This is a genomic window from Avibacterium sp. 21-586, assembly GCF_026226775.1.
Taxonomy (GTDB): domain Bacteria; phylum Pseudomonadota; class Gammaproteobacteria; order Enterobacterales; family Pasteurellaceae; genus Avibacterium.
On the sequence record NZ_JAKKOD010000001.1, the window covers coordinates 862501 to 977843 of the forward strand.

General features: G+C 40.1%; 106 protein-coding genes, 2 pseudogenes, 1 CRISPR repeat array and 1 riboswitch (2 of these 110 only partly in view). Of the genes and pseudogenes, 35 read left to right on the top strand and 73 right to left on the bottom strand.

Annotated elements, in window-relative coordinates; all coding sequences use genetic code 11:
- Together rimI and L5B71_RS03925 are read left to right on the top strand one after the other, a co-directional pair.
- Window positions 1-234: the 3' portion of a ribosomal protein S18-alanine N-acetyltransferase gene (rimI, locus tag L5B71_RS03920; RefSeq protein ID WP_265757077.1), read on the top strand. 210 nt of this gene lie to the left of the window's left edge; the window shows 234 of its 444 coding nt (coding positions 211-444); its start codon lies off the left edge, out of view; its stop codon occupies window positions 232-234.
- A gap of 12 nt (window positions 235-246) precedes the next feature.
- Window positions 247-1137, top strand: coding sequence for a DMT family transporter (locus L5B71_RS03925; RefSeq protein ID WP_265757078.1), 891 nt, complete (start codon window positions 247-249; stop codon window positions 1135-1137).
- Window positions 1138-1164: 27 nt separating this feature from the next.
- On the opposite strand, the gene L5B71_RS03930 is transcribed toward L5B71_RS03925, so the two are convergent.
- From L5B71_RS03930 to L5B71_RS03965, 8 genes are all read right to left on the bottom strand, one after another.
- Window positions 1165-1602: a methyltransferase family protein gene (locus L5B71_RS03930; protein ID WP_265757079.1), complete on the bottom strand. Its 438-nt coding sequence runs from the start codon at window positions 1600-1602 to the stop codon at window positions 1165-1167.
- 51 nt (window positions 1603-1653) lie between these two features.
- On the bottom strand, window positions 1654-2265 hold the full coding sequence (locus tag L5B71_RS03935; RefSeq protein WP_265757080.1) for a YfgM family protein: 612 nt from the start codon (window positions 2263-2265) through the stop codon (window positions 1654-1656).
- Between the two features lie 9 nt (window positions 2266-2274).
- Window positions 2275-3546 carry a histidine--tRNA ligase gene (gene hisS / locus L5B71_RS03940; RefSeq protein WP_265757081.1) on the bottom strand — a complete coding sequence of 424 codons (1272 nt, stop codon included), beginning with the start codon at window positions 3544-3546 and terminating at the stop codon, window positions 2275-2277.
- Window positions 3547-3556: 10 nt separating this feature from the next.
- A complete protein-coding gene (gene ispG, locus L5B71_RS03945; protein WP_265757082.1) occupies window positions 3557-4663 on the bottom strand; it encodes a flavodoxin-dependent (E)-4-hydroxy-3-methylbut-2-enyl-diphosphate synthase in 1107 nt (368 codons plus the stop codon).
- A 14-nt stretch (window positions 4664-4677) separates the two neighbouring features.
- Window positions 4678-5718 (bottom strand): RodZ domain-containing protein, encoded by a 1041-nt coding sequence (locus L5B71_RS03950; protein WP_265757083.1) that lies wholly within the window; start codon window positions 5716-5718, stop codon window positions 4678-4680.
- A 114-nt stretch (window positions 5719-5832) separates the two neighbouring features.
- Window positions 5833-6372: a type IV pilus biogenesis/stability protein PilW gene (gene pilW, locus L5B71_RS03955; protein ID WP_265757085.1), complete on the bottom strand. Its 540-nt coding sequence runs from the start codon at window positions 6370-6372 to the stop codon at window positions 5833-5835.
- Between the two features lie 70 nt (window positions 6373-6442).
- Complete coding sequence (locus L5B71_RS03960) at window positions 6443-7609, bottom strand: bifunctional tRNA (adenosine(37)-C2)-methyltransferase TrmG/ribosomal RNA large subunit methyltransferase RlmN (RefSeq protein ID WP_265757086.1); 1167 nt, start codon at window positions 7607-7609, stop codon at window positions 6443-6445.
- Between the two features lie 271 nt (window positions 7610-7880).
- Window positions 7881-9194 carry an NCS2 family permease gene (locus tag L5B71_RS03965; protein ID WP_265757087.1) on the bottom strand — a complete coding sequence of 438 codons (1314 nt, stop codon included), beginning with the start codon at window positions 9192-9194 and terminating at the stop codon, window positions 7881-7883.
- Window positions 9195-9392: 198 nt separating this feature from the next.
- Here L5B71_RS03965 and galE point away from each other — a divergent pair, with 198 nt between their 5' ends.
- Together galE and L5B71_RS03975 are read left to right on the top strand one after the other, a co-directional pair.
- On the top strand, window positions 9393-10409 hold the full coding sequence (galE, locus tag L5B71_RS03970) for a UDP-glucose 4-epimerase GalE (RefSeq protein ID WP_265757088.1): 1017 nt from the start codon (window positions 9393-9395) through the stop codon (window positions 10407-10409).
- Between the two features lie 70 nt (window positions 10410-10479).
- Window positions 10480-11745, top strand: coding sequence for an AmpG family muropeptide MFS transporter (locus L5B71_RS03975; protein ID WP_265757089.1), 1266 nt, complete (start codon window positions 10480-10482; stop codon window positions 11743-11745).
- A 101-nt stretch (window positions 11746-11846) separates the two neighbouring features.
- Here L5B71_RS03975 and L5B71_RS03980 read toward each other — a convergent pair whose 3' ends face one another.
- From L5B71_RS03980 to pyrH, 20 genes and pseudogenes are all read right to left on the bottom strand, one after another.
- Complete coding sequence (locus L5B71_RS03980; protein ID WP_265757090.1) at window positions 11847-12893, bottom strand: AI-2E family transporter; 1047 nt, start codon at window positions 12891-12893, stop codon at window positions 11847-11849.
- A complete protein-coding gene (gene glnB, locus L5B71_RS03985; protein ID WP_265757091.1) occupies window positions 12893-13231 on the bottom strand; it encodes a nitrogen regulatory protein P-II in 339 nt (112 codons plus the stop codon). Before glnB ends, L5B71_RS03980 begins: the two co-directional genes overlap by 1 nt.
- A gap of 19 nt (window positions 13232-13250) precedes the next feature.
- Window positions 13251-13835, bottom strand: coding sequence for a molybdopterin adenylyltransferase (mog, locus tag L5B71_RS03990; RefSeq protein WP_265757093.1), 585 nt, complete (start codon window positions 13833-13835; stop codon window positions 13251-13253).
- A 23-nt stretch (window positions 13836-13858) separates the two neighbouring features.
- A complete protein-coding gene (locus L5B71_RS03995) occupies window positions 13859-14788 on the bottom strand; it encodes a phosphatidate cytidylyltransferase (protein WP_265757094.1) in 930 nt (309 codons plus the stop codon).
- Between the two features lies 1 nt (window position 14789).
- On the bottom strand, window positions 14790-15419 hold the full coding sequence (locus L5B71_RS04000) for a lysophospholipid acyltransferase family protein (RefSeq protein ID WP_265757095.1): 630 nt from the start codon (window positions 15417-15419) through the stop codon (window positions 14790-14792).
- Between the two features lie 178 nt (window positions 15420-15597).
- Window positions 15598-16191: pseudogene (locus L5B71_RS04005) on the bottom strand (CDP-alcohol phosphatidyltransferase family protein); the annotation flags it as partial.
- 9 nt (window positions 16192-16200) lie between these two features.
- Complete coding sequence (locus L5B71_RS04010; RefSeq protein ID WP_265757097.1) at window positions 16201-18048, bottom strand: SLC13 family permease; 1848 nt, start codon at window positions 18046-18048, stop codon at window positions 16201-16203.
- Window positions 18049-18842: 794 nt separating this feature from the next.
- Window positions 18843-19433, bottom strand: coding sequence for a ribonuclease HII (gene rnhB / locus L5B71_RS04015; RefSeq protein ID WP_265757098.1), 591 nt, complete (start codon window positions 19431-19433; stop codon window positions 18843-18845).
- Window positions 19430-20605, bottom strand: a complete 1176-nt coding sequence (gene lpxB / locus L5B71_RS04020; RefSeq protein WP_265757100.1) for a lipid-A-disaccharide synthase — start codon at window positions 20603-20605, stop codon at window positions 19430-19432. Before lpxB ends, rnhB begins: the two co-directional genes overlap by 4 nt.
- A gap of 109 nt (window positions 20606-20714) precedes the next feature.
- Window positions 20715-21503 (bottom strand): acyl-ACP--UDP-N-acetylglucosamine O-acyltransferase, encoded by a 789-nt coding sequence (gene lpxA, locus L5B71_RS04025; RefSeq protein ID WP_265757102.1) that lies wholly within the window; start codon window positions 21501-21503, stop codon window positions 20715-20717.
- A 28-nt stretch (window positions 21504-21531) separates the two neighbouring features.
- Window positions 21532-21981 (bottom strand): 3-hydroxyacyl-ACP dehydratase FabZ, encoded by a 450-nt coding sequence (fabZ, locus tag L5B71_RS04030; protein ID WP_265757103.1) that lies wholly within the window; start codon window positions 21979-21981, stop codon window positions 21532-21534.
- Between the two features lie 113 nt (window positions 21982-22094).
- Window positions 22095-23126 carry a UDP-3-O-(3-hydroxymyristoyl)glucosamine N-acyltransferase gene (gene lpxD / locus L5B71_RS04035; protein WP_265757104.1) on the bottom strand — a complete coding sequence of 344 codons (1032 nt, stop codon included), beginning with the start codon at window positions 23124-23126 and terminating at the stop codon, window positions 22095-22097.
- Window positions 23126-23710 (bottom strand): OmpH family outer membrane protein, encoded by a 585-nt coding sequence (locus L5B71_RS04040; protein WP_265757106.1) that lies wholly within the window; start codon window positions 23708-23710, stop codon window positions 23126-23128. The genes lpxD and L5B71_RS04040 overlap by 1 nt, the downstream gene beginning before the upstream one ends.
- Before the next feature lie 120 nt (window positions 23711-23830).
- The gene (gene bamA, locus L5B71_RS04045; RefSeq protein ID WP_265757107.1) at window positions 23831-26197 is read right to left on the bottom strand and encodes an outer membrane protein assembly factor BamA; all 2367 of its coding nucleotides are present in this window, start codon (window positions 26195-26197) and stop codon (window positions 23831-23833) included.
- Window positions 26198-26225: 28 nt separating this feature from the next.
- On the bottom strand, window positions 26226-27557 hold the full coding sequence (gene rseP, locus L5B71_RS04050; RefSeq protein WP_265757108.1) for a sigma E protease regulator RseP: 1332 nt from the start codon (window positions 27555-27557) through the stop codon (window positions 26226-26228).
- Window positions 27558-27569: 12 nt separating this feature from the next.
- On the bottom strand, window positions 27570-28433 hold the full coding sequence (locus tag L5B71_RS04055) for a phosphatidate cytidylyltransferase (protein WP_265757109.1): 864 nt from the start codon (window positions 28431-28433) through the stop codon (window positions 27570-27572).
- 3 nt (window positions 28434-28436) lie between these two features.
- Window positions 28437-29165 carry a polyprenyl diphosphate synthase gene (gene uppS, locus L5B71_RS04060; protein ID WP_265757110.1) on the bottom strand — a complete coding sequence of 243 codons (729 nt, stop codon included), beginning with the start codon at window positions 29163-29165 and terminating at the stop codon, window positions 28437-28439.
- Window positions 29166-29309: 144 nt separating this feature from the next.
- The gene (gene ispC, locus L5B71_RS04065) at window positions 29310-30509 is read right to left on the bottom strand and encodes a 1-deoxy-D-xylulose-5-phosphate reductoisomerase (protein WP_265757111.1); all 1200 of its coding nucleotides are present in this window, start codon (window positions 30507-30509) and stop codon (window positions 29310-29312) included.
- Between the two features lie 129 nt (window positions 30510-30638).
- Complete coding sequence (gene frr, locus L5B71_RS04070; protein ID WP_265757112.1) at window positions 30639-31196, bottom strand: ribosome recycling factor; 558 nt, start codon at window positions 31194-31196, stop codon at window positions 30639-30641.
- Window positions 31197-31226: 30 nt separating this feature from the next.
- Entirely contained in the window at window positions 31227-31943 is a 717-nt protein-coding gene (pyrH, locus tag L5B71_RS04075) for a UMP kinase (protein WP_265757113.1), read from the bottom strand.
- 145 nt (window positions 31944-32088) lie between these two features.
- Between pyrH and L5B71_RS04080 the strand changes: the two genes are divergently transcribed.
- Complete coding sequence (locus L5B71_RS04080; RefSeq protein WP_265757114.1) at window positions 32089-33654, top strand: phosphoethanolamine transferase; 1566 nt, start codon at window positions 32089-32091, stop codon at window positions 33652-33654.
- 50 nt (window positions 33655-33704) lie between these two features.
- Here L5B71_RS04080 and tsf read toward each other — a convergent pair whose 3' ends face one another.
- The 5 genes from tsf to prlC form a co-directional block, all read right to left on the bottom strand.
- Window positions 33705-34550 (bottom strand): translation elongation factor Ts, encoded by an 846-nt coding sequence (gene tsf / locus L5B71_RS04085; protein WP_265757115.1) that lies wholly within the window; start codon window positions 34548-34550, stop codon window positions 33705-33707.
- A gap of 131 nt (window positions 34551-34681) precedes the next feature.
- Window positions 34682-35410, bottom strand: coding sequence for a 30S ribosomal protein S2 (gene rpsB, locus L5B71_RS04090; RefSeq protein WP_265757116.1), 729 nt, complete (start codon window positions 35408-35410; stop codon window positions 34682-34684).
- A 279-nt stretch (window positions 35411-35689) separates the two neighbouring features.
- Window positions 35690-37549, bottom strand: coding sequence for a peptidylprolyl isomerase (gene ppiD / locus L5B71_RS04095; RefSeq protein WP_265757117.1), 1860 nt, complete (start codon window positions 37547-37549; stop codon window positions 35690-35692).
- Window positions 37550-37676: 127 nt separating this feature from the next.
- Window positions 37677-40091, bottom strand: a complete 2415-nt coding sequence (lon, locus tag L5B71_RS04100; protein ID WP_265757118.1) for an endopeptidase La — start codon at window positions 40089-40091, stop codon at window positions 37677-37679.
- A 136-nt stretch (window positions 40092-40227) separates the two neighbouring features.
- Complete coding sequence (prlC, locus tag L5B71_RS04105) at window positions 40228-42264, bottom strand: oligopeptidase A (RefSeq protein WP_265757119.1); 2037 nt, start codon at window positions 42262-42264, stop codon at window positions 40228-40230.
- 121 nt (window positions 42265-42385) lie between these two features.
- Here prlC and L5B71_RS04110 point away from each other — a divergent pair, with 121 nt between their 5' ends.
- Together L5B71_RS04110 and L5B71_RS04115 are read left to right on the top strand one after the other, a co-directional pair.
- Window positions 42386-42748 (top strand): YbaN family protein, encoded by a 363-nt coding sequence (locus tag L5B71_RS04110; RefSeq protein ID WP_265757120.1) that lies wholly within the window; start codon window positions 42386-42388, stop codon window positions 42746-42748.
- Between the two features lie 81 nt (window positions 42749-42829).
- Window positions 42830-44374: a peptide ABC transporter substrate-binding protein gene (locus L5B71_RS04115; protein ID WP_265757121.1), complete on the top strand. Its 1545-nt coding sequence runs from the start codon at window positions 42830-42832 to the stop codon at window positions 44372-44374.
- 71 nt (window positions 44375-44445) lie between these two features.
- On the opposite strand, the gene mrcB is transcribed toward L5B71_RS04115, so the two are convergent.
- Genes mrcB through erpA form a run of 3 tightly spaced genes read right to left on the bottom strand, consistent with a single transcriptional unit; the run spans window position 44446 to window position 47570 of the window.
- Complete coding sequence (gene mrcB / locus L5B71_RS04120; protein ID WP_265757122.1) at window positions 44446-46824, bottom strand: penicillin-binding protein 1B; 2379 nt, start codon at window positions 46822-46824, stop codon at window positions 44446-44448.
- Between the two features lie 32 nt (window positions 46825-46856).
- A complete protein-coding gene (locus L5B71_RS04125) occupies window positions 46857-47216 on the bottom strand; it encodes a YacL family protein (protein ID WP_265757123.1) in 360 nt (119 codons plus the stop codon).
- A 12-nt stretch (window positions 47217-47228) separates the two neighbouring features.
- Window positions 47229-47570: an iron-sulfur cluster insertion protein ErpA gene (gene erpA / locus L5B71_RS04130; RefSeq protein WP_103854093.1), complete on the bottom strand. Its 342-nt coding sequence runs from the start codon at window positions 47568-47570 to the stop codon at window positions 47229-47231.
- Window positions 47571-47707: 137 nt separating this feature from the next.
- Here erpA and map point away from each other — a divergent pair, with 137 nt between their 5' ends.
- The 3 genes from map to L5B71_RS04145 all read left to right on the top strand — a co-directional run bounded on the left by map (window position 47708) and on the right by L5B71_RS04145 (window position 52307).
- Window positions 47708-48511 carry a type I methionyl aminopeptidase gene (map, locus tag L5B71_RS04135; RefSeq protein WP_265757124.1) on the top strand — a complete coding sequence of 268 codons (804 nt, stop codon included), beginning with the start codon at window positions 47708-47710 and terminating at the stop codon, window positions 48509-48511.
- A gap of 135 nt (window positions 48512-48646) precedes the next feature.
- Window positions 48647-51250 (top strand): bifunctional uridylyltransferase/uridylyl-removing protein GlnD, encoded by a 2604-nt coding sequence (gene glnD, locus L5B71_RS04140; RefSeq protein ID WP_265757125.1) that lies wholly within the window; start codon window positions 48647-48649, stop codon window positions 51248-51250.
- A 73-nt stretch (window positions 51251-51323) separates the two neighbouring features.
- Window positions 51324-52307 carry a bile acid:sodium symporter family protein gene (locus L5B71_RS04145; protein WP_265757126.1) on the top strand — a complete coding sequence of 328 codons (984 nt, stop codon included), beginning with the start codon at window positions 51324-51326 and terminating at the stop codon, window positions 52305-52307.
- Between the two features lie 97 nt (window positions 52308-52404).
- On the opposite strand, the gene L5B71_RS04150 is transcribed toward L5B71_RS04145, so the two are convergent.
- On the bottom strand, window positions 52405-53265 hold the full coding sequence (locus tag L5B71_RS04150) for a DMT family transporter (protein ID WP_265757127.1): 861 nt from the start codon (window positions 53263-53265) through the stop codon (window positions 52405-52407).
- Window positions 53266-53316: 51 nt separating this feature from the next.
- Window positions 53317-54606, bottom strand: coding sequence for a glutamate-1-semialdehyde 2,1-aminomutase (gene hemL, locus L5B71_RS04155; RefSeq protein WP_265757128.1), 1290 nt, complete (start codon window positions 54604-54606; stop codon window positions 53317-53319).
- A 281-nt stretch (window positions 54607-54887) separates the two neighbouring features.
- Between hemL and wecA the strand changes: the two genes are divergently transcribed.
- Complete coding sequence (gene wecA / locus L5B71_RS04160) at window positions 54888-55955, top strand: UDP-N-acetylglucosamine--undecaprenyl-phosphate N-acetylglucosaminephosphotransferase (RefSeq protein WP_265757129.1); 1068 nt, start codon at window positions 54888-54890, stop codon at window positions 55953-55955.
- Between the two features lie 330 nt (window positions 55956-56285).
- Here the strand turns inward: wecA and tnpA are convergent.
- The 5 genes and pseudogenes from tnpA to sodA form a co-directional block, all read right to left on the bottom strand.
- A pseudogene (tnpA, locus tag L5B71_RS04165) lies at window positions 56286-56505 on the bottom strand (IS200/IS605 family transposase); the annotation flags it as partial.
- 254 nt (window positions 56506-56759) lie between these two features.
- Entirely contained in the window at window positions 56760-57707 is a 948-nt protein-coding gene (gene kdgT / locus L5B71_RS04170) for a 2-keto-3-deoxygluconate transporter (RefSeq protein ID WP_265757130.1), read from the bottom strand.
- Window positions 57708-57728: 21 nt separating this feature from the next.
- Window positions 57729-58571 (bottom strand): 5-dehydro-4-deoxy-D-glucuronate isomerase, encoded by an 843-nt coding sequence (gene kduI, locus L5B71_RS04175; RefSeq protein WP_265757131.1) that lies wholly within the window; start codon window positions 58569-58571, stop codon window positions 57729-57731.
- A gap of 24 nt (window positions 58572-58595) precedes the next feature.
- A complete protein-coding gene (locus L5B71_RS04180) occupies window positions 58596-59585 on the bottom strand; it encodes a LacI family DNA-binding transcriptional regulator (RefSeq protein WP_265757132.1) in 990 nt (329 codons plus the stop codon).
- 395 nt (window positions 59586-59980) lie between these two features.
- Window positions 59981-60610 carry a superoxide dismutase [Mn] gene (sodA, locus tag L5B71_RS04185; protein WP_265757133.1) on the bottom strand — a complete coding sequence of 210 codons (630 nt, stop codon included), beginning with the start codon at window positions 60608-60610 and terminating at the stop codon, window positions 59981-59983.
- A gap of 281 nt (window positions 60611-60891) precedes the next feature.
- Here sodA and L5B71_RS04190 point away from each other — a divergent pair, with 281 nt between their 5' ends.
- The 3 genes from L5B71_RS04190 (at window position 60892) to L5B71_RS04200 (ending at window position 63975) form a co-directional block, all read left to right on the top strand.
- A complete protein-coding gene (locus tag L5B71_RS04190; protein ID WP_265757134.1) occupies window positions 60892-61608 on the top strand; it encodes a helix-turn-helix transcriptional regulator in 717 nt (238 codons plus the stop codon).
- The gene (locus L5B71_RS04195; RefSeq protein WP_265757135.1) at window positions 61608-62567 is read left to right on the top strand and encodes a sugar phosphate isomerase/epimerase family protein; all 960 of its coding nucleotides are present in this window, start codon (window positions 61608-61610) and stop codon (window positions 62565-62567) included. The genes L5B71_RS04190 and L5B71_RS04195 overlap by 1 nt, the downstream gene beginning before the upstream one ends.
- Before the next feature lie 157 nt (window positions 62568-62724).
- Window positions 62725-63975 carry an MFS transporter gene (locus tag L5B71_RS04200; RefSeq protein WP_265757136.1) on the top strand — a complete coding sequence of 417 codons (1251 nt, stop codon included), beginning with the start codon at window positions 62725-62727 and terminating at the stop codon, window positions 63973-63975.
- Between the two features lie 87 nt (window positions 63976-64062).
- Here the strand turns inward: L5B71_RS04200 and pheA are convergent, their stop codons facing one another.
- Both pheA and cmoA read right to left on the bottom strand, forming a co-directional pair.
- Complete coding sequence (gene pheA / locus L5B71_RS04205; protein WP_265757137.1) at window positions 64063-65226, bottom strand: prephenate dehydratase; 1164 nt, start codon at window positions 65224-65226, stop codon at window positions 64063-64065.
- A 643-nt stretch (window positions 65227-65869) separates the two neighbouring features.
- Window positions 65870-66622 carry a carboxy-S-adenosyl-L-methionine synthase CmoA gene (cmoA, locus tag L5B71_RS04210; RefSeq protein ID WP_265757138.1) on the bottom strand — a complete coding sequence of 251 codons (753 nt, stop codon included), beginning with the start codon at window positions 66620-66622 and terminating at the stop codon, window positions 65870-65872.
- Window positions 66623-66862: 240 nt separating this feature from the next.
- Between cmoA and aspS the strand changes: the two genes are divergently transcribed.
- The 7 genes from aspS (at window position 66863) to ruvB (ending at window position 73105) form a co-directional block, all read left to right on the top strand.
- Window positions 66863-68629 carry an aspartate--tRNA ligase gene (aspS, locus tag L5B71_RS04215; RefSeq protein ID WP_265757139.1) on the top strand — a complete coding sequence of 589 codons (1767 nt, stop codon included), beginning with the start codon at window positions 66863-66865 and terminating at the stop codon, window positions 68627-68629.
- 61 nt (window positions 68630-68690) lie between these two features.
- A complete protein-coding gene (locus L5B71_RS04220) occupies window positions 68691-69221 on the top strand; it encodes an opioid growth factor receptor-related protein (RefSeq protein ID WP_265757140.1) in 531 nt (176 codons plus the stop codon).
- Between the two features lie 3 nt (window positions 69222-69224).
- On the top strand, window positions 69225-69689 hold the full coding sequence (nudB, locus tag L5B71_RS04225) for a dihydroneopterin triphosphate diphosphatase (protein WP_265757141.1): 465 nt from the start codon (window positions 69225-69227) through the stop codon (window positions 69687-69689).
- A 312-nt stretch (window positions 69690-70001) separates the two neighbouring features.
- A complete protein-coding gene (locus L5B71_RS04230) occupies window positions 70002-70742 on the top strand; it encodes a YebC/PmpR family DNA-binding transcriptional regulator (RefSeq protein ID WP_265757142.1) in 741 nt (246 codons plus the stop codon).
- 76 nt (window positions 70743-70818) lie between these two features.
- Window positions 70819-71379: a crossover junction endodeoxyribonuclease RuvC gene (gene ruvC, locus L5B71_RS04235; protein WP_265757143.1), complete on the top strand. Its 561-nt coding sequence runs from the start codon at window positions 70819-70821 to the stop codon at window positions 71377-71379.
- Between the two features lie 86 nt (window positions 71380-71465).
- Window positions 71466-72080 (top strand): Holliday junction branch migration protein RuvA, encoded by a 615-nt coding sequence (gene ruvA, locus L5B71_RS04240; RefSeq protein ID WP_265757144.1) that lies wholly within the window; start codon window positions 71466-71468, stop codon window positions 72078-72080.
- 14 nt (window positions 72081-72094) lie between these two features.
- Window positions 72095-73105, top strand: coding sequence for a Holliday junction branch migration DNA helicase RuvB (ruvB, locus tag L5B71_RS04245; RefSeq protein WP_265757145.1), 1011 nt, complete (start codon window positions 72095-72097; stop codon window positions 73103-73105).
- A 64-nt stretch (window positions 73106-73169) separates the two neighbouring features.
- On the opposite strand, the gene L5B71_RS04250 is transcribed toward ruvB, so the two are convergent.
- The gene (locus L5B71_RS04250; protein WP_265757146.1) at window positions 73170-74384 is read right to left on the bottom strand and encodes a pyridoxal phosphate-dependent aminotransferase; all 1215 of its coding nucleotides are present in this window, start codon (window positions 74382-74384) and stop codon (window positions 73170-73172) included.
- A gap of 206 nt (window positions 74385-74590) precedes the next feature.
- Here L5B71_RS04250 and L5B71_RS04255 point away from each other — a divergent pair, with 206 nt between their 5' ends.
- Genes L5B71_RS04255 through menH form a run of 3 tightly spaced genes read left to right on the top strand, consistent with a single transcriptional unit; the run spans window position 74591 to window position 78367 of the window.
- On the top strand, window positions 74591-75865 hold the full coding sequence (locus L5B71_RS04255; RefSeq protein ID WP_265757147.1) for an isochorismate synthase: 1275 nt from the start codon (window positions 74591-74593) through the stop codon (window positions 75863-75865).
- Window positions 75866-75901: 36 nt separating this feature from the next.
- Window positions 75902-77608: a 2-succinyl-5-enolpyruvyl-6-hydroxy-3-cyclohexene-1-carboxylic-acid synthase gene (menD, locus tag L5B71_RS04260; protein WP_265757148.1), complete on the top strand. Its 1707-nt coding sequence runs from the start codon at window positions 75902-75904 to the stop codon at window positions 77606-77608.
- 15 nt (window positions 77609-77623) lie between these two features.
- Window positions 77624-78367 (top strand): 2-succinyl-6-hydroxy-2,4-cyclohexadiene-1-carboxylate synthase, encoded by a 744-nt coding sequence (gene menH / locus L5B71_RS04265; protein ID WP_265757149.1) that lies wholly within the window; start codon window positions 77624-77626, stop codon window positions 78365-78367.
- Between the two features lie 41 nt (window positions 78368-78408).
- On the opposite strand, the gene argS is transcribed toward menH, so the two are convergent.
- Window positions 78409-80142, bottom strand: coding sequence for an arginine--tRNA ligase (argS, locus tag L5B71_RS04270; protein WP_265757150.1), 1734 nt, complete (start codon window positions 80140-80142; stop codon window positions 78409-78411).
- A gap of 87 nt (window positions 80143-80229) precedes the next feature.
- Here argS and L5B71_RS04275 point away from each other — a divergent pair, with 87 nt between their 5' ends.
- Window positions 80230-80817 (top strand): VOC family protein, encoded by a 588-nt coding sequence (locus tag L5B71_RS04275; protein ID WP_265757151.1) that lies wholly within the window; start codon window positions 80230-80232, stop codon window positions 80815-80817.
- Window positions 80818-80866: 49 nt separating this feature from the next.
- Entirely contained in the window at window positions 80867-81331 is a 465-nt protein-coding gene (locus L5B71_RS04280; protein WP_265757152.1) for a glycine zipper 2TM domain-containing protein, read from the top strand.
- A 61-nt stretch (window positions 81332-81392) separates the two neighbouring features.
- Here the strand turns inward: L5B71_RS04280 and L5B71_RS04285 are convergent, their stop codons facing one another.
- The 6 genes from L5B71_RS04285 to L5B71_RS04310 form a co-directional block, all read right to left on the bottom strand.
- Window positions 81393-82751, bottom strand: coding sequence for an alanine/glycine:cation symporter family protein (locus L5B71_RS04285; protein ID WP_265757153.1), 1359 nt, complete (start codon window positions 82749-82751; stop codon window positions 81393-81395).
- A 102-nt stretch (window positions 82752-82853) separates the two neighbouring features.
- Window positions 82854-82968: riboswitch (glycine riboswitch) on the bottom strand.
- A gap of 283 nt (window positions 82969-83251) precedes the next feature.
- Window positions 83252-83518, bottom strand: coding sequence for a GNAT family N-acetyltransferase (locus tag L5B71_RS04290; RefSeq protein ID WP_265757154.1), 267 nt, complete (start codon window positions 83516-83518; stop codon window positions 83252-83254).
- Window positions 83519-83557: 39 nt separating this feature from the next.
- The gene (gene yacG / locus L5B71_RS04295; protein WP_265757155.1) at window positions 83558-83761 is read right to left on the bottom strand and encodes a DNA gyrase inhibitor YacG; all 204 of its coding nucleotides are present in this window, start codon (window positions 83759-83761) and stop codon (window positions 83558-83560) included.
- Window positions 83754-84383 (bottom strand): dephospho-CoA kinase, encoded by a 630-nt coding sequence (coaE, locus tag L5B71_RS04300; protein WP_265757156.1) that lies wholly within the window; start codon window positions 84381-84383, stop codon window positions 83754-83756. The genes yacG and coaE overlap by 8 nt, the downstream gene beginning before the upstream one ends.
- Window positions 84384-84430: 47 nt before the next feature.
- Entirely contained in the window at window positions 84431-85132 is a 702-nt protein-coding gene (locus tag L5B71_RS04305) for a prepilin peptidase (RefSeq protein WP_265757157.1), read from the bottom strand.
- The gene (locus tag L5B71_RS04310; protein ID WP_265757158.1) at window positions 85129-86343 is read right to left on the bottom strand and encodes a type II secretion system F family protein; all 1215 of its coding nucleotides are present in this window, start codon (window positions 86341-86343) and stop codon (window positions 85129-85131) included. The genes L5B71_RS04305 and L5B71_RS04310 overlap by 4 nt, the downstream gene beginning before the upstream one ends.
- 392 nt (window positions 86344-86735) lie before the next feature.
- On the opposite strand from L5B71_RS04310, the gene manX reads away from it, so the two are divergent.
- The 5 genes from manX to manA all read left to right on the top strand — a co-directional run bounded on the left by manX (window position 86736) and on the right by manA (window position 91224).
- Complete coding sequence (gene manX / locus L5B71_RS04315) at window positions 86736-87719, top strand: PTS mannose transporter subunit IIAB (RefSeq protein WP_265757159.1); 984 nt, start codon at window positions 86736-86738, stop codon at window positions 87717-87719.
- A gap of 12 nt (window positions 87720-87731) precedes the next feature.
- A complete protein-coding gene (locus L5B71_RS04320; RefSeq protein WP_265757160.1) occupies window positions 87732-88535 on the top strand; it encodes a PTS mannose/fructose/sorbose transporter subunit IIC in 804 nt (267 codons plus the stop codon).
- Window positions 88536-88548: 13 nt separating this feature from the next.
- Entirely contained in the window at window positions 88549-89385 is an 837-nt protein-coding gene (locus L5B71_RS04325; RefSeq protein ID WP_265757161.1) for a PTS mannose transporter subunit IID, read from the top strand.
- 94 nt (window positions 89386-89479) lie between these two features.
- Window positions 89480-90022 carry a YobD family protein gene (locus tag L5B71_RS04330; protein WP_265757162.1) on the top strand — a complete coding sequence of 181 codons (543 nt, stop codon included), beginning with the start codon at window positions 89480-89482 and terminating at the stop codon, window positions 90020-90022.
- 2 nt (window positions 90023-90024) lie between these two features.
- On the top strand, window positions 90025-91224 hold the full coding sequence (gene manA / locus L5B71_RS04335) for a mannose-6-phosphate isomerase, class I (RefSeq protein WP_265757163.1): 1200 nt from the start codon (window positions 90025-90027) through the stop codon (window positions 91222-91224).
- 49 nt (window positions 91225-91273) lie between these two features.
- On the opposite strand, the gene L5B71_RS04340 is transcribed toward manA, so the two are convergent.
- Complete coding sequence (locus tag L5B71_RS04340; protein ID WP_265757164.1) at window positions 91274-92476, bottom strand: aspartate aminotransferase family protein; 1203 nt, start codon at window positions 92474-92476, stop codon at window positions 91274-91276.
- Between the two features lie 492 nt (window positions 92477-92968).
- Window positions 92969-93694, bottom strand: coding sequence for a fatty acid metabolism transcriptional regulator FadR (gene fadR / locus L5B71_RS04345; protein WP_265757165.1), 726 nt, complete (start codon window positions 93692-93694; stop codon window positions 92969-92971).
- Between the two features lie 130 nt (window positions 93695-93824).
- Between fadR and nhaB the strand changes: the two genes are divergently transcribed.
- Together nhaB and dsbB are read left to right on the top strand one after the other, a co-directional pair.
- Window positions 93825-95366 (top strand): Na(+)/H(+) antiporter NhaB, encoded by a 1542-nt coding sequence (nhaB, locus tag L5B71_RS04350; RefSeq protein ID WP_265757166.1) that lies wholly within the window; start codon window positions 93825-93827, stop codon window positions 95364-95366.
- A 12-nt stretch (window positions 95367-95378) separates the two neighbouring features.
- Window positions 95379-95912, top strand: a complete 534-nt coding sequence (dsbB, locus tag L5B71_RS04355; RefSeq protein ID WP_265757167.1) for a disulfide bond formation protein DsbB — start codon at window positions 95379-95381, stop codon at window positions 95910-95912.
- A gap of 97 nt (window positions 95913-96009) precedes the next feature.
- On the opposite strand, the gene holA is transcribed toward dsbB, so the two are convergent.
- The 4 genes from holA to L5B71_RS04375 form a co-directional block, all read right to left on the bottom strand.
- Window positions 96010-97047: a DNA polymerase III subunit delta gene (gene holA, locus L5B71_RS04360; RefSeq protein WP_265757168.1), complete on the bottom strand. Its 1038-nt coding sequence runs from the start codon at window positions 97045-97047 to the stop codon at window positions 96010-96012.
- The gene (locus L5B71_RS04365) at window positions 97047-97547 is read right to left on the bottom strand and encodes an LPS-assembly lipoprotein LptE (RefSeq protein ID WP_265757169.1); all 501 of its coding nucleotides are present in this window, start codon (window positions 97545-97547) and stop codon (window positions 97047-97049) included. Before L5B71_RS04365 ends, holA begins: the two co-directional genes overlap by 1 nt.
- A 48-nt stretch (window positions 97548-97595) precedes the next feature.
- Window positions 97596-100178 carry a leucine--tRNA ligase gene (gene leuS, locus L5B71_RS04370; protein WP_265757170.1) on the bottom strand — a complete coding sequence of 861 codons (2583 nt, stop codon included), beginning with the start codon at window positions 100176-100178 and terminating at the stop codon, window positions 97596-97598.
- Window positions 100179-100325: 147 nt separating this feature from the next.
- On the bottom strand, window positions 100326-100703 hold the full coding sequence (locus L5B71_RS04375) for a helix-turn-helix domain-containing protein (RefSeq protein WP_265757171.1): 378 nt from the start codon (window positions 100701-100703) through the stop codon (window positions 100326-100328).
- Between the two features lie 145 nt (window positions 100704-100848).
- Between L5B71_RS04375 and L5B71_RS04380 the strand changes: the two genes are divergently transcribed.
- Both L5B71_RS04380 and L5B71_RS04385 read left to right on the top strand, forming a co-directional pair.
- On the top strand, window positions 100849-101151 hold the full coding sequence (locus L5B71_RS04380) for a hypothetical protein (protein ID WP_265757172.1): 303 nt from the start codon (window positions 100849-100851) through the stop codon (window positions 101149-101151).
- A gap of 83 nt (window positions 101152-101234) precedes the next feature.
- Window positions 101235-101945: a hypothetical protein gene (locus L5B71_RS04385; protein WP_265757173.1), complete on the top strand. Its 711-nt coding sequence runs from the start codon at window positions 101235-101237 to the stop codon at window positions 101943-101945.
- A 663-nt stretch (window positions 101946-102608) separates the two neighbouring features.
- Here the strand turns inward: L5B71_RS04385 and L5B71_RS04390 are convergent.
- The 14 genes from L5B71_RS04390 to csm2 all read right to left on the bottom strand — a co-directional run.
- Window positions 102609-102806 (bottom strand): hypothetical protein, encoded by a 198-nt coding sequence (locus tag L5B71_RS04390; protein WP_265757174.1) that lies wholly within the window; start codon window positions 102804-102806, stop codon window positions 102609-102611.
- Window positions 102807-102885: 79 nt separating this feature from the next.
- Window positions 102886-105013: direct repeats of the CRISPR family, unit length 37 nt; unit sequence GTCTTAATCCCTTTCGTACAGGGCAATGTCTTTCGAC.
- A 116-nt stretch (window positions 105014-105129) separates the two neighbouring features.
- A complete protein-coding gene (gene cas2 / locus L5B71_RS04395) occupies window positions 105130-105441 on the bottom strand; it encodes a CRISPR-associated endonuclease Cas2 (protein WP_265757175.1) in 312 nt (103 codons plus the stop codon).
- Between the two features lie 20 nt (window positions 105442-105461).
- The gene (gene cas1, locus L5B71_RS04400; RefSeq protein WP_265757176.1) at window positions 105462-106529 is read right to left on the bottom strand and encodes a CRISPR-associated endonuclease Cas1; all 1068 of its coding nucleotides are present in this window, start codon (window positions 106527-106529) and stop codon (window positions 105462-105464) included.
- A gap of 8 nt (window positions 106530-106537) precedes the next feature.
- Window positions 106538-106816, bottom strand: coding sequence for a CRISPR-associated endonuclease Cas2 (gene cas2 / locus L5B71_RS04405; RefSeq protein ID WP_265757177.1), 279 nt, complete (start codon window positions 106814-106816; stop codon window positions 106538-106540).
- Window positions 106817-106825: 9 nt separating this feature from the next.
- A complete protein-coding gene (locus tag L5B71_RS04410) occupies window positions 106826-107182 on the bottom strand; it encodes a hypothetical protein (protein ID WP_265757178.1) in 357 nt (118 codons plus the stop codon).
- A 90-nt stretch (window positions 107183-107272) separates the two neighbouring features.
- Window positions 107273-108058, bottom strand: coding sequence for a hypothetical protein (locus tag L5B71_RS04415; protein WP_265757179.1), 786 nt, complete (start codon window positions 108056-108058; stop codon window positions 107273-107275).
- A 234-nt stretch (window positions 108059-108292) separates the two neighbouring features.
- Window positions 108293-109450, bottom strand: coding sequence for a CRISPR-associated ring nuclease Csm6 (gene csm6 / locus L5B71_RS04420; protein ID WP_265757180.1), 1158 nt, complete (start codon window positions 109448-109450; stop codon window positions 108293-108295).
- Window positions 109447-110628 (bottom strand): Card1-like endonuclease domain-containing protein, encoded by a 1182-nt coding sequence (locus tag L5B71_RS04425; RefSeq protein ID WP_265757181.1) that lies wholly within the window; start codon window positions 110626-110628, stop codon window positions 109447-109449. Before L5B71_RS04425 ends, csm6 begins: the two co-directional genes overlap by 4 nt.
- A gap of 15 nt (window positions 110629-110643) precedes the next feature.
- Window positions 110644-110934, bottom strand: coding sequence for a CRISPR-associated protein Csx16 (gene csx16, locus L5B71_RS04430; RefSeq protein ID WP_265757182.1), 291 nt, complete (start codon window positions 110932-110934; stop codon window positions 110644-110646).
- 61 nt (window positions 110935-110995) lie between these two features.
- The gene (gene cas6, locus L5B71_RS04435) at window positions 110996-111916 is read right to left on the bottom strand and encodes a CRISPR system precrRNA processing endoribonuclease RAMP protein Cas6 (protein ID WP_265757183.1); all 921 of its coding nucleotides are present in this window, start codon (window positions 111914-111916) and stop codon (window positions 110996-110998) included.
- Entirely contained in the window at window positions 111916-113472 is a 1557-nt protein-coding gene (locus L5B71_RS04440) for an RAMP superfamily CRISPR-associated protein (protein ID WP_265757184.1), read from the bottom strand. The genes cas6 and L5B71_RS04440 overlap by 1 nt, the downstream gene beginning before the upstream one ends.
- A 3-nt stretch (window positions 113473-113475) precedes the next feature.
- A complete protein-coding gene (gene csm4 / locus L5B71_RS04445) occupies window positions 113476-114420 on the bottom strand; it encodes a type III-A CRISPR-associated RAMP protein Csm4 (protein ID WP_265757185.1) in 945 nt (314 codons plus the stop codon).
- A gap of 14 nt (window positions 114421-114434) precedes the next feature.
- Entirely contained in the window at window positions 114435-115133 is a 699-nt protein-coding gene (gene csm3 / locus L5B71_RS04450; protein ID WP_265757186.1) for a type III-A CRISPR-associated RAMP protein Csm3, read from the bottom strand.
- An 18-nt stretch (window positions 115134-115151) separates the two neighbouring features.
- A protein-coding gene (gene csm2 / locus L5B71_RS04455; RefSeq protein WP_265757187.1) for a type III-A CRISPR-associated protein Csm2 crosses the window boundary here: on the bottom strand, window positions 115152-115343 show its end. The gene runs 225 nt beyond the window's last position; 192 of the gene's 417 nt are visible here — the last part of the coding sequence; the start codon falls outside the window, past its right edge; the stop codon is at window positions 115152-115154.

The window sequence follows — 115343 nt, forward strand, 5'->3', positions numbered from 1 at the left end:
ATTACGCCCACTTATCAAGGGCAAGGTTGTGGCAAGCAGTTATTGCAACAATTGATTAATGATTTATACCAGCAAGATTTGCTGACTTTATGGCTCGAAGTGCGTCAATCTAATAAAATCGCGCAAAAACTTTATTTGCAATGTGGGTTCAATGAAGTAGATATTCGCAAAAATTACTATCCTACTCTAGATGGCGGAAGAGAAAACGCCATTATTATGGCATACTATTTATAAGGACAACAAACAATGCTAGAACGTTATCGTGGGGAAATTATTCTCTTATTTGTTACTATTTCTGCAGCAATAGGCTGGTTTTTTTCAAAATATGCCATTGAAGCACTACCTTCCGTAGGATTTATCGGTTTGCGTTTTTTCCTTGCAGCGCTCGTTTTTCTCCCTTTTTCTTATGGTCAATTACGCCGTTTGAGCTCCCAACAAGTAATTAATGCGCTACTAATTGGCTGTGTTTTTGCTATTTTTCTTGGCGTTTGGATTTTAGCGATAACTAATAATACAAATTTCGGTGAGGGGGCATTTCTTACCAGTTTGTCAATGTTAATTGCGCCCTTACTCGCTTGGGTAGTATTCAAACAGAAGCCACAATCTAGTTTTTGGATCTGCTTGCCTATTGCTATTTTAGGGCTTTACTTTCTTGCATTAGGCAATAATCGTTTCGATCTTTCTTCAGACAACAGTCTGTATTTGCTCACATCATTACTGGCTGCCACTTATTTTATACTCAACCATCATTATGCTCGCCATATTCCGGTATTGCCACTCACTACGATTCAACTTGCTATGGTTGGTATTTTATGTGGTTTATATTCGATTTTTATGGAAACTTGGCCTGCTGATATTCCTAATGAAACATGGGGATGGTTAGCAGCTAGTGTGCTAATTGCAACCAATTTCCGCTTTTTACTGCAAACACTCGGGCAGAAATACTCCAGCGTAAGCAATGCCGCATTAATTATGTTACTTGAGCCAGTCTGGACACTCTTTTTAAGTATGATAATTTTCCACGAACCACTCACAACCTATAAGGCATTAGGCTGTGGGTTAATTTTTATCGCTTTAATTTTCTACCGACTACCAAAAGAAAAAGTAAAACTATTTTTACGCAGAAAAAAACACTAAAAATCACCGCACTTTTCTGAAGGATTGTTATAGCCAGCGTCTAACACGCTGGCAATATTGTTGATATGACTTACCGAAAAGCCTTAATAATAGCTGTTCTTCTTGTTTAATTTGAAACTGGTTCATAATAAAAACAAACAAAAACAACCCCAAAATTGCCAGCCCATTTCCTAGCCATAAAAACCAGCTTAACAAAATCAACCATAAACTAAGATACATTGGATTACGGCTGAATGCGTAAATACCTTTTGTGATGAGATATGACGTTTTCTCTACTGCCAGCGGGCTTATAGTCGTTTTAGCTTGATAAAATTGCCAAAGGCTGAAAATACTAATCAAACTCGCCAATAGAATAATCGTAAAAATAAAAAATATAGAAGTATGAAATCGTCCTAAAGGTGGAAGAAAATACATTCCTCCAGCACAAATTAAAAAAACAAAGGGGGGTGGCAGAATAATCTTCATTTAATTCGTCCAATAAAAAAGACCTACATTATGCTGTAAGCCTTTACATATTTAAAGATTATTTAACCGTACTTGGATTAAATCCGTTTCCACTGGGCCGGCATTTTTTAGCCCTTGCTCAAAACTGGCTTTGGCGCTTTCTTTATCGCCTTTTGCTAGTTGAATATCGCCTTTTAATAAGAATGCTGCGCTGTTCCACGCGTCCCCTTTAATTTGATCAAGAGAAGCTAACGCATTATCAAATTGCTGCTGTTGGAACTGCACGGCAGCCAAGCGTAACGCACTTACCGAACGCAAGATGTCATCATCTGCATTGGCTAACGCTTGTTTTAATAAATTTTCCGCTTGCACGAAATCTTGTTTTTGCACAGAAATACTGGCGGCATCTAATAAAGCAAACACAGCATAAGCAGTTTTATCATTGCTTTGTGCGAATTGCTCTACACTCCCCACGTTCGCTTTATCCGCCTGAAATTGGCTAACAAGTTGCTCATACTGCGCTGAACGTTGCTGATTTTGCGCAATTTGATGAGATTGCCAATAGCGCCAACCAAAAACGCCTGCAAGAGTCAGTACAAAAATTGCTACAACCAATTTGCCATTTTCTTTCCACCAAGTTTTCAGTTCATTCAGTTCTTGTTCTTCTTCAATACTATAAGCCATAATGTTTCCTTATTTAAATGCTGTCTCTAAAAAATCTACCACATCAGCTTGCGCCAAAACTTGCTGTTCGCCGCCAAGCAAATCTTTTACCACCACTTGCTGATTTTGCGCTTCACTTTCTCCAATCACAAGAGCAAATTTTGCCCCCACTTTATCTGCGCGCTTAAACTGTTTCTTAAAATTTCCGCCGCTACAATGTGTCATTGTGCGTAAGTGCGGTAAGTTTGTGCGAAGTTTTTCGGCTAATTGGAAAGCAGGCAAGGTTGTGCCTTCTCCCGTATGAACCACATAAATATCCACTGCTCTTGATGGGGCAATATGCTGATTTACTTCCTGCACTAATAAGACTAAACGCTCTAAGCCCATTGCAAAGCCAACACCTGTGGTGGCGTGTCCACCAAGCTGTTCAACCAAGCCATCATAACGGCCACCACCGCACACTGTGCCTTGTGCGCCGAGGGCGCTGGTTACCCATTCAAACACAGTTTTGTTGTAATAATCCAAACCACGCACTAATTTTGGATTCACTTCATAAGCAATCCCCATTTCATCAAGCAAGGTACAAAGCTGGGCAAAATGCGCACGACTTTCTTCATCTAAATAATCTAATAACTTAGGCGCACCGTTAAGCACGTCTTGTAACGCTTGATTTTTGCTATCCAAAATACGCAACGGATTTTTTTCTAACCGCTCTTTTTCTTCATCGCTTAATAAATCAATATGTTGCTGTAGAAATTCAACCAAAGCAGAACGATAATTTTTGCGCGCTTCTAAGGAACCAATAGAATTAAGCTGTAAGCTGACGTGCTGATCGATACCTAATTCTTTCCATAAACGTGCGGTAAGCAAAATTAATTCGGCATCAATGTCAGGATTCGCAATGCCAAATACTTCTACCCCAGCTTGATGGAACTGGCGATAGCGCCCTTTTTGCGGGCGTTCGTGGCGAAACATTGGCCCCATATACCATAAACGCTGTTCGTTATTATAAATCCAGCCGTGTTCAATGGCAGCACGTACGCAACCTGCTGTTCCTTCAGGACGAAGGGTAAGCTGCTCATCATTATCCCAAAAGGTGTACATTTCTTTTGAAACTACATCGGTGACTTCACCAATAGCGCGCGCAAAAAGCGGGGTGCTTTCTACAATCGGCATACGCACTTCAGAATAACCATAACTTTGCAGAACGTTACGCACGTTGTTTTCCACCCATTGCCACAAGGGTGTTTCGATTGGCGAGCAATCATTCATTCCACGAATTGCTTGAATTGTTTTTGCCACGATATTTTCCTTAAATAATTCGATTTTTTGGATCTTGCTGTGCAACTTTTGCACGGATCTTCGCTTCTAATTGGTTAATTAAATCTTCATTATCGAAACGTTCTTTTTGGCGTTCACCATCAACATAATAACCGCTTTTTTTATTGCCTCCAGTTACTCCTAGGTCAGATACGAGCGCCTCACCCGGCCCATTCACCACGCAACCGATAATCGACACATCCATTGGTGTGATGATGTCTTCAAGACGTTGCTCAAGAGCATTTACTGTACCGATCACGTCAAATTCTTGCCGAGAACACGTTGGGCAAGCAATAAAATTAATCCCACGCGAACGAATGCGCAAGGATTTCAAAATATCAAACCCCACTTTAATTTCTTCTACGGGATCAGCTGCTAAAGAAACGCGCAAGGTATCGCCAATGCCCTCAGCGAGTAACATACCCAAACCTACTGCACTTTTCACTGCACCCGCACGTGCACCACCTGCTTCAGTAATGCCTAAATGCAAGGGTTGTTTAATCGCCTTAGCGAGTAAACGATAACTCTCTACCGCAAGGAAAACATCAGACGCCTTCACGCTCACTTTAAATTGATCGAAATTAAGACGATCAAGGATCTCAACGTGGCGTAAGGCGCTTTCAAGTAGGGCTTCAGGCGTAGGTTCGCCAAATTTTTCTTGGATATCACGTTCCAATGATCCCGCATTGACACCAATACGGATTGGAATATTTTTATCCTTCGCACAATCTACCACGGCACGAATACGATCTTCACGCCCAATATTACCAGGGTTAATACGCAAACAATCCACCCCATATTCCGCCACTTTCAAGGCGATTCGATAATCAAAATGGATATCTGCCACCAATGGTACATTCACTTGTTGTTTGATCAATTTAAATGCTTCTGCCGCATCCATTGTTGGCACAGAAACGCGCACAATGTCTGCTCCAACACGTTCAAGCGCTTTAATTTGTGCTACTGTGGCTTCTACGTCCGTTGTGCGTGTGTTAGTCATAGACTGTACGGCAATCGGTGCATCACCACCTATTGGTACGTTGCCTACGTAAATTTTTGTCGATTCACGACGTTTAATATTAGGTTTAAATGAAGACATTGTAATCTCTTTGCCTATTGCAATTTGAATTTAGCGACACGACCATCAACTTTAAGCGGATAAGCCTCACCTTTATAAGTAATTTTTACATTGCTTGGTGCACCAATGGTTAAATCATAAGCGGTATCCTGATTAAAATTCAGCACTTCACCTTGTTTGTAAAGTTTTTCTGCTAATACTTTGCGATTGGCATCGCGTACACGAATCCAACAACTAGTCCCCGTTACCTCAATACGTAACACATCATCGATTACAGGGGACGATACGGCAGAATTTTCTACCGCACTTGAGTTTTCATCCAAATTAATCTTATTAATTTCTGATTGTAATACTTGCATTGAAGTTTCAACTTTTTCTGCTTGATGAGCAACATTTTCGACATTAACTAGCTCAACAGTTGCTGGTTTTGACTCAGCACTTTCTACGTTAGCTTTTGGACTTGTTTCATTTTCTTCCACTGATATTGCAACCGGCTTATCCGTAGCAGATTGAGAAAGTGCGGTAGAATTTTGCTCTGTTTTTTCTGCTTCGATCGCTTTAGGTGTAACCGCCATCACGTTTTCTTTTGACGTCGTGGCATTTTCTTGCTGTGTTTCCACGTAGTTTTGCACTAAATCATCACGTTCTGCATTAGATTTTTGATAGTTTTCCCACCACCAAAGTGCCGTTACAGCCAATAAAGCGATAACCACAACCGTTGATACCCAGCCGATCCAACGATTATGAGAATTTTCTTCATTTAAAGATTTTGGTGGTTTTACTGCTTTAGATAAATCGTTTTTGGTCGTTTCCTCCAATGAATGAATGACTGTACTCCAATCACTTTCAGGCAAACGTAAAAATTTTGCATAGTTACGAATATAACCCTTAATAAAAGTTGCTGGAATGGAATCATGCGTAAACTCATCATTCTCTAAAAGCTGTAAAATGGAAGGACGTAAATTAAGTTGCTTAGAAACATCATCTAAAGAAAGATTTAGCGCCTCTCTTGTTTGTCGGAATTTTTCCCCTAAGGTGCTTGCGGTTATCTCTGGTTGTTGGATTGAAGTTTCCATAAAGGTTCTCTTTGTTATCAGTAAAATAAATAGAATTTAAAAGCTAAAGTTTAAAGTTGTAATATATGTTTTGCAACCATTATCAAGGAATTTCATTGGATAAATGATAAAAATCTATTGGATTTGTTTTGGTAATACTTGAGCTCGCTGGGGATCTAATTTTTCAACTAATGAACGATACTGTTGATAAAGCGCACTGTTTTTTTCTGCTAAAGCACAAAGAGCAAAATTTTCGTAGGTATCCGTTTGTTGATAATAATTAGGTGAATTTAAGGCTTGTTGAAATTGTTGATAGGCTTGCGCAAAACGCCCTTGCTTGCATAGAAATACAGCATAATTATTCAACACATCACCTTGTTTACCATCTAATTTTAACGCACTTAAATAAGCATTTTCCGCACGCTCATTATCACCTTGTAATTGATAAAAATAAGCCAACGCTGAATGCACTAGATAATAATTAGGGGCATAAGCCAAGGCTTTATCCAAATTTTGTTTAGCTAAGGTAAGTTCTCGCTGCTCTAAATAAGCAATACCAAGCTCCACTCTGGCTTTCGCGGCTTGTTGCTTGTCAAACTCTTCTTTGCTTGGTGGTGGAGAAACGCAAGCACAAAGCAAGAGAGAAAAAAATACAACCAGATAATATTGACGCATTTTCACTTTTCTCTCTCCTTTTTGTTAGTTATTTTCTGTTGATATTTGTATTTATTGCATTTTTTACTGATTACACTTGCACTGCATTAATTGGGCTGCCAAAACGCTTTTTCTGTGCGGTGCGTTTCGTGCGGTCAATCACATCACCAGCTAGCTGTCCACAGGCTGCATCAATATCATCACCACGGGTTTTACGCACGATCACCGTGAAGCCATATTCCATCAGCGTTTTCTGGAAGCGATCAATGCGCGTATTAGAACTTTTCGCATAAGGTGCTTCAGGGAACGGATTCCAAGGAATTAGGTTTATCTTACAAGGCGTATTTTTCAACACTTCCGCTAACTGATGTGCGTGTTCTACGCTGTCATTAACGTGATCTAACATAACATATTCAATCGTCACTTTGCCATGATTAGCGTTAGACACTGATAAATAGCGATTAACGGAATCAATCAAGGTTTTGATATTATATTTTTTATTGAGCGGCACAATTTCATCACGCAACTCATCATTTGGCGCATGTAAAGAAATAGCCAATGCCACATCAATCATTTCGCTCAATTTATCCAAGGCAGGCACCACCCCCGAAGTGGAAAGGGTTACACGGCGTTTCGATAGACCATAAGCAAAATCATCAAGCATAATTTCCATTGCAGGCACTACATTTGCCACATTGAGCAAAGGCTCGCCCATTCCCATCATCACGACATTAGTGATGGGGCGCACGCCTGTTACACCAAAATTACCAATGATTTTTGATGCACGCCACACTTGGCCGATAATTTCAGACACGGTTAAATTGCGGTTAAAACCTTGTTGGGCAGTAGAACAAAAAGTACAAGCCAACGCACAGCCCACTTGGGAAGACACACAAAGGGTCGCACGATCGGCTTCAGGAATATACACAGTTTCAACCTGCTGATCGCCCACTTGCATTGCCCATTTGATCGTACCATCTGCAGAACGCTGCTCCACAGCCACTTCTGGCGCTTTAATTTCCGCTACGGCTTTTAATTTTTCGCGTAACTTCTTGTTAATATTGGTCATATTATCAAAATTGTCTTCACCAAAATGGTAAATCCATTTGACTAATTGATCCGCACGAAACGGTTTTTCCCCTAACTCTTGAAAAAATTCACGCATTTGCTGGCGTGTTAAATTCATTAAATTTACTTTTTTCTTAGGTTCTGTAGAAGGCTGACATCCTTCTTGTTGAATTGTATTTTGTTCTAACATAAAGCCTCGTTATTACACATTACGGCATGGATATAGCTAAACTGTTTCCTTTTTCAGCATAGTTACAAGCTATAAATTAAAAAATTTCTACCGCTAAAAAATGAGTTGCGATTGTACAGAGTTATGTTTGATTAATCTAGCTATTTCAGACTAACTTGAATGGTATTTTGCCCAAAAGAAAAATAAAAGAAAAAACCACCGCTCTTTTTTTACGATCAAGATCGCAAAATCCAACGATGGTTTATGTCATTTGAGCTAAAATGAAAAATAATTAGATATTCCAGCCACAAAGGTAGAAAGCCAATAAAGCCGCAGCGATTAACACCGTGCCGATATTGAGTTTTTTCACTTCACCGCTGATGACTCGCCCGATGACAAGGGTGGCGAAGCCAAGCATAATGCCAGTGACGATATTTGCAGTAAGAACGATGAATACCGCGCAAACTAAGCCGCTCATTGCGCCGATGAAATCAGAAAAATCTAATTTGTTTACGTTGCTAAGCATTAATAAGCCCACATACATTAACGCTGGTGCGGTAGCATAGCTAGGCACAAGGCTCGCGAGCGGTTGGAAAAAGAGCATTAATAGGAATAGCACGCCCACGACAATGGCTGTGATCCCTGTTTTTCCACCAGCGGCTGTACCTGCGGCAGATTCAATATATACCGCAGCCGGAGCTGTACCAAATAAGCCCGAGAATAAGCTACTTACTGAGTCGGAAGTTAAGGCTTTGCCGCCGTTGATGATTTGTCCGTCTTTATCCAATAAATTGGCTTGCCCTGCTACAGCGCGGATTGTCCCTGTAGCATCAAATACCGCCGTCATTACTAAGGCGAACACCACAGGCAAGATGGCAGGTTGTAATGCGCCCATTAAATCAAGTTCAAGGAATAACGATTGTTCACCAAAAGTTGGCATTTTGAATAATTCACCGCTGAATTTAACATTAGGATCAACCGCCAAACCGATAAGCGTGATCGCAATGATCACCCATAAAATACCGCCTTTGATTTGCAATCTTTCTAAGCCGATGATTGCCGCTAATCCTGCAAGAGAAATTAACACAGGGAATGCGGTGAAATCGCCAAGTTTCACCGGCAAACCAGCTTGGTTGCTCACTACAATGCCCACGCCATTGGCTGCGATTAATAATAAAAACAAACCAATCCCGATGCCTGCTCCCTGTGCAATACTGGCTGGCAAGTTGCGTAAAATCCACGCACGAATACCTGTTGCAGAAATTAAGGTGAACACGATCCCCATAAAGAATACCGCACCCAGTGCGACAGGAACGCTCACGCCTTGCCCTAATACAAGGCTAAATGCAGTAAACGCAGTCAATGAAATAGCACAACCAATGGCCATTGGCGCGTTTGCCCATAAGCCAATAAGAATAGAACCTAAGCCTGATACCAAACAGGTGGCGATAAACACGCTTTCAGGGGGAAAGCCTGCGGCACTCAGCATATTTGGCACTACAATCACGGAATACACCATTGCCAAGAAGGTGGTTAAACCTGCGATAATTTCTTGACGTACCGTTGAACCACGCTTGGTGATCTTAAAAAGTTTTTCTGCGAACATAAATTTCCTTTCGTTAATAAAGTTAAAGTAAAATCTTGTTGAAAAAATGGCGCTATTTTACAGAAAAGAAAAGAATAGTAAACGTTTGCTTAATAGAAAGTGCGGTGATTTTTACGGAAATTTTTGGGCTTGTTTTATAAATCGTTTATAATAACGCGCAATAATCGTAATAAGGCAAATAATCTAAGCGAGGAAAAAATGGCTATCTTAGTAACTGGCGGTGCAGGCTACATTGGCTCTCATACCGTTGTGGAATTATTGAATACTGGCAAAGACGTGGTGGTGCTGGATAATTTATCCAACTCTTCTGCCAAATCATTACAACGTGTAGAAGAAATCACGGGAAAAGCGGTGAAATTCTACCAAGGCGATGTGTTAGATCGTGCAATGCTGCAGAAAATCTTTGCAGAAAACCAAATTGATTCCGTAATCCACTTTGCAGGTTTGAAAGCTGTGGGCGAAAGTGTGCGTAAGCCGATCGAATATTATATGAACAATGTAACGGGTTCATTAGTGTTAGTTGATGAAATGCGCAAGGCTGGCGTGTGGAATTTAGTGTTTAGCTCATCGGCAACTGTCTATGGCGATCCTGAAATTGTGCCAATCACTGAACAATGCAAAGTGGGTGGCACAACCAATCCTTACGGCACATCGAAATTAATGGTAGAACAAATTTTAACAGACGTTGCCAAAGCAGAAGATAAATTTAGCTTTACGATTTTGCGTTATTTCAACCCAGTGGGCGCGCACCACAGCGGCTTGATCGGTGAGGATCCAGCGGGTATTCCAAATAATTTATTGCCTTATATTAGCCAAGTGGCTATCGGCAAATTACCGCAACTTTCCGTCTTTGGAAGTGATTATGACACCCACGATGGTACAGGCGTGCGCGATTATATCCACGTTGTGGATCTGGCTATTGGGCATTTAAAAGCCTTAGATCGTCATCAAAACGATGCAGGATTGCATATTTATAACCTTGGTACAGGCACAGGTTATTCCGTATTGGATATGGTGAAAGCTTTTGAGCAAGCCAACGATATTCAAATTCCGTATCAATTAGTGGCGCGCCGTCCAGGAGATATTGCAACGTGCTATTCCGATCCTTCTCTTGCCGCTAAAGAATTAGGTTGGAAAGCGGAGCGCGGTTTAACGGAAATGATGCAAGATACGTGGAATTGGCAGAAAAAGAACCCACAAGGGTATCGTGATTAATCTTTAATACCATTGTGCTGTAAGGAAACTTGCAGCACAATTTGTTTAAAACACACCGCACTTTATAGCAATGACTACACAAACTCACTTATTTTCACAAATTTTCAACCGTAATATGCTCATCTGTGTATTCACGGGATTTAGCTCAGGCTTACCGCTTTATGTTCTCGTTTCGTTGTTACCTATTTGGTTACGCGCAGAGAATGTCGATCTCAAAACCTTAGGCTATTTCACCCTAATAATGCTCCCTTTTTCGTGGAAGTTTGTCTGGGCGCCCTTGCTTGATCGCTTTGTACCGCCTTTTTTAGGTCGCCGCCGCGGCTGGATGCTGATCTCACAAATTTTATTGTTAATCAGCTTGGCATTATTTGGCTTTTTAGATCCAAGCAAACAATTTGGACTCAGTTTGATCGCCGCATTGGGCGTGCTTTGTTCCTTCTTTTCCGCCACGCAAGACATTGTGCTAGATGCCTATCGGCGAGAAATTTTAACCGACAATGAATTAGGTTTAGGCAACTCCATTCACGTTAATGCTTACCGTATTGCAGGCCTTGTTCCCGGTTCGCTTTCATTGATTTTGGCGGATCATTTTCCTTGGCAAACGGTGTTTATCATGACTGCAATGTTTATGTTGCCGGGGATTTTAATGTGTCTATTTTTAAGTACCGAACCTAATATTGCGCTAAAAAAACACCGCACTTTGGAAGAAAGTGTCATTGAACCTTTCCGCGAATTTTTTCAACGCAAAGGCATTTGGTCAGCCTTAGGGATTCTGGCGTTTATTTTTCTGTATAAATTAGGCGATAGTATGGCAACGGCGTTGATTTCCGCCTTCTATTTAGATATGGGATTTAGCAAAACCCAAATCGGTTTGGTGGTGAAAAATGCCTCTTTATGGCCAATGGTGGTCGCCAGTATTTTAGGCGGGATTTTAATGCTGAAAGTGGGCATTAACCGCGCTTTATGGTTATTTGGATTTGTGCAAATTATCACCATTCTTGGTTTTGCCTGGCTCGCCCAACAAGGGCCTTTTGAAACCGTAGATAGCCGCGCCTTATGGTCGCTTAGTCTTGTGGTGGCTGCGGAATATATCGGCATCGGTTTAGGCACAGCCGCCTTTGTTGCCTTTATGGCAAGGGAAACCAATCCCCTTTACACCGCCACCCAGCTCGCCTTATTCACCAGCCTTGCCGCACTGCCAAGAGCTACGCTCAACACCCAAGCTGGCGCGTTGATCGATTGGCTGGGTTACTATAATTATTTTTGGCTTTGTTTTTTACTTGCTATCCCAGGAATGCTGTGTTTATTCAAAATAGCTCCTTGGCGTGAAAAATAATAATATAATTCGCATTTCAAAATAATATACGGGCGAACTTAAGCATTCGCCCATCTCATTTTCCTATTTAATCAAAATAATATTCGGAAAGTTAATTATAATTATGCTTTACTGTCTGGTGTTTCCCCAAGCAATGCCGCATATTTTATAGTATCTGGGCTTGCCTCAAGGGCGATTTTTAACACCATTGTAAGGGGAACGGAAAGAAACATCCCGACAGAGCCAAGCAACCACCCCCAAAATAAAAGAGATAAAAAAACAATTAGAGTTGAAAGCCCAAGGCTTTTCCCCATCATTTTGGGTTCTAACACGTTACCGATGATCATATTTAGGCTGACAACACCAATCATCACACCAATACCTGTAAAAAAGCCATTCAGTAATAGGGCTTGTATGATAATGGGAACAGCCGCGATAATCGAACCAATATTTGGAACATAATTCAGTAGAAAACTTAATGTAGCCCATAAGATAGCATATTGCACGCCAAGAATTTTTAGCAAAATAAAGACACCCAAGCCCGTTACAAAGCTAGTGAAAGTCTTCACGCCAAGATAATCCATTACCCCCTTGAGAATGAGGTCAATAGAGCCTTCATACTTAGCAACATCATCAGCCTTACTTAATGCTACTGCAAATTTATGCTTGGCAGTTGGTGCTTCTAACAGCATAAACAACACGACTAAAAATAACACAAACACATTAGTAACCACACCTGAAAAACTAAGCAAAAATCCACTAGCAAAATTCATTATCATTGCAGGATCAAAGTTATCCATTATTTTTTCTCGCAAATCCTCCACGGGTAAATGCAAGCCTTGTGCGATTACTGAGAGATCGTTTAGTCGTTGTGAAAACAATACTCGATATTGTGGGATCGATTGGGTAAACTCTTTTGCTGTACTGTTAATTAAGCTAACAAGAAAGAAAAATACCGTCAAGATCATTAAAAACAGTAAGGTCAGCGCTAACCAATGGGGGATTTTACGCTCCGTCATAAACTTCACCACTGGTGAGCAAATAATTGCAATAAATAGAGAAAGTAAAAACGGTACAACAATTTCACTCGCTAACTTTATCCCAGCCAAAATAATTACCAATGCAGAGAGTGTAATTAATAACTGACTGATAGATAAACGTTTATCCATTATATTGCTTCCTCATTCTCTTCGCCTGTACGAATACGGATTACTCGTTCTACATCATAAACAAAGATTTTGCCATCACCAATTTTACCTGTTTGTGCAGTTTTCATAATCGCTTCAATACACTGCTCAACCTGTTCATTAGGAATCACAATTTCCATTTTGACTTTTGGTAGAAAGTCAATCATATACTCTGCACCACGATAAAGTTCGGTATGCCCTTTTTGTCGTCCAAATCCACGCACTTCGGTTACAGTCATTCCCGTAATGCCGATATCAGATAAGGTTTCACGTACATCATCGAGTTTAAAAGGTTTAATAATTGCCTCAATTTTTTTCATTTTGATTTTCCTCTTCATATTAACTTGGGCGTCTAGCTGTTTTTGGTCTAAAGCTGGTGATCACTTCAGGCTTGGTATCAATATAAATACCGTCAATAAGCTGTAAACAATAAGGCACAGCAGAAAAAATGCCTTTTACTAATACATTGCCTTGCTCATCTTTTACGCCCTCTAAGGTTTCCTTAATGGCTTTCGGCTGTCCTGGTAAATTTAAAATTAAGCTATTTTTACGAATTACGCCCACTTGGCGTGATAAAATCGCTGTTGGCACAAAATGCAAGCTCACTTGACGCATTTGCTCACCAAAGCCGGGCATTTCACGATCTGCCACGGCAAGCGTAGCATCTGGCGTTACATCACGTTTGGCAGGCCCTGTTCCGCCCGTGGTTAGCACTAAATGGCAATGGTGAATGTCCACCAGTTCGCATAGAGTTTGCTCAATAATGGGCTGTTCATCAGGGATCAAGCGCGTTTCCACTTCAAAAGGCTCAACCAAGGCCTGTTCTAGCCATTTTTGTAATTCAGGGATACCTTGATCTTGATACACGCCTTGCGATGCGCGATCAGACACTGAAACTAAACCAATTTTTAAAAGTGCGGTCATTTTTTCCTCTTTTTTTTGTTTTATTAAATCCAATAATATCTCACAATATGGAAGAAAATCGGTGCGGCAAAGCATAGACTATCCATACGATCCAACATTCCACCGTGTCCACTTATCATATTGCCCCAATCTTTCACGCCCATACTGCGTTTCATTGCGGACATCACCAGCCCACCTAAAAAGCCCATTAAACAAATAACCAAGCTAATTAAGGTAGCTTGCACGGCGCTAAACGGCGTTAGCCAAGAAAGCAATCCGCCTAACGCTGAAGCACTCAGCACACCGCCGACAAAACCTTCTACGGTTTTGGACGGGGATAAGGTTGGTGCAATTTTATGTTTACCGAATAATTTTCCCCATACATATTGCAACACATCACTTGCTTGCACAATCAGGATCAAAAAGATCATTAATAATAAACTTTTGCCTTCAAATCCTGCAATATTTAGAGTGAGAATGGCAGGAATATGCGAAATGCAAAACACGGAAATCATCACCGCCCATTGCACTTTGCTTGAACGATCTAAAAAATGCGCCGTGTCGCCTAGCAACGCAGATAAAATCGGTAAAAATAGGAACCCATAAACAGGAATGAAAATGCTGAACATACTAAACCAATCCACCGCGACAAAATAATATTGCAAGGGCAAAATGAAATAAAAGCAGGCAACTAAAGCGAGATGATCGCCGCGGCGAATTTCAATCAGCGATAAAAATTCCCGTAACGCCATAAAAGAAACGATAAAAAATAAGCCCAATACGCCATAAAAACCGAGATAGGCGGCGGCAAAGATAATTAAAATCATCACCCACCACGCATTAATGCGTGCATTTAGGTTGTCTATCACTGAATGAGGCGTGGAAAAACCTACTTTCCATTTCAGCGTATAACCAATGCCCGATGCCAATAGCAAGGTGCAAATTAATCCCCAAAATAAATTCCACATTTCCATTTTATGCTCCTTGATGTTTCGGGTTAAGATTAAGTAAAGCCTGCTCTGCTCGCGCTAGAAATTGCGTTTTATCTTCTTGCGGCTGCCAGTGGATCGGCTCGCCCAAATATAGATCACATAGCAAGGGAATTGGCAGAATAAAGCCTTTCGGCAATAAATTATGGGTATTGCTAATCCAAACTGGCACAAGATCCACATTAGGATTGGCTTTGGCTAAATAATATAAACCACTTTTAAAGGGCTGGAGGGCAAGATCATCATTGGTTTTTCTTGTGCCTTCGGGAAAAATAATCAACGAATTTTCTTGCAGCGCTTGGCTAATTTGTTCTGTTACGGCTTTAGGATCATTGCCGCCACGCTCGATCAACAGCATATTAAACACTTTTTCCGCAAGGAAACGGCGAATTTTGCCTTTCGTCCAATAATCTGCACCTGCCACTGGACGGGTTTTCTTGCGCACTTCATAAGGCAAAGACACCCAGAATAAAATAAAATCTCCGTGGCTGTTGTGATTGGCGTAATAAAGTCTTGGCTTATCTGCCGAAAGCAGGGCGATATTTTTCGCAGGACGAACACCGCTAATAAAAGAGGTAAAACGACATAAAAGAAAATCAATCAGTTTAGCGAGCATTTTCATTCTCCTCTGATTTTGGTTGCGTGGAATTTTCTGCAGAAAATTGCACCGCACTTTCATTGTCTGTGCGATTTTCTGCTTGGCTTTCAGAGCGATTTTCTTCTTGGTTTTCTGGGGGATTTTCTACTTGGTTTTGAGCGGATTGATTTTCAGCATTCTGATCTAAAACCTTACCTTCCGCCAGCCCTGACTTCACGCGTTTCACGCAAGTTAAAATTAACAACGCGACTACAAGCCAAGCGAGCGCATAAAACCACGTTGGTAAAATCGGCATAAAGGTATAAATCAATCCTAATAAGCCAAATAAAAGAGCACGATCACTTTTGCCAAAAGGTCCGTCATAACGGCGTGTTTGCCCTTGCACCTGCCCTAACACGCCACAAAATTCTGTTAAGGCGGCAAGCCAAATAATCAGCCCGATGACAAAGGGATCAAAAGGTGCAATAAAAGCGAAAGGCAGATACAACGCCGCATCAGAAACCACATCGGTAATTTCATTAAGATAGCCACCCAAGCGCGATTTTTGCTGAAATTCCCGTGCCAACATTCCGTCAATGGCATTGAGTGCCATTCGCACAAAAAGCCAAATAGGAATTAAAATAAACAGCCAATGCACAGCAGAAAGTGCGGTCAAAAATAAGCCTAAAATGACTGAAACCCCACAGGCTGTAAGCGTAACTTGGTTCGCCGTAACGCCTTTGCGTTCTAACTTCACTACCGTTGGACGCAGCAAATTTTGAAACTTCGGTTTTAAATCGTAAATACTCATTATTCCTCCTTATTTGAATGGAAATAATAGTGGAACAAGAAATACCGTTGCCAGCATAACTAGAAAAGTAAAAGGTACACCAATTTTGACGAAATCGCCAAATTTATAATTCCCTGCGCTAAGCACCATTGTGTTTACCGGCGATGAAATAGGTGTCATAAAAGCAGCAGATGAAGCTATCGCCACCGTCATTGCGAAAGGCAATGGAGAAAGCCCTAAATGCTGTGCCATTGTGATGGCTATCGGCGCCATTAAAATAGCGGTGGCAGTATTAGAAATAAACAAGCCAATCACCGCAGTCAGCGTAAACAAGCTGATTAAAATCCAATGTTTACCCATTCCCCCTACGGTATTAATCATAAATTCTACGATTAAATTGATCCCGCCTGTTTTTTGTAGTGCGGTGGAAAATGGCATCATTCCGACAATTAAAATCAAGCTCGACCAGTGAATGGACGCATAAGCACTTTTCGCATCAACGCAGCGGAATTTCGCTAACATTAAACAGGCGATCAGTGCAGCAACCACATTTGGCACAACGCCTGTTACCATTAATGCTACCATCGTCACAATGGATAAAATAGCATAAGGCGCTTGGCTTTGTGCAGGGGCGGCGCGTTCAATTTCTGCAGGATAATCGAGTACGAAAAACGCTTTTGTTTTATTACGCATTGCTTGGATCAATTTCCACGCACCAACCACCAAAAGCAAATCACCAATCTTTAATGGTTGCTCAATCAAACTGCCTGTCAAAATCTCATTATTGCGTTTAATGCCCACCACATTTAAACCAAAACGTGAACGAAAACCAATTTCTGCTACCGTCTTGCCGAGATAATCCCCTTCAGGAATTGGGGTGATTTCCACCATTCCCATAAACTTAGCTTGTTGCTCAAAGTGGTAAGGACGCAACTCCGTTGGCTCAAGCTGATGTTGTTGGCAAAATTCATTAATATCTAGCTCAGGATCAGCGCAATCAATCAGCAAAATATCCTTTTCACGAATTTCAATTTTCCCTAAGGAATCTGCTAGAAATCTTGGGCGAAAGCGCTTCCAACGCTCAATCGCTAGAACGTTCAACGCATAGTTAGAGCGTAGATGTAAGGCTTCCAAGGGTTGTCCGATAAAATCCGACCCTGTACGCACCACAAAGCGTTTGGTGCGTGCTTGTAATTGATAATCTTCAATCAGATCTTGAATAGAATGGCGATTTACGCTCTCACTTTCTTCATTTTCTGCGTGTCCTAACCAACGGCGAGCTACTAACATATACACAATGCCCAGCAACAAAATCACAATACCAATGGGTGTGAAAGAAAAGAAATCAAAGCGCTGTTTGGTGAGATGAATTAATTCAGCATTAATCACCAAATTTGGTGCGGTAGCGATTAAAGTCATCATACCGCTAATTAGCCCAGCCATACTCAACGGCATCATCAGACGTCTTGGCGAAATATTCATTTGGCGGCAAATCACCAATACTACAGGGATAAAAATCGCCACAATCCCCACGGAACTCATAAAGGATCCCAACCCCGTTACCGCTAGCATCACCAAAATCAGCACACGGGTTTCGCTATTTTTCGCCGCTTTCATCAGCCATTCACTCACTTGATACGCCACCCCCGTACGCACCAAGGCCTCCCCCACAATAAACAGCAACGCGATCAAAATAATATTCGGATCACTAAATCCAGCAAAGACTTCCTGCACGCTCAAAATGCCACTCACACAAAAAGCGAGCATTACCAACAGGGCGATCACGTCCATTCGAATTTTGTTGTGGATAAACAAGAGTACGGCGATTGCAAGAAAAATCACAACACTAACAAGGGGCATATTGGTGATTGTAGGCATTAGGGTCTCCGTGGTTTTTGGTAGTTTTGTTTATTATTTAGTTGATTGCATTTTTCTTTGTGGTTATAACGGGTTTCGCCGTTGGCGACTTCCTTTCTTTTGCATTCCCAAAAGAAAGGAAGCAAAGAAAAGGGCCCCCTACTAAATTGCTTTTCCTCATTACAATAAAATTTTTTTAACGAAAAGTAAGCCCATACTCGCTTCGCTGCGTTCAGGCGTTACTTTTCTAAAAATTTTATTTTCATTCGGGCAATTTACAAGGGGATTGATTGTCCGATAGTTCACAATCTATTTTGCATTAAATTGTATTTAAAGTGCGGTGGAATTTTAAAAACTTTTTGAAAAAGTACCGCACTTTGTCGTTGCTTATTTTTACTTTTGACTGATTGTGGTTTTCTTTGTTGTCATAACGGGTTTCGCACGTTGTACGACTTCCTTTCTTTTGCTTATCCAAAAGGAAGTGAGCAAAGAAAACGTTCCCCTGCTATCGCTAAATTTCTTTTACTTCCATATGGTGTTGTTTTGCCTTGCCGTACTTGCATACTGTCTGCGGCAAAATGCCTTGTCTGGAAATAAGAAATTTTGCGAGCATTGTTTTTCCTCATTACAATAAAATTTTCTTTACGAAAAATCAGCCTGATGTTCGCTTCGCTCTCGCTAGGCGTGATTTTTCTAAAAATTTTATTTCCATTCGGGCAATTTACAAGGGGGTTGTCCGATGGTTCACGCTTAATTTTAAATTTAAAGTGCGGTGCGATTTTTTTTTTAATTTTTTAGGAAAATGACCGCACTTTTTATTCTGTAATCAGTTTTCTTACTGGGGCAAAACTTCGGCGATGTTGGGGTAAGGGGCCGTGTTCTGCCAGTTTTTCTAAATGTAATTTTGTTGGGTAGCCTTTGTGTTGAGCGAAGGCGTATTGGGGATAACGTTTATCCAACTCTTCCATTTCTAAATCGCGGGCAACTTTGGCAAGAATGGAAGCAGCACTGATTTCTGCCACAAGACTATCCCCTTTCACCACCGCTTGGGCAGGCATTGGCAATGGGGGAATGCGGTTGCCGTCCACTAGCACAAAGTGCGGTGTAATCTTAAGTTGATTAACTGCGCGTTGCATCGCTAACATTGTGGCGTGCAAAATATTAAGTTCGTCAATTTCTTCGGGTTCAGCTCGCCCTAGCGCCCAAGCTTTGGCTTTCTGTTTAATTTCTTCTGCTAAGGCAAGGCGTTTTTTATGCGAGAGCTTTTTGCTGTCGGTTAAGCCCTCAATAGGATTATTAGGATCTAAAATCACCGCGGCAGTTACCACTGCCCCCACTAAAGGCCCACGCCCTACTTCATCAACGCCTGCGATCAGTTCATAATCAGGATAGACAAATTCGCTCATTGTTTTTCCCCTTGCAATAATTCAATCACCGCTTCGGCAGCTTGTTTATCTGCATCGCATTGGATCATTTTATGCAGATCAATAAAGTGTTGCACTAAATTGTGGCGATTTTGCACCGCACTTTCTTCTGTTGAAAAATAAGGCGCGAGCTTTTCTATCAATTTTTCAGCCGTGCAATCTTGCTGGATCATTTCTGGTACGAGCATTTCATTCGCCAGCAAATTCGGTAATGAAATATAAGGGGTTTTCACCAAACGTTTAGCTAGGAAATAAGTGAACGATTTCATTTTGTAGCCCACGACCATTGGCGATTTGCATAGCATACATTCTAATGCTGCCGTGCCTGAAGCCAGCAAGGTGGCTTGAGCGGCGATCATTGCGGAGCGCGCTTGTCCATCAAGTAAGATCATTTCCAAATCAGGGGCGATCTTCGCTTTGATTTGTTCAAATTGTTGACGGCGTTTTTCGTTCACCAAAGGCACGAGAAATTGCACGTCTGGATACTGTTCTTTCAGCAATAATGCGGTTTGCAAGAAAGGTTCGGCAAGGAATTCCACCTCCGATCCACGGCTGCCAACCAACATCGCTAAATAGCGTTGTTGTGGATCAATATTAAGCATTTGGCAAGCCGCAAGGCGATCAGGTTTTAACGGAATGGCGTCTGCCATTGTGTGTCCAATAAAACGACAAGGCACGTTGAAACGATCGTAAAAGGCTTTTTCAAAAGGTAAAAATGCCAGAACAAGGTTGGTGGCGCGGGCAATTTTGTGAATGCGCTTTTGTCGCCACGCCCACACTGATGGGCTGACGTAATGAATGGTTTTGATGCCTTGTTGTTTGAGCTTAAGTTCAATGTCAAGATTAAAATCAGGCGCATCGATGCCGATAAACACATCAGGTTTTTCTTGTAACATTTTGTCGATAACTTGGCGGCGAATTTTCAGTAAGCGTGGTAAATATTTCACTACTTCTGCTAAGCCCATTACGGCAATTTCTTCCATATCCACCAAGGTTTCGCAACCTTCTGCCAACATTTGTTTGCCGGCAATACCGATAAAACGTGCGTTAGGATAACGGGTTTTAAGACTGCGCATTAGCCCTGCGCCTAGAATATCTCCAGAGACTTCACCTGCGACAATACCGATTGTTGGAAATGCTTTTACTTGTTCCATTAGTAAATTTCTCATAAAAAAACAACCGCACTTTAATATTGCGAGCGTTAAGCAATAAGCAAAGTGCGGTGAAAATTTTTAACTTTTTTACGTGGTTTTGTTGGTTTAATTAGCGAATAATGCCACGTTTTGAACGCTTGAAGAAATCAAGGAAAAAACTAATCGCACTTTCCGTTTGGGCATAATGCTCAATTTCTGGCATCACTTCTTCTAAGGTTTTTCCGCTACGATAAATTAATTTATACACGTTGCGAATGGCGTGCAATGTGGGTTTATCAAAACCGCGGCGTTTCAAGCCTTCAATGTTTACACCGAATGGTTGCGCGTGGTTGCCTTGTGCCATTACATAAGGGGGAACATCTTGGCTGACCATTGAGCCACCACCGAGCATAACGTGTGCGCCCACAATAACAAATTGGTGAATGGCCGACATTCCGCCCACAATCACGAAATCATCTAGCTCAACGTGCCCTGCAAGAGTAGCGTTATTAGCAAGAATACAGCGATTTTTGATTTTACAATCGTGTGCAATATGGGCATTGATCATAAATAAGTTATCATCGCCCACGCGCGTTACACCACCACCTTGCACCGTGCCTCGGTGAATAGTCACACTTTCACGAATACGGTTACGGTTGCCGATAATGGTTTTCGTTGGCTCATTTTGGTATTTCAGATCTTGGTTTTTCTCACCAATACTTGCGAATTGGAAAATTTCATTATCCTCGCCAATTTTAGTGATGCCGTTCACCACGATATGTGAGTGTAATACAGTCCCTTTGCCAATTTCTACATCAGCACCAATAATACAAAACGGGCCAATCACCACGTTTTCGCCAATTTTTGCGCCTTCTTCTACAATCGCTGTAGGATGAATTTTTGCACTTGGATGGATCATATTGACCTCTTATTTTTGTAATGGATATTTATCTACGGGCACACATTAATTTTGCTTCACAAACGACTTCACCATCAACGGTGGCAATGCCTGTGAACGCAGTAATACCACGGCGTTCTTTAATTACTTCAACATAAAGCTCCATTTGATCCCCTGGTAATACGGGGCGCTTGAAACGTGCATCATCAATACCAGCGAAATAAAATAGCTCTCCCCCTTGTAATTCATGGGTTTTAAATGCTAAAAGCCCCATAGATTGAGCCAAAGCTTCTAAAATTAGCACCCCTGGTAAAATAGGCTCACCCGGAAAATGTCCAGTAAAACAAGGCTCATTTACACTAATATTTTTGATTGCTTTTAGCCATTTACCTTCCTCAAAATCAGTTACACGATCCACCAATAAAAATGGATAGCGATGCGGAAGTAAGGTCATAATTTCTTTTGCTTCAATCACTTTTGCAGCTTTTTCTGTTGTCACAATAGTACCTTTGAATTAAAAAAATAATAGAAAATAAAATTGATGTAAATTATACGATATTTCATCACTTAATACAAAACGCACCACATAAAGTGGCACGCTTGAAAGATGAATTAGGTATTATTGAGCTTTTTTTCTACCGCTTTTAGACGCTTATTCATTTTGTCAATGTCTAACGTCAGAGCGGCAGTTTTTCGCCATTGCTTATTTGGTTGTAATGGAATACCTGATGAATACACCCCAGACTCAGTAATTGGCCGCATCACCATTCCCATTCCTGTAACAGTAACTTTGTCGGCAATTTCCATATGACCATTGATCACGCTTGCACCACCAATGAGGCAATAACGCCCTACTTTCAGGCTGCCTGCCATAATCACACCACCAGCTACCGCTGTACCGGTGCCGATATGCACGTTATGGGCAATTTGGCAAAGGTTGTCAATGATGACGTTATCTTCAATCACCGTTGCGTCTAACGCACCGCGGTCAATACAGGTGCAAGCCCCGATTTCAACGTGGTTACCGATAATCACGGTGCCTGTTTGTGGGATCTTGATCCAACGCCCTTTATCGTTTGCATAGCCAAATCCATCGCTACCGATCACTGCACCAGATTGGATTAAGCAATATTCGCCAATTTGTACTTGGTGATAAATATTTACATTTGCCCAAAGATGAGTATTTGCGCCAATTTTTGCATCTTTGCCGATGAAGCAGCCTGCGCCAATAATCACGTTATCACCAAGCTCAACGCCATCTTCAATCACTGCATTGGCCCCGATCGACACATTTTTACCTAACTTTACGGACGATGAAACCACCGCACTAGGCGCAATGCCTGTTGCTGCTTTTGGCGTGGAATCCATATATTGGGCTAACACCGCATAAGCCACATAAGGATCTTTTACAATCAGTAGATTACTTTCAGGCGAACAAAATTCCACATCATTTTCACTCACCACTAAAATCCCTGCTTGGGATTGTGCAAGTAAATCACGAAATTTAATGTTTGAAATAAAAGTGAGTTGGTTTGACTGTGCTTTGTCGAGAGGGGCAATACTATCAATAAGTACATTGGCGTTACCACGAATGGTAGCGCCAATCTGTTGTGCTAATTCTTTAAGAGAATAAGACTTTTGCATTATTTAGCCTGTGCTGGAGCTGGAATTGCTTTTAACACATCTTCAGTAATGTTCTTACCTTCTGCTGCATAAATTGCTGCTTTCTCATCAAGTACAGCCGTATATTTTTTAGCTTTAGCTACATCTGTTGTGGCTGTTTGGATTTCTGTAAGCAATTTGCGTTCAACTTCAGCTTGACGTTTTTGTGCATCTTGACGGAATTCAGCTACTTTTTGTTGATGTGCTTGTACTAATTTTTGAAATTCTTCATCACGTTTTTTAGCAAGTTTACTGATTTCATCTTGGCGTTTCTTGATATCAGCTTGACGTAATTTAGGTGCATCTTTTTCTAAAGCCTTCACTTTTCCATCAAGTTCTTTTTCAAAACTTTTTCTTTTATCCTGTAATGCTTTTTCTTCTGCTTGTAATTTTTCAGATGGTGCTTTTAAATCATCATCTAGTTTTTTAATCTCAGCTTGACGAGCTGGGTGGTTAGCAAAAAGATAATCGACATTCACAAACGCGATATTTTCTTCAGCCATTACAACTGAAGAACCTAATGCTAACGCTAAAGAAAGTGCGGTTAATTTTACTGCTTTTTTCATTTGTTTAATTTCCTTAAAAATAATTATTGATTCATTACTTAATCGAACAAGTGAATCGATAACCACTTGTCCATATATTCCAAGCCTTAACTTAGACTTAATAAAAATCTAGAAGTTCAATTAGAATGTACCACCAATACTAAATTGGAATTGTTCTATATCATCGCCTTCATATTTTTTGATTGGTTTTGCATAAGAAAAAATTAATGGTCCTACTGGCGAATTCCATTGAAAACCAATTCCTGCTGATGCACGAATACGGCTTGGATCGCCATAATCTGGCAAATTAGGATATTTTGCTTTACCATCAGATTTCCATTTTGTATTCCAAACACTAGCCGCATCAATAAATAAAGACGTTCTCACTGAACCTTGGTTTTTATCATCAATAAATGGCGTTGGTACAATTAATTCCATATTGGCTGTAACCATGGCATTCCCACCAACAATATCACCATTCACTCGACAATAATTGGAACAAGAATTATCCCAATAAATCGCTTGTGGTCCAACCGCACCACTCGCAAAACCTCTCAAGTTACCAATACCACCGGCACTATAGTTTTGGTAAAACGGTAAGCGTTTACCACCAAAACCATTCGCATAGGAAGCTGTTGTCTTAGCCGATAACACCCATGTATGTTCACGATTTAATGGATAAAAACCTTGTACATCACCATATAATTTATAGAATTTATTATCAGAGCCAGGAATCGTTACTTTTCCTCCTAACGATGCTCTTAGCCCTGAAGTTGGGAAATAACCACGGTTAAGACTGTTGTAATTCCAACCAAAAGAAAATTCAAAATCATGGGATCTGAATGTCCAATCTGGATAATTCATTGATTCACGATAGAAATTACGATTAAATTCTGGTGACACATTTTTCAGTGTATTATGTACATAGCCTAACCCTAAATAGTAAGAGTTATTTTCATTAACAGGGAAACCTAATGTGCCATTCACACCATAAGTTGTACGGCTGAATGAAGCTGAAGTATCATCTTTTGAGTTATCATATTTCTCATAAAATGCGTTACCACCTAGGCTTACGCCATCTTTGGTAAAGTACGGTTCGTTATATCCAAGGTTAATTGTCGTACCATAATCATTACGCGATCCCGCCAAACTAATCGACGATCCCATCCCTAAAAAGTTATCCTGTTTAACACTCGCTTGGTAGCTAAATCCACTTTCTGTGCCATAGCCAATACCAAAATTAATACTCCCTGTATTTCGCTCAACTACACGATAGATAACATCTAGCTGATCATCTGTATTTGGCACTGCTTCAGTGCGAGATTCTACTGTCTCAAAAAATCCCGTACGTTCTAATCGCACTTTGCCCAAATCCACTAAACGAGAAGACAGCCAAGTACCTTCTTGCTGACGCATTTCTTGGCGTAACGTACTATCCGCACTGACGTTATTACCTTCAAAACGAATTTGGCGTACAGAATAGCGACGTCCTGCATCTACAACATAGGTTAGTTCAACAGTATGCGCCTTATCATCAAATACTGGGTTAATATTAACCTGCGCACTACCATAACCTTGCTCTGCTAACGTCGTTTTAATTTGTTGTTCAATCTCTAAAACATCACTACGCCTAAATGTCTCATTCAAACGCATATTATTCAATAAAGGAGCAAGCTGCTCAGACATTCCAGCCACATTACCCACTATTCTCGTATCCTTAACGGTATAGACAGCGCCCTCATTCATTGAAATGGTAACATCTACAGCTGTTTTCTCTGCATTCAAATTAACATCTGTACCAGTAATCTGGAATTTCGCATAACCTCGATCTAAATAGAAAGTACGTAATGCCTCTAAATCTTTATCAAACTTAACTGAGTCATATTTGTTATTAAAGATTTTCCACCACGCATCAGGTTGTAATTCCATTTGCTCACGTAGTTTACTATCATCAAAAGATTTATTTCCTTTAAAAGCTAGAGATTTCAATAATGCGACATCATTCTCTTCAATTTGAATTCTCAATTCTGCACGATTACTCGGTAGAGGGTTGACTATTGTTTCAATTTTTGCGTTATAACGTCCCACGCTTTGATAATGCTGCAATAACTCTCGGCGGAATAACTCTAATTTTTCCGGATCTAACGTATCTCCAACAGCAAAACCATTTGCATTCAAATTATCCTTTAACGCTTCAGTTGGAATAGAATTATTACCTTTGATATTTACATCCGCAATAATTGGTCGTTCATACACTGAAATGACTAAAGTATTCCCTTCACGAGCAGCTCTAACTCCCTCATATCCTTGCAAAAATAGCCCTCTGACTACATTAGCAATATCATTATCTGTTGCACGTTGCCCTACCCTAACAGGTAAGCTGTCAAGGATTTTACTTTCTGTTGCTCCTTCAACGCCATCCACTCGAATGCTCTGAACAACAAAAGGTGCAGCCTCAATAAATGTCGCTGTACCAAACAGCAAACTTGCGATTAAAAGTTTTTTCATTGTTACTTTTATCCTCGTAAAGAAATAGTTATAAACGTAAAAAATCGTTAAACAAAGCAAATGCAGTTAAAGCCAGTAAGCATATTGCACCAATTTTATAAGCAATATTCTGCACTCGCTCTGAAAGCGGTTTTCCTTTTATTGCTTCTGCGGCAAGAAAAATCAAATGTCCACCGTCTAAAACAGGTAATGGAAATAAATTCATTATCCCTAAATTTACACTAATTAACGCCATAAAACTTAAATAATAAACAAAGCCAATCTCAGAAGATACACCTGCACCTTTTGCAATAGAAATGGGCCCACTGAGATTATTCAAAGAAAGGTCACCAGTAAACAACTTACCAATCACTTTCATCGTAAGTAGCATTAAATCATTGGTTTTTTCTACACCTTTTTGGAATGCCTCAAGCATACCATATTTTAATTCTGTACGATACTTATCCGCAAGCGGATACACTGTCGGTGACACACCGACAAACCAATGCCCTTTTTCGTTTAATATTGGGGTTAAGCTTTTATGTAATTTTTCGCCATTACGCTCAATGATAACACTAAAAGGTTGGCCTTTTTGCACATCTTGAACAAAATCTTGCCAAGCCATTAACTCGCCAGTATTGGTATAAAATTTATCACCCACAAGTAAACCTGCTTTCTGTGCTGGAGAATCGGCTACCACTTTAGACAAGGTCATTTCAACTTTAGTTCGCACTGGAATCATACCCAATGCACCAAAAGCACTTTCTTTTTCAGGATTAAATCGCCAATTGGCTAAATCTAAAGTGCGTTGCTGTTTTACATCTGAACCAAAAGGTGAAAGGGTGATTTCTACATTGGGATTGCCCATTTTGGTAGCAAGCACCATATTGATGGTTTCCCAATCTGGTGTTGCTGTGCCATCAATGGCGATAATTTGTGAATCGGCTTGAATTTGCGCTTGTGCCGCAATGGACGCAGGTCTAACCTCTGCAATCACAGGTTTCACACTGGGAATACCAATGGAATACACCAGCCAATAAGTCAATATGGCAAAAATAAAATTTGCCATCGGTCCGGCGGCAATCACAAAAGCACGCTGTACGACAGATTTATTATTAAATGCTTGAGATTTTAATGCTTCTGGTACGGCTTCGTTACGCTCATCAAGCATTTTCACATAGCCGCCTAACGGAATCAGTGAGATGGAAAACTCTGTGCCTTTTTTATCAAAGAAAGACCACAATACTTTACCAAAGCCAATAGAAAAACGTTCAACTTTTACACCGCACTTTCTTGCAGCCCAAAAGTGCCCGTATTCGTGTACAAAAACCAGCACACAAATGGCAATCAAAAATGAACCTAACGACCACAAAAAGGACATATCCGTTTTTTCCTATAACACATAAAAATAGAAATAAGCAAAGAATGGTACGGCGGCGGTCAAGCTATCGATGCGATCTAAAATTCCACCGTGTCCGGGGATCAAATTGCTACTGTCTTTAATACCACTTTCACGTTTAAACATACTTTCGGTTAAATCACCCAGTACAGAAATTGCCACCGTTGCAACAGATAAGGCGATAAAAGGTACGGTTGGCACATTGAATAAATCTTGCGGTGCAACTTGCATAAAAATCCCTGCTAGCACGCCAGCTGTAATCAACCCACCTAATACACCTTGCCACGTTTTCCCTGGGGAAACTTTTGGCGCAAGTTTGTGTTTTCCGAATTTGCGACCTGCAAAATAAGCACCTGAGTCCGCTGCCCATACTAAAATAAACACATAAAAGAGCAACATTAAGCCGTGATAAGGGTTAGTCACATAGCCATCTAAACGCAAGCGCAGCACGCCCACAATAAAAGGCACAAGGGTTACAATGGCAAAAACGCCCTGCAAAATCACTGATTTTGTCCATAACTTAGCAGAATTTGGATAGCTCAACACAAAACCAAGCGCCACGATCCACCAAACCACGGCACTTAATAAAATTGGCTCTGCATAATGTTCAAACACGCGCCCTGCATTGAGATAATTGGCTTCGCTTAAAATCCACAAAAAAAGCACCGCACCTGCTAAACCTGCCACAACAACACGCCAAAATTTATTTTTAACTTGAGCGAATTGCGTCCATTCCCAAATACCTAAGGTCATCACCGCACCTAACGCTAAGGCAAAATAAAAAGGAGAAAATAAAAATAACGCTGCACAGACAATGGCAATTAAAATAATCGCCGAAATGACACGTTGTTTAAGCACAGTTTAGTCCTCTTGTTCTGCTCCACCAAAACGGCGATTTCGTTGTTGATAAGCTAAAATAGCTTGATTGAATTCTTGTTCGTTAAAATCTGGCCATAATACATCAGAAAAATAAAATTCTGCATAGGCAATTTGCCACAGTAAAAAATTACTTACACGCTGTTCACCGCTAGTACGAATTAATAAATCCACCATTGGTTGATCTTGGGTAACCAAATGTTGTTGAAAGCGTTCAGCAGTGATTTCATCAAGTGTAAGCAGATCATTTTTCACTAAGGCAGCAAGCTGTTTTGTTGCCTGCACAATATCCCAATAACCACCATAATTCGCTGCAATATTTAAGATAAGAGCGGTGTTATTTTCAGTTAATTTTTCGGCTTTTTCGATTTTTTGCTGTAATTTTTCGCTAAAACGGGATTTATCCCCGATAATATTTAAGCGGATATTATTTTTATGCAATTTTTTCACTTCTAAATCCAGTGCTTGCATAAAAAGTGTCATTAATGCACTCACTTCACTTTCAGGGCGTGTCCAATTTTCACTACTGAACGCATAAAGGGTGAGAACATTAATGCCGATTTTTCGCGCATAGGAAACCGCTTGACGCACAGCCATCACGCCATTTTTATGCCCGAAAATACGCATTTTTCCTTGCTGTTTTGCCCAACGTCCATTGCCATCCATAATAATCGCAACGTGCTGGGGAATATTGTTTAAGTCAATCTCTGCCATTCATCAAGGATTTTCTAGTTACAAAATTAATGGCTGAATATATCATAATATGCTATTACTTACTATGAAAACGCACAGAATTATACATAAAAAATCAAGGCGAACTTTCGCTCGCCCTGATTTATTTGTAACGGAAATAAAATGTTATTTTGCCTGAATGAATTGCCACGCTAAAGTGCGTGCTTTTTTATCTACTTCTAACACATCATCAATAGATTGAATCTGTTGTGGGCTGATTTTTTCTACCACCTGCGTATTCACTTTAGCGATATCGGTAAATTTAATTTGACGATTTAAAAAAGCTTCTACGGAAATTTCGTTTGCCGCATTCATTGCCGTTGTGGCATATTGCCCTGCAGCAAAAGCATCAATAGCTAGTTTTAAGCAAGGGTAACGCTGATAATCTGGTGCTAAAAAGGTCAGTCCATTGAGTTGATAAAAATCCAATGGTGCAACGCCGGCAAAGGTACGCTGTGGATAAGCCATTGTTTCTGCAATTGGCGTGCGCATATCTGGATTGCCCATTTGCGCAATCACGGATCCATCAATATAACGCACCATAGAATGAATGATAGATTGCGGATGAATAATCACTTCCATTTCGTCTGCACTGGCATTGAATAACCAACGGGCTTCAATATATTCCAAGCCTTTATTCATCATTGTGGCAGAGTCCACTGAGATTTTTTTGCCCATTGACCAATTAGGGTGAGCAACCGCTTGCTCTGGTGTAATTTGATCAAATTCTGAAAGATCCGTATAACGGAAAGGCCCGCCCGATCCCGTGAGTACAATTTTGCTAATGCCTAACTCTTGTAACGGGCAAAAACCGATTTTTTCCTGCGCTTGCGGTGGTAAAGATTGGAAAATCGCATTGTGTTCACTATCCACAGGCAATAGCTGAGCGTGATTTTTCTTCACTTCATCAATAAAAAGCTGCCCGCAGGTGACTAAACTTTCTTTATTAGCTAACAGCACTCGCTTGCCTGCTTGTACCGCTGAAAGAGTGGGTAACAAGCCTGCCGCGCCAACAATGGCGGCCATCACTTGATCGGCTTCAGGGTGAGCCGCTAACTCGCAAATGGCTTTTTGTCCGCTTAATACTTGGGTTTTCACACCAAGTGCGGTCAATTGTTCTTTTAAATTTTTCGCCGCACTTTCGTCATCTAAGGCAGCAAAAGTCGGCTGAAATTTAACGCATTGCTCAACCATTAATTGCACATTACGCCCCCCAATCAAGGCAAACGCTTGATATTTCTCAGGGTTGTGCTCTATCACAGAAAGGGTACTCGTGCCGATTGATCCTGTCGACCCAAGAATGACGAGTTTTTGTTGTTTTTGCATAAATTTTGACCGCACTTTAAAATAGTTAAGGTTGCTAAAATTGTCGTGAATATACTCAAAAGCCTGCAATTCAGCAAGAAAAAATAGGGCGAACCCTTGGCTCGCCCTTTCTTTATTTGGTTGAGATGATTAGAAATCTAATAATTCTTTCTCTTTATCCGCTAACACTTCGTCCACTTTTTTCACATAAAGATCAGTGATTTTTTGGATTTCGTCTTGTGCTTTGCGTTCTTCATCTTCGCTGATTTCTTTTTCTTTCAACAAGGCTTTGATTTGATCGTTCGCATCACGGCGTACATTACGCACGGCAACTTTACCTTGTTCTGCTTCCGCTTTGACAATTTTGATTAAATCACGGCGGCGTTCTTCCGTTAATGGTGGAAGTGGAACGCGAATGGTTGTGCCTGCTGATGATGGGTTTAAACCTAAATCAGACGTTAAAATGGCTTTTTCCACTGCACCGATTAAGCTACGATCAAACACCGTTACAGCTAAGGTACGCGCATCTTCTGCTACCACATTGGCCAATTGACGTAATGGAGTTAATGCGCCATAGTATTCCACTTGAATACCATCAAGTAAGCTTGGCTGCGCACGTCCTGTTCTTACTTTCGCAATATGATGTTTGAATGTTTCAAGGCTTTTTTCCATACGCAACTGCGTATCTTGTTTAATTTCGTTAATCACAAATATTCCCTTTTATTTAAGTTTAATCAATTAGTTACAAATTAGCGTACCTTCACGCTTACCAAGAATCACATTACATAGTGCACCGGCTTTGCCCATATTAAAGACCCGAATTGGCATTCCATGGTCACGTGCTAAAGTAAAGGCAGCTAAATCCATTACTTGCAATTCTTTGTCAATCACATCGGCATAAGTGAGTTTTTCATACAATACCGCATCTGGATTTTTAGCAGGATCGCAATCATACACCCCATCTACTTTTGTGGCTTTTAGTACAACGTCTGCCTCAATTTCGATACCTCGCAAGCAAGCTGCAGAATCGGTGGTAAAGAATGGACTACCTGTTCCTGCTGAGAAAATCACCACGCGCCCTTCACGCAACATTTTGATTGCTTCAGACCAGTTATAAGTATCACAAATACCATTCAACTGGAAAGCAGACATTAATTTTGCATTCACATCTGCGCGGTGTAAGGCATCACGCATTGCTAAGCCATTCATCACGGTGGCAAGCATTCCCATATGATCGCCCACTACGCGGTTCATTCCTGCTTTAGCCAGTTTTGCACCACGGAATAAATTGCCCCCTCCTAGTACAACTCCCACTTCAACACCCATTTCTACTAATTCTTTAATTTCGAGCGCCATTCTGTCTAAAATTGAAGGATCAATTCCAAAACCTTCATCACCTTGTAAAGCTTCACCGCTTAATTTAAGCAGGATTCTTTTATATACGGGTTTGCTCATGTTTTCCTCACAAAAGTCGGGTATAAAATTCTACCTATTATAGAGCAACATCTCTGTAGTGAAAATAGCTCAAGACAAAAATCACATAGAACCCACGAAAAAAATTCAGTAAAATGAGATAAAATAAAAAACAAGGAATAATGTCGTGACAGAAAAGAACAAAAAAGGAACATTTCATCTTTCATCATTACTAGCAAGTGCGGTATGTTTTGTACTACTTTATGTTACCAGCCTGTTGGCATTACAAGGTTCGGGATATTTTCCACAACCAAGCTGGCAACAAATTGCCCTGTTTATGTCTTTCATTATTATTTTTTCTAGCTCGAAAAAACTCTTTTATTTCATTGCATTCCCTATTTTATTCATCTATGCGTGCTATGCACCCATTGGGGTGAATTTCGGTGCACCATCTTATCAGTATATCGCCTCTGTCTTTGCCACCGATTTAAAAGAAGGCAAAGAGTTTTTCGCTCAAATCCCACTACTTCATTATGGCTACCCCGTTGTAATTCTTGGAGGAACGCTGCTTTATCGCTGGTTAAGTCAAAAATTCCACTTAGCTTTTTATAAAAATAAGGGACTACTGGCACTCATTTTTGTCAATGCACTTTGGGGCAATATTCCCTTTAAGCTACTGCAAGAAAGCTATTTAGAAGGAGAAAAAGTGGTCGAAGAGTTACGCTTACTAAACCGTTTTGATGTGCCAAGTGAATGGGGAGAAAGCCAGCTAGATAGCCGTTCATATTATGATGATTACATTTTAGTTATCGGTGAAAGTGCAAGAAAAGATTATCACCACGCTTACGGTTACCCTATTGCCAACACGCCTTTTCTTTCCACTGCTAAAGGAACGTTAATTGATGGCTTAACTGCAGGCGGAACAAATACCATCGCCTCTCTGAAATTAATGTTCACTAAGCCAAACAAGCAAATGTGGGAAGCCAATTATCGCTTAAATTTCATTGATTTAATTAAATCGGCAGGCATCAAAACCTATTGGCTTTCCAATCAAGGTTATTTAGGGCAATACGACACCCCAATTTCCGCCATCGCCAATAAAAGCGATGAAAAAATCTTTTTGCGCGCAGGAGACTCTATTAACAATGATATAAGTGATTTCAAGTTATTAAACAAGTTTGACCAACTGATTCAAGCCTCAGTCACGGGCAAGCGTTTTATTGCGGTGCATTTATATGGTTCACACCCATTGGCTTGCGAACGCGTCACCGATTACGAGAAAATTTTCGATGAAAATCAACTTGCTAAAAAATATCAGGACGTGAATTGCTACATCAGTTCAATCAAAAAAACCGATGAATTGCTGAGTAAAATTTATCAGATTCTGGTCAAAAATCAGCAAAAAAATCACCGCACTTTTTCGATGATTTATTTTTCTGATCACGGCTTAGCTCATCAAATCAGTAATGACTATATCGCTATTCACAATAGCAGTGGCAAAAGTAAACGCCATTATGATATTCCATTATTTAAAATTTCCAGTGATGATCAGCAACGTAGGGAGAAAAAAGTGGCAAAATCAGGCTTGAATTTCACCGAAGGGTTAGCTAATTGGATAGGTATTCGCAATGCTCAAATTGACCCAAATGCCGATCTTTTTGATGATACGCCACAAGCAGATTATGGTTTGAAAGAAAAAATTGAAAAAATGACTGTACCTGATGATCCTGCGATAATAATTCCACAAAAATAAGGCATAAAAAAGCAGATCCGAGAATCTGCTTTTTTTTAATGTTACAATGATTATTTAGCCATCGCCGCAACTTCTGCCGCAAAGTCAGTTTCTACTTTTTCGATACCTTCACCGACTTCAAAGCGTAAGAATGAAAGCACTTCTGCGCCCTTCTCTTTTAATAAGTCACCCACTGATTTAGAAGGATCCATTACGAAAGGTTGTCCAGTTAAAGAAACTTCACCCGTGAATTTCTTCATACGACCTTCAACCATTTTCTCAGCGATTTCACGTGGTTTACCAGATTGCATTGCAATATCCACTTGGATTTGACGTTCGTGTTCTACTACATCTGCAGGTACATCACTTGGATTTACATATTCTGGACGGCTTGCTGCAACGTGCATTGCAACGTGTTTCACTAATTCTTCATCCGCACTTTGTGCACCAACTAACACACCAATTTTCGCACCGTGTAAGTAGGAACCTACTACTGGCGCTTGTACTGAACCAACACGGCGAATTGTCATATTCTCACCGATTTTAGCTACTAATGCTGCACGTTTTTCTTCGAATTCAGCTTGTAATGCTTCAATTGTTACGCCTTTGTTGTTTAATGCATAATCTGCCACTTCATTCGCTAAACCTAAGAAACCAGCATCTTTTGCTACGAAGTCAGTTTCACAGTTCATTTCAATCATTACACCGTAGTCGCCAGCAACACGTGCGATGATTACACCCTCAGCTGCAACACGGCCTGCTTTTTTCGCCGCTTTTGCTTGACCTGATTTACGCATATTATCAATCGCTAATTCGATATCACCGTTTGCTTCTACTAATGCTTTTTTACATTCCATCATACCTGCACCGGTACGATCACGAAGTTCTTTTACTAAAGATGCTGTAATTTCAGCCATTTTAAAATCCTCTGTCCACAAAATTTGATGCGGTTTTCAACCGCACTTACGTAAAAAAGCAGGGAACATAAGCCCCCTGCTAACCAATTAATCGTTGTGATTAATAAGGGCTTTCGCCGCATTCACCTGAATTATTCAGCTGCTTCTGCTTCAGCAAATTTTTCTTCGGCTACCACTTCTTGTTGGCGCCCTTCTTTTACTGCTGACGCGGCTGCTGCAAGATATAATTGGATTGCACGCGCGGCATCATCGTTACCAGGTATAACAAAATCAACACCGTCAGGAGTAGAATTTGTATCAACCACTGCAAACACTGGAATACCAAGGTTATTCGCTTCTTTGATTGCAATATGCTCGTGATCTGCACCGATAACAAATAACGCATCAGGAAGACCCGCCATATCTTTGATACCGCCAAGACTTAATTCAAGTTTTTCCATCTCACGGCTACGCATTAATGCTTCTTTCTTAGTTAATTTATCGAAAGTACCATCTTGAGATTGAGTTTCTAAATCTTTTAAGCGTTTGATTGATTGACGTACTGTTTTCCAGTTAGTCAACATACCACCTAACCAACGGTGATTTACATAATATTGCTGACAGTCTAATGCTGCTGCTTTCACTGCTTCACTTGCTGCACGTTTTGTACCAACAAACAAGATTTTACCATTGTTACCCGCAATGCGAGTTAATTCTGCTAATGCAGCATTGAACATTGGAACGGTTTTTTCAAGGTTAATGATATGAACGCCGTTGCGTGGTCCGAAAATGAATGGTTTCATTTTTGGATTCCAGTAACGAGTTTGGTGACCGAAGTGAACGCCAGCTTGTAGCATTTCGCGCATTGAAACTTGTGCCATAATACTTTTCCTTTTGTTTGGGGTTTAGCCTCCACATACCAAATAAATCGACCGTTTGGCACCCCGATTTATCCCTGCGATATGTGTGTGATTTATAGTTAAAAATTAAGTTTGAGATTATTTCGTCTAAAATAAAAATAACTTTCTAATTCTAGCCAAAATAACGTCGCACTTTATACCACAAAGTGCGGTGAAAAACTAGCGAATTTTTTAATTTTAAATCTCAATAAAAAACGGCATTTGTCATCACAATTGCCGTTTTAATTTTTCGATCAAAAATTATTGATCTTGCTGAGCTAAAAAGTCTTGATTAATTTCAATTTTCGCTTTAGCGCGTAAAGCTTGCAATAATGCTTGTTGTAACCCTACTTGTTGGGCTTGAGTAAGCTGGGAATTAAATCCTTTAAGCTGTTCTGCATCTAGTGCACCATCTTTAATATTACTTAATTCGATCACAACAACGCTGTTATCACCATTTTTCGCTGCCATATAAGTTGGCTTATCACTGTTTTTTTGCATTGAGAAAATAACATCACGCAATTGTGGATTTTTATTTTCAGCATAAACCCATTGCTGTTTTTCACCAAACTTGATTCCATTTGGCAGGGCAGCATTACTATTTTCATTTAGCGCCTGCGCCACTTTGTCAGCTTGAGCTAGCACAATTTTTTCTGCTTTTTGCTGTTTTAAATATTGTGTGATTTCATTTTTTGCTTCATCGAGCGTTTTTACACCTTCTGGCTTATGCTCCACCACACGAACAATCAAAGAATGTTGATCCCCCACATTAATCGCTTCTGAGTTTGTGCCGCCTTGAGTTAATTCAGAATCAAATAATGCAGAAACCACATTGCCATAATTAAGTGCAGTTGGAATATCATTGCGTGAGAAATAACCGGTTTCTTGCACACTCACACCCGCCGCTTGCGCCGCTGCTTGTAAAGAATCTGGTTGCTCAAAGGCCTTTTCATTTGCTTGTTTTTCCATTGCGTAGAATTCTTTCGCACTTAATTCACTACGAAGTTTGGCAGCAATATCGTTTTTCACTTGCTCTAACGGTAGGAATTTTTCCTCTTCCACTTTGATAATATGGTAAGCATTATCCACTTTAACTGGTTGACTATATTCGCCAGCCTTTAATTCACGCGCTGCGGCTTCAAATTGTGGGGGCATCATTCCTGCCACAACCCAATCTAAATCACCGCCATTTGCGCCAGAAATTTTATCGCTAGAATAAAGTTTCGCTAAGGCTGCAAAGCTTTCCCCTTTTTGTAAATCAGCATAAACTGCTTGTGCTTCTTGTTCCGTTGGAAGTTGGATATGGGCCAAATGCTGAGTCATATATTGTGCTTTATTATCTTGATAATATTGCGCAATTTCTACATCGGTAACTTTCACATTTTTTTCCGCAGCTTGTTGCGTTAAATCGAGATATTGCACCTTCACTAACTCTGGTACGGCAAATGCCGCTTTATTCGCGTTATAGTAAGCGCTAATTTCTTCTTCATTCACCTGCTGCTGTGCAACGGTGGTCGCTAAAGGAAACTCAGCCAAACGCCCTTCACGCTGTTGAAAAAACAATTGGGCTGCACGTGCATTTTGGTTAGGCACAGTAAAGGCTGAACGGGCAATACCGTCATTAAGTTGTTGCAGTGTTAACCCTTGGCGCAAGTATTGTGCGTAACGCTCACCACTTAATCCATTTGTTGATAACATTTGTTGATAAAGTGCATTATCAAATTTACCGTCTTTTTGGAAAATTGGGCTAGTAACGATAGCTTGTTGAATTTGGCTATCGCTTACATCCAACTGTAATTCCGCTGCGTATTGACGCAATAATTCTTGGTCAATTAAACGATCTAAAACTGAACTACGTAAACCATTAACAAATTCAGGAGAATCCGCCACTGCGGCAAATTGCGCCCCGAGCTGTTCACTAATACGTTGATATTCTTGATTGTATTGCTCTAAGAAAGCTTGCTGGGAAATTTCTTCACCATTTACTTTAGCTGCAGAAGTATCCACGTTTGCAAACATATAACCCGCAACACCGCTCGCTACAAAAGAAAGCACGACAACAGCAAACAGTATTTTCCACCAAATGCTGTTGGTTGCGTCATGAAGTTTTTCCATTAACATTGACGTTATCCTATGAAGATTAAAACAAAATTTTGCCGATTATAATCGAAAGTTAAGAGATTTTCAGCAGAAAATAAATAGGTCGGTAAAGATTTCTCTCTACCGACCTAGAAATAAAAATGTGAAATTAATTCACCGCACTTTCCGAACGTTTACTTTTACGGCGTGGCGTCGCTTTTTCCTCTTTTGCAATCAAGTGAGAAAAATCAACTCCTTCAGGCGGATTTTCTAAGGCAATACTTAACACTTCATCAATGGTTTCCACTGGGCGAATATCTAAGCTGTTTTTCGCATTATCAGGGATTTCTTCCAAATCTTTTACATTATCTTTTGGAATGATCACAGTTTTAATGCCACCACGGTGTGCCGCGAGTAATTTTTCTTTTAAGCCCCCAATAGGTAGCACTTTACCACGCAAACTGATTTCCCCTGTCATCGCCACTTCAGACTTCACTGGATTACCCGTTAAGCAAGAAACCAATACGGTGCACATTGCGATCCCAGCACTTGGGCCATCTTTTGGTGTTGCGCCGTCTGGAACGTGAATATGAATATCACGTTTTTCGTGGAAATCAGCCGCAATGCCTAATTTTTCTGCACGAGAACGCACCACAGTCATCGCAGCTTGAATAGATTCTTTCATCACATCGCCCAGCGATCCTGTATAGGTTAATTTGCCTTTTCCGATAACAGAAGTAGCCTCAATGGTGAGCAGATCACCGCCTACTTGTGTCCACGCCAAACCCGTTACTTCACCCACGCGGTTTTGCGTATCCGCACGACCAAACTCAAAGCGTTTTACGCCTAAATATTCGTTCAGGTTATCGCTGTTTACGGTGATCGATTTTAATTTCGGGTTCAACAATAAATTTTTCACCGCTTTACGGCAGATTTTAGAAATCTCACGTTCAAGACCACGCACACCTGCTTCACGGGTGTAATAACGGATAATATCTAAAATCGCACCGTCTTCGATTTTCAACTCACCTTTTTTCAAGCCGTTACGCTCAATTTGTTTGTTAAGCAAATGGCGTGTGGCGATATTGAGTTTTTCATCTTCCGTATAGCCCGATAAACGGATCACTTCCATACGATCAAGCAACGGCCCTGGGATATTCATTGAATTTGAGGTTGCCACGAACATCACATCAGAAAGATCATAATCCACTTCTAAATAATGATCGTTGAAGTTGGCGTTCTGTTCTGGATCAAGCACTTCTAACAATGCCGAGGCAGGATCACCACGCATATCCGATGCCATTTTGTCGATCTCATCAAGTAAAAATAGCGGATTTTTCACCCCCACTTTTGCCATTTTTTGGATCAATTTACCCGGCAATGAGCCGATATAGGTTTTTCGATGCCCACGGATTTCCGCTTCATCACGCACGCCACCTAGCGCCATACGCACATATTTACGTCCTGTGGCATTGGCAATAGATTGCCCTAGGGAAGTTTTCCCCACCCCCGGTGGCCCAACTAAGCAAAGGATAGGTCCTTTAAGCTGATTCAAACGGCTTTGTACCGCTAAATATTCTAAAATGCGCTCTTTCACGCGCTCTAAGCCATAATGATCCGCATCAAGAATTTCCTGTGCTTTAACAATATCTTTTTTCACTTTGCTACGCTTATGCCAAGGCACTTGCAACATCCAATCAATGTAGCTGCGCACTACTGTCGCTTCTGCTGACATTGGCGACATCATTTTCAATTTCTGCAATTCTGCGTCTACTTTTTCTCTCGCCTCTTTCGGCATTTTGGCTTCTTCTACTTTTTGACGAAGTTGTTCTACTTCATCAACGGTACTTTCTGTTTCGCCTAGCTCTTTTTGGATAGCTTTGATTTGTTCGTTAAGATAATAATCGCGCTGGCTTTTTTCCATTTGTTTTTTCACGCGACCGCGAATACGTTTCTCCACTTCTAAAATGCCAGCTTCGTTAATCATTAAACCAAGCAAATATTCAAAACGTTCGGTTACATTTGCAATACCCAATACTTCTTGCTTACGCGCTACTGAAACCGGCATATGTGCTGCCATTGTATCGCTTAACCGTTCGCTATCTGAAATTCCTTTCAAGGCATTCACTACGTCAGGTTGTACTTTTTTATTTAATTCCACATATTTGGTAAACTCAGCCATTGCAGCATTTTTAGCCACTTCAAGTTCTTGTAAATCGCCAAATTCAGTTGGAATGTCTTTCACTTTCGCTACAAAAAATTGCCCATTATCTTCAATAGAAGAAATTTTAACCCGTTGCTGCCCCTCAACCAGTACTTTTACTGTACCATCTGGTAATTTTAACAATTGAATAATATTCGCAACGGTTCCAACTTGGTATAAGTCATCTGCCTGAGGTTCTTCTAAATCAGCTTCTTTCTGTGATACTAATAGTAGCTGTTTACCATTTTCCATTGCCTCATCTAGGGCTGCAATCGATTTTTCGCGCCCTACAAATAAAGGCATAACCATATAAGGAAAGACCACTACATCACGCAATGGTAATGCAGGAATTTCTCTTTGTTTTGTCCGTCTCGCATTCATATACTCTCTCTTAGTTCCTATAAACTACAAAATATCTTTTAATATAAGAACGAATTCGTAAACTTCAAGGCATAAATCAAAAGAAAAATAGTTACCTCGCTTCATTAGTAACTATTTGACTTATTTTTCTTATTAATTACGCAATACCTTTGTGTCTTAATAAGGCATCTAATTGAGGTTCTCTACCACGGAAGCGTTTGAATAACGCCATTGGCTCTTCTGAACCGCCACGGGTGAGAATTTCATCAAGGAAAGATTGCCCTGTTACTGGATTGAAAATACCTTCTTCTTCAAAACGCGAGAACGCATCTGCCGATAGCACTTCTGCCCATAAATAACTGTAATAGCCCGCAGCATAACCACCTGCAAAAATATGGCTAAAGCTGTGCGGATTTCTTGCCCAATCCACACCTTTAATTACCGCTACCTCTTCTTTTACTTGTTTTAAGGTCTCTAAAATTTGATTTGGCTGGTTGGCATCAAAATAATGGTGCAAACGGAAATCAAATAACCCAAATTCAAGCTGACGCAATACGAACATTGCCGCTTGGAAGTTTTTCGCTTTAAGCAACTGTTGCAATTTGTCTTTTGGTAGCGGTTCGCCAGTTTCATAATGCCCTGAAATAAAGGCAAGGGCATCTTCTTCCCAACACCAATTTTCTAAGAATTGACTTGGTAATTCTACCGCGTCCCAAGGCACGCCATTAATGCCTGCCACATCTGCGACATCAATTTGCGTGAGCATATGATGAATGCCGTGTCCAAATTCGTGGAATAAGGTGGTCACTTCATCGTGAGTGAAGAGCGCAGGTTTATCACCCACTGGCGCATTAAAGTTACAAGTGAGATAAGCCACTGGCTGTTGAATTGTGCCATCGGCTTTACGGCGACGGCCAACACAATCGTCCATCCACGCACCGCCACGTTTATTTTCACGGGCGTATAAGTCTAAATAAAAACTACCGCGCACTTGATCTTGGCTATCAATCAAATCAAAGAAACGTACATCTTTATGCCAAGTATCCACATCAAAACGTTCCACAGCGCGAATATTAAATAGGCGCTTAATTAGCTCAAATAAGCCTGAAAGTACGCGATCTTCGGGGAAATAAGGGCGAAGTTCTTCATCATTAATGGCGTATAAATGTTGTTTTTGTTTTTCGCTGTAAAACGTAATATCCCAAGGCTCAAGTGCGGTAATATTAAAGTGCGTTTTACAAAACGCTTCTAATTCCGCTAATTCTTGCTGCCCTTGTGTTTTAGAACGGCTTGCCAAATTATCGAGAAAATCCAACACCTGTTGCGGATTTTCAGCCATTTTAGTGGCGAGGGAAAGCTCGGTGTAATGCTCAAAATCAAACAATTTCGCCAATTCAACACGCAAGGTTAAGATCTCTTGCATAATCGCAGAATTATCCCATTTCCCTGCATTCGGACCTTGTTCTGAAGCACGAGTCACAAAAGCGCGGTACATTTCTTCACGCAATTGACGGTTTTCACAATACGTCATCACAGGCAAATAGCTTGGAAACTCAAGGGTGAAACGATACCCCTCTAGTCCTTTGCTTTCTGCAGATTGTTTTGCTGCTTGCAAGGCACTTTCTGGCAAGCCTGCCAATTCATTTTTATCTACGATCACCTTATCCCAGCCCATTGTGGCATCTAGCACATTATTGCTAAATTGTGAGCTTAATTCAGATAAACGCGCCACAATTTCGCCATAGCGTTTTTGTTTTTCGGCTGGCAAAGAAATGCCAGATAATTTGAAGTCACGCAACGCATTATCAATGGCTTTTTTCTGCGCCACGCTGTAAGTTTCATATTCTGGACTATTTTTAAGCTGTAAATAGGCTTGGTATAAGCCTTCGTGTTGCCCTAGCCAAGTGCTATATTCAGAAAGCAATGGCAAGCAAGCTTGATAGGCTTCACGCAATTCAGGGCTATTTTTCACCGCATTTAGGTGACCCACAGGTGACCACGCTTTGCTTAAGCGCTCGCCACTTTCGGTAAGTGGTTCAATAAAATTCTGCCAAGTTAAGTGCGGTTGTTTTAAAACCTGTTCTACGGTATCTCGATTTTCTTGAATTAATTGACTAATTGCAGGTTGAATATGTTCAGGCTTAATTTGCGAAAACTGCGGTAAAGTAGTTTCGCTTAATAATGGATTTGACATAAAAGCTCCTTGCTTTTAAAAAAGTATTACGCTAACAAATAAGGGAAGATTCTATAATATCAAGGTTGAGAAATCTAAAAAAATATGGATAATTGAGAATAATTTTTATTTGGAAAGAAAAATGAAAGCAATTTACATCATTTTAGGATTTATTTCACTGGCGCTTGGCATTATTGGCGTATTTTTGCCCCTGCTGCCGACCACGCCTTTTTTGTTACTCACCGTGTTTTGCTTTGCGCAAGGTTCTGAACGTTTGCATAATTGGATCATTCAAACAGCGCTGTACAAAAAACATCTGCAATCTTTTAGCGAGCAACGGGCTTTAACCTTAAAAACCAAAATCCGTATCCTTATTTTATCCACCACAATGCTGGCGATCGGCTTTTATTTCACCCCGACTATGTTTGGCAAAGCGGCGATTTTGCTTGGCTTGCTGATTCATTATTGGGTGTTCTTCTTTTGGATTAAAACCCTGAAAGAATAATGCACGCGAACGGAAAGAATAATTGGTAATCAAGGGGCGTTTTTGTATAATGCCCCTATTTTTACATCAGCCTTTAAACCAATGTCATCATTTAAACGTCCTACTATTTTACCAAGCGCGGTGCTTTTTTGCGCAATTTTTTCCCTAACCAGTTGCGATCAGCCAAAACAGGTTACAATCAATAATTCCGCACCAACACAAACGCCTACCACTGAGCCTGAAGTGCGTATTCCCCACTTAGTGCGCGGTGTTTATGGTGATTTAGTGATTTCTCCAGAAAAATTGCAAAATGATGAACAAGCGAATTTTTTGCGTGATATTTTAGAAGGATTGGTGATTTACGATCCACAAGGCAATATTATTCCTGCTGTTGCTGAAAGTTGGCAAACGAAAGATAACAAGGTTTGGACATTCAACTTACGTGAATCAGCAAAATGGTCAAATGGCTTGCCTGTAACCGCTGATGATTTCGTGCAAAGCTGGCGAAAATTAGCCACCTCAAATAGTCCGCTAAAAGAATACTTAGCCTTTATTAATCTTCAGCACGCCACAGAAGTGTTGCAAGGTGAAGCAGATTTGGCACAATTAGGCGTGCAAGCCTTATCCCCACAGCAATTAGAAATCCGCTTAGAAAAAGCCACGCCCCATCTGCCTGCAATGTTGGCGCACCCTGCCTTATTACCGCAGTATTTTGGTGAACCACAAGGCTTTGTGAGCAATGGTGCGTATTATGTGAAAGATCAGCAAGGTGATGAGATTCATCTGGCACAAAATCCTTACTATTGGCAAGCAGAGAATATGGGATTTTCCTTGGTTGATTATAAAAAACTCACGCCAAATCAAGACTTAACGGGCATTGATATTGTTGCCAATCCCAAACAAAGCAATGTGCAAGTTACCTATTTGCCAAAACTTTGTACTTATTACTACGAATTTAATTTTAACGATCCAAGTCTAGCCAAAAGTGCGGTGCGAAAATCCTTAGTTTTTCTCGCTTCTGCACGAAATTTAGTGCGTGGCGAGCAGCAAGCACGCCTTGCTAGCAATCATTTTCTACCCCAATCAATGCAAGGCGAACCTGAAAATGCGTGGTCGCCGGTGTTAGTGGAACAGCTTTTACAGCAAAATGGTATCACTGAAAAATCTCCACTGGTGTTGCGTTTAACCTTTGATCAAGAAGGCTTTAATCACACCATTGGACAACGTTTAGTGCAAATGTGGTCGCAATCAGATCTTATTCATATTCAGGCTGATCCCGTGCCTTGGCAAACCTTATTGGAAAAACGTGCTAAAGGGGATTTCCAAATTATTCGCTCAGGTTGGTGCGCTGATTACAACGATCCATCTGCATTTTTGATGAATTTTTATTCCAAAAGCCCAGACAATAAATCCGCTTACCATAATGAGAAAGTGGACGCGCTGCTAGAGCAAAGTTTGCAACCAATTTCTACGCAAAAACGCACCGCACTTTATCAACAAGTTAGCCAATTATTGCAGCAAGATAATGTGGTTTTACCAGTTTTTCAGTACACCACCCCAGTTTATCTTAGCCCCAACTTACAAGGCATTGATAAACAAAATCCGACTAATGTGATTTACAGTAAAGATGTGAAACAGATAAATTAAAGTGTATAGAATATCAATGACACGAATGACAAAAACCGCTTTTCGGCGGTTTTTTATTATTCAACGAGCGCTTAATTTGCAGGTACAGCCTCTTCCACTGGAGCAGGCTGAGAGCCTAAGGTTGAGGGTTTCAACACGTCCCATAGGCTTTGTCGTTTCGGTTCTGGGGCGACTTCTCTTGGTGCGGAGCAGAAAGATTGGTTGTGCTCTGCCCACACTGGGATTTGCCGTCCGCTACTGCAATCCCAACCGCCATAGCTATTAATGCCGACCCATTTAATGCCTGCCGGGGTTGATGGGCGTAAGGTTTTCGCCTGCGTGCGTTGCAGATAGTTTTTATACACTTGTAATGCGCCTGTTGCGCCAGTTAATCGTGTTTCGCCATTATCATCACGGCCAAGCCACACAGTAGCAACATTTTCACCGTCAATACCCACAAACCAAGTATCGCGTGCAGAGTTTGTTGTCCCCGTTTTACCCGCTAGACGTAAATGAGCAAATTGATTTTGCAAACTTCGTGCCGTGCCGCGTTCCACCGTTTGCTGCATCGCAAAAAGGGTTTCATAAGCGGCTTGCGCTGGCACAACTTGTTCCGGTTGCATTGGGCGCTGATAAATAAGCTGCCCTTGCTGATTAGTAATGCTATCAATAGTAGCCAGCGGAATATTTGCCCCTTGATTCGCGATAGTTTGGAACAATTTCGTTACTTCATAGGGGGAGATCGAGTAAGAGCCTAGCAACATTGCAGGCACTTTTGGAATTTTCACTTTATCCCACCCCATCGCTTTCTGGGTTTCAATTACTTTGCTTAACCCCACTTTCATTCCAATATTAACAGTAGGAATATTTAACGAACGAGCAAGGGCATCCATTAACATCACAGAGCCACCATAACGGCGATCATAGTTACGCGGCTGCCAAGGTGGGCTGCCTTTGGTGCGAATAGTAATCGGCTGATTTTGAATTGGCGTATTTAAACGAAATTCGCTAGGTTCACTAAGTGCGGTCAAATAGATCGAAGGTTTTACCAGTGAACCAATTTGCCGTCTGGCATTTAACGCACGATTAAAGCCGGCATAGTTGGTTTGCAAGCCACCCACAATGGCTTTGATTTCCCCATTACGATAATCGGCGACGATCATTGCTGATTCTAAATAAGGATTTTTATATTTCAACTGCAACTCAGAAACTGCATTAATCACTGCTTGTTCCGCATAATGCTGTTGTTTAATATCCAAAGTAGAAAAAATGCGTGTGCCAGATAAACTACTCGCACGATTTTCACCTAATTGCTCACGAAGTTCTGTCTGCAAAGTTTGAAGAAACGCAGGATATTTGCGATTAATTTGCCCACGTTTTTGCACGCCGAGAGGACGTCTGCTCAACATATCATACAGTTCTTGTCCAATCACTTTATGTTCAAGCAATAGACGCAATACCACATTACGTCGTTCAAGGGCATTTTCAGGATTACGCCAAGGGTTATACAGCGAAGGCCCTTTCACCATTCCCACCAATAAAGCGATTTGATCCAAATTGATCTCACGAATTGAGCGACCAAAATAAAAATGGCTCGCTAACTCAAAACCGTGAATTTGCGTGTTGCCGTTTTGTCCCAGATAAATTTCGTTGAGATAGGTTTCTAAAATGCGGTTTTTATCATAACGCCAATCTAAAATCAGCGCCATTAAGGCTTCGTTGATTTTTCTTGTAAAGGTACGTTCGTTAGAAAGGAAAAGATTTTTAACCAACTGCTGAGTTAAGGTACTTCCGCCCTGCACACGATGCCCCGCCTGCAAGTTCGCCACCATTGCCCTTGCAATGCCTAAAGGGCTTATGCCTTCGTGTTCGTAAAAACGGCGATCTTCGGTCAAAAGTAAGGTATCAATCAATAATCTTGGGTAATTTTGCAAAGAAAGGGTTAAGCGCTCTTCTTTTTCTGATTGCAACATTGCAATCAATTTCGGCGCAAGTGGAAACTCATCAATGGCTTTCACATTCACCAAATCTTCGATCACCGCTAATTTATTGTCTTTGAAACGTAAGCGAAAAACACGCTGGGCTTCAGGTTGAACAGGAAATGGAAAAGCACCACGCAATAAAACAATGGTGTTGTCTTCAATTTTGAAATCCCCCGGTGCGGCCACCATTGTGGTTTGGCGATAATCATTTTCGAGCAGGCTTTGCTTCACTTGTTCAAGGCTAAGATCATCACTTAAACGAATGGATTCAATACGGCTATACACTTCCGCTGGCAGCTGCCAGATTTGCCCGTCCATTTTGGAGCGAATTTGCCCATCTAAATAAATACCGTAAAAAATGATATAACACACCACGACAAAGGTAACTTTTAGCAAAAAATTACGCAAACGCTTTTTGCGTGAGAGCTTGCCTGTTTTATTTGTTTGAGCCGTTGGTTGTGTTTCTGGCGTTGGGTTGCTTTCTGACATTGCTCTGTTATACCTAGTTATCTTGCACGAACCTAGCGGTTAAAGGATAAATAAGATTGTAAAAACTGCTCAAAATCTTCCAAACCACAAAAAGCTAAACTTTCTTCATCATAATAATGCAAATCTTGCTCAAGTTCTTGTTGCTCATCAATAGAAAGATTATTCGCACGCACCATCACTTCATCCGCGCTGATAAATACACTGTATTCTGCACCGAGCAATTTAAAATCCTGCATTGGTGCTTGACGTGCTTGATGGATAAGAGAAAGTGCGGTGGAAATTAGCTGAGAATTTGACCGCACTTCTGTATTTAGCCAATTTGCCAAAGCTTCGTGTCCCATTGAACATTTGGCTGAAATTTGTCCGCCTTGGGCAAAAAATTGATAATCCATTTTGCGATTGCGTTAGATGCTGAAAGATGAACCGCAACCACAAGTGGTTGTAGCGTTAGGGTTATTTACCACAAAACGCGAGCCTTCCAGCCCTTCGGTATAATCCACCGTGCCACCAATCAAATACTGTAAACTCATTGGATCAATCACTAACTGCACGCCAGAATTCTCAATGGTGAGATCCCCTTCGTTTACTTTTTCATCAAAAGTAAAGCCATATTGGAAACCACTACAACCGCCGCCTGTGATATAAACGCGTAATTTAAGCTCGCTATTTTCTTCTTCTGTAATCAAGGCTTTTACTTTATTGGCAGCCGCATCAGTAAAAGTTAAAGGGATTGCCATATCTGTCATAATTTATCTCGCTTATATCCTTGTAAATTTTAAATTGGCTATTATCTAATAACCAAGTAAACCATTCAAGAATTTATCAAGGATTTTTCAATAGAAAGCTGATAAAATACCGTACGAATTTTTGTCAAGGAGAAGTTATGGCAATTCCAATTAGAACAGAACAAGAAATCGAAAAACTGCGCGAAGCCTGTAAATTGGCTTCAGATGTATTAGTAATGATCGAACCCTATGTGAAAGCAGGTGTTACCACAGGGGAATTAGATCGTATTTGCCACGAGTATATGGTGGAACAGCAAAAAGTGATCCCTGCTTGCTTAGGCTATCACGATTTCCCGAAAGCCACTTGTATATCCATTAACGAAGTGGTGTGCCACGGCATTCCAAGTGATGGTAAACAGCTAAAAAATGGTGATATTGTGAACATTGATGTTACCGTGATCAAAGATGGCTACTACGGCGATAATTCCAAAATGTTTATCGTTGGTGAACCAAGCATTCGCAGCAAAAAATTAGTCGACGCGACCCAAGAAGCTCTATACATCGGTTTACGCACGGTCAAACCGGGAATTCGCTTAAGAGAAATCGGCAGAGCAATCCAAAAATATGCGGAATCGCAAGGCTTTAGCGTGGTGCGTGAATATTGCGGACACGGTATCGGTACCGAGTTTCACAACGATCCACAAGTGCTACATTATGACGGCGATGACGGCGGCGTGATCCTAAAAGAAGGAATGGTGTTCACCATTGAGCCGATGATCAACGCCGGCAAACGTGAAGTGCGTTTAATGGGCGATGGTTGGACGGTCAAAACCAAAGATCGCAGCCACTCTGCACAATTTGAACACCAAATTGTCGTTACCGCCAACGGCTGTGAAGTGATGACTATCCGTGAGGAAGAGGAAAAAGCAGGACGCATTCAGCGTTTTATGGTGAATGCGTAATCTCTCTAGCCCTCTCTTTAAAAGATGGGGAATTTTCAAGCAAAAATAAATAAAGTGCGGTAAAAAATAACAACGTTTTCTACCGCACTTTATCTTGCAAAAAGCCTGAATAGTCCAAAAAGGAATTAATCGGAAATGTTTACTTACGCCTCTGCCACCCCACTCACCATTCAGTCTATCAAGCAGCAAAAAGAGCAACTGAAAAGTCTTGAGCTTGCTGAGTTCCAACAATCTTCCGTCTATCAATTACTCGAAAATCGTACAACATTTTATGATGATTTATTGCAACATCTTTGGTTACATTGTCAACTGAATCAACATTCAGATCTTAGCCTCATTGCGGTAGGTGGATATGGGCGCAGGGAAATGTTCCCTTTGTCTGATTTGGATTTTTTGATTTTGACACAATCGCAACCGAGTGAAGAAACGAAACAACAAATCCGTCAATTTGTGCAATTTTTATGGGATTGCGGTTTTGAAGTGGGGCATTCCGTTCGCACGTTGGCAGAATGCGAACAAGCAGGGCAAGAAGATATTTCTATCGCCACCAATTTACTTGAAAGCCGTTATTTATGTGGCAATCAAAAATTATTTGAAAAACTCACCGCACTTTTAAGGCAACCTGATTTTTGGCGTTTGGCGGATTTTTATCAAGCCAAAATTGCGGAAAAAAATATTCGCTATCAACGCTATAATAACACCGGTTATAATCTTGAGCCTGATATAAAATATAGCCCTGGAGGTTTGCGCGATCTGCATTTGCTGTATTGGCTTGCCTTACGCCACACTGGAGCAAAAAACTTGCAAGATATTTTGCAAACAGGCTTTATTTATCCTGAAGAATATGATTTATTACAAGAAAAACAACAATTTCTCTTTAAGGTGCGGTTTGCTTTACATTTGATTTTAAAACGTTACGACAACCGATTACTATTTGATCGTCAGGTAAAAGTAAGTGAATTACTTGGCTATCAAGGAGAAGGCAATCAAGCGGTAGAAAAAATGATGAAAGCCTTTTTTCAAGCCTTACAAACTATTGCCACACTTACCCACATTTTAACCAAGCATTATCGTGAACATTTTATCGACAAGCCAAGCCAGCAAACCTGTTTCCCGCTCGATCACCATTTTCACCTTGCCAATAATGCGATTTGCTTAACGCAGACAGATTGTTTTCAGCAACAGCCAAACAGTATGCTAGATTTGTTTTTCTATCTTACACAATATCCAACGGCGGAAATTCATTCCAGCACGTTACGCCAATTAATCCGCACGATAGAAACATTTAGCGGCTATTTAAGCGAAAATGTGCAAGGTAGAGCAAAATTTTTACGTTTATTTGAACAGCCCCATTGCGTACAACGAGCTTTTTTGCCAATGCACCAATACGGTGTGTTACGCATTTATTTACCGCAATGGCAGCACATTGAAGGACTGATGCAATTTGATTTATTTCATAGTTATAGCGTTGATGAACATAGCCTGCGCGTAATGCAAAAATTAGAAAGCTTCACCCAACCAGAAAGCCAAACAATGCACCCTATCTGCTATGGTATTTTTTCGCGATTATCACAGCGCACTTTGCTTTATCTCGCAGGATTATTCCACGATATTGCCAAAGGTCGTGGTGGCGATCACGCCCAACTTGGCGCACAAGATATCGCAGATTTTGCTGATTTACACGGCTTTCCAAGCCAAGATAGCGAATTAATGCAATGGCTCGTGGCACAACATTTATTGATGTCCGTCACGGCACAACGACGCGATATTGACGATCCCAATATTGTCCTTGCCTTTGCTGAAGAAGTGAAAACCCAACAACGCCTTGATTTGCTTACTTGTTTAACCGTGGCAGATATTTGTGCGACCAACGAAACCCTTTGGAATAGCTGGAAACAATCTTTATTAACAAGGCTTTATCAATCTACCACGGCACAATTTAATTTAGGAATGGCCAGCTTGTTGGATAATCAAGATAAAATCGCACAGCATAAACATCAGGCTTTGACCTTATTACAAAAAGCCCTGCCTGCTCTTCCACAAGACGCCATTCAACAAGTATGGCAGACTTTCCCACAAGATTATTTTTTACGCAACAATCCACAACAAATTTGCTGGCACACCGGGCTAATTGTCGAAAATCGACAACAAAGTGCGGGGCAAAATGTGATAAAAATTAGCAACCGTTTTTCCGCAGGTGGCACGGAAGTGTTTATTCATTGTGAAGATCAAGCCAACTTGTTCCATAAAGTGGTGAGTACCATTGGTGCGAAATGTTTTAGTATTCACGATGCGCAAATTCTTACCGCAGAAGACGGTAAGGTATTCGATAGTTTCATCATCACAGAATTAGATGGATCACTGGTAAAATACGAACGGCGCAGAGGATTAGAACAAGCTTTACAAAAAGTATTAAGCACAGGAAAAACACCTGTTACTACTGGCACAATCAAGAACGCTCAACTTAAGCCTTTCAGTGTAAAAACTGAAGTACGCTTTTTGTATTTAGATAACATTATGCATACAGAAATGGAATTATTTACGCTTGATCAAGCTGGTCTTTTAGTAAAAATTAGCCAAATTTTCACCGCACTAGGGCTTAATATTCAGAATGCAAAAATCACCACCATTGGTGAAAAAGCCGAAGATTTCTTTATTTTAACCAATCGCGAAGGAAAGGCGTTATCGGAACAAGAAAGATTGCAATTAAGTGAGCAATTGATTAAAAATTTAGAATGATGGCTATATTTTAAACGCGTTTAGCCGTACAATTAATAGCTCAGTTCATTTTCAATAAAGGAAAAATATAACGATGCAATTTTTAAAAAAACTCAGTTTTTTATTAGCAAAATTCACCGCTCTTTTTATTATCGTGCTAGCGTTAATCACCTTTTATAAACCTGAATTATTCACTTGGGTAAAAGGTGACACACAGGTATTCATCATCAGCATTATTATGCTTTCAATGGGAATGACCTTAGGTAAAAAAGATTACCAAGTATTGGCGCAACGCCCGTTAGATATTCTGATTGGTACAGTTGTGCAATATACCGTAATGCCTTTTGTAGCGATTGCTATTGCAAAAAGTTTTGATCTTTCTCCCGCACTCACCCTTGGTTTGGTATTAGTCGGCTCTTGTCCTGGCGGGGTGGCATCTAACATTATGACTTTCCTATGTAAAGGTGATGTGGCATTTTCAGTAGGGATGACCACCGTTTCAACTTTGCTCGCACCAGTAATGACGCCATTATTGCTAAATTATTTAGTTGGCCAAAGCGTGGAAATGAACGGCTGGGCAATGTTTAAATTTATGCTTTTAGTAACCGTGTTGCCTGTGGCGGTAGGATCGATTTTAAACATCACCTTACATCGCAAACAATGGTTCCAAGATATCAAAGCCCTAATGCCAGGTGTAGCCGTGATTAATTTTGCTTTTATTGTGGGTGGCGTGGTCGCTATTTACGGGGATTATTTTTTACAATCAGGTTTGATGATTTTACTTTGCATCGTTGTGCATAATCTTATTGGCTACGCCCTTGGCTATGCTTCAGGCGCTCTATTTGGAATGAGCTTAGCAAAAAAGAAAACCATTTCTTTGGAAGTTGGTGTACAAAATGCAGGCTTGGCCACAGGGTTAAGTATGAAGTTTTTCCCAACTATTCCAGAATCGGCTGTAGTTTGTGCCGTGGCTTGTGTGTGGCACTCCGTAGCTGGTACGGTTTACGCCAACTTCTTATTATGGGTAGATAAATACCGCAAATCTCCGACTTCATTCCAACAGCAGAATGAAGTTTAAAGCGTAGTTATTTTTCGTGAAATTTATTTAGTAAGCTGATAAAAAAGCATCGAACCTTAAACAAAAGGCTCGGTGCTTTTTATTAGCATTGATTTCTCTATTTACGTAAATTTTCTAAGGCTACCGCAATAATGATAATGGCACCACCAATTAACATTGTGAGCGTAGGAACTTGATCAAGCCATAGCCAAGCAATCAATATGGCATAAACAGGCTCAAGAGAAATGATCATAGAAGCAGTTCTAGCACTTAGCACATCAAGGCTAGAAACAAAAAGCGTATAAGCAAAGGTGGTACAGAACAAGCCAATGCAGGCGATCCAAAACCAATCTTGCAACGATACGCTTGGTAATTCGTTAGCATAAAAAGGTAAAAGCACGATAACCCCCACCAAATATTGCCACCAGCTGGCTTGGCTACCTGAAAGTATGCCACGATTTTTGCGGTTTAGCACCGCAAGCAAGCCGTAAATTGCACCTGAAAAAATCCCCCACAATAGGCCTTGTGTGGATTGGTTACCAAATTCAAAAGCAGGCGTAACAAGGATTAAACCTATCGTAATGGCGAGTAATAAGAAAAACTCTCGCCATTTCAACCGCACTTTGAAAATAAACATTTCAAATAAGCACACAAAGGCTGGGAAACTAGCAAAGCCTAGCGTTCCCACTGCCACACCGCCCACTTTTACCGCAATATAAAAGGTGACCCAATGGGCGGTGAGCAAACCGCCTAACATAAATTGTAACAAAATGCCTTGTGTGGAAAGTTTGGTTAAGGGCGTTTTCTTATACAGGAAGAACAGGGAGAGCGCCATCACAGCGATAAAAACACGCCCTAGCACCAACATGCCTGCGCTGCTTTCAATAAGCACGCCTAGCACGCCAGTTAAACCAAATAACACCGCGGTGCTATGCATTTTGAGCAAAGCCAGCTGATATTGTTTGTTCGAGTTTTCCATTTTCCATTTTCCCCTTATCTACCTTGTTATTCTGTATCTTACTATTTTTCGTTACGCCATGTTCATTTCAGCGAACGCCTTATCGGCGGCTTGCAAGGTGCGTTTAATATCTTCATCGCTATGCGCTAAAGACATAAATCCCGCCTCATAAGCGGAAGGGGCAAGATACACACCTTGTTCAAGCATTTTATGGAAAAACTGTTTGAATTTTTCCGCATCACATTTCATCACTTGCTGATAAGTGCTGACTTCAGGCTGATCGGTGAAGAAAATACCAAACATTCCGCCCACATAATTTACGACAAATGGAATGCCGTGTTTATCGGCGAGCGCTTTTAAGCCAAGGGCTAACTTTTCCGTTTGCTCAGCCAAACGCTGTTCATTGCCGGCTTTTTTCAGCTCGGTTAAACAAGCCAGCCCTGCCGCCATTGCGATTGGGTTGCCTGAAAGCGTTCCCGCTTGATAAACAGGGCCGGTTGGCGCGATATATTGCATAATTTCTTTTTTACCACCAAATGCCCCCACTGGCATTCCGCCACCAATCACCTTACCAAGAGTGGTTAAATCAGGGGTTACGTCATAATATTGCTGCGCACCACCTAATGCCACGCGAAAGCCTGTCATCACTTCGTCAATGATTAACAATGCACCGTATTGATCACAAAGTTCACGCAGTTGTTGTAAAAAGCCTGCTTTTGGTGGAATACAATTCATATTACCCGCTACTGGCTCAATGATCACACAAGCAATCTCATCAGGATATTGCTCAAAGGCTTGCTTAACAGAATCAATATTGTTGTATTCACAAGTTAAGGTATGTTTAGCAAAATCTGCTGGCACACCAGGGGAACTCGGCTGACCAAGGGTTAGCGCGCCAGATCCCGCTTTAACCAGCAAACTATCAGAATGGCCGTGATAGCAACCTTCAAATTTGATGATTTTATCCCGTTTGGTATAACCACGCGCCAAACGAATGGCAGACATTGTGGCTTCCGTTCCTGAACTCACCATTCGCACCATTTCGATAGAAGGCACAAGCTGGCAAACCAGCTCCGCCAAGTCAATTTCTAACGGCGTAGGCGCACCAAAGCTCAAGCCTTTTTCTGCGGTTTTTAACACCGCACTTAAAATGGCTGGGTGGTTATGGCCTAAAATCATCGGCCCCCAAGATCCTACATAATCAATATACTGCTTGCCGTCTGCATCAAAAATATAAGCCCCCTCAGCACGATCAATAAATACTGGCGTGCCGCCAACCCCATTGAACGCACGAACAGGGGAATTCACCCCACCGGGGATCACTTTCTGTGCTTGAGAAAAGAAATTTTCTGAATGGTTCATTGCTTGTCCTTTATCTTGTTTAAGAGAGAAATTGAGTAAAATTGTGGGCTATTGTACTGTAAAACTGGGGGCTGCTGATAATTTATTTTACATCTGAGCTGGCGGATATTTTTTGTGAGAACAAGGCGAACGAGATGAAGTTTAGTTATTCTAAACGAACCAAGTTCAACGCAGTTATCACGAAAAATAGCCCCAGCCCCAAAAATTTATAAAAATATTTATGTACGCTTTTGCCTTTATGGTATGCTTTCGCCACTCATTTTTTACTGAAATTATTCATTATGTTGTTGAGTTTTCTGCTCACATTTCTCGGCGCACTGCTTTCTTTATTTGCAATACGCCCGATTGCGCAAAAAATCGGTTTAGTGGATAAACCAAATTACCGCAAACGCCACAAAGGGGCAATCCCCCTAATTGGGGGCATTTCGCTATTTATCGGTAACTGTGTATTCTATTTTCTAGAATGGGATCAAATGCGTCTGCCAGCCCTATACCTTTTCAGCATATTTGTGCTGTTAGCCATCGGGATTTTAGACGACCGCTTTGACATCAGCCCTTTTATTCGCGCAGGAATCCAAGCATTTTTAGCGATTTTAATGATCGATATGGGCAACATTTATCTCGATCATCTTGGGCAAATTTTAGGTCCGTTCCAATTAACACTCGGCTCAATTGGCTTGATGATTACCGTGTTCGCCACCATCGCAGTGATCAACGCGTTCAATATGATAGATGGCATAGACGGCTTGCTCGGTGGCTTATCCAGCGTGGCTTTTGGTGCAATCGGCATCTTACTCGTGTTAGATAAGCAAATGGATCTCGCCTATTGGAGCTTTGCCTTAATTATTAGTATTTTGCCTTATTTAATGCTCAATCTCGGCATTCCTTTTGGCACAAGATTTAAGGTTTTTATGGGCGATGCTGGTAGCACACTGATCGGCTTTACCATTATTTGGATCTTGCTACTTAGCACGCAAGGCAAAGGTCACCCAATGAATCCAATCACCGCCTTATGGATTATCGCTATCCCCGTGATTGATATGATCGCCATTATTTACCGCCGCTTGCGCAAAGGCAAAAGCCCATTCCGCCCAGATAGGTTGCATATTCACCATTTAATGGTGCGCGCTGGGCTAAGCTCACGTCAAGCCTTTTTATTAATCACCTTTATCGCCGCACTTTGTGCAGGTTTTGGAATTTTAGGCGAGATCTATTACATCAATGAATGGATAATGTTTGCCGCTTTTATTCTGCTATTTTTCATTTATGTTTTTTCTATTGGCAGAGCATGGCGCATCACCCGTTGGATAAGGCGAAAAAAACGCCGTGAACAACGGCTGCCGAAATAAGGATAAGCCTAACTATTCAGCAAGTATCAAGCCTAGTAAAATATAAAATAAAACGCACCGCACTTTCTTTAATCCCCGTAAAACGGGGTTGTTTTTAAGCTATCCTATCGGTGTCTGACACTTCACATGCTGCTCAATAGGCATGTGAAAAGATTTATAACGGTACAATAACTCTATGGCTACCCATTAAAAAGATCTGTATATTCTTTTTCTTGATTCCTTTATATAGTGAACAGTTTCGCTTTTAATCCTATTTTAGTTATAAGATACCCTTTTTTCATGACTCTACTTGTACGTTAAATTCGCATACTTTTCAAATATGATTAATCATAATTTTCCTTTTGAATACTACATAAAGCTTGAGACTGCCCATTTAGGCCGAATTGTAACCACATATGGATATGATCTTTCATTACATACATTTCTATTATTTTCAAATTTTTATAAGTACATAATTATCTTAATATATCTCTCGTAATTTTCCATAAATGCCCCTTTCTCTATATTTGAGAATAAAAACTATATGATACTTACAGTTCGATCTTGTGATAGGCTTGAATTCTCATTGGGTTTATTGACTGTAATCTATCCGCTTATATTTTGAATTTTGGTTGTCAGCTTCATGCATTATGTATGCGTAATTTTGGCTTTCTATCATCTAAGTTCTGATTCCAAATGCCTAACATATAATTATTATAGACAAACAAAGTTTTCTTCTAACCACAAAAAAAACCGCAGGTTAACGTGCGGTTTTTTTTTGCCTAAAAATTAGACTTTCAACTTTTGCTTAACTTCAGACTCGTCTTACTTGTTAACACGTTTACACCAGAAAGCCGTAAGAATTGGCACGACAATTGAGGTAACCACAACAGATGTAGCAACAAGTGCGGTTGCAGCAGGTGCCACCGGAGCAAAGGCTGGTACCATGCCGGCAATGATAACAGGGTTAGCTACAGCTGCACCAGCGGTGCTTGATGCAGCAAGACCAGCTCCACCGTTGCCGCCTGCAATAAATTTATCGGCTAAGATAAGTGGAATACCAGTGATGACCACCACGCCTAATCCTAAGAATATGCCTAGCAAACCAGTATCGAGTACAACCGCAAGGTTGATGGTGTTACCCAACGCATAACCAAAGAATGGAATCATCAACATAGTGCCTTGACTAAAGAACGCTTTGCATTCTTTATCCAAATTACCGAGTGCGAAACCAATTAAAAATGGCAACACGGCACCAACGAACAAATGCGGTTCGAATTGCGCTACACCAGTTGTACCGAGGATCATCATGGTCACCAATGGACCGGATTCAATTGACATTAAGACGAAAGCTCCAGCCTCTTCTTTCGAGCCGTATTGTGCCATCAACGAAGCATAAAGACCGCCGTTGGTCATATCCATTGCGGTGACGATTGCCAAGGTGGAAAGTCCTGCAAAAAAGCCCGTCTCAATCATGCCACCAGGGATAAATTTCACACATAGCATACCAACAATCCAAGCCACGGCTATTTTGGTTACCAACAATGTGCCTGATTTGCGGATCACGGTGCCAGTAGCTCGCAAGTCAATGCTAGCTCCCATACAAAAGAACCACACAGACAAAATAGGCACAGTGCCGTGAATCAAACCATTGGTAAATGAGCCAAAATATTGCCCTGCATTTGGCGCGAAAGTGTTTGTCAATGCTCCAAGTAACAATGGAATGAGCATCAAGCCACCTGGAAAGCGTTGTACTACTTGCATAATTTTCATAATAGCATCCTTATATAATGATTAACGTAATTCATTGATATTGAGATTATCCATATCATCAAAAGCTTTGTTTTCGCCACCCATAGCCCAGATAAAGCTGTAGTTAGCTGTGCCAGCACCGCAGTGAATGCTCCAAGATGGACTAATGATAGCCTCTTCGTTTTGCATCACAATATGGCGAGTTTCCGTTGGTTGCCCCATGATGTGGAACACAGCATTGTCTTGTGGTACTTCAAAGTAAAAATAAATTTCCATACGACGCTCGTGGGTATGACAAGGCATTGAGTTCCACACGCTACCTGGTTTGAGTTGGGTCAACCCCATTGAAAGCTGACAAGTTTCCAACACCTCTGGGTGAATGAATTGATTGATCACACGGTCATTTGCGGTTTCCATTGCCCCCATCGGGCGTTTGTTAGCATTTTCCATTGGAATAAAGGTGGTTTTACATGGTTTATGTGCAGGTGCTGAAATCATGTAGAATTTAGCTGGTTTATCCACATTTTTGCTACTGAAAGTCACATTTTTTGTGCCCATAGTGATATATAAACAATCGGTGTAAGCCATTTCAAAGGTTTGATCATCGGCTTCGATTACACCATCTCCCCCCACATTAAAAACACCGATCTCACGACGCTCTAAAAAGTAGTGAGTTCCGAAGGTGTGCCAAATATCGAGACCTTTTTCAAGAGAGACTTTTTCTTTCACTGGCATGCAACCTACTATCACCATACGGTCAACGTGGCTATAAACGGTGGTGAGTTCGTCAGCGCGGAAGAGGTTTTGCACCAAAAATTCGTTGCGCACTTCCTCTGTGGTGTAGCGTTTGAAATCATTTGGATTAACACTATAACGAGTATCCATAACATTCTCCTAAATTAAGCAGGCTCACAGTGAGCCTCGAGTTATTAATTTGCAATCAAGATAGTGCTCAACGTGCTTATCTCGGCCTTGAATCCTTTCGATTAAACACAGGGCACTTTGTTTGCCCATCTCAAAAGTGGGCTGCTCAAGCACGGTCATACCAGGGCCGGTCAGCTCCATCCAAGGCCAGTTGTCGACACCACACACCCCAATATCTTGCCCGATGCGTAAGTTGTGATGTTTCATAAAGGCCACAATATACTGCAACACCATGCCATTGGCGGCAAGAAATGCGATTTTTTCGCCCTTGTGAGCTTCCCAAAAGCCAAGACATTGGGCACACAACGTCGCTTTATCATTGAACTCCAACACAGTCGCATTTTGTCCACGCATAACTTGATGTGCCACAAACACATCGCGCACAATTCGCCGCGTTTGGTTGGTACCAATGGCTAATGTCACTAGTGCAATACGGGTGTACCCTTTACTGTAGGCAAAGCTCAACATCTTATTGAGTCCTTGCTTGAGGTTAGAGCTGACAATATCGCAATTGACGCCGTGGAGCGGTCGGTCAGCGAGCACAATCGGTGTCAGAGTCTGATTAACCTGCGCGAGATACTCTACATTTTCACCCGTGGCGTTGACAATCAAGCCTTCAACAGATTTGGCGATCATTGATTCAATATAACGCTGCTCTTTTTCTACGTTATCTCCAGTGGTAGCCAAGATGGCAGTATAGCCATGGCGCTCGCACTCATCGATGATCCCACTGTATAAAATCGAGGAAAAGGGGCTTTGAATGTCAGACACCAACACGCCGATCAGATGGCTTTTCTGTAATCTTAAGTTGCGCGCCATTTGGTTGGGTTTGTAGCCTGCGTTGGCTATCACCTCAGCGATTTTTTTCTTGGTCTGCACCGACATGCTGTCATATTTACCATTGAGATAACGTGAAATGGTGGTTTTGGAAAGACCCGTTTGCAGGGCTATATCCGCCATCGTGATTTTTCTCATCTCCCCTCCCCGTAAAATCAATTTACGAAATCGATTAACTAGAGCAAATATTAGCCGTTTAAAATTTGAAACACAATTCCTATTTATCTGAAAAATTGATCCAAAACAAAAAAATAACGTTTTTATTTAATCCTTTATAATTCTAGGTGTTAATTACGATTTAAGATCACGAGATAAAGGATCAAAAGCATAATGGCCACACTGATGCTAAATATATTCTTTAACGTACTCTATCTCTGTGGCTATACTATGGTACTACAGTCTGGCAGGGAAAACGCCCTCTCGATAAATGGGCTGGGTGGATAACATATGGTAATTCTAGGAAAATAAAGTTGTCGATAATTAAAAAGGCTTGGAATAATTCCAAGCCTTGCATCTTTTCAGAATAAAAAATCTTATAGATTAATTTTTTTCTCGAAACGTTCTGCTGCATAATCCCAGTTCACGACATTCCAGAACTCTTTAATGTAATCCGGACGGCGGTTTTGGAATTTTAAGTAGTAAGCGTGCTCCCACACATCTAAACCAAGGATAGGATACCCTTCACAACCTGCAATTTCTTTCCCCATTAATGGGCTGTCTTGATTTGCGGTTGAAACCACTTCTAATTTACCATTATTTAACACTAACCACGCCCAGCCTGAACCAAAACGAGTTGCTGCTGCTTTTTCAAACTCTGCCTTAAATGCGTCCACAGAACCAAAATCACGCTCAATCGCCTCTTTTAACGCACCTTGTAGTGTTGTGCCTTTTTTCAATGATTTCCAAAAAAGAGAATGGTTTGCGTGTCCACCTGCATTGTTACGCAACACGCCACGTTTGTCCGCAGGTAATTTATTTAAATTAGAAACTAACTCACCCGGGCACATTGCTAAAAACTCATCAGATAAACCTTCTAATGCAGCATTAGCGTTATTCACATAAGCTTGGTGATGTTTAGAGTGGTGAATTTCCATTGTTTGTGCATCAAAATGCGGTTCTAACGCATCGTAAGCGTAACCTAATTCTGGTAATGTATAAGCCATAATTTTTAATCCTTATTCAATTGTAACGAAAAATCCAAACTAACAAGATTTAGTTAGATATTCTAGCAAAAAATAATACAAAAATCATCACAAAAGCAAAAATTTTGTTAATGAAATGTTTACAAAAGTAAATATGACTAAAGCTCTGCTACAAATAAAAATAAAATAGAAAATATTTTAGTGATCCACCTCACAAAATCAAAAATAGTTGATTGAAATAATATTAAAAATCAAAAATAATTAAGTTAAATGAACAGTGATCAATTATTTTTGAGTTTTCTATGGCAAAACAGGCAACAGAGAGTTTCTCTACTCTACATTATCCATTGAGCATCGTGGATAAATTGATTTTGCGTTCTTATGAACCTGTCTTGGATATGCTCTCACACTTTCTCGGTAAACAGTGTGAAGTAGTATTGCACTCTTTAGAGGATTTACAACATTCTGTGATTAAAATTGTGAATTCCCATTTAACTGGGCGAACGGTGGGGGCCCCTATTACAGACACCGCATTGAGAATGTTGAAACAGCTAAAGGAGCAAGAGACATTTGTTAGTCAAGCCTATTTTACACATACAAAGAGCGGTAAAAAAATGCGTTCAATCACGCAAGCGATTAAAGGGGAAAATGAACGGATTATCGGCTTGCTCTGTGTTAATTTTAATCTAGATGCCCCTCTTAATGAGGTGATGTCTTTCTGGCTCACTTCTTTTGATCAAAATCAGCCGCTTATTCCCTCTCAACACAACAATGAGCATTTCGCAGAGAATATTGAAGATCTGTTTAATCAGACGGTAAAAAATGTCGTGGAGAAAATTGAGCAAGATCCTCATATCAGTACAAGTAATAAAAATAAATTTATTATTGTTGAGCTATATCAACAAGGTTTTTTTGAGCTAAAAGGAGCAATTAAACATTTGGCAAATGTGCTTGGTATCTCAACCCACACGGTCTATATGCACTTGCGCAATTTCAACAAAAATGGAGGTTCATCATAATGAAACTTGGTTTAGAAACAGAATCCTGCCATCTCTTATTTCAGCATAGAAAAATGGATGTGTTTTCTTTTATCCGTAAAACGTGGGAGCTGGGATTAGAAGGTGTTGAACTCAATATTATTCCCGATCTGAATTTACACCCAGAGTTTGGTGTGCTTGATGGTGATGAAAAACGCTACCTACACCGTATTCGAGAAGCCATTGAGCAATATAATTTATATTGTGAAATTGATACTCGTTTTTGTGAAAAAGCTGCTTTAGCTAAGGCTCTCGTTATTGCTAATGAGCTAGGCGCAGATGTGGTGCGAACTTATGTCAGCAATGGAAAATTTAATCCTGAACGAATGAAAAAAGCCCCTGAAAATCTACGAGAAATCGTACCGCTCTTAAAGAAATATCGTATCCAATTGGCATTAGAAAACCACGAGCACGAAACCTCTGCGGAAATTATTCAAATTATCAAAGCCGTTGATAGTATTTGGGTTGGTGCACATTGTGATATTGGTAATGCAATGATGGCGTGGGAAGATCCTGTTGAAGCCGTAAAAGCTCTTGCTCCTTATACTTATTCCACTCATTTTAAAGACCATATTGTTACGCTACACGATGATACGCCTGTGGTATGTGGTGTCCCTATTGGGCAAGGTAGTATTGATGTAGATGAATGTTTTCGACTTTTGGTTGAGCATTCCCCAGTAAAACGGATCAATATCGAAAATTGCTATCCATATTGTGCGCCCTTTGCTCGCCCACAAGGAACGGGAGGAGTGGATCAATTTACTGGTGCCTTCGCCATTAAGCCTACAATTTTTCCAGCATCACTGATCAAACCACTGGATTATTATTATCCACATAATATTTCAGCCGAAGCACTTGCTCAATTAACACAAGCACAAATAGAAGCGTTAAAAATCTCACGAGATAAATTAATTGAACTACGGCATAAATATTGTCAATAGCAGGGAATTGCGCATAACTGAATTTTAAACACGACCAACATTAAATAGTAGGAACACAGTGTTGGAAATTTTAACACTATTTAATCACTTTCATCATTTTAGTCAAAGTGCTTTAACAAATATGAGAAATAAATAATGATTTATTGAGGAGAAAACAATGAAGAAAACAACCGCACTTTTTGCTAATAAATGGGTTCAACTAGGTTTTCTAGTGCTAGGTGGTGGTACCATTTATAAATTATCCAGTATTAAAGACGTCTTTTATGTGCCAATGCAACAAGATTGGGGCTTAACCAATACTGAAATTGGATTAGGCTTTACTTATTATGCTATTGTGCAAACCATTGGCTACTTTTTTTCTATGTACCTTGCTGATCGCTTTTCCAAAAAATATTTGCTCCCCGCTGGTTTAATTGGGGTAGCCTTGTGTGGCGCTTATTTAGCCACGCTGCCTTCTTTTCTTGGCTATGTTTGTGCTTTTGCGGGGCTGGCTTTATTTGGTGAGGTAGTCTATTGGCCCGTGCTACTGAAAGCTGTCCGCCTGCTTGGTACAAAAGAAGAACAAGGTCGCTTATTTGGCTTTTTAGAAGCTGGTCGAGGCATTGTTGATGTAATCGTAGCTTCAGGTGCATTAGGCGTTTTTGTCTTATTTGGTGAAGGCAAAGCAGGTATGCAAGCGGGTATTATTTACTATACTATTGTTACCGCAGCAGTAGGGATTATTACCTATTTCTTAGTGGATAACGATGATCAGATCGTTTTATCCGAGCAAGATCAATCTGCCGATGCCAAAGTATTCTCTGGTATCCTACACGTTATTAAAGATCTCAATACTTGGCTTGCTGCCTTAGTGATTTTCTTTGTCTATTCAACTTATACAGGGTTAACCTATTTCATTCCATTCTTAAAAGATATTTATGGTCTGCCTGTTGCTTTAGTCGGTGCTTATGGGATCATTAATCAATATGGCTTAAAAATGGTAGGTGGGCCAGTTGGTGGTTTCTTATCAGATAAAGTATTCCACTCCCCATTAAAATACCTACGTTTCGCCTTCCTCGTTGCGGTAATTGGAATGCTCTTATTCATTCAACTACCACACGAATCAATGAATGTTTATCTTGGAATGACCGCCACACTTGGCTTTGGTGCAATTATTTTCACCCAAAGAGCGGTCTTTTTTGCCCCAATGGAAGAAGTGGGCGCAGGGCGAGAATACGCAGGCTCATCAATGGCATTAGGTTGCCTAATCGGCTATATGCCATCTATGTTTGGCTATACCCTATATGGCTATATCCTTGATAACTATTCAGGTATCAGCGGTTATAACAAAGTTTTCTATATTATGGCATTATTTAGCTTACTTGGTTTTGTTTGTGCAAGCTGGTTAGTTAAACGCATCAAAAATTAATCACACTTACAAAATAAAATAGGCTGAATAAAATCAGCCTATTAAGCTATATTTACTGCCATTTCTATTCAGGCTATTTTCGAAAAACTACCGATATTCCACTGGCCGCACAATCTCACTTGGGTAACAACCAAGAATTTTCAGATAGTTGCTGTGTTCTTGCAATTCTACTAAGGATTGTTGGACTTCTGGATTATTGATATTGGCATCAATTTCAAGATAGAACATTTCGTCCCAAGGTTGCCCATAAATCGGGCGGGATTCCAGTTTCGTCATATTAATATTGTGCTTTTTGAACACCAATAATGCGTCCACCAGTGAACCTGCTTGACGCTTATTAGTCGTCATCAATAACAGGGTTTTTGTGTGAATTTGTGGCGATACCACCACAGGTTCTTTGGCAAGTACGATAAATCGTGTGATGTTATTCTCTTGGTTGGCAATGTTGCTTTTCAGTACACGTAAACCATAAAGATGGCCGCCATCTTCATTTCCCAGCGCTGCAATATTTGGCTTGTTCAGGCTTGCCACCAATTGCATTGCGTGCGAGCTGCTTTCGCAATATTCAATATGTACACGATCAAGGCTACGAATAAATTGGCTACATTGTTGAATCACTTGCGGATGGCTGTATAACGTATCAATTTGGCTTAACTCGCTATGTTCCGTTGCTAGCACGCAATGTTTGATCGGGTACGCCAACTCACCAATGAGAGATAAATCAGTATGTTGCAACAAATCATAGACTTCATTAATTGAACCTGAAGTGGTATTTTCCAGTGGCAAAATACCGTAATCTGCTTCGCCATTTTGCACTTTTTCAAACACTTGCTCAAAAGAACTGCAACTTAGCTCAATGAACGATTTTTGATAACGGGTCGCATAACTGCGCGCGGCGAGGTGAGAATAAGATCCGCGTTTGCCTAAGAAGGCAATATGGCTATTTTGCTCACGCTGTTCATTGAGTTTCTTCTGCAAATAGGCTTGCTGGGTCAGCACAGAATCTTCAATAATTTTTTGGAAAATTTGCGTGATATATTGTGCATCAAGTTGATAATTTTCATTTTCAGAAAATTGAATAAGTTCTTGTAATAATTGTTGCTCACGCTCCACATCACGCAAGGCTTTTTGCGTGATTTCCTTGCTACGCACCACGTCATAAGCCAAACGATGACGCTCCGAAAGCAGTTTTAATAAACTGCGGTCAATTTGGGTGATTTGTTGTCTAATTTCTGCTAAATCCAGTGCCATTTTGTTATCTCAGTTATGGGGAATTAGTCTAGGATAAACAAGATTTAAGGTGAGATCAAATCAATATGAGCTAATTTATTTTCGCTTTGGGATTGATAATCGGTTATTCAGTTAATCGAGCTATTTTTCTAGATTTCGCCAAACAAAATAAGTTAAGAAAATAATCAACCACAAAAAAAGAGACGAACATTTTTACAATTTATGTATCTCTTTAGGAATTATTTCAGTACGTTTAATAGCTCAATAATTTTTCAATAGTACAATAGTCAGATTAGTTGATGATCAATATCTGCGTCAAGCTTAACCGTTTTTATCAGACCTATTTTGTTTACAAAAAATCAATAATAACGCAACCAAAAACATCATTCAGGTGTCATAATCATTCAAAAAATTTAGCCTTTGATATGTATAACGAGCTACAAGCTATCTTGCTTGAGTGAACGTGCTCACAATTAATTAATATTTTACCAACCTATATTGTTCAAGGTAAATCAGCGATTCGTTTCCCGTAACGAGAAAAAATCGTAATTTTATTCATACATCCTTATCAAATAATAAGGATAAGACAAGTAAAACTTCTCTATAAAAGGCTAAACATATTGTAGCTCACTAGCCAAGCTGAATGCTTAGACTGATAAATAAGTTACACATTAAACTTAACCGCTTCTTTTTCTTTAATCGCTAACATTGAGCCAAAATTAAAGCACTGAAACCACAATTCAATGTGAGAAAATCCCACTGATTTCAACCGCACTTTGTGCCTTTCAATATCATCAGTACGCATTACATTTTCAAGTGCGGTGCGTTTTTGGCTCACTTCTAGCTCGCTGTAACCATTGGCGCGCTTAAATTCGTGGTGTAAATCAATCAATAACTCATCAATTTTTTCATCATTAAAACGGAATTTTTCCGATAACACCAGTACACCATTCGGATTTAGCCCTTGATAAATTTTTTCTAAAAGCACGGTGCGATCTTGTGGCGGTAAAAACTGCAAGGTAAAATTTAAAATCACCATTGAGGCATTGTTGATTTCAATGTTGCGAATATCATCACATAAAATTTCTACCGGAATATCACTGTGGTAAGCCTGAACGTGCTGGCGACAGCGTTCTACCATTGGTAAGGAATTATCCACGCCAATAATCTTCACATTCGGCTGATGAATGTTGCGTCTGGCAGCAAGGGTTGCCGCACCACGAGAGCAGCCTAAATCATACACATTAGAATTTGGCGTCACAAAACGGCTCGCCAACATTCCAATTGCGGTGATGATATTAGAATAGCCCGGCACAGAACGCTGGATCATATCGGGGAACACTTCCGCCACATTTTCATCAAAAGTAAAATCGCCCAAATTCTTAATTGGGGCGGAAAAAATGGTATCTTTACTCATTATTTATCCTAAATTGATTAGCAAAGTGCGGTGAAAATTCACAAAATTTCCCCCGCACTTTATTTTGCCTGCATTTTAGAGCAAGACTGCGGTTCTCACAAATGGAAAATTTTACAATATACACAGCAAGCTCTTGCACTGAATTTAATAAATTCACTGAATAAACAATTCTATCCCCCCAAGATTTCCGCTATAATCTTGCGGTTATCACTTTTTTAAGATTTCAATAAGGAAAATATTATGATGCGAACTCATTATTGCGGGGCGTTAAACCGCAGCAACATTGGACAAGAAGTTACTCTGAGCGGTTGGGTGAATAAGCGCCGTGACTTAGGTGGCTTGATTTTTATCGATTTGCGCGATCGTGAAGGCATTGTACAAGTCTGCTTTGACCCGAAATATCAAGAAGCACTCACTGCTGCGGCTGGCTTGCGTAATGAGTTTTGCGTGCAAATTAAAGGTGAAGTCATTGCGCGCCCTGAAAATCAAATCAATAAAAATATGGCAACCGGCGAAGTGGAAGTGTTGGCGAAATCCCTTTCTGTTTACAATGCCTCTGATGTGTTGCCGTTGGATTTCAATCAAAATAATACGGAAGAGCAACGCTTAAAATACCGTTATTTAGATTTACGCCGCCCTGAAATGGCGCAACGTTTAAAAACTCGTGCGAAAATCACCAGCTTTGTACGCCGTTTTATGGATGACCACGGTTTCTTAGATATTGAAACCCCAATGCTCACCAAAGCCACCCCTGAAGGCGCGCGCGACTATTTAGTGCCAAGCCGTGTGCATAAAGGCAAATTTTATGCTTTACCGCAATCGCCACAATTATTTAAGCAGTTGCTGATGATGTCCGGCTTTGATCGTTATTATCAAATTGTAAAATGTTTCCGTGATGAAGATTTACGCGCTGATCGCCAGCCTGAATTTACCCAAATCGATGTGGAAACCTCTTTCTTAACTGCACCAGAAGTGCGTGAAATTATGGAACAAATGATCCACGGATTATGGTTAGAAATTTTAGGTGTGGATCTCGGTAAATTCCCAATGATGACTTGGGCAGAAGCAATGCAACGTTTTGGTTCAGACAAACCTGATTTGCGTAACCCATTAGAAATGGTGGATGTGGCTGATTTAGTAAAAGACGTGGATTTCAAAGTATTCAGCGGCCCTGCTAATGATCCAAATGGCCGTGTAACCGTGATCCGCGTGCCAAATGGTGCAAGCATTACTCGTAAACAAATTGATGAATACACCCAATTTGTTGGCATTTATGGCGCAAAAGGCTTAGCTTGGTTGAAAGTTAATGAGCTTGAAAAAGGCTTAGAGGGCGTGCAAAGTCCAATCGCGAAATTCTTATCAGAAGACGTGTTAAATGCGTTATTAAACCGCGTGCAAGCACAAAATGGCGACATTCTTTTCTTCGGCGCAGACAAGTGGAACGTTGCCACTGATTCAATGGGCGCATTACGCTTGAAATTAGGCCGTGATTTAGGCTTAACTCGCTTGGAAGAATGGAAACCACTTTGGGTGGTAGATTTCCCTATGTTTGAACGTGATGAAGAAGGCAATCTTGCCGCAATGCACCACCCGTTCACTTCACCAAAAGATTTCAGCCCTGCACAGCTTGAACAAGATCCAACAGCAGCGGTAGCCAATGCTTATGATATGGTGATTAACGGCTATGAAGTGGGCGGCGGTTCTGTGCGTATTTTCGATCCTGTAATGCAGCAAACCGTTTTCCGTATTCTTGGCATTAACGAAGCGGAACAACAAGAAAAATTCGGTTTCTTACTTGATGCCTTAAAATATGGCACACCACCACACGCCGGTTTAGCCTTTGGTTTAGACCGATTAGTGATGCTTTTAACTGGCACAGACAACATTCGTGATGTTATCGCCTTCCCGAAAACTACCGCCGCTGCGTGCTTAATGACCGAAGCCCCAAGCTATGCCAACCCGCAGGCATTGGCGGAATTAGCTATCTCTGTAGTGAAAGCAGACTAAATTGGGAATTAAAAAAGTGCGGTCAGATTTTGGCCGCTTTTTTAATCCTTAGGAAAGTTTTATGGAAAATTTGAGCCCTTTATTACGCTTTCTATCCAATCAAATTCCTGATATCTATGGACGTTTTTTACGCGATATTTGGGAATTTGATCATCGCAAATTAGAATATACTCATAATTTTATTCAATGGATCTTTCCATTAGAGGTGCGCTCGAAATATCATATTTCGCCAATATTAACCGAACAAGATCGGTTAAATTTTTCTCAATCGGATTTATTAAAAGCGAACCAGCAAAAATCTTTAGATGTTATGCTAGATTTTTGGGGAATGAAACGAGACGGGTTACATATTGTTGAGAAAGAGATTCTTACCAAAAGACAATATCCTTGGTTAAAACCCTATGATCACAATCAGCTTAGAATGACAAGAGCAATGCGCAGTTTAGTGCTATGCGATCAGCTTGAATTAGCGAAGGCTTTACAGCAAGCCTTATTAGAAATTTCTGCTAAATACGGTAATATATCGCCAAAAAGCCTTGAAAATTGGCATAATGTGCTAGTTGTTGAACCTTTACTTACTGATATTTTGTAGTATATGCAATACAAAAATCCCCAAAGCGTTCTCGTTATTATCTACGCCAAAAACACAAATCGCGTGCTGATGTTGCAACGCAAAGACGATCCTGATTTTTGGCAGTCGGTAACCGGTTCAATAGAAAATGGCGAAACTACAAAAGAAACGGCAATCCGAGAGCTTTGGGAAGAAGTGCGGTTAAAAATTTCGCCAAATTCCACCGCACTTTTTGATTGCAATGAAAGCGTAGAATTTGAAATTTTTCCCCATTTCCGCTATAAATACGCACCAAATACCACCCACGCACGCGAACATTGGTTCTTATGTGCTGTGGAACAGGAATTTGAACCGCAATTAAGCGAGCATTTGGCCTTTAAATGGGTTTCTTCACAACAGGCCGTGCAAATGACAAAATCGCCAAATAACGCCGCAGCGATTGAGAAATATTTGATAAATAATATCAGCGTTCAGCTTAATCCCGTCTGAACTGTCTGAACAACTTGCAATTTTTAGCAAAATTCAGCTTGTTTGAGCGTAGCGAATTCTGAATTTTGCGTAAAGAAAATTTCAACCAAGTGAAGAAAAGCTGTGAAGTCGGACGTGCTTTCTTTTTACTTCCTTTTGCTTTGTACGGGCAAAGACAACCTTTGGGTTAAACGTTGCTTTAGCAACGGCACGTAGCGCAAGGCGTAGCCGCAGTAAAAAGGAAATCGCCAACGGCGAAACCCGATTTATAAAAAATAAACGTAATTCAATTTTTAACTAGATCAAAAGATCGCAAAAACAGAAGGAAAAAAAATGGCAGGACATAGTAAGTGGGCAAATATTAAACACCGTAAAGCCGCCCAAGATGCCCAACGTGGAAAAATCTTTACGAAATTAATCCGTGAATTGGTTACAGCAGCCAAATTAGGTGGTGGAGATATTAGTGCTAACCCTCGCTTACGTGCAGCGGTAGATAAAGCCCTTTCTAATAACATGACCCGTGATACCATCAACCGCGCGATTGATCGCGGTGTTGGCGGTGGTGATGATACCAATATGGAAACTAAAGTTTATGAAGGTTATGGACCAGGTGGTACAGCTGTAATGGTAGAATGTTTAAGCGATAACGCAAACCGCACCATTTCACAAGTTCGCCCAAGTTTCACTAAATGCGGCGGAAACCTAGGTACCGAAGGCTCAGTGGGCTATTTGTTCAGTAAAAAAGGCTTGATTTTAATTGCGGAAGCAGATGAAGACGCACTTACAGAAGCGGCGATTGAAGCAGGCGCAGATGATATTCAACCACAAGAAGACGGCAGTTTTGAAATCTACACAGCCTGGGAAGATTTAAGTGCAGTGCGTGAAGCAATTGAAGCTGCAGGCTTCAAAATTCAAGAAGCTGAAGTTACAATGATTCCATCAACCACGGTAAATCTTGATGCCGAAACTGCACCCAAATTATTACGCTTAATTGATATGCTAGAAGATTGTGATGATGTGCAAAACGTGTATCACAATGGCGAAATCAGTGATGAAGTGGCAGCATTGCTTTAATTTCTCACATTTGATTTAATCTGCGATAATTTAAAAGGTGCGTGATCTTCAGCACCTTTTTCATTTAGGAAAAAAGATGGCAATTATTTTAGGTATCGACCCCGGCTCTCGTTTAACTGGCTATGGGGTGATTCGCCAAATAGGGCTTAAATTGGAATATTTAGGCAGCGGCGTAATCCGCACTCAGGCAGAAGATATGCCTACACGCTTAAAACGTATTTATGCGGGTGTGAGCGAAATTATCACTCAATTTCAGCCAACAATGTTTGCCATTGAAGAAGTATTTTTAGCTAAAAATGCCAATTCTGCATTAAAACTTGGGCAAGCCCGTGGCGTGGCGATTGTGGCTGCAGTGAACCACGATTTACCGGTGTTTGAATATGCCGCGCGTTTGGTCAAACAAACGGTGGTTGGCACGGGGGCAGCCGATAAAACGCAAGTACAAGAAATGGTAACACGCATTCTTAATCTTTCTGCGAAACCGCAAGCTGATGCCGCCGATGCCTTAGCCATTGCTATCACCCATTCACATTCTTTTGCCCATTTATCGCAAATTAATCAAAATGTGCAAAAAACAGCGGAAAAAAACACCGCACTTTTGCGTCCAAGATATAGCCGTGGGCGTTTCCGTTTATAAGGGTTACGCGTGAAAATTTATCGTTTAAAACTGGATATTTATCCAGTTTTATTTTATCCTATGGCAAATCGTTTTAAGGGGAAATTATGATAGGCCGTTTAACAGGATTATTAGTCGAAAAGCAACCACCAGAAATTTTGCTTGATGTGCAAGGCGTCGGCTATGAGCTTTTATTGCCAATGACCAGCTTTTATAACTTGCCAGAAATAGGGCTACAAACTACCCTTTTTACCCATTTGATCGTGCGAGAAGATGCGCATTTGTTGTTCGGATTTTCCCACAAACAAGACCGCACTTTATTTCGTGAGCTAATCAAAACCAACGGTGTAGGCCCGAAACTGGCACTCGCCATTTTATCTGCAATGTCGGTCAATGAATTTGCTTATGCCATAGAACGTGAAGAATTATCTAAATTAGTCAAAATCCCCGGCGTGGGCAAAAAAACAGCAGAACGCTTACTGGTTGAATTAAAAGGGAAATTTAAAGATTTACAACAAGGTGATTTCTTTATTGAAAGCACGCATTTGCCTGTGGCAGAAAAATCACCAAATAAAGAAAATGTTCAAATTGATGATGCAGTCGCGGCATTAATTGCGTTAGGTTACAAAGCAAGTGAAGCAGAAAAAATGGTGAAGAAAGTTGCCGATCCTGCACTTAACAGTGAACAATTAATCCGTGAAGCCCTAAAAGCGGCATTATAAATTAAGGCAGAATAATGATTGAAGTAGATAGAATTGTCAGTGCAACGGAAAAATTCGATGAAGAAGTCATTGATCGTGCCATTCGCCCTAAATTACTCACCGACTATGTGGGGCAACCGCAGGTCTGTGAGCAAATGGAAATCTTTATCCAAGCCGCTAAACTGCGCCAAGATGCGCTCGATCACCTATTGATTTTCGGCCCACCGGGGTTAGGGAAAACCACCCTTGCCAATATTGTAGCGAATGAAATGGGGGTAAATATCCGCACCACTTCAGGGCCTGTGCTTGAAAAAGCAGGCGATTTAGCAGCAATGCTGACCAATCTTGAACCGCACGATGTACTATTTATTGACGAAATTCACCGCCTTTCACCAGCCATTGAAGAAGTACTGTATCCTGCAATGGAAGATTATCAGCTCGATATTATGATTGGTGAAGGCCCTGCTGCGCGCTCAATTAAACTGGATCTTCCCCCATTCACCTTAATTGGCGCAACCACCAAAGCAGGCTCACTCACCTCCCCTTTGCGAGATCGCTTTGGCATTGTGCAGCGCTTAGAATTTTATTCCGTGGAAGATCTCACGTCTATTGTGGCACGCAGTGCGCAATGTTTAAATTTAGCCATTGAACAAGATGCTGCACAAGAAATTGCCTGTCGTTCCCGTGGTACACCGCGTATTGCCAACCGCTTATTACGCCGTGTGCGAGATTATGCCGATGTTAAAAATGCAGGGCAAATTTCCGCACAAATTGCAAAATCCGCCCTTTCAATGCTAGACGTTGATCCCGCAGGTTTCGACTTTATGGATCGCAAATTATTAAGCGCCATTATTGAACGTTTTGACGGCGGCCCTGTGGGCTTAGACAACCTTGCCGCCGCCATTGGTGAAGAACGCGAAACCATTGAAGATGTACTTGAGCCTTATTTAATCCAACAAGGCTTTTTACAACGCACCCCAAGAGGACGTATCGCCACATTGCGAACTTATCGTCATTTTGGTATCAATAAGCTTACAGATTTGTGATAAGAAATAGCAACCCTCCTTTTCCTTTGTTTTGCTATTTCTCTCTATATATTTGTAATATCATCTACTGGCGATAATGTGCCAAAAAGCGTCCTAATCGGGTTAAGGCATCTTCAATTTGATTCACATAAGGCAAGGTAACGATACGAAAATGATCAGGCGAATGCCAGTTAAAACCGCGCCCGTGTACTAATAACACTTTCTCTTGACGTAATAAATCCAGCACCATTTTTTCATCATCGTAAATATTGAATTTTTTCACATCAATTTTTGGGAACATATAAAGCGCGCCCATTGGTTTAACACAACTCACTCCGGGGATTTGGTTAATCAGTTCATAGGCTTTGTTGCGTTGTTCTAATAAACGTCCACCCGGCAGAATAAATTCATTAATGCTTTGGTAGCCGCCTAGTGCGGTTTGAATGGCGTGTTGCATTGGGTGGTTGGCGCATAAACGCATTGAAGCCAGCATATCCAAGCCTTCAATATAGCCTTTTGCCTGATGTTTCGGGCCATTTAAAATCATCCAGCCTTGACGGAAACCTGCGACACGATAAGATTTTGACAACCCATTAAACGTGATAGTTAATAAATCCGGTGCAAGGGCAGCGATATGATGATGAACCGCATCGTCATACAAAATTTTGTCGTAAATTTCATCGGCAAAAATAATTAAATTATGCTCACGAGCAATATCCACAATGCCTTGCAATAAATCTTTGCTATACACTGCGCCCGTTGGGTTATTCGGGTTGATAATCACAATGGCTTTGGTGCGCGAAGTAATTTTGCTTTTAATATCCTCTAAATCAGGAAACCAATCTGCCTGTTCATCACATAAATAATGCACCGCTTTTCCACCAGCAAGGGTGGCGGCTGCCGTCCACAATGGATAATCTGGCATTGGAATCAACACTTCATCATCATTGTCTAACAAGGCTTGCATTGACATCATTATCAGCTCAGACACCCCATTGCCGATATACACATCATTCACATTCGCACCGTAAATACCTTTTGATTGGTAATATTGCACAATGGCTTTACGTGCAGAATACAACCCTTTGGAATCACAATAACCTTGTGCTGCGGGAAGATTACGCAAAATATCCACCAAAATTTCATCTGGCGCTTCAAAACCAAAAGGCGCAGGGTTGCCAATATTTAATTTTAAGATTTTATGTCCATCTTCTTCCAAACGCAGTGCTTCTTTATGCACTGGCCCACGAATATCGTAACAAACGTGTTCTAACTTGCTTGATTTAGGAAATTTTGTCATTGTTATTATCCTTTTGGTTACCAAAAATAATGTTGCGTGCTGTTATCATTGGGGTAAAAAATTGCCGATAAAAATCGGCGTATTTCTCACCGCACTTTACGCTTATTTTGCAAAGATGAAAAGATTTTATAAAAAATTCTGGCAAAGTGCGGTAGAATTAGCCCTTATTTTTAACTGATTTTTTTGCCAAAAACAACGCTTTTTAAATGGATAATTTGCAATCAATTAAACAACAACTAATCGATCAGATTTCCCCTGCTCTGCCAGAACGACAAGGGATCGCTTGTGTGCAGGCAGAAATTGAAGCTGATCTCAATTTATTAAGCTGGTTAAAAGCGCAAAAAACCTACCCACAGTTTTACCTGAATTTCCGCGATAGCACGCAAGTTGTGGCGGCTATCGGGCAAGTGCGCGGCTTTTCGCAATTAAATCTGGTGCAAGCCTTTATGCAACAAAGCGACTATCCTTTGGTGGGTGGCGTGCAATTTTATGGCGAAAGCCAATTTTTCTTACCACGTCTATATTTGCAACAGCAAGAAAATAAGTTAAACATTCAGTTATTTATCGATCAAACAAAAGATGCTGAACAAGAATACCAAGCCTGTTTAAACGCATTAAAAACCTTTGAAAAAAGCACCGCACTTTGCCCAATTCAACAATCCATTCATTTTGAAAAAAAACGGGCAGAACAAATCGAATGGTGCGAATGGGTAGAAAAAGGCTTACAGCACATTAAACAAGGTGTGCTGAATAAGATCGTGTTGGCCAATGAAACCCTTTTCCAATCAGAAGGCAAACTCAACGCCTATGATTTTTTGGGTGAAAGTGAACGCTATAATTTCGGTTGCTATCATTTTCTTTTTGCCGAAACGGAAGAGTGTATTTTTATTGGCTCCAGCCCTGAACGCCTGTATCAACGACAAGGTTCACAGCTACAAACTGAAGCCTTGGCTGGCACGGCATTAGTAGGTGAAAATGCACAAGAAACCGCACAACAAGCACAATGGTTATTGCAAGATGAAAAAAACATTTATGAAAATCAATTAGTTGTTGATGATATTCAACAACATCTTGCACCTTATAGCCAACACATTACGGTTTCCCCTTTGGGCTTAAAAACCTTGCGTCAAGTGCAACATTTAAGGCGTCAAATTTCAGCGCAAATTTGCCCAGAATATGGCGATAACTTTTTCTTAACTGCCATTCATCCTACTGCTGCCGTGGCAGGTTTGGGACGCAACGAAGCGCTTGCTTTTTTACGCCAAACGGAAACCTTTGATCGCCGTTGGTATGCAGGCACATTAGGCGTAATGCAAAAAGAATGGGCTGAATTTTGCGTTGCCATTCGCTCAGCATTCATTGAGCAAGAACAAATTCGCGTTTTTGCTGGTGCAGGGATTGTTGAAGGCTCTATTCCCTTGTTAGAATGGCAAGAAATTGAGCGTAAAGCCTTAGGATTAATTTCTTTATTACAAGAATAAACAGAAAAAGAACAGACAAAATAAACGGAGAACCCTATGTCAGTGAGTGTATTTAATCGTTGTTGGTCAAAAGTGATCTTGGAAACCCTTGTACGCCAAGGTGTAAGCCATTTTTGCATTGCCCCCGGTTCTCGTTCTACTCCACTCACGTTAGAAGCTGCACGCCTTGAACAAGGTGGCAAAGTTAAATGCCATACTCACTTTGATGAGCGTGGTTTAGGCTTTCTCGCCCTTGGTTTGGCCAAAGCACATAAAAATCCCGTGGCGATTATTGTTACTTCTGGCACAGCGGTGGCAAATCTTTATCCTGCGGTGATTGAAGCACGCCAAAGTGGGGTTAATCTCATTGTATTAAGCGCCGATCGCCCGCCTGAATTATTAGAGTGCGGTGCAAATCAAGCGATTTTACAGCACAATATTTTTGCTGATTATCCTGTGGCAACGGTGGACTTACCGCGCCCTAGCCAAGATTACACGCCAAATTGGTTAATTTCGATTGTGGAACAAGCTTGTTATCGCCAAAGCCAGCACGCTGGTGTGGTACATATCAATGTGCCATTTGCGGAGCCATTGTATGAAGCCAATGCAGATCAGATTGATCAACATTCTTGGCTTGCGCCAATTCAACGTTGGCTAAGCCAAAACAAGCCGTGGCATAATCATCAAGCACCACAACGAGAAGTGGTAATGCACGAGCATTGGGATCACTGGCGCACGAAACGTGGGATTATCTTGGTCGGTAAATTGCCACCAGAGCAATCTATGGGTATTCGTACTTGGGCTGAAACCCAAGGTTGGATTATGCTCACCGATATTCAATCGGGCGTTGAGCCAACCCTGCCTTATGCTGATATTTGGCTAGCAAACCAAACCGTTACGCAAAAATTGCTTGAAGCGGATATTGTGTTGCAATTTGGTTCACATTTTATCAGCAAACGCATTAATCAATTTATGGCGGCGTTTAAAGGGGAATATTGGATTGTTGAGCCATCAAATAATTCGGTTGATCCAAACCATCACGCCCACACCCGTTTTAATGGCAAAATTCACCATTGGTTACGTGCTCACCCACCGCTACGCCAAAAACCTTGGCTACTTGAGCCAATCGCTCTTGCCAAATTCTGCGCAAGCTTTGTGGAACAGCAAGTTGGGGGCAATTTGAATGAAGCCTCTTTAGCCCATCATTTAGAGCGTTTATTGCCGAACAATGGTCTGCTCTTTTTAGGCAACAGCCTATTTGTACGCTTGGTTGATGCCCTCACTAAACTGCCTGAAGGCTACCCTGTTTATACCAACCGCGGTGCAAGTGGCATTGACGGCTTACTCGCCACCGCGGCGGGTTTAAGTTTAGGCTCAAATCAACCTGTAGTTGCAATGTTAGGAGATACTTCTGCCCTATACGATCTCAATTCCTTAGCATTGCTTAAAAAGGTGAACCAGCCAACCATTATTTTTGTTATCAACAATAACGGTGGGGCAATTTTCGATATGCTGCCTGTGGATGCAGAAATGAAAAATAAATTCTATCGTATGCCACATAATTTGGAGTTTTCTCACGCAGCATCAATGTTTGATCTCAAATATGCACGCCCTTACACTTGGGCAGATTTAAGTTCGGTGCTAAAACAGGCTTATTTCCGCCGTGAAGCCACCTTAATTGAAATTAAGGTAAACAACAGTGATGGCAGCAATATTTATAAACGCCTGATTGAACAAATTAGCCACGCGGTTATTGGCGCATAACTTCTAAATCACAAAATGGCAACGCAACGTCCGTATTTGGTTTTTCTGCACGGGTTACTTGGCACAAAAGCCGATTGGCAAAAAATCATCGAAAAACTCCCGCACTTTCCTTGCGTTGCCCTTGATCTTCCTTTTCACGGTGAAAATAAACAACTTGCTGCCAAGGATTTTACTCAAAGTGCCGAAATCTTAAGTGCGCAAATCCAAAGTGCAGTGCAAAATCAGCCTTATTTTTTGATTGGTTATTCCCTAGGCGGACGGCTTGCCCTTTACTATGCCTTACAAGCACAAGTAGAGAAAGGGAATTTGCAAGGGCTGATTTTAGAAGGGGCGAATTTAGGGCTAACCTGCGAGCAAGAACGCCAACGACGCTGGCAAAATGATTGTGATTGGGCAGAACGTTTTGCGACTGAGCCTGCTCATCAAGTGCTAGATGACTGGTATCAACAAGGCGTTTTTACTCACTTAACCGCAAAACAACGCCAATCCTTGATTCAACTTCGCCAAGCTAATTGCGGTGAAAATATCGCCCAAATGCTCAAAGCCACTTCCCTTGCCAAACAACCTGATTTTCGCCCACAAGTGCGGTCAAATTGCTTGCCTATTTTTTATCTGTGCGGTGAAAACGATCATAAATTCCGCCAAATTGCTGTGGAAACCCAACTCAACGTATATTTAATTCCCAACGCAGGACATAATGCACACCAAGAAAATGTACAAGGGTTTATCCAAGCATTGATGCAAATTTTACCCAAATAAAAAGCTGTCTAATTAGACAGCTTTCTGGGTATAGGCAATCACTACATTTTGTCAACAGTTTTAATTCCCAACAGATCCAATCCTTGTTTTAAAGTTTTCTCTGTAAGCAATGCCAATTTCAATCGACTGAGTTTAACACTTTCATCTCCATTGCTAAGAATTGGACAATGTTCGTAAAAACTTGAGAACACGCCTGCTAATTCATACAGATAGGCACAAAGAATATGTGGTGAACCTTCTTTTGCCACTTGTTGAATTGCTTCTTCAAACTGGAGCAATTTAATGGCTAACGCACGCTCTTTTTCATCGACCACTTTGATTGCTGCGTCTGCAAGCTGTGCTAGGCTAATGCTAGCTTTGTTGAAAATGGAACGGATACGCGTGTAAGCATATTGCATATACGGTGCAGTATTGCCTTCAAAACTGAGCATATTATCCCAATCAAACACATAGTCAGTGGTGCGATTTTTGGATAAATCCGCATATTTGACCGAGCCAATCCCCACTGCTTCAACCACAGCCGCTTTTTCTTCTGCAGAAAGTGCGGTGCTTTTTTCGCTAATTAATTTATCCGCACGCTCGATGGCTTCATCAAGGAGATCAGCCAATTTTACTGTGCCACCGCTGCGCGTTTTAAACGGTTTACCATCTTTACCAAGCATCATTCCAAAGTTTTTATGCTCTAATTGGAAGCTTTCTGGCACATAGCCTGCTTTGCGGGTAATCAGCCAGGCTTGTTGCATATGCTGGCTCTGGCGGGTATCAGAGAAAACCAATGCGCGATCTGCGTTTAAGGTTTCATAACGATATTTGGCTGCGGCGATGTCTGTCGTTGTGTATAAAAATCCACCATCTTTTTTCTGCACGATCACGCCCATTGGATCACCATCTTTATTTTTAAATTCCTCAAGATAAACCACCAATGCTCCGTCATCTTCCACGGCTAATCCTTGCGCTTTCAAATCCTCCACAATGGCAGGAAGCATTGGGTTATAGAGGCTTTCGCCCATTACATCTTTTTCTGTTAGGGTAACGTTTAGGCGATCGTAATTGCGTTGATTTTGTTGCATGGTAATATCAACCAATTTTTTCCACATTGCGCGGCAGTATTCATCGCCACTTTGCAATTTCACCACATAACCACGGGCTTTTTCCGCAAAGACTTGATCGTTATCGTAATGTTCTTTTGCTGCACGGTAAAAAGCTTCTAAATCACTTAATTCCATTTCACTGGCGTGCTCATTTTCCATTTTTTCTAAATAGGCGATAAGCATACCGAATTGCGTTCCCCAATCGCCAACGTGATTTGCACGGATCACCTTATGCCCCAAAAATTCAAGGGTACGCACCACGGCATCACCAATAATGGTTGAACGCAAATGCCCAACGTGCATTTCTTTTGCCACATTTGGTGAAGAATAATCCGCCACAATGGTTTCTTTTTTCTCTGTGTGAATGCCAAGATGATCGTCTTTCAATGCCGTTTGTACATTATCAGCAAGCCAACTTGATGAAAGGAAAATATTAATAAAGCCAGGGCCTGCAATTTCAATTTTGTCTGTAATAGGGGAAAGCGCAAGATGATCTAGCACTTTTTGTGCGAATTCACGGGGATTTAAGCCCAATTTCTTCGCTGCTGCCATAATGCCGTTAGCTTGATAATCGCCAAATTGCGGTTTGTTGGATTGGCGCACAAGGGCTTCGCATTGTTCATCTGCGCCAGCTTGGATCATTGCGTGCTTAATTTTGTCAGATAAAATGGATTGAATATTCACGGTTTACCCTTAATTTTAATTGTGAAAATAAAATAATCGGTTATGATACCTTCTTTCTGGATTAAGACAAAGATAAAGCAAGAAAAAATGACAAGCGCGGTAAAAAATTTTTCATTTTTTGAAAAGACTTTCTTTTCAAACAATGAATTTGCCAAATTTGAGCAGCATATTTTACAACTGGCAGAAAAAATGGCATTGCCATTGCAAAATTATGTGATTGATCATCTTGCGGTGCGTGTGAACAGCGAGCAATCAGCGCAACGTTGGCTGACCGAACTATTAAAGTGCGGTAAAATTTTAAGCGATAATTTAGTCAATGGGCGAAAAATTTATTTAATTCAATTAGATACCCCCTTAATTATAGCGAATCAAGAAGTTGAAATAGTGGAATTACCTTTCCCTAAAAACAAACAATATCCCCAAGAAGGCTGGGAGCATATTGAAGCAGTTATTCCTTTTTTACCAGGTGAAAATGTGGAACAATGGATTGCGCGCATTAATTTACTTTTTTTATGGAACCAATCGGACATTTTAAAAGTCAAAGTGAGTACGCCGAAGGTAGAAGGTGAAACATTACCTAATCCTTCTATCGCGGTAAGTTTTATGGACAATCAAGAAAATAAAACTTGCATTAAGGTACATCCCTATCACATAAAATCTATTATTACGGAATAATAGATAGGGAAATCAATAAATTAGACAACGTAAGTTAAAGGTATTTATTATGAAAAAAATGAGTTTAGCATTAGCGATTTTAATGAGCCTAGGTTTAGCTGGTTGTGCAAACCAAGATATTTATAGCGGTGATGTCTATTCTGGTGGTCAAGCTAAAGAAGCTCGAGCAATTAGCTATGGTACTATTGTTTCAGTGAGAGCTGTTAAAATTCAAGCAAAAAATGAAGGCGTGATTGGTACTGTTGGTGGTGGTGTACTTGGCGGTATTGCTGGTTCTGGTATCGGTGGTGGTACAGGGCAAGCCATTGCGACAGCCGTTGGCGCAATTGCTGGTGCGGTAATTGGTAATAAAGTGGAAGAAAAAGCAAGCCAAGTTGATGCACAAGAACTTGTTATCAAGCAAAATAATGGAAAACAAATCGTTGTTGTACAAAAATATAACGCAAAATTTGTTCCAGGTGCTAAAGTACAACTTGTAGGTAGTGCAAACAGCTTAAATGTTTCTGTGATCTAATCATTTAAGCTATGAACTTTTAGGTATGAAAGGGCTGAATATAAGATTCAGCCCTTTGTATTTAGTTTGATTTAGTCCCAGCAAGCTGAGTAAAATAGATTTTAGTTTCTTCAATCACCACGTTACGCAATCCAATCAATGCAACTAGATTTGGAAACGCCATCAATCCATTAACGATATCTGCCAAAATCCAAATCGTTTCAAGCTGAATAAACGCGCCACACCCCACTAATAGAATAAAAATAAAACGATAAAGTTTTACTCCTTTTACTCCTGCTAAATAGACAAAACAACGCTCGCCATAATAACACCAGCCTAAAATCGTGGTGAATGCGAAAAATAATAATCCAAGAGTTACAATCGTACCGCCTGCGGCTGTACCGAGCCCTTTAGAAAACGCCAGATTAGTTACCGCCGCCCCTGCTTCTGGTGCTTGCCACGCACCTGTTAGCACAATCACAATGCCTGTCATGGTACAAACGATAAGCGTATCTAAAAACGTTCCTGTCATTGAAATCAGGCCTTGACGTGCAGGCTCTTTGGTTTGTGCAGCTGCGGCAGCAATGGGTGCGCTACCTAAGCCTGATTCATTGGAGAAAATACCACGCGCCACGCCCGATTGAATGGCTTTCATTACGGTATAACCTAATGCACCGCCAAGTGCTGATTGCGGATTAAATGCACTCTCAATAATTAGGCCCACAGCTACCGGCACTTGTTGCCAATTCAATACAATGATGACAATAGAGGTTGCCACATAAAGCATTGCCATAAAAGGGACAACAATCGCGGCAACAGAAGAAATACGTTTAATGCCGCCTAAAATAATCGCTGCAACTAATAAAGTGATAATTGGCGCCATTATTTGTACGGGAATATGGAAGCTATCCTGCATTGCGTGAGTGATAGCCTGCACTTGTGGAAACGTTCCAATGCCAAAAAATGCCACTAAAATACCACAAATGGCAAACATTTTTGCCAGCCATTTTATGCCTAATCCACGTTCAATGTAGTACATCGGGCCACCAGCAATAAATCCGCGTTTATCAATAATGCGATATTTCACTGCCAGCAAACATTCTGCATACTTCGTTGCCATACCCAATAATGCCACTAACCACATCCAGAAAATTGCCCCTGGTCCACCAGCCTGTATGGCGGTTGCAACACCAACAATATTTCCCGTTCCAATGGTTGCCGCCAAAGCGGTGCTTAATGCAGCGAAAGCAGACACATCGCCCTTGCCATTGTGCGCGCCTTTTTCTTTTCTAAATAAATAGCTTAAGGCTCTTGGCAATTGGAAAATTTGAATAAAACCTAAACGAAAGGTGAAATAAAGCCCCACGCCAGATAATAAAATTAAGAGTGGCGGGCCCCAAATAAATGAATTAACTGATGATAATAATTCAGTGATTGTCATTGAATGTTCCTCGTAAAAAATCTCGGTTTACAAGGAGGCGAAAAGAGTTTGGCGAATAGAAAAAAGACAACGCGAAGCCTCGCGTTATATCACCTGAAATAATCTCTTGCCCCTGTCCTTTTGCCTGAGCGTTTGAAAAACGATGAAAATTTCACCGCTCTTTTGCGCCTTCGGCGTCCATTTTGCAAATGCAATGGATCTCTCCAAGGGTTCGTCCAGTAACAGTCCTCGCTAACTTAATAGCACCTGAAAGATTTTACCTCGTCGGTGCAGGGTTAATTCCCTACTCTCCAGCTACCTTCATCCGAACATACTTTTGTAAAAAAGTGCGGTGGATTTTAGCAAGATAATTTTAATTTCTCAATCCTTTTGCAAGAATTGGGGGGATCTATAAGAAAATGGACAAGAAAATAGATAGACAGACAATTGCCGCAACGGCGTTTTAATCGCACACCGCTGCTAGACAAAATTTATGTTTTTCGACCAAAGATTTGAAGAGATTAATGGGATTCACGCTGCCATTTTTTAGCAATATAGCTACAACTTGGCACTAAATTTAATTGATGTTCTCGCACAAATTGCACTAAGGCTTGATAAAGTTTATCTGCCACACCTTGTCCGCGTAAACTCTCTGAAACATAAGTGTGATTGGCATTAATGCTATGCGCATCAATAAAATAATAGGTGAGTTTTGCCACTTTTTGACCTTGTTCATCAAGGACAAAAAACTCGCCATCTTGTGGATTTTGTTGATGTTGAATGTTCATTTTTTCCTTTATTTGCTTTCTTAAATAATGTTCTTTTAACTAGCCACGCCAATCTTCGCCAAAATTTTCATTAGTAGCAAAATCTGCGGTTTCACAAGGAATGGCTTTTTCTTCGTTTGCCCATTCGCCTAAATCAATTAATTGGCAACGCTTACTACAAAAAGGTCGATACTGGCTTGCAGCCGTCCAAGGCACGGCTTTTTGGCACACAGGACAAGGCACTTCAAAAATTTCTTCACTCATTAGTTTTCGCTTTTTCCTTTGCAAGTTGTAAATATTGGTGGTGCAATTCTAACACTTTTTGCTGCAAATAAGGCAGATTTTGGCTTAATTCTGGTTCGTTATCCACCACATCATCGGCGACAGATAAGCGTTTTTCTCGGCTAACTTGCGATGCCATAATATTTTTAATCAAGGCAATTTTGTTTTGATCCCGCTTCGCTGCGCGCAATAGTTGAGTTTCTGGCAGCACATCAACCACTAACACACGATCACAAAATGGCGTGAGATCATTTTCGATCAATAATGGCACCACCCACAATACATAAGGTGCTTGGCTTTGCGCAAGCTGATGTAACATTTCACGCCGAATGGCTGGGTGAAGTAAGTTATTTAACCACGCCTTTTCTTGCGGATGTTCAAACACAATTTGACGTAAGGCTTGGCGATTTAACTCGCCTGAATCTAGCAAAATAGTTTCGCCAAAATGCGCTGCAATTTCCGCCAGCAACGGGGTTCCTTTCGCCACCACTTCTCTTGCCACAATATCTGCATCAATAATTTCCGCCCCTAGCTCGGCAAACAAATCCACAATGGTGCTTTTTCCACTGCCAATGCCGCCTGTTACGCCAACGATATAGCTCATTTTTTCCTACCTTTATTTATTTTGCTAGAAATCATACGCTCTCTTTTTTAGCGAAGCAATAATAGGCTCAAGGCAGAAAGGCTTAAAAACGGTGCAAAGGGAATCTGTTGCACAATTTGTTGTGCATCACGCCTGCACAATTTTTGTATGCCACAAAAAATAATGGCATAACAACAAGCAAGAAAAACAAAGTGCGGTAATTTTTGCCAGAAAATGCCTGCTCCAAGTGCAAACGCTAGCCAGCAATCCCCTTCGCCTAACATAGTTTTGTGATAAATCATTTGGCTTATGTAGCAAATACTATAAAAAATCAACAAAATTATCACCGCACTTGCTAAACCTTGCGCCAAAGATAAAGGCACTATTTGCCAATACACGCCAAGCAATGTCCATAAGAAAAGCCAAATACATAATAATGGCGAAATTAATCGGTAAAGCCAATCAATAATGCTGATTAAAATCACGAAGCTCAGCCAAATCGCCCACCAGAATGCGACATAAGGATCAGTATTAAGCTTGCCACACAAGACAAACAATCCAGCAAAAGCAAAAACGTAACATAAAAAACTGCCACACTTTTTATTCTGCCAACAAAAATGTGGCATTAACTTTCCTCTTTGCTGTGGTTGAAAAAGTTCGCAATAATCTTGCCATACACTCTGCGTTAGCCGTTGAGCAAAAGTGGCAATATACAGAAAAATCAGCAGCCCAACTAATCCACCGAGTAAAAATGTCGCAAGCGTTATCATTGGATCATCGATCCCATATTGAAAATAGGTAAATACATTCCTAGCAACACTGCACCGATTAAGCCACCAATAATCACCATTAGCAAAGGTTCAAGTAGTTGAGAAAGTAGATCCACTTGGTGATTGAGATCCTGCTGATATTTATCAGCAATATATTGTAGCATTTGCGCTACCTGGCCACTTTCTTCACCAATTTTTAGCATTTGTTGTGCCGTCATTGGAAAGAAATCACTGGCTACGCTATCAGAAAATTTATAGCCTTGATTGAGCCAATATAACGCTGTTTCCACCGCTTGATTTAGCACGGAATCAGCCACATAGCTTTTTTCCACCAGCCAGCTTTGCTGTTTCGGTAAAAAAGATTGCAACGCCATATTTAATGGCACGCCTGAGCGCAGCATTAGCGCAAGGGCTTGGCTAAAGCGAATTAGGCGAGCTAACTGGGTAATCTTGCCTAAAATTGGCATTTTATTGATACATTGATTTTTCATTCTTATTAGCTTTGGCGAACGCTGTAAACGAAATCGAATAAATAGCAAAACCAATATAAATAAGAAAGCAAGCTGCCAAAAATGCTGCTGTAACCCTTCGGAGAGATGTAATAACAATGCAGTGAATGTAGGTAAATTGGCATTATTATTACCGTACATTTCAGCAAATTGTGGCACAATAAAAATCAGTAATAGCAAGGTTAAAAGCACAGAAATACCTAATACCAACATTGGATACAGTAAGATTTTTTGAAGTTTGCGTTGTAGAATTAAAGATTGCTGACGATATTGTGCAATTTGCTCGCACACTTGTGCGAGCTTGCCCGTCATTTCACCTACTTGAATCAGCTGCTGTTCCTGCGGTGAAAAATATTTTCCTTGCTTTTCAATTGCCTGCGAAAAGCTCAAACCACTTTCTAAATCTTGAATTAGCCACGCAAGCCAGAGATTTAAGGAAATCACAGTGCAATTTTGTAATAAGAGCTGCAAACTTTGCTTAATTGGCACAGCAGATTTCAACAGCAATGCAAGCTGATTGATCAGTTCATTCCATTCATTTGCTTTCGGCTTGCGTGTAAATTGCCAGTTGCGTTGTAGCTTGATATTTTGCAACTTCCGTTGGAACAAGGCTTGTCGTGCCATTTCGATATTCTCTGCCACGATCATTCCTTGTTGCTTTTGTTGCAAAAAATTACTCGCTTGCCAATTAAAAAGTTTCATTTTTTTATTATTCATTTTTCTATCTATGGGCAAAAAATAGATAGAACCTAGCTTACTCCCCAAAAAATAACGAAAAAAACATCGCTCTTTATTTTTTCGATTGCGATCGCAAAAATTATTTTTACTTATTATAAATACGCTAAGCTATTAGCAGGCAATAGTATTATAGAATAGACATAAAAAATAAATGAAACGTTTAATATATCAAAAAATAATTATCTATTTTTGAGCGATTATCAGATAAAATTTATACAAATAATGCCCTAATTGACGTAATTATCATCTATCGTCTAAAAAATGTGATCTTCATCACATTAAACTAACACGTTTTCCTATACAATCCGCGCCTGAATTTTAAACTTCAACCATAACCACTTTATTAAGGAGTACTTATGGCTATTGCGATCATTATCGCGACACATGGGGTGGCGGCAGAACAACTGCTCAAAACCACGGAAATGTTAATTGGTGAACAAGAAAACGTTGCCACGATCGATTTTGTTCCAGGTGAAAATGCTGAAACGATTATGGCGAAATATCAGGAAAAACTCAGCACCCCCCTTGCACATTGTGATGAAGTCTTGTTCCTTGTGGATACTTGGGGCGGCAGTCCATTTAATGCGGCGAACCGTGTATCTGAAGGCAAAGACAATATGGATATTGTGACTGGGGTAAATGTACCAATGTTGGTAGAGACCTTTATGGCGCGTGATGATGGCCCAAGTTTGCAAGAACTGGTGGCGATTGCCTTAGAAACAGGTCGTACTGGTGTGCGTGCATTAAGATATGTGGAAGAAGCACCTGAGCAAGCGCCACAAGCTGTTGCTCAAGCTGCACCAGCACCAAGCGAACCAGAGGTGGTTACACCAAACAAAGAAGGTCATCTTGTTATTGGGCTTGCACGTATTGATGACCGCTTAATTCACGGTCAAGTAGCAACACGCTGGACAAAAGAAAGCAAAGTTTCTCGCATTGTTGTGGTTAATGACGATGTGGCGAAAGATAGCGTACGTTCAACAATGCTTAAAAGCGTTGCACCACCAGGGGTAACAGCGCACGTTGTGGGCGTAGATAAAATGATCCGCGTTTATAATAACCCTGAATATGCAGGCGAGCGTATGATGTTGTTATTCACCAATCCAACAGACGTGTTAAAGCTGCTAGAAGCTGGCGTTGATATGAAATCCATCAACATTGGTGGTATGGCTTATAAAGACGGTAAGAAAATGATTACCAGTGCGGTATCTGTTGATGACAAGGACATTGATGCATTCAAAGCCATTGATGCAATGGGCGTGGAGCTTGATGTGCGTAAAGTATCAAACGATAGCCGTCAATATATGATGGATTTATTGAAGAAAAACAATCTTATGTAAAGGATGAATATTATGGAAATTTCAACGCTACAAATTATTCTTGTATTTATCGTCGCCTGTATTTCAGGTATGGGATCGATCCTTGATGAATTTCAAACTCACCGTCCGCTTATCGCTTGTACCCTTGTGGGCTTAGTGTTAGGCGATATTAAAACGGGAATTATTGTAGGTGGTTCATTAGAATTACTTGCCCTTGGCTGGATGAACATTGGTGCGGCGCTTGCACCTGATGCAGCATTAGCCTCTGTGGTTTCAACCATTCTTGTGATTGTAGGTGGCCAAGAAATCACTACTGCAATTGCATTAGCCATTCCACTTGCCGCAGCAGGTCAGGTTTTAACCTATGTGGTGCGTGCGATTACTGTAGGCTTCCAACACGCCGCAGACCGCGCTATTGAAGATGGTAACTTGAACCGCTTAGACTGGATTCACTGCAGTGCGTTGATTTTACAAGCTATGCGTATCGCAATTCCAGCGTTAATCGTTGCTTTAACCGCAGGTACAGACGCAGTGCAAGCAATGTTAAATGCAATTCCACCTGTTGTGACAACAGGCTTAAAAATTGCCGGTGGAATTATCGCCGTTGTGGGTTATGCAATGGTGATTAATATGATGCGCGCAGGCCACTTAATGCCATTTTTCTACGCAGGCTTTGTGATTGCCGCCTTTACTAATTTCAACCTTGTTGCCTTAGGTGTGCTAGGTGCAATTATGGCAGCACTTTATATCCAACTTCACCCGAAATACAACCAAAGTAAACAAGTGGTGCAAGTGGTTTCAAATGGCAACAATGATCTTGATAACAGATTAGATTAATGGGGTAAGAAAAATGACAACTGAAATGAAAAAAGTAACCCAAAGTGATTTAAATAAAGTAGTAATGCGTTCTAACCTTTTCCAAGGTTCTTGGAACTTTGAGCGTATGCAAGCCCTTGGCTTTGCTTACTCAATGGTGCCTGTTATCAAGCGTTTATACCCAGATCCAAATTCTCAAGAACGTAAAGATGCAATCAAACGCCATTTAGAATTCTTTAACACTCAGCCTTTCGTAGCTGCACCTGTGCTTGGTGTAACCATCGCAATGGAAGAAGAACGCGCAAATGGGAAAGAAATTGATGATGCGGCAATCAACGGGATCAAAGTGGGGCTAATGGGGCCATTAGCAGGTGTGGGTGATCCAATTTTCTGGGGAACTGCTCGTCCTGTATTTGCGGCACTTGGTGCAGGTTTAGCATTAAGCGGAAGTATCCTTGGCCCATTATTATTCTTCGTCTTGTTCAATCTTGTACGTTTAGCAACCCGTTATTACGGCGTAGTTTACGGCTATAAGAAAGGGCTTGATGTGGTGCAAGATATGAGTGGGGGCTTATTACAAAAACTCACTGAAGGGGCATCAATTCTCGGTCTATTCATAATGGGGGCGTTAGTACAAAAATGGACAAGCATTAATGTACCACTTGTGGTTTCCACCATTGAAAAACAAGACGGTACGGTTGAAGTGACCACCGTGCAATCTATCCTTGATAGCTTAATGCCGGGCTTATTGCCATTGCTATTTACCTTTGCGTGTATGTGGTTACTGCGCAACCGCGTCAATGCATTATGGATTATCGTGGGCATTTTCGTCATCGGTATCATCGGTGCAGCAACAGGCATTCTTGCTTAAGCGTTACTTAAACACAGAATAATGCTAAAATTAAACTCTCCCCGAAAGTTCAGGGAGAGTTTATTTTTTGTCTAATCAGAATACGGACGTTGTTATGATCAATACTGCTTTATTAGTTTTTATCATTCTTTATTTTTTATATGCTTTCTATGATCAATTCCTAATGGAAAAACGTTTTGGTGAAACCATCTTAAAAGTGCGTTTACGCCGTAAATCGAAAATTGAAGGCATTATTATGCTCGCACTGGTTGGCGTTGCTATTTATCAAGCGCTACCACAAGGTATCGAACCTTACACAATGTTTTTATTGGTAATGTTTGGTATTTTAATGATTTATCATTTCTTTATCCGCTTCCCTGTGTTTATTTTGAAAAAAGAAGGCTTTTTCTTAAATAATCTTTATTTGCAATATGCTTATATCAATACGATTAATATTGGTGAAAATGGCTTTTTGCAATTAGTGTTAAAAAATGGCAAAGCCGTGCCTTTAGTGGCTGAAAATCCTAAAGATGTGGAAAAAATCTTACAATATCTCACTGATAGCGGTCGTATTTCGCAAGATCAAAATGCTGTAGAACAAGCGAAACAAAAATCCACGACAAACCAAAGCGAAAAAAACAATAAAAAAGGAAAATAACAATGCTTTACCCATTAAATGGTCAGCTCCAGCATTATGTCTGGGGCGGACACCAATTTTTACCTGAATTTCTAGGTATTCCAGCTAAGCAAAATCAATATTATGCCGAATGGTGGCTAGGAGATCATAATTCTGCCCCATCAATCATTGAAGAAAATGGCACATCGCAACCCCTAACCGCATTTTTAGCGAAAAATCCCACCGCACTTGGGGAAGCAAGCCGAGCTCAATTTGGTGATAACTTGCCTTATTTGCTGAAAATTTTAGATGTGAAACTGCCCCTTTCCATTCAGCTTCACCCAACGAAAGCACAAGCTGAAGCTGGCTTTGCAAGAGAAAATGCCCTAGGCATTGCCTTAAATGATCCAAAAAGAACCTACAAAGACAACAATCACAAACCTGAAATGATGATTGCCTTGTCTGATTTCTGGTTATTGCACGGATTCAAAACCAAACAAGCCATTCTGCAAACCTTGCAAGCTCGTCCTTCTCTCGCCCCGCTTGCAGAAAAACTAGCACAACAATCCTTAGCAGATTTTTATGCCGACATTATGCAAGCCGACCAGCAAGCCCTTGCAGCTTGGCTCAACCCAATTATTCAAGCCAATCAAAGCGCTTATGCACAAAATCAGCTAAGCCCTGATAATCCTGATTATTGGGTGCTTTACACAATAGACGCAATGCAGATTTCCCCTGAAAAACTTGATGTGGGGCTGATTTGTTTCTACTTATTTAACATTGTGGAAGTAAAAAAAGGCGAAGGTATTTTCCAAGATGCAGGCATTCCGCACGCCTATTTGCGCGGGCAAAATATTGAATTAATGGCCTGCTCCGACAACGTTATCCGCGGCGGCTTAACCCCAAAACACGTTGATATTGCTGAACTATTGAAAGTGATAGACTGCCGAGAAGTCGTGCCACAAATTATCCCTGTTGCACCAAAAAACGAACCAGTATTCACTTATCAAACACCAGGAAACGATTTCGCCCTCACTCAAGTGACCTATCAACAAGCTGAGCAACACCGCTTACACGCACAAAGTGCCGAGATTTTATTGGTAATGCGTGGCGAGCTAAAAATCAGCGAAAATTCCACCGCACTTTCTTTAAAACAAGGTCAATCCGCTTTTATCAGCGCAGGTTCTGACTATTCGGTAACAGGAATTGAAGAAGGTTATGCCGTGATTGCAAAATTGCCTTGATATCGTAAATAACTTAAAACAAGGCTCTTATCTTAGAGCCTACCTTTACTTAAACTATCTCTCTCAAGCTTTTTTCTAAGCGTAAAAAGCCTTCTTGTAACTCTTCTTCACTAATATTCAAGGCTGGAGTAAAACGCAAGACATTGGGGCCTGCAACCAAAATCATTAGCCCATTTTTAGCCGCACTTTTCACAAATTCGCTGGCTTTTCCTTGATAATTCGCATTTAGCTCTGCGCCAATCAGTAACCCCTCGCCTCGAATTTCGCTAAATAAATTCAGCGCTTGATTTAGTGCATTCAATTTTTGCCTAAATAATTCAGAAGTGCGGTGGATTTTTGCTAAGAATGTTTCATCAGAAAGAATATCCACTACCTTTGATGCCACTGCACAAGCAAGCGGATTACCACCAAATGTTGTACCATGTACACCAACAGAGAAACTTTTTGCAATATCATGCGTCGTCAACATTGCACCAATCGGGAAACCATTTCCCAATGCTTTAGCCGAAGTGAGAATATCTGGCACAACGTTATATTTCATATAAGCATATAAGCAGCCAGTGCGAGATAGCCCTGTTTGTACTTCATCAAAAATTAATAACGCATCATTGGCATTACACAACTCACGTAGCCCCTGTAAAAACTCAGGAGAGGCTGGCTTTACACCTCCCTCCCCTTGAATAGGCTCAACAATCACTGCACAGGTATGGTCATCAATCACGGCTTTTACTGCATCAAGATCATTAAAAGGAATATGGATAATATCTGCAGGCTTTGGTCCAAAACCATCAGAATATTTAGCCTGTCCGCCTACACTTACTGTAAATAACGTACGTCCGTGGAAGCTTTGTTTAAACGCGATAATTTTACTTTTTTGCGCACCAAAATGATCTACCGCATAGCGACGAGCCAATTTCAGCGCAGCCTCATTGGCCTCAGCCCCAGAATTTACAAACATCACCCGATCGGCAAAAGTTTTCTGCACCAATTTTGTGGCTAATTCCAATGTTGGTTCGCTAGTGAACCAGTTGCTAGAATGCCATAGGGTTTCACCTTGCTGTTTGAGCACTGCCACAATCTCATCTGGACAATGTCCTAGTGCATTCACTGCAATACCACTAGTAAAATCAATATATTCTTTACCTTGCTGATCCCAAACTCGGCTGCCGCTCCCTTTCACAGGAATAAACTCCGCTGGCGCATAATTTTGTATCATGACTTGGTCAAAAATTTGCCTATTGTATACGCTCATCTATGATCCTTGAATTTATATGAAGTGAAAAATAGCATAGATTAAAACAAATAATTAATCAATTATTTTGAATAAAAAATCAAACTAAAATCTATATTAACCCATTCCCCCCCCCTATCATCTTATACTCCTTTATCTATTAATTCTGATAAATTGATATTAAGATAGCTTATTGCAATGGATATTTTAAAAGAGAAGGACTACATAATTGGCTAGAATAAGTCAAATAGAACTTGACCTTGATACCATCATCTTTTGATGTCTGCAGTCAGACTATCATCGGATAGTGCAATAGATAAATTGTGGCTGAGGAAATGAGTAAAACAACCGGCTAAGACATATTCTTTTAAACTCTAATTCTACTGTACTCCCCTCCCACATATCATTGGCTAGCCAATAGAATAGATGCTGTTTTGCATTAGGTGAACTGCTGGTTTACTTTTGAGAAAGTATTGGATCAATATTATCACGAATTTTTTATTTACTTATCCTTCATCCGCCAAAATCAGCTGGTAAGTGATGTAACATCGTTTTCCAAATACTCCCACTACGCTCTCTGTTTTCAGCTAAACATTGTATGGCAAGCTGTATATCTCCTTGTTCACAGCTTTGTCGAAGATTTTTATAAAATTGCATTGTTAACTGGCGAGATTTAGCCTCTGAAAAAAATAATGAGGCGACTTGGTGATACAGCTCTTTGAAACTATTTAAAATTAGTCCATAAACAGGCTTGTTAGCAACAAAGGTAAAAGAGCGGTATAAATGATAGTCAAATTCAGCATAGGCTTGTGGAGTATCAGCTAAGTACGGTAAATTTTCAAAGAGTTTTAAAGAGGCGGCAGCATCGGTTTGAATTGCCTCAGGAATATAATGCTCTCCCATTCTTGTACGCAACGAAACGACATTAGTAATAATGACAGGAATAGTTGATTTATCAAGCTGAATTAGGGTACTGATGATATTTGGCCCAGCTGTTTCCCATACGTTATTAACCCGAGTTGGCTTACCATGTTGAATACTTAGCCAACCATCACGGGCAAGGCGTTGTAGGACCTCACGCAATGTTGTTCTGGTTACCCCAATTTTTTCTGCCAATTCTCTTTCTGCAGGTAAATCACTACCAGGGGGAAAATGGTTATTCCAAATACTTTTTACAATATATTCCTCAGCTAATCCAGCTGGGCTTTGGGCTTTAAGAAGCGACTGATGATTATTCATACTTTTGGGCTGTAAAATTTTAAAAAACTGTGATATAGGTAACAAAATAGATATTTCTTATTATCCTTGAAAGGTGGATATATTACAATTAGTCTAGTTATATTTTTAGTTTTAAAATGAAGGTCGTAATATGAACTATTCTCAAGCATTCCTTAAAAATTTTCTAGGTTCAAGCCCAGACTGGTATAAGCTAACGATCGTCGGATTTCTAGTATTAAATCCGATTTTATTTTTTTATATAAGTCCATTTATTGCTGGCTGGGCATTAGTGGCTGAATTTATTTTAACCCTTGCTATGGCACTAAAATGCTACCCCTTGCAACCTGGCGGATTACTTGCAATTGAAGCAATCATGATTGGAATGACACATCCAGAGCATGTAAAAGAAGAAATTATGGCTAATTTTGAAGTTATTCTTCTATTAATGTTTATGGTTGCTGGTATTTATTTTATGAAGCAATTATTGCTTTTTATCTTTACTAAGCTTTTATTAAATATCCGCTCTAAGTTAGTTCTATCCCTTTCTTTTACCTTAAGTGCAGCATTTCTTTCTGCATTTTTAGATGCTTTAACCGTTGTGGCAGTGATTATCAGTGTAGTAATGGGGTTTTATGGTGTTTATCATAAAGTTGCTTCAGGTAAACAATTTGATGATTCGAATGATATCAATGATGATAAATATATTGGTAACCGAAAAGGAACACTAGAGGGCTTTCGAGCTTTTTTACGTAGCTTGATGATGCACGCTTCCGTAGGTACGGCTTTAGGTGGGGTGATGACGATGGTCGGAGAGCCTCAAAATTTAATTATCGCAGAACAAGCTAAATGGGGATTTAGTGAATTCTTTTTTCGGATGACGCCCGTTACAATACCAATTTTAATTTGCGGAGTGTTGACTTGCTTTATAGTGGAAAAATTCCATTTATTTGGCTATGGTGCTAAATTACCTCGTAAAGTGTGGGGTGTTCTGGCTAAATTTGATCGCAACCGCCAGTTAAAAATGAATAACCAAGAACGAATAAAATTAGTGATGCAAGCTTTGGTTGGGATTTGGCTGGTTATTGGACTTGCTTTCCACCTTGCAGCAGTAGGATTGATTGGTTTAAGCGTGATTATTTTATGTACTTCAGCCTGTGGTATAACGAACGAACATAGTATAGGAAAAGCGTTTCAAGAATCATTACCATTTACCGCATTGCTAGTAGTATTCTTTTCTGTTGTTGCAGTAATTGTTGACCAACACCTTTTTGCCCCCATTATCAGTCTAGTGCTTTCTGCATCAGAAGACATTCAGTTAATGCTATTTTATGCATTTAATGGCGTTTTATCAGCCATTTCTGATAATGTATTCGTTGCAACTGTGTATATTAATGAGGCAAAAGCCGCTTTAACGCAGAATATTATTTCGCCGCATCAGTTTGAATTAATCGCTGTCGCAATTAACACAGGAACAAATCTCCCGTCAGTAGCAACGCCAAACGGACAAGCGGCTTTTTTATTTTTGCTAACCTCTTCATTAGCACCACTAATTCGTTTATCTTATGGGCGCATGGTTTATATGGCATTGCCTTATACAATTGTGTTATCTTTAGTTGGGTTATTTGCGGTAGAATTTTTACTTCCTGCTATGACGAATTTACTGGCTGAATTTGGATTAATTACTCCAATATAAGAAGGATACTCAATGCTAACATATTTCAAACGGTTATCTCTTAATCGCGGTGGTTGGTTGCTTCTATTACTCTCCACAATAGCCTTAGAAAGTACCGCACTTTATTTCCAGCATGGAATGGGATTAGCGCCTTGCGTAATGTGTATTTATGAACGAGTCGCATTATTTGGCATTACATTATCAGCATTAATAGGACTACTCTATCCTCGCTTGCTCATTTTGCGTTTATTCGCGTTATTTCTAGGTTTAAGTAGCTCGGTGAAAGGAATGTTACTTGCCATTAAACACGTTGATTATCAACTTCACCCTGCACCTTGGAATCAATGTTCTTATATGGCAGAGTTCCCACAATCCTTCCCTTTGGATCGGTGGTTACCCTATGTGTTTAACCCAACGGGATCTTGCTCAGAGATTACGTGGTCTTTCTTAGGTTTCTCAATGGCACAGTGGATTATCGTTATTTTTGCTTTTTATAGTTTATTGCTAACCATTTTACTGATTAGCCAATTTAAACATATTGAACAAAGAAGAAATATTTTCAGATAATATATCTATTAATCTAACAACTAATATGACAACAAAGTACGGTGAAATATTTTTGTTTTATCACCGCACTTTGTTTTTTTATAAAATACTCGATGATTTAATGTGCTAATTGAATAGATAGATCCGCTAATTTTCCCCATACATCATCACTAAATTCAAGTTTTACCAAACGTTCTAATTCAGCGAGCTGTTGAATGATTTTATACAATTTGCGATAGGTTAAGCGTTGGATCGCTTGCAGAAAAAGCGGGCGGCGTGATTGCCAAATTTTGAGTTGATCAAACTGCTCACGCAATTTTGCGGTAGAAAGCGGTTGATCAATATTGCTTATTCCTTGTTGTGGTTGAGTGAGTGTCAGCAGAGTGATAAGTTCACGTTGTAAGGTACGTAATAAAATCACAGGCTGGATTTCTTCTCCGCGCAATCCCTCTAAAATCCGTCTGGCACGCTGGCTTTTGCCCTCAAGCAAGGCATCTACCCATTGGAATACGGTAAACACGGAAGATTGCTCCACCACGGTTTGCAGACGCGATAAGGTGATTTTATCCTTGGGATAAAGTAAAGCGAGCAGTTGTAAGGTTTGTTTTAAGGCAAGAAGATTATTTTCGTAGCTGTAACACAAAAGCTGGATTGCTTCTGGCTCAACAAAAACCTCTAAGGCTTTGCTGCGCCCTACAATCCAACGGGGAAGCTGTTCAATATTTGGTGTCTGACAATTAACGATAGAAAATTGCGCATCAAACTGATTGGCTTGCACAAACCAATCTTGCTTTTCCATTGGTTTGGTGAGCTTTGCCGTTTGTAGAATAAGCAACACGTCTTGATTTAATAAGCCAATTAATTCGGCTAAACGCTTTTGTAAAGGTGCGGTGAGATTTTCAGGAAAATTTAGCAATAAAATTTGACGGCTGAAAAACAAGCCCATTGATTGCACTTGTTCGTTTAAGGCGATCCAATCGGTGCTGTTATCCAGCGTGATTTCATTTTTTTCATCAAAGCCTTGCTGCTTTGCTATAGCACAAATGAGATCCTTGCTTTCTTGTAAAAGCAAAGGATCTTGCCCCACTAGACAATAAATTGATGCCAATTTTTTCTCTAGCGAGGTACTCAGCTGATCAGCAAACAGACGTTGCATTATTGGCTTTTCACCTGTTGTTTTAACGCCACCATTTTGGTGATAAGCTGACGCGCTGCTTGTTCACGCATATCGTTCCAAATCACGTCTTTCTCAGCAGATTTCGCTAAAGCAGCGCGTGAGTTATCAAAGAAGGTGCGTGTTACTTGGGTGTTAATTGGATAACGTTGTTTATTTTTAAGCTGAACGCTGGCTTCTACTTGCAACACCAACACTTTTTCCGCCTCACGCCCTTGTTTGAAAATAGACGCCACTTGGCTATTCTCACGGGCATTATTTAAGCGCAACACCACCACATCGCCTTGCTCAACAAGCTGAATGTTGTTGGCTCGCAATTGCTTGCGCATAGCAATCGTCATCGCATCATAAGGATCACTGCTTTCCAAACGCAATGTTTTCATCTCTTGCGGAATTAATTCACCATTTTCAAAATGGAAACCACAAGCCGCGAGCGTTGCCAACGCACCGACAAGGCATAATTTTTTCAGTAAATTCAACATAGTGTTTCTCTTAATAATTCGCTCCACTCGATGAGTGGAGCGGTTGGGTTATTTCGCCACAAAGCTAAATAACTTACCTGGTACATAGATAGTTTTCACAATGTTTAAACCGTCTAGGAATTTTTGTACATTCGGATCAGCAAGGGCGATTTCTTTAATAGCGTCTTCTGCCATATCCGCAGGCACAGTGATTTTCGCGCGTACTTTACCGTTTACTTGCACCACCACTAGTTTTTCGTCATCAACCATTGCTTGCGCATCGGCTTTCACCCAAGGGGCGAAGTCAATGGTGTCTTGGTTGCCAAGTGCTTTCCACAATTGGAAACAAATGTGCGGAGTGATTGGGTAAAGCATTCTTACCACTGCATTTAAGGCTTCTGCCATTACTGCGCGATCTTGCTCATCGTCCAATGGGGCTTTGGTTAATTTGTTCATTAGCTCCATTACCGCCGCAATCGCCGTGTTAAAGGTTTGGCGGCGACCAATATCATCGCTCACTTTCGCAATGGTTTTATGCACATCACGGCGCAAAGCTTTTTGGCTGCTTGAAAGTGCGGTCGGATTTAGCGCAGTTTTTGCTGTATTTTTGCTGTATTCAAACACCAAATTCCATAAACGGCGTAGGAAACGATTTGCCCCTTCCACACCAGACTCTTGCCATTCCAAGGTCATTTCCGCTGGGGAAGCAAACATCATAAATAAGCGCACAGTATCCGCACCGTATTTTTCCACCATTTCTTGTGGGTCAATACCATTGTTTTTCGATTTGGACATTTTTGTCATTCCGCTGTGGACTAACTCGCGTCCTTCATCATCAATGGCACGGATAATACGTCCTTTCTCATCACGCTCAAGGGTTACTTTCGTAGGTGATACCCAAATGCGCTCGTTGGTGTCGCTGGTGTAATAGAACGCATCAGCTAATACCATTCCTTGACACAATAATTTGTTTGCAGGCTCGTCAGAGTTCACTAAGCCCGCATCACGCAATAATTTGTGGAAGAAGCGGAAGTAAAGCAAGTGCATTGTAGCGTGTTCGATCCCACCGATATATTGATCCACAGGTAGCCAGTAATTGGCCTCTTCTGGATTCAGCATTGCTTGGTGGAAATCAGGGCAAGTGTAACGCGCGTAATACCACGACGATTCCATAAAGGTGTCGAAAGTGTCGGTTTCTTTCAATGCCGGTTGTCCGTTATAAGTGGTTTTTGCCCAATTTGGATCCGCTTTGATCGGGCTGCGCACGCCGTCCATTACCACATCTTCAGGTAACACGATCGGTAAATCAGCCAATGGTGCAGGCACAACTTCACCGTTTTCCAGTGTTAGCATTGGAATTGGTGCGCCCCAATAACGTTGGCGAGATACGCCCCAATCGCGTAAACGATAATTCACTTGGCGTTTGCCCACGCCCATTTTTTCTAATTTATCGGCGATACCATTGAATGCGGCATCAAAATCCAAGCCATCAAATTCTGCTGAATTTATCAAAATACCGTGTTCGGTGTAAGCCTGCTGTGATAAATCTAACGGGCTACCGTCTGCTGGCGTAATCACCGGATAAAGCGGTAAATCATATTTTTTAGCGAACTCATAATCACGCTCATCGTGTGCAGGCACGGCCATTACCGCTCCCGTTCCATAGTGCATTAACACGAAATTTGCCACCCAAACAGGCACTAATTTTCCTGTAATCGGGTGAATGGCGTGAATACCCGTTGCCATTCCTTTTTTCTCCATTGTGGCAAGCTCCGCTTCCGCCACTTTGGTGTTTTTGGCTTCTTGAATAAATTGCACAAGTGCGGGGTTATTTTGCGCCGCTTTTTCTGCTAATGGGTGCGCCGCTGCCACAGCAAGATAAGACACGCCATAGAAAGTATCAGGACGTGTGGTATAAACTGTTATGGTTTCATCAGAATTTTCAATCTTGAAGGTAATTTCCACCCCTTCCGAACGGCCAATCCAGTTACGTTGCATTGTTTTCACCATATCTGGCCATTCTGGCAGATGATCTAAACCACCTAATAGTTGCTCGGCATAGTCGGTGATTTTAATAAACCATTGTGGGATCTCTTTTTGCTCCACAGGCGTATCACAGCGCCAGCAACACCCTTCGTGAACTTGCTCATTGGCAAGCACGGTTTCATCATTCGGACACCAGTTTACGCTAGAGGTTTTTTTATACACTAAACCTTTGCGATAAAGCTCTGTGAAGAACCATTGTTCCCATTTGTAATATTCTGGTTTACAAGTAGCAATTTCACGATCCCAGTCAAAACCAAAGCCCAAAATTTTGAGCTGATTTTTCATATAATCAATATTTTCGTACGTCCATTTTGCAGGTGCGGTTTTATTTTTCACCGCTGCGCCCTCTGCTGGCAAGCCGAAAGCGTCCCACCCCATTGGCTGTAACACATTTTTACCGTTCATTCGCTGATAACGAGAAATCACATCACCAATGGTATAGTTGCGAACGTGTCCCATATGCAAGCGACCAGAGGGATAGGGGAACATTGAAAGGCAATAATATTTCTCTTTAGCTGGATCTTGCACCGCTTTAAACGTTTTATTCTCAGCCCAATATTTCTGCACTTCACTCTCAATCAAATCAGGGCGATATTGTTCTTGCATAATGTTACCTTTAAAAAATTATCAAAAAATTGACCGCACTTTGCCTATTTATTAAGGCGATTTTAGGCGGCATAGATGAATAATAAAATGTGGTATAGAATAGCGTAAAATGGGGAAAATTGATAGAACTTTCAATTTGCCATAGCTCTAAGTTTTATGGATAGAATCAAGTAAATTGATTAAATTTCGTTTTTGCTCGTTATTCAGGTGCTCCCAATGGTAGTCTAAACGCATTTTCAGTGCATCATTACGAATAGGAACATATTCATTTCTGACAGAAAATGTCAAATTTTCTGCTTGTACATCGGCAAAAAACCAACTAATAGGCGTGTTTAAAATGACGGCAATATTTACCAAATGTGAAACATTAATCTTGGTTACGCCACGCTCATAGCGTGAAAATTGTTGTTGAGATACGCCAATTTGCTCTGCGAGATTTTCTGCTGTAAACCCCAATTCTTTTCGTCTTTGTTGAATTTTTTTACCCACCGCGATATCAACCCTCGCTGCAATAAATTTACTCATTCCTTTCTCCGTAAATAGATACTCTTTGAATGATATTTTTTGCTATTTATACGCTTGAGTTGATCTCTTTAGTGTTGTATATTTTATAAAATACGCCTCTTATGAGTATTTAACTATCCAAGATAACCAAAAGGAGAAAAATCTAATGAAAAAAGTTTTCATCACTGCAATGATTTTAGTAACCACGAGTTGCGCAATGCTTCAGTATCCCGCTATGCCAGCAGAACGATGGTATAAACAAGGAACAACCGCCCAAGACGCCAGAGTTAGTAATGCAAAATGTATTTATGATGTAGGAATGAATAAAGTTGACCCAACAGAAAAAAATACGCTAATCGCCAGTTGTATGGAGGCTAAAGGATTCATATGGGGGGTATCCCCAGATGATAAGGAAAAATGGGAACAGAAAGTCAAAATGCTAAAAAAACAAGGTTATCAGCTATATTAAGATAACCATATCATTGACTACTATATCCAGTATCTTTGTTTCTTTATTGTTTTATTAATAATTATGAATTTTGGGATGAAAAAATGAATAAGCTTATTTTACTATTATTGAGTTGTCCTTTATTGATTACCTCTTGTGCAACGCAGAATAAAACGCCTCATAGCGAGAAATTCGTTACCGTTGATGGTAGCACCATAAATATCTATTACGGCGTAGGAAAGCCAGGAGATGCCCCCAAAAGTCCAACACCTTCGCAAGATCACCTCCGTGTGATAACAAGAGGACATACTGCCGCCCAGGTTGCACTCAATGGTACTTTCGGGGTAATTCTCTGCAATCCATTTTCTTTGCTTCCGTGCAGTTGGAACAATCTTGGTTTTTCAAAAGAACAACTTGAGGGAACCATAACAAATATTCCTAATATTAGTCATAGTTACGCCTATCCTAAATATATAGAGGCGATAAAACAAAATATTCGTTTCTCTACTACACAAGATTATTCACCTATACCCATTTATTTCTATGCAAAACCTAATTATCTCGTTTATGACGATGACTACTTCAAACTAAAAGTAGGATTCACAATTTATGCTACACATTCCAGAGTTGATGGTGCGTTTAACTGTGAAGAAGAAAAAACAGGTATTACTTACGAACAATGGATTGCTAATAATTATACTTTAGCAGTAGAGGAAGGTAAAAAATTAATCGACAAATGTTTCGAACGTCTAGATAAAAACCATTTTGAAAACTTACGTAACTTAATGGAGAGAGAGAGGAAAGAATTTTTATAATAATACTAAACATAAAACATCGACTTAAAATGACAAATCCATTTTTAAAAACGGATTTGTCATCCTTTAGCTATCTCTCTACCCTCGATATGTATATGCAAAAGAATTGCTAAAGTACGTTGCTTTTGATATAGAATTTAGGGCTAATTTACTCCCCCCTAAAATTAAGTACCTCATATTCAACAAAGATAAAGCCTAAAGGGACTGGTTTAGCATCTGAAATTAAGTCTTTTAATACTTCTTATTTAATAAAAGCAAATCTAGTACGACAAGCATCAGTAAGCGTTATTATCCCTTTCATACAGGGCAATGTCTTTCGACTAGATTTTTATGGCAATACTGCAGCAATGTTTGTGTCTTAATCCCTTTCGTACAGGGCAATGTCTTTCGACTTAGTTGTCAGTTTTGCCATTTGTTGTTGTTCCAATACACATTGCGTTAGTAACATATTTCTCTCCATAGATATCTGTTACATACCAGACACCTTGTGAGAATTCTAATTCGGTAGCTGTCGATTGATATACCGATTCCCCACCGAAATAACAGTGTACTGAAAAAATCGTTTTTTCGGAACTAAAGAGATAGTTTAAAAGAAAATAAAAAATTAAATAAACTAAAATTGGTGTAATTAGTAGTAAATTTTTTGTTCTTTTACTTAGATGTTTAAGCATCTTCTTTTTCTTCCTTTTCTTGAGCAGATTCTGCTAATTCTGTTAGTTTTTCAAATACTTCTTTATCAACAAGGATAAACCCTTGTGGTGTTGGTACAGCAGTTGGCATTATCTGATTTAGAGCTTCTTTTTTTATATAGATTAAGCCAATTCTGTGTAGCTCATATAGGTCTACTTGTCCATCTTTCACATTAGATTGTTCTGGGTCAAAACCAATAACCCCAATGTAATCTTGATCTAAGAGTTTTTGACATTTTTCGCAAGGTTTAGTCTTAATCCCTTTCGTACAGGGCAATGTCTTTCGACAGAATAATTCTCTGGGCTAGAAACGAAAAAGAGTCTTAATCCCTTTCGTACAGGGCAATGTCTTTCGACAGCTGAAACAGAGTCAGAATTAATTAAACGTGCAGAGTCTTAATCCCTTTCGTACAGGGCAATGTCTTTCGACGATACCGCTTAAGTGCGGAATTTGACGGCGATATTGGTCTTAATCCCTTTCGTACAGGGCAATGTCTTTCGACGACAACACGGAGGACGCATATAACCAAGCCAGAGAAAGTCTTAATCCCTTTCGTACAGGGCAATGTCTTTCGACAGCTATTCGATAAAGAATAATAATTAAGGGTAGTTAAGTCTTAATCCCTTTCGTACAGGGCAATGTCTTTCGACTAGACAGTGCTATTGACCGAGAGGTCCGTAAACTGTCTTAATCCCTTTCGTACAGGGCAATGTCTTTCGACATTCAGTAAGCAACTCTATTGACTGGCTTAATCGGTCTTAATCCCTTTCGTACAGGGCAATGTCTTTCGACTCTGTCAAAGAAGACATTAAAGCCCTAGATAAATTAGTCTTAATCCCTTTCGTACAGGGCAATGTCTTTCGACAGCTAGGCGTTGTACGGATAGAATGGTTTTAATAGGTCTTAATCCCTTTCGTACAGGGCAATGTCTTTCGACGAAAGTACAATATAATAAAAGCACGAAATGAGAGAGTCTTAATCCCTTTCGTACAGGGCAATGTCTTTCGACTGAACCTTACTCAACACACTTTTACCCAAGAGGTCTTAATCCCTTTCGTACAGGGCAATGTCTTTCGACTCGCTTAAATAGCGAGCAAACGGTTAAAGCTGAAGTCTTAATCCCTTTCGTACAGGGCAATGTCTTTCGACGGTCTACAGTGGATCAATCGTAACGCTAAAAGAATAAGTCTTAATCCCTTTCGTACAGGGCAATGTCTTTCGACTGCTAACGCAAGTTGGGAAGTGGCGAAACGTGGTTGTCTTAATCCCTTTCGTACAGGGCAATGTCTTTCGACGGCACGGTGTAGTGGATAATGACGAAGAATTATTACGTCTTAATCCCTTTCGTACAGGGCAATGTCTTTCGACCATGTCGAAAGATATAGTTCCGACAAAGATCTAAGGTCTTAATCCCTTTCGTACAGGGCAATGTCTTTCGACTTAATGACGAAGAAGTCATTAAAGCAGAAGCAAGGGTCTTAATCCCTTTCGTACAGGGCAATGTCTTTCGACATTGGCTTAACAGACAAGCTAATCGTCTTAATCACGTCTTAATCCCTTTCGTACAGGGCAATGTCTTTCGACAGTGGCTAAAATTAATTTAACATCGGAAGATGTTAAGTCTTAATCCCTTTCGTACAGGGCAATGTCTTTCGACAAAGAAATAATTTAAGGGGAAAAGCTATGGAAAACGAGTCTTAATCCCTTTCGTACAGGGCAATGTCTTTCGACGGTCATACCGCTTAACATTAGCTGAAAATGAATCGTCTTAATCCCTTTCGTACAGGGCAATGTCTTTCGACACATTATATGGAGATTCAATTATGTCATTACGTGAGTCTTAATCCCTTTCGTACAGGGCAATGTCTTTCGACTTAACTAACAACGAAAGGAAAAGACTATGAACAATCGTCTTAATCCCTTTCGTACAGGGCAATGTCTTTCGACATTATCGATGATCTGTTTGATAAAGAATAAAGTGTCTTAATCCCTTTCGTACAGGGCAATGTCTTTCGACAGCAGAAATGCGGGAATACCGTATTGCATTAGCTGAGTCTTAATCCCTTTCGTACAGGGCAATGTCTTTCGACAGAGCTCAAGCAATTAATTTAGTAGAGGTAAAAGAGTCTTAATCCCTTTCGTACAGGGCAATGTCTTTCGACTTAAACCATGAGGAAGTAATTAAAGTAGAAGAAAGGTCTTAATCCCTTTCGTACAGGGCAATGTCTTTCGACAACAAGTGGCTAAAATCAACCTTACATCTTCTGATGGTCTTAATCCCTTTCGTACAGGGCAATGTCTTTCGACAGTGGTTAAAATCGACCTTACATCAGAAGATGTAGTCTTAATCCCTTTCGTACAGGGCAATGTCTTTCGACCGCTCAAGGTGATTTTTCTTTGTGCGATCAATAAGTTATAAAAACCTTTCGAGAAAATGATCGCACTTTGAAGAGTTAGGTTTCGACTTGGATAATATTTAACCAACTTTATTTCTCTATGCCACAATTTTTTGACTCACCTTTCCTTCATTATTGAGAGGTAAGGCTGTCCAAATTATGCCTTCTGGAAGTATTGCTTCACCAAGCTGCCATTGTTTTGCGTTGCTCGGTAAAGGATAAACCCGAAAATCATCTTGCTTTTTATGAATGAGTTGCAAAATATCATCAATACATTTCTGTAATGTTTGGCAATCTCCTTCAAATAAAAATACGCTATATTGTATAGGCGTGGCGTATTTTACCATTTTTCTATGGACTCTTTGCAAGCGTTTTTCATCGGAAATATCATACCCTAATAAATATTGCATTTTTTCACCGCTCTTTTTAGTTAAAAGACGAACTCGACATTTTTTAGCATTGTGTGCAAATTAAAAAAGTAACTTTGCAAGTGCCATTGCCAATCTTTTACGATTTCTGGTGATGATAATAAGGTGCTGCTACGACGTTGTGGCGATACATTAGATTGATGTTCTTTGAATAATTTGCTGAGATCATAGCAATTTTCGGTGAGCATTTTTCGCCATTCGGCAATCACTTTTTCATAGGCTTGATAAAAATGCACTCTACCCGCTTTGCCAAGAAAACAGCCTTCTTGTGTGGTGGTGAAGTGATCTGCTCGCAGTTCTTCACGGCGAAAACAACCAAGCAACCAGTTATCCACAATTGGGCGTAAGGGTTCGATTAGGTCGCAAGCAAGAGATTCTCGCCCATAGTCTAAGCTGTGGTAAAAACCAATGTAGGGATCAAGCCCTGCGGAATACGCACATAATACGGCTTCGGCGTGTAGCATTGTATAACAGAGCGAAAGCCCAACATTGAAGGGATCTCGCGGTGGGCGGCGATTTCGTCCTTGAAAATCAAGTGCTGGTGGTAGATATTGGCTGAGTGCGGAAAAATAGACGGCGGCGGCGCGTCCTTCTATTCCCCTTAACGCTGGTAGATCGGGTTGTTCATTAACCCGACTGATAAGGCTATCCAATTCACTCACTTTTTTGATCAGTTTATCTTTTTTATCTGGACGTTTGCTAATCGCTTCCCATAGCCAATTTTTTTGTGTGATCAATTTAGCCAACACAACATTTTTTGCATAAACAAGACAAAAAAGCTCATTTTGACTGAGCTGATATTGGGCAATTCTGCGTTGCGCATCATTATGCGGTTGTGGAATAAATAAAGTAGGGGTATTTTTTCTGCCCGATAAGCAGATGATTCCTATGCCTTTTTCACCAAATTTAGCGAGCAATGAAGCTTGTAATTTAACATTACCTTTAAGATAAACGCGATCAATGGGCGCAAGAGGAATGGTGCCTACACGCTCGCCATTTTCGTAACAAGCAAGAGCTTCGCTATTAAGTTTAATTTCAATTCCTTTACGATCAATATATAAGCTAGACATAGTTCCTCCTAAATCAGCAAAAAAGGTTGAGTTGATTGAAGGTGTGCAATGCCATAAAGCATAGGTTGGGTGTCTTTGTGTAATTGAAAAATAAATACACGGTCGCCCATTTCTAGCATTGTTTCAATTTGTTGCTTGAATTCTTCAAGTTCGTTGTCAGTCATCCAACATTCATAGAAGGATTTTTGTCCACCGATGGCATAGGCTTCCACTTTTTTATGAATACGATGTAGCCGCTTATTTTCGGTGATGTCATAGGCAATGAGGTAACGCAGGCGTGAACTCATTTTTCCCTCCTAATGCACTTTTATTTGCGCTATAAGGCGGCGGAATGCCGGATCACGTTGCAAACGCAAATTTTGGTGGCGTGCGTAGTAGTTTTCCACGTCATAGCCAAATTCCGCGCGAAGTTCTTCGTCATCAATATAACGACCATATTCATTGTTTAATTTACGGCGTAAGGCTTCCAAATTATGGATCCATTTTAGGCCATTTTTGACGAAAAAACGTCCACGATATGCAAGATCTGAGGCATATTCAGTGTAGCCTGCAATAATCGCTTGCACTTCGCTATCTGTATAAGGGGATACGGCAAATGTACCTTGCTGCGCAGGTTGTTGATAAGTTTCAAAACGTGCATTAGCTGAGTACATTTTCTTCTCCTTATTTTAGATGATTGCTAACAATACCCCCTATCATAAATAACAAGAAAAAAAAGAGTAAAAATAACAAATTTGTTATTTTCATTTCTTGCAACAACTACAAGGGGAAAAACCTGTAAGTTTTAATAGCTCTTCATTTATTTCCAAACCTTTTTCAAGGATTTTAGAAATATAAAATAAGAGCATTTGACTATAAATATTTTTTCTTAAATTATAGACATACTCAAAATATTTACCGTTATCAGAATCATTTTTCTTAAAATAAGCACGACGAACATCATATTTAGGGCAATTTTCCGTTAGAACTTTGAACTCCTCAATATTTTCATTAATATCAACAACAATACTAGTAACTCCTGAATTTTTCTTATTAACAGGGGTAAGATAATGTTCAACGATAAAATCTAAATCTTCTTTAAGGTTAAACTTTTCCTTAATAATGGTCGAAAATTCCCATTTTTTATTAATATCATTTTGAGCTTCCAGCTCTGGGAAAATTTTTTCAAAGTAGGCTCTATACTCATCAGGATTATCAACATTTGGCATTTGATAATTAGAAAAACGGCTCTTTAGCTTTTCACAATCTTTATCTGCATGAAAAGAAGAGTTATGAATCTCAAAAACCCATCTTGTTTGATTATTCTTTTTTTCTATAATTAAATATTTATCCATCTCAACTTTTAGATCGAAATAGATTCTTTCTGCAATTACTAAATTTTTTGCTTCATCCTTAGTAAAAAAACCAAGGTCAATATCAAACTCCTTCAATTCATTATTATAATATGAATATTTATAGTTATAAAATGCCTCATTAAAATCTAATCTCGCTAAAAACTTACCTAAGTTATTATTTGTTAAGTAGTACATAATCATCTCCATTAAAGTATCTAATTGTTATACATTATATATAAGCATTTATTTAAATAGTTAAAAATACAAATTTGTATTTTATAATTAATATAACGCTTTACTTTTAATGCTTATAGCATACCCTTGTTTAAAAAATAATGGTGAAATTACAAATTTGCAAAACTACTGAAATAGACAAGAAGAAAAGGCTTTCTGTTTGTCAGAAAGCCTTTGATTAGGGAAATAGAAATGTTAATCTAAAATATGTTTGAGATCGACTTCGATTCCTTTGACTGAAATCCGTTCTAAATCCACCAATAATTCAAAACGCCCATAGGAGGAAGAAGGAATATAAGGGATATTTGTTTTATTAATAGAAAACGCCGCTTTGATTTTCTTAACTAAATCATTACGCGCTTCCGCTAACACTTTTTTCACTTCCTCCGCATAAGCACTGGTTTCTGTCCCAATTCCTTTAAAGCGTTTATCTAGTTGACTGCCCGCTTTAATGGCTTGATAAATGGGTAAAAAATAGGCTTTAAATAACTGCTCATTATCTAAATTTTGCTCGCAAATTTTGTTCAACACCACACTTAACAAAATACTATAACCCTGCGGAGCAAGCTTAATTACCGTTTCACCAAATTGTACTTTGCGATCATCAATCGGTGATAAAAAGGTGATTTTGGGTTCTGCCAATAGATTTTGTGCTTTTTGTACAGAATCACTGTATGAAATCGTGTTTTGCAATAAACCTTCTGGCACACCAAGATTTAAACGTACCCAAGGGATCTCCGCGAGCATTACGTTTCCTTCTTTTGCATCTAAAGGCTTACCATCTTTACCCGTAATAATGTAGGAATAAGGCTTAGGATAGAAAAAGCTATCTTGATTTTCAAAACCTTCAGAAACCAAAACGTGAGAAAGGCTATCCTGTTCACGTCCATATAATGAAAGCGCGTAACCTAAGAAAAAGCCCATTGTTTTGCGCCCACCAGCAATGGAAACGTGAAGTGCGGCATTATCATCTTGGCATAGCTCCGCCACAAGGCGAACAATTTGATCTGAAGCAAGACTATTTTCTTCTGGCGAACGAATGTCTTCTAATTTGTGATGATCTCTATCTTCAATTACTTCAATACAGCTTTCGTCAAAATGAATTTCGGAAAAGCCATATTGCTCACCATAATCTTGAATAAACTCAGCTAGCGCCCCAGCATTTTTCTTTTTGCCATTTTCAATGCCTAATAACTTTTCAAGCAATAAACGCTTGCCACGCAATGTGGTAATGACTCGAATTTCCGTCGGAATAAATCCTTTTTCCGTAATTAACGCATAAAGGGTTTCGGTTACCACCGCAGGTGACATTCCCGTTACCGAAAGCAAAATTTTTTTGTTATAGGTTTTCATTTCGCAATCCATTCTTGAATTAACTGTTTTAAACGTGCAATATCTTTCCCTTGGATAATATGAATCTCTAAGGATTTTGCACGGTTACTCACCGCTTCTGGCACTTCAAAATAACTCACTAAGCATTTTTTAGTCATTAAACCACCATAATCTTTTAAGGTTTCTAATTTATATAAAATATCTTCCGCTTTTTGTCCTGAGCCTTTGCCAAATTTCTGTGTTTTACATTCAATAATATGTAATTTATTTCTAGCTAAAAAAATAACATCAAATTCATTCTTATTACCACGATTTTGGGCAATATAATCACTTTTATTTTGTTGATATTGATCATTAGTCAGCTCTACATTTTCTAATACATCATCTACCTTTTTAGTCTCTCCTTTTTTAATTCCTTTGACTTGTTGAAAAACATAATCTTCTAACCAACCACCATTCAGGAATGCTCTTATCTCTTCATTTTTAAAATGAACTAATCTTCCGTTATAATCTATCAGACGTCGGAAATCTAACTCATTTAAGAAGTCTTCAAATTCAGCTGTCATAGAAAATTTTTTGTCAAATTCATATTTTAACTTATTTTTTTCTGCTTCTGCGGCTGCAAAATTCAGTGATGGTAAAACATCTTTATACTTATCATAATATTTAATCACAGGTTGCATTGGTTCTAATAGTGAGGGATTAATTTTATCTTGCGCTGCTTTAATGCTTTTTCCATATGCGGCTAAATAAGTACTCAGTGTTATGTTAGTATCCAATGGTTTATTAGCAATCCATTCTTTATTTTCATCTTTAGATAAAAAGATAATTTCATTATTGTCTGTATTGATGTAAAAGATCGGTTTCTCTATCATATTGAAAGCATCTGCTGCAGCAATAGAAATTAGTTTTGTTCCACCAGTAACATTTAATGCAACGTTTTTATCTTCATATTGTTCAACAAGAGATAATAATTGTTCTGATGTTTTTGCAAAATCAAACTCATCTTCAAGGTTAATCGGTTCAACTTGAACTTTGTTAGCAATAAACACTTTTGCTAAATGCTCTGCTTGTTTTTTCATTGCTTTTGATACCACAAAAACCGCTTTTTGAGGTTTAAATTCCATATCTAAAATAGGCAATAAATTTGGTGCCGCTTGCCCTGAAATTAAACAAAAATGAATATCAAATTTCATCATCAATTTCCTTAATAATTACAGTTGTTGAATATGATAGGGAATAAGACGCGCACCTTGTGCCGTTAATTCCTCAGCCGTTAGTTCTGTTCCGCGTTGTTCAAAGCGAACATTAACCGATAAAAAATAGAAAGCCGCCTCTTTCTCACAAACTTGTGCTGCAAGATGGATAGGCAATGTGCCAATGACAGTATCTCCTGCTTGAATAGCATCAAGATCCAAATGTTCAATAAAATGATCGATATGAATTCCTTGTTGTTGAATCCAGTCAATCGCACCTTGATGTCTAGAAATAAACCATACTGCCATTTTTATTCTCCAATAATTAAAGTGCGGTGATTTTATCGAACATTTTTTTCTATTATTAATTTTACAAATTTGTAATTTTATATTTGCCTAAGCCAAAAGTTGTATTTTTGCCATTATGCAACCACTGACCAAGATATAATAATTTAGCCCAATCTTCCGGTACATTCTGCAAATACCACTGCCCAACAAGCCCACCAAGTTTCATTTTTTGCTGCTGCCGTGAAGAATAACGTGCCCAATCTCGCCATTTTAAATTTCGACTTTGTGTGATTTGTGGAATACTTGCGATTAAACTGTCAAAATCTAAATTCAGTGGCTGATAATGAAACTCGCATAACAAGGCGATACGTTTTGCTAAACTAATTAAAAAACGCTCTAAGCTGATCGTTTTATCCGTCAGAGGTTTACCATTTTCTTGCAAGCGCAATGGTGTCAAAATTTCAAGATCTAAATTGGTAGAAAATTTTTTAGGAGATGCAAGCATTGTTGAATGTTCAATAATTTTATCGTCTAGCAAAATAGGAATACTCTCTTTTTCTGCTAATAAAGATAATGCTGAAAGCGCCGCTTTTCCACCTGCAATGTTATATTCCCCAGCTCTTTTAAACGCAAAGGTGATCAGTGGTAATTGTTCAACTAATTTGCCCATTAACACAAGGTTAAAACGTAAAACGTCCCCTATTTGATAATATTTTCTTCCCCACGAAGGTGGTTCAATAATATAACCATTGGGTACTTGGCTAAATTTTTGAATTTGATGACTTTCAGGAGCTGGCGTTTCAAAAATATTGGTGTAAGGGCAAGTACGATATAAGGGGCACGTTTTGCAATCTTCCAATTTTGTCATACAACAAATTTTGCGTAACGCTCGCCCAAATCCACCACGTAATGTTGAACCTGCATAATCAGGCAACTCAAAGGGTTGAGTTACCTGAAATTGCAGTTCATAACGAGCAACAGGGAAATTTTCTAACTGCACCATTAACCTGCACTCACCAATTTATTCAGTAGTTTTTTCAGATTTTTTTCCGTATCTTTTTTCTTAAAGTCAACTTTGCTTTTTAATAAATCTACGGTGATTTTTTCTTTAACGAATTGTTGCTCCGTTTCATTCCATTCTGTGGCTAAAGCCAGTAATGCTTGAGCTTCTTTAAGCAGTGGTGAGCCTGATGTGTCGATTTGTCGCTCTGTTGTATTTTGTAATTTCTCTACAAACTTCAACACTAAACGCTGATTTTCACTCGCCGAACTCAATAATTTTGATTTTGCTTGTTCTTCCGCTAAGCGTTGTGCTGCCCTTTCCTGAATACGATTTTGTTCTTCTTCGTACAGCTGTTTTAATTTTTGTTGCTCTGTATGGTGCTTCTCGATCAACACTGCTTTATCAATAATGTGATTTGCCAACGTTTGCTGTTCACACCATTGTTTCAATTTCTCATTTTCTTGTCCGTGGTTAATTTCCAATAAAGCCCAACCGAAAGGAAGCAAATCATTCGTTTGCTGACTAGTTTCTCCAGCAAGCCATAATGTGGTAGAACGATCTTTTTGGATAGATTTCCCACGCCCTTGCATTATTTTTATTTGAGCAGTTCCTGTATTGCGTAAAACTTTGCTATCTGCGCCATTTTTTCCTAAACGAATTAGGGCAATTTTCTTGCTATTAAATAAACTCTGAACAGAGGATACCCACTGACGATTGATTAATCCATTGGCAATTAATCGCTCGCATTCCTCGTTAAAAATTGGCACATAGTAATCATTTAAAATATCAAAAATTTCATTTAACTCATAAGCAGAAGTCCGCTTATGTTTATTTTCCCAAAGAGCTAAATCACTTTGAAATGCACGATATTGTCCCGATACAATGGTTTCTCTTCGCAAGCTAATCCCACGCCCTAAAATCCCTTTTTCGGTAGGTTTCTTTTTAAAATTAAGACAAAAATAGATTTTGCTATTAATTCCTTTCAATGGAACAAAATCACCAAATTTAACGGTTCTTAGCTCACTTTCCTTAAATTCTCCAATGTACTTTTTGATAAGATTTTCTTTACGCTCTAATCTTGGGGCGCCTGATTTTTTATGCGCAAGATCTAAAATTGCTGTTGCCAATGCGCCCTTAAAACTACTTCCTGGGATATAGGCATTATGCTCGTAAGGTAAATAGCTTGTGCGTTCAATAGCAAGTTTTGCAACCACCTCCCTTCCATTGCTTTCACGTTGTGCAACTTTTCCAATACGGTTCTCCCATTCGGAGGCAACCCCCTTCGCAACGTTAGCAAAATAATGAGAAAAATTAACCGCACTTTTTGCATTTGCTTTAAAAAAGCTTTGAATTCTTAACAAATTACTTTGTTTTGTTAAATTCAATAATTCATCGCGTTTTTCTTTAACTAAACATAAGTTGCTTGGTTCAAAATGGTAAAGAATTTGGTTATCTATTACATAATTTGTCGGCTCAAAATCCTCACCGCAGCCAATATGTATTGGGCTGAGCGGTGTAAGATAAATTTGATGAGTGTGCATAAATTCTTTTGTCATCACTTATTCCTTATCGGTAAAATCAAGTTCAACAGAAATAACAGGAGCATAACCTTGATGTACCGCATTTGCTTGGCTAAAGGATACGCTTGTCAATCCATTTCCCAAAAACGAGCGTTCAGTCCATTGTTCTGGGGTAAAAATAGCCCCCGCTTTTGCAAGAATAATCGGTTTTTTAAAAGGGTTCTCATCTAATGCCGCCAGGCTACCGTGGCGGCCAAAACGCGTGGTTAATTGATAAAAACAGTGTGATTTATCTAAACCTAAATTTTGTGGCGCAGTATTCGCTAAGGTTAAATACGCATTGGCTTTTGGATTAGAAAAATCAACTTGTTGTGGTTGGTCAGTTAAAATAAACTTCCCTAGCCCTGTTGAAGCATCTCTTCCATAGCCAAATTGACCGATATCCTGCAACACTAATTGAAGATCTGAAAGGCTAAAACGCTGTTCATCTAGAACTATATATAAATCAAATTCTGTACCATTTTCATACCGCACTTGAGAAGTTGCAAAAGGTGCAAAAGCATCTTCTCCTGTTGTTTGTGTTTGTCGATTAATCGAATTATGTAATTGCTCATACTCAATTCCCGAACTTACAACCTGCTTTTCTTGCTGATGAAATGCAATTCCTTGCCATTGATTTACGGCGTGTGAAGCAATGCTATCGGCCTTTATCCAAGCTAGTTTTTTCAATTTTTTACGATCTGCATCAAGCTTTTGATACCATAAACCGGATGGCAGCACTGGCATAGGAATATAGCCTACTGGCATTGCATTGGATACCACCATAAATGGCTTTTGATTGTCATAGCCTTGCAAAAGTACGGTCAATTTTTCTGAAGAAAATCGATGCACAATTGCCCAACATAACTGCCCAAAGAGCGTATCTCCCATAAGAGGCGTTCCAAATGCACTCATTGGACGTAACGTAAAACGATAAGTTTTCATTCAATCCGCCTTAATTATGCAAATGGATTAATTTCTTCCAAATTAACGGGTTTATTATCTACCATTAAATGTTCAAACGCTACTTTTCCATAACCACGAGAACCCGCTCCACCTAAACTATCTAGTTCTAATAAACGCAAACCTTTTAGGAAAAGCTCGACAAGTTTATCCGAATCTTGCTCAAACTGACGCAATGTGACTTTAAACTCGAACTTCGCTCCTGCAGGAACACGTTCTGTTTGTCTAGGGTTACCTGCTGTAGAAGTAATACGATCAATCGTATTCTCAAATTTTGCTTCTGTTGCTGGAAGATTATTTTGTTCTAAATGTGCTTGCCAATCTGGCGTAAACTCACAATCCCAGAAACCTAGACGTGCAACACCGATTTCTTTCACAATATCTTGTTCATTCTTAGCATCTGCATTAATACCAAATAAACGTAAAATATCTTTCACCATTTCAGGCTGAGCTGCTGTTTTACTATCTGAAATCGATAATGGCTTATCTTTTACTGCGCCACTACGCCATTCTAATAAAGAACGAATTTTTCCTTTTAAGCTAGAACCAGGAATGTAAGGTCGTTGAGTAATTGGATTTTTGATAACTGGATTATCGATCCCACCGATATGCATTTCACTATCACCAGACCCAATATGTAAGCCCGTTTTTAAAACTAATGTTGCTTTAATTTCAACAATATTATTCAATTTCATTTTTCCTCTCCCTAACTATTAGTTCTTCGTTGTTTCATATAATTTGCAATAACCAATTACTGCTTCCATAAACAATTTTGCATCACGCAAAGTTTCTCGATCATTTGCCTGATCAATCACTTTATTGAATACATCAACAAAACTTTGATCAATATGATCTCTTCCTTTAGCATAAGCGACCTTCGCCTTTAGCATTTTGATAAAAGGAAC

What these genes read in the sequence shown, in the direction of transcription:
- L5B71_RS03950 (WP_265757083.1), bottom strand. Translation starts at nt 5,718, where the DNA reads ATGGAAACTTCAATCCAACAACCAGAGATAACCGCAAGCACCTTAGGG.
- coaE (WP_265757156.1), bottom strand. Translation starts at nt 84,383, where the DNA reads ATGAGCTATATCGTTGGCGTAACAGGCGGCATTGGCAGTGGAAAAAGC.
- cas2 (WP_265757175.1), bottom strand. Translation starts at nt 105,441, where the DNA reads ATGCAATATTTATTAGGGTATGATATTTCCGATGAAAAACGCTTGCAA.
- glnD (WP_265757125.1), top strand. Translation starts at nt 48,647, where the DNA reads ATGTTTACTTACGCCTCTGCCACCCCACTCACCATTCAGTCTATCAAG.
- L5B71_RS04280 (WP_265757152.1), top strand. Translation starts at nt 80,867, where the DNA reads ATGAAAAAAATGAGTTTAGCATTAGCGATTTTAATGAGCCTAGGTTTA.
- hemL (WP_265757128.1), bottom strand. Translation starts at nt 54,606, where the DNA reads ATGAACCATTCAGAAAATTTCTTTTCTCAAGCACAGAAAGTGATCCCC.
- L5B71_RS03965 (WP_265757087.1), bottom strand. Translation starts at nt 9,194, where the DNA reads ATGTTCGCAGAAAAACTTTTTAAGATCACCAAGCGTGGTTCAACGGTA.
- L5B71_RS04310 (WP_265757158.1), bottom strand. Translation starts at nt 86,343, where the DNA reads ATGAAACTTTTTAATTGGCAAGCGAGTAATTTTTTGCAACAAAAGCAA.
- L5B71_RS04195 (WP_265757135.1), top strand. Translation starts at nt 61,608, where the DNA reads ATGAAACTTGGTTTAGAAACAGAATCCTGCCATCTCTTATTTCAGCAT.
- L5B71_RS03930 (WP_265757079.1), bottom strand. Translation starts at nt 1,602, where the DNA reads ATGAAGATTATTCTGCCACCCCCCTTTGTTTTTTTAATTTGTGCTGGA.
- ruvB (WP_265757145.1), top strand. Translation starts at nt 72,095, where the DNA reads ATGATTGAAGTAGATAGAATTGTCAGTGCAACGGAAAAATTCGATGAA.
- L5B71_RS03975 (WP_265757089.1), top strand. Translation starts at nt 10,480, where the DNA reads ATGACTACACAAACTCACTTATTTTCACAAATTTTCAACCGTAATATG.
- cas1 (WP_265757176.1), bottom strand. Translation starts at nt 106,529, where the DNA reads ATGTCTAGCTTATATATTGATCGTAAAGGAATTGAAATTAAACTTAAT.
- L5B71_RS04180 (WP_265757132.1), bottom strand. Translation starts at nt 59,585, where the DNA reads ATGAGAAAAATCACGATGGCGGATATAGCCCTGCAAACGGGTCTTTCC.
- cas6 (WP_265757183.1), bottom strand. Translation starts at nt 111,916, where the DNA reads ATGGTGCAGTTAGAAAATTTCCCTGTTGCTCGTTATGAACTGCAATTT.
- kdgT (WP_265757130.1), bottom strand. Translation starts at nt 57,707, where the DNA reads ATGAAAATTATGCAAGTAGTACAACGCTTTCCAGGTGGCTTGATGCTC.
- wecA (WP_265757129.1), top strand. Translation starts at nt 54,888, where the DNA reads ATGTTGTTGAGTTTTCTGCTCACATTTCTCGGCGCACTGCTTTCTTTA.
- glnB (WP_265757091.1), bottom strand. Translation starts at nt 13,231, where the DNA reads ATGAAAAAAATTGAGGCAATTATTAAACCTTTTAAACTCGATGATGTA.
- L5B71_RS03935 (WP_265757080.1), bottom strand. Translation starts at nt 2,265, where the DNA reads ATGGCTTATAGTATTGAAGAAGAACAAGAACTGAATGAACTGAAAACT.
- mog (WP_265757093.1), bottom strand. Translation starts at nt 13,835, where the DNA reads ATGACCGCACTTTTAAAAATTGGTTTAGTTTCAGTGTCTGATCGCGCA.
- L5B71_RS04410 (WP_265757178.1), bottom strand. Translation starts at nt 107,182, where the DNA reads ATGTACTCAGCTAATGCACGTTTTGAAACTTATCAACAACCTGCGCAG.
- L5B71_RS04230 (WP_265757142.1), top strand. Translation starts at nt 70,002, where the DNA reads ATGGCAGGACATAGTAAGTGGGCAAATATTAAACACCGTAAAGCCGCC.
- fadR (WP_265757165.1), bottom strand. Translation starts at nt 93,694, where the DNA reads ATGAATAATCATCAGTCGCTTCTTAAAGCCCAAAGCCCAGCTGGATTA.
- L5B71_RS04000 (WP_265757095.1), bottom strand. Translation starts at nt 15,419, where the DNA reads ATGCTCGCTAAACTGATTGATTTTCTTTTATGTCGTTTTACCTCTTTT.
- galE (WP_265757088.1), top strand. Translation starts at nt 9,393, where the DNA reads ATGGCTATCTTAGTAACTGGCGGTGCAGGCTACATTGGCTCTCATACC.
- L5B71_RS04190 (WP_265757134.1), top strand. Translation starts at nt 60,892, where the DNA reads ATGGCAAAACAGGCAACAGAGAGTTTCTCTACTCTACATTATCCATTG.
- holA (WP_265757168.1), bottom strand. Translation starts at nt 97,047, where the DNA reads ATGCAACGTCTGTTTGCTGATCAGCTGAGTACCTCGCTAGAGAAAAAA.
- csm6 (WP_265757180.1), bottom strand. Translation starts at nt 109,450, where the DNA reads ATGAAAACCTATAACAAAAAAATTTTGCTTTCGGTAACGGGAATGTCA.
- ruvC (WP_265757143.1), top strand. Translation starts at nt 70,819, where the DNA reads ATGGCAATTATTTTAGGTATCGACCCCGGCTCTCGTTTAACTGGCTAT.
- prlC (WP_265757119.1), bottom strand. Translation starts at nt 42,264, where the DNA reads ATGTCAAATCCATTATTAAGCGAAACTACTTTACCGCAGTTTTCGCAA.
- L5B71_RS04250 (WP_265757146.1), bottom strand. Translation starts at nt 74,384, where the DNA reads ATGACAAAATTTCCTAAATCAAGCAAGTTAGAACACGTTTGTTACGAT.
- L5B71_RS04425 (WP_265757181.1), bottom strand. Translation starts at nt 110,628, where the DNA reads ATGATGAAATTTGATATTCATTTTTGTTTAATTTCAGGGCAAGCGGCA.
- menH (WP_265757149.1), top strand. Translation starts at nt 77,624, where the DNA reads ATGGCAACGCAACGTCCGTATTTGGTTTTTCTGCACGGGTTACTTGGC.
- cas2 (WP_265757177.1), bottom strand. Translation starts at nt 106,816, where the DNA reads ATGAGTTCACGCCTGCGTTACCTCATTGCCTATGACATCACCGAAAAT.
- L5B71_RS04385 (WP_265757173.1), top strand. Translation starts at nt 101,235, where the DNA reads ATGAATAAGCTTATTTTACTATTATTGAGTTGTCCTTTATTGATTACC.
- L5B71_RS04305 (WP_265757157.1), bottom strand. Translation starts at nt 85,132, where the DNA reads ATGATAACGCTTGCGACATTTTTACTCGGTGGATTAGTTGGGCTGCTG.
- lon (WP_265757118.1), bottom strand. Translation starts at nt 40,091, where the DNA reads ATGAATGCGAGACGGACAAAACAAAGAGAAATTCCTGCATTACCATTG.
- aspS (WP_265757139.1), top strand. Translation starts at nt 66,863, where the DNA reads ATGATGCGAACTCATTATTGCGGGGCGTTAAACCGCAGCAACATTGGA.
- L5B71_RS04375 (WP_265757171.1), bottom strand. Translation starts at nt 100,703, where the DNA reads ATGAGTAAATTTATTGCAGCGAGGGTTGATATCGCGGTGGGTAAAAAA.
- L5B71_RS04365 (WP_265757169.1), bottom strand. Translation starts at nt 97,547, where the DNA reads ATGTTGAATTTACTGAAAAAATTATGCCTTGTCGGTGCGTTGGCAACG.
- L5B71_RS03960 (WP_265757086.1), bottom strand. Translation starts at nt 7,609, where the DNA reads ATGTTAGAACAAAATACAATTCAACAAGAAGGATGTCAGCCTTCTACA.
- L5B71_RS04145 (WP_265757126.1), top strand. Translation starts at nt 51,324, where the DNA reads ATGCAATTTTTAAAAAAACTCAGTTTTTTATTAGCAAAATTCACCGCT.
- L5B71_RS04325 (WP_265757161.1), top strand. Translation starts at nt 88,549, where the DNA reads ATGACAACTGAAATGAAAAAAGTAACCCAAAGTGATTTAAATAAAGTA.
- ispC (WP_265757111.1), bottom strand. Translation starts at nt 30,509, where the DNA reads ATGCAAAAACAACAAAAACTCGTCATTCTTGGGTCGACAGGATCAATC.
- csm3 (WP_265757186.1), bottom strand. Translation starts at nt 115,133, where the DNA reads ATGAAATTGAATAATATTGTTGAAATTAAAGCAACATTAGTTTTAAAA.
- L5B71_RS03980 (WP_265757090.1), bottom strand. Translation starts at nt 12,893, where the DNA reads ATGGATAAACGTTTATCTATCAGTCAGTTATTAATTACACTCTCTGCA.
- L5B71_RS04150 (WP_265757127.1), bottom strand. Translation starts at nt 53,265, where the DNA reads ATGGAAAACTCGAACAAACAATATCAGCTGGCTTTGCTCAAAATGCAT.
- map (WP_265757124.1), top strand. Translation starts at nt 47,708, where the DNA reads ATGGCAATTCCAATTAGAACAGAACAAGAAATCGAAAAACTGCGCGAA.
- L5B71_RS04340 (WP_265757164.1), bottom strand. Translation starts at nt 92,476, where the DNA reads ATGAGCGTATACAATAGGCAAATTTTTGACCAAGTCATGATACAAAAT.
- erpA (WP_103854093.1), bottom strand. Translation starts at nt 47,570, where the DNA reads ATGACAGATATGGCAATCCCTTTAACTTTTACTGATGCGGCTGCCAAT.
- manA (WP_265757163.1), top strand. Translation starts at nt 90,025, where the DNA reads ATGCTTTACCCATTAAATGGTCAGCTCCAGCATTATGTCTGGGGCGGA.
- yacG (WP_265757155.1), bottom strand. Translation starts at nt 83,761, where the DNA reads ATGAGTGAAGAAATTTTTGAAGTGCCTTGTCCTGTGTGCCAAAAAGCC.
- L5B71_RS03995 (WP_265757094.1), bottom strand. Translation starts at nt 14,788, where the DNA reads ATGGAAATGTGGAATTTATTTTGGGGATTAATTTGCACCTTGCTATTG.
- L5B71_RS04110 (WP_265757120.1), top strand. Translation starts at nt 42,386, where the DNA reads ATGAAAGCAATTTACATCATTTTAGGATTTATTTCACTGGCGCTTGGC.
- pheA (WP_265757137.1), bottom strand. Translation starts at nt 65,226, where the DNA reads ATGGCACTGGATTTAGCAGAAATTAGACAACAAATCACCCAAATTGAC.
- menD (WP_265757148.1), top strand. Translation starts at nt 75,902, where the DNA reads ATGTCAGTGAGTGTATTTAATCGTTGTTGGTCAAAAGTGATCTTGGAA.
- mrcB (WP_265757122.1), bottom strand. Translation starts at nt 46,824, where the DNA reads ATGTCAGAAAGCAACCCAACGCCAGAAACACAACCAACGGCTCAAACA.
- L5B71_RS04010 (WP_265757097.1), bottom strand. Translation starts at nt 18,048, where the DNA reads ATGCCTACAATCACCAATATGCCCCTTGTTAGTGTTGTGATTTTTCTT.
- dsbB (WP_265757167.1), top strand. Translation starts at nt 95,379, where the DNA reads ATGCTAACATATTTCAAACGGTTATCTCTTAATCGCGGTGGTTGGTTG.
- bamA (WP_265757107.1), bottom strand. Translation starts at nt 26,197, where the DNA reads ATGAAAAAACTTTTAATCGCAAGTTTGCTGTTTGGTACAGCGACATTT.
- L5B71_RS04330 (WP_265757162.1), top strand. Translation starts at nt 89,480, where the DNA reads ATGATCAATACTGCTTTATTAGTTTTTATCATTCTTTATTTTTTATAT.
- kduI (WP_265757131.1), bottom strand. Translation starts at nt 58,571, where the DNA reads ATGGATACTCGTTATAGTGTTAATCCAAATGATTTCAAACGCTACACC.
- lpxB (WP_265757100.1), bottom strand. Translation starts at nt 20,605, where the DNA reads ATGGAACAAGTAAAAGCATTTCCAACAATCGGTATTGTCGCAGGTGAA.
- csm4 (WP_265757185.1), bottom strand. Translation starts at nt 114,420, where the DNA reads ATGAAAACTTATCGTTTTACGTTACGTCCAATGAGTGCATTTGGAACG.
- rpsB (WP_265757116.1), bottom strand. Translation starts at nt 35,410, where the DNA reads ATGGCACAAGTTTCAATGCGCGAAATGCTACAAGCTGGCGTTCACTTC.
- rseP (WP_265757108.1), bottom strand. Translation starts at nt 27,557, where the DNA reads ATGTCCTTTTTGTGGTCGTTAGGTTCATTTTTGATTGCCATTTGTGTG.
- cmoA (WP_265757138.1), bottom strand. Translation starts at nt 66,622, where the DNA reads ATGAGTAAAGATACCATTTTTTCCGCCCCAATTAAGAATTTGGGCGAT.
- L5B71_RS04220 (WP_265757140.1), top strand. Translation starts at nt 68,691, where the DNA reads ATGGAAAATTTGAGCCCTTTATTACGCTTTCTATCCAATCAAATTCCT.
- L5B71_RS04115 (WP_265757121.1), top strand. Translation starts at nt 42,830, where the DNA reads ATGTCATCATTTAAACGTCCTACTATTTTACCAAGCGCGGTGCTTTTT.
- ruvA (WP_265757144.1), top strand. Translation starts at nt 71,466, where the DNA reads ATGATAGGCCGTTTAACAGGATTATTAGTCGAAAAGCAACCACCAGAA.
- L5B71_RS04290 (WP_265757154.1), bottom strand. Translation starts at nt 83,518, where the DNA reads ATGAACATTCAACATCAACAAAATCCACAAGATGGCGAGTTTTTTGTC.
- ispG (WP_265757082.1), bottom strand. Translation starts at nt 4,663, where the DNA reads ATGTCTTCATTTAAACCTAATATTAAACGTCGTGAATCGACAAAAATT.
- leuS (WP_265757170.1), bottom strand. Translation starts at nt 100,178, where the DNA reads ATGCAAGAACAATATCGCCCTGATTTGATTGAGAGTGAAGTGCAGAAA.
- L5B71_RS04415 (WP_265757179.1), bottom strand. Translation starts at nt 108,058, where the DNA reads ATGTACTACTTAACAAATAATAACTTAGGTAAGTTTTTAGCGAGATTA.
- L5B71_RS04285 (WP_265757153.1), bottom strand. Translation starts at nt 82,751, where the DNA reads ATGACAATCACTGAATTATTATCATCAGTTAATTCATTTATTTGGGGC.
- nhaB (WP_265757166.1), top strand. Translation starts at nt 93,825, where the DNA reads ATGAACTATTCTCAAGCATTCCTTAAAAATTTTCTAGGTTCAAGCCCA.
- L5B71_RS04255 (WP_265757147.1), top strand. Translation starts at nt 74,591, where the DNA reads ATGGATAATTTGCAATCAATTAAACAACAACTAATCGATCAGATTTCC.
- pyrH (WP_265757113.1), bottom strand. Translation starts at nt 31,943, where the DNA reads ATGAGCAAACCCGTATATAAAAGAATCCTGCTTAAATTAAGCGGTGAA.
- L5B71_RS04320 (WP_265757160.1), top strand. Translation starts at nt 87,732, where the DNA reads ATGGAAATTTCAACGCTACAAATTATTCTTGTATTTATCGTCGCCTGT.
- L5B71_RS04125 (WP_265757123.1), bottom strand. Translation starts at nt 47,216, where the DNA reads ATGGATTATCAATTTTTTGCCCAAGGCGGACAAATTTCAGCCAAATGT.
- lpxD (WP_265757104.1), bottom strand. Translation starts at nt 23,126, where the DNA reads ATGCAAAAGTCTTATTCTCTTAAAGAATTAGCACAACAGATTGGCGCT.
- L5B71_RS04440 (WP_265757184.1), bottom strand. Translation starts at nt 113,472, where the DNA reads ATGACAAAAGAATTTATGCACACTCATCAAATTTATCTTACACCGCTC.
- rnhB (WP_265757098.1), bottom strand. Translation starts at nt 19,433, where the DNA reads ATGAGCGAATTTGTCTATCCTGATTATGAACTGATCGCAGGCGTTGAT.
- pilW (WP_265757085.1), bottom strand. Translation starts at nt 6,372, where the DNA reads ATGCGTCAATATTATCTGGTTGTATTTTTTTCTCTCTTGCTTTGTGCT.
- L5B71_RS04380 (WP_265757172.1), top strand. Translation starts at nt 100,849, where the DNA reads ATGAAAAAAGTTTTCATCACTGCAATGATTTTAGTAACCACGAGTTGC.
- L5B71_RS03925 (WP_265757078.1), top strand. Translation starts at nt 247, where the DNA reads ATGCTAGAACGTTATCGTGGGGAAATTATTCTCTTATTTGTTACTATT.
- csx16 (WP_265757182.1), bottom strand. Translation starts at nt 110,934, where the DNA reads ATGGCAGTATGGTTTATTTCTAGACATCAAGGTGCGATTGACTGGATT.
- sodA (WP_265757133.1), bottom strand. Translation starts at nt 60,610, where the DNA reads ATGGCTTATACATTACCAGAATTAGGTTACGCTTACGATGCGTTAGAA.
- ppiD (WP_265757117.1), bottom strand. Translation starts at nt 37,549, where the DNA reads ATGTTAATGGAAAAACTTCATGACGCAACCAACAGCATTTGGTGGAAA.
- L5B71_RS04200 (WP_265757136.1), top strand. Translation starts at nt 62,725, where the DNA reads ATGAAGAAAACAACCGCACTTTTTGCTAATAAATGGGTTCAACTAGGT.
- tsf (WP_265757115.1), bottom strand. Translation starts at nt 34,550, where the DNA reads ATGGCTGAAATTACAGCATCTTTAGTAAAAGAACTTCGTGATCGTACC.
- L5B71_RS04040 (WP_265757106.1), bottom strand. Translation starts at nt 23,710, where the DNA reads ATGAAAAAAGCAGTAAAATTAACCGCACTTTCTTTAGCGTTAGCATTA.
- manX (WP_265757159.1), top strand. Translation starts at nt 86,736, where the DNA reads ATGGCTATTGCGATCATTATCGCGACACATGGGGTGGCGGCAGAACAA.
- uppS (WP_265757110.1), bottom strand. Translation starts at nt 29,165, where the DNA reads ATGGCAGAGATTGACTTAAACAATATTCCCCAGCACGTTGCGATTATT.
- L5B71_RS04275 (WP_265757151.1), top strand. Translation starts at nt 80,230, where the DNA reads ATGACAAGCGCGGTAAAAAATTTTTCATTTTTTGAAAAGACTTTCTTT.
- nudB (WP_265757141.1), top strand. Translation starts at nt 69,225, where the DNA reads ATGCAATACAAAAATCCCCAAAGCGTTCTCGTTATTATCTACGCCAAA.
- lpxA (WP_265757102.1), bottom strand. Translation starts at nt 21,503, where the DNA reads ATGATCCATCCAAGTGCAAAAATTCATCCTACAGCGATTGTAGAAGAA.